At 60.8% G+C, this 115003-nt stretch carries 106 protein-coding genes, 1 tRNA gene and 9 pseudogenes (2 of these 116 only partly in view); 57 read left to right on the top strand and 59 right to left on the bottom strand.

Annotation, left to right across the window (positions count from 1 at the left end; all coding sequences use genetic code 11):
* The 9 genes and pseudogenes from pcaD to GKR99_10960 all read left to right on the top strand — a co-directional run.
* Positions 1-453 carry the 3' portion of a 3-oxoadipate enol-lactonase gene (pcaD, locus tag GKR99_11000; protein ID NKB28043.1) on the top strand. Its footprint begins 336 nt before the window's first position, so the window shows 453 of its 789 coding nt (coding positions 337-789); its start codon lies off the left edge, out of view; its stop codon occupies positions 451-453.
* Positions 446-826: a 4-carboxymuconolactone decarboxylase gene (pcaC, locus tag GKR99_10995; GenBank protein NKB28042.1), complete on the top strand. Its 381-nt coding sequence runs from the start codon at positions 446-448 to the stop codon at positions 824-826. Before pcaD ends, pcaC begins: the two co-directional genes overlap by 8 nt.
* On the top strand, positions 823-1560 hold the full coding sequence (gene pcaH, locus GKR99_10990) for a protocatechuate 3,4-dioxygenase subunit beta (protein NKB28041.1): 738 nt from the start codon (positions 823-825) through the stop codon (positions 1558-1560). Before pcaC ends, pcaH begins: the two co-directional genes overlap by 4 nt.
* The gene (gene pcaG / locus GKR99_10985; GenBank protein NKB28040.1) at positions 1560-2168 is read left to right on the top strand and encodes a protocatechuate 3,4-dioxygenase subunit alpha; all 609 of its coding nucleotides are present in this window, start codon (positions 1560-1562) and stop codon (positions 2166-2168) included. Before pcaH ends, pcaG begins: the two co-directional genes overlap by 1 nt.
* A gap of 14 nt (positions 2169-2182) precedes the next feature.
* Entirely contained in the window at positions 2183-3013 is an 831-nt protein-coding gene (locus tag GKR99_10980) for a 3-keto-5-aminohexanoate cleavage protein (protein NKB28039.1), read from the top strand.
* Positions 3013-4332: an adenylosuccinate lyase family protein gene (locus tag GKR99_10975; GenBank protein NKB28038.1), complete on the top strand. Its 1320-nt coding sequence runs from the start codon at positions 3013-3015 to the stop codon at positions 4330-4332. Before GKR99_10980 ends, GKR99_10975 begins: the two co-directional genes overlap by 1 nt.
* Positions 4333-4442: 110 nt before the next feature.
* Positions 4443-5666, top strand: a pseudogene (locus GKR99_10970) (MFS transporter).
* Positions 5667-5860: 194 nt separating this feature from the next.
* The gene (locus tag GKR99_10965) at positions 5861-6946 is read left to right on the top strand and encodes an alcohol dehydrogenase catalytic domain-containing protein (protein NKB28037.1); all 1086 of its coding nucleotides are present in this window, start codon (positions 5861-5863) and stop codon (positions 6944-6946) included.
* 99 nt (positions 6947-7045) lie between these two features.
* On the top strand, positions 7046-8284 hold the full coding sequence (locus GKR99_10960) for a mandelate racemase/muconate lactonizing enzyme family protein (protein NKB28036.1): 1239 nt from the start codon (positions 7046-7048) through the stop codon (positions 8282-8284).
* A 20-nt stretch (positions 8285-8304) separates the two neighbouring features.
* On the opposite strand, the gene GKR99_10955 is transcribed toward GKR99_10960, so the two are convergent.
* The 6 genes from GKR99_10955 to GKR99_10930 form a co-directional block, all read right to left on the bottom strand.
* On the bottom strand, positions 8305-8568 hold the full coding sequence (locus GKR99_10955; protein NKB28035.1) for a hypothetical protein: 264 nt from the start codon (positions 8566-8568) through the stop codon (positions 8305-8307).
* A 198-nt stretch (positions 8569-8766) separates the two neighbouring features.
* Entirely contained in the window at positions 8767-9171 is a 405-nt protein-coding gene (locus tag GKR99_10950) for a hypothetical protein (GenBank protein NKB28034.1), read from the bottom strand.
* 97 nt (positions 9172-9268) lie between these two features.
* Positions 9269-9345: transfer RNA gene (locus GKR99_10945), tRNA-Arg, on the bottom strand.
* A 379-nt stretch (positions 9346-9724) separates the two neighbouring features.
* On the bottom strand, positions 9725-10294 hold the full coding sequence (locus GKR99_10940; GenBank protein ID NKB28033.1) for a TRAP transporter small permease subunit: 570 nt from the start codon (positions 10292-10294) through the stop codon (positions 9725-9727).
* A 52-nt stretch (positions 10295-10346) separates the two neighbouring features.
* Positions 10347-11636, bottom strand: coding sequence for a TRAP transporter large permease subunit (locus tag GKR99_10935; protein ID NKB28032.1), 1290 nt, complete (start codon positions 11634-11636; stop codon positions 10347-10349).
* Positions 11637-12115: 479 nt separating this feature from the next.
* Positions 12116-13117, bottom strand: a complete 1002-nt coding sequence (locus GKR99_10930; GenBank protein NKB28031.1) for a C4-dicarboxylate ABC transporter substrate-binding protein — start codon at positions 13115-13117, stop codon at positions 12116-12118.
* Between the two features lie 166 nt (positions 13118-13283).
* On the opposite strand from GKR99_10930, the gene GKR99_10925 reads away from it, so the two are divergent.
* From GKR99_10925 to GKR99_10915, 3 genes are all read left to right on the top strand, one after another.
* On the top strand, positions 13284-14750 hold the full coding sequence (locus tag GKR99_10925; GenBank protein NKB28030.1) for an aminotransferase class I/II-fold pyridoxal phosphate-dependent enzyme: 1467 nt from the start codon (positions 13284-13286) through the stop codon (positions 14748-14750).
* A gap of 162 nt (positions 14751-14912) precedes the next feature.
* Complete coding sequence (locus GKR99_10920; GenBank protein ID NKB28029.1) at positions 14913-16055, top strand: alpha/beta fold hydrolase; 1143 nt, start codon at positions 14913-14915, stop codon at positions 16053-16055.
* A 17-nt stretch (positions 16056-16072) separates the two neighbouring features.
* A complete protein-coding gene (locus tag GKR99_10915; protein NKB28028.1) occupies positions 16073-17566 on the top strand; it encodes an aldehyde dehydrogenase family protein in 1494 nt (497 codons plus the stop codon).
* Positions 17567-17818: 252 nt separating this feature from the next.
* Here the strand turns inward: GKR99_10915 and GKR99_10910 are convergent, their stop codons facing one another.
* Positions 17819-18049, bottom strand: coding sequence for a WYL domain-containing protein (locus GKR99_10910; protein NKB28027.1), 231 nt, complete (start codon positions 18047-18049; stop codon positions 17819-17821).
* A gap of 20 nt (positions 18050-18069) precedes the next feature.
* Here GKR99_10910 and GKR99_10905 point away from each other — a divergent pair.
* Positions 18070-19028 (top strand): annotated as a pseudogene (locus tag GKR99_10905) (IS630 family transposase).
* Here the strand turns inward: GKR99_10905 and GKR99_10900 are convergent.
* Positions 19000-19539 (bottom strand): HTH domain-containing protein, encoded by a 540-nt coding sequence (locus GKR99_10900; protein ID NKB28026.1) that lies wholly within the window; start codon positions 19537-19539, stop codon positions 19000-19002. The pseudogene GKR99_10905 and the gene GKR99_10900 overlap by 29 nt on opposite strands.
* Before the next feature lie 362 nt (positions 19540-19901).
* On the opposite strand from GKR99_10900, the gene GKR99_10895 reads away from it, so the two are divergent.
* Genes GKR99_10895 through GKR99_10885 form a run of 3 tightly spaced genes read left to right on the top strand, consistent with a single transcriptional unit; the run spans position 19902 to position 21624 of the window.
* Positions 19902-20096 carry a hypothetical protein gene (locus GKR99_10895; GenBank protein NKB28025.1) on the top strand — a complete coding sequence of 65 codons (195 nt, stop codon included), beginning with the start codon at positions 19902-19904 and terminating at the stop codon, positions 20094-20096.
* Positions 20097-20141: 45 nt separating this feature from the next.
* Positions 20142-20450: a hypothetical protein gene (locus GKR99_10890; protein NKB28024.1), complete on the top strand. Its 309-nt coding sequence runs from the start codon at positions 20142-20144 to the stop codon at positions 20448-20450.
* 52 nt (positions 20451-20502) lie between these two features.
* Entirely contained in the window at positions 20503-21624 is a 1122-nt protein-coding gene (locus tag GKR99_10885) for a DNA alkylation repair protein (GenBank protein ID NKB28023.1), read from the top strand.
* A gap of 207 nt (positions 21625-21831) precedes the next feature.
* Here the strand turns inward: GKR99_10885 and GKR99_10880 are convergent, their stop codons facing one another.
* Positions 21832-22404: a hypothetical protein gene (locus tag GKR99_10880; protein ID NKB28022.1), complete on the bottom strand. Its 573-nt coding sequence runs from the start codon at positions 22402-22404 to the stop codon at positions 21832-21834.
* Positions 22405-22435: 31 nt separating this feature from the next.
* Here GKR99_10880 and GKR99_10875 point away from each other — a divergent pair, with 31 nt between their 5' ends.
* Positions 22436-23821, top strand: coding sequence for an IS1182 family transposase (locus tag GKR99_10875; GenBank protein NKB28021.1), 1386 nt, complete (start codon positions 22436-22438; stop codon positions 23819-23821).
* Between the two features lie 95 nt (positions 23822-23916).
* Here GKR99_10875 and GKR99_10870 read toward each other — a convergent pair whose 3' ends face one another.
* Entirely contained in the window at positions 23917-24366 is a 450-nt protein-coding gene (locus tag GKR99_10870; GenBank protein ID NKB28020.1) for a hypothetical protein, read from the bottom strand.
* 446 nt (positions 24367-24812) lie between these two features.
* Between GKR99_10870 and GKR99_10865 the strand changes: the two genes are divergently transcribed.
* The 6 genes and pseudogenes from GKR99_10865 (at position 24813) to GKR99_10840 (ending at position 31172) form a co-directional block, all read left to right on the top strand.
* Complete coding sequence (locus GKR99_10865; GenBank protein NKB28019.1) at positions 24813-26198, top strand: IS1182 family transposase; 1386 nt, start codon at positions 24813-24815, stop codon at positions 26196-26198.
* Positions 26199-26551: 353 nt separating this feature from the next.
* Complete coding sequence (locus tag GKR99_10860; GenBank protein ID NKB28018.1) at positions 26552-28006, top strand: amino acid decarboxylase; 1455 nt, start codon at positions 26552-26554, stop codon at positions 28004-28006.
* Positions 28007-28275: 269 nt separating this feature from the next.
* Positions 28276-28677: a hypothetical protein gene (locus GKR99_10855; GenBank protein ID NKB28017.1), complete on the top strand. Its 402-nt coding sequence runs from the start codon at positions 28276-28278 to the stop codon at positions 28675-28677.
* A 164-nt stretch (positions 28678-28841) separates the two neighbouring features.
* Positions 28842-29348, top strand: a complete 507-nt coding sequence (locus GKR99_10850; protein ID NKB28016.1) for a sigma-70 family RNA polymerase sigma factor — start codon at positions 28842-28844, stop codon at positions 29346-29348.
* Complete coding sequence (locus tag GKR99_10845) at positions 29345-30109, top strand: anti-sigma factor (protein ID NKB28015.1); 765 nt, start codon at positions 29345-29347, stop codon at positions 30107-30109. Before GKR99_10850 ends, GKR99_10845 begins: the two co-directional genes overlap by 4 nt.
* A gap of 104 nt (positions 30110-30213) precedes the next feature.
* Positions 30214-31172, top strand: a pseudogene (locus GKR99_10840) (IS630 family transposase).
* A gap of 27 nt (positions 31173-31199) precedes the next feature.
* On the opposite strand, the gene GKR99_10835 reads toward GKR99_10840, so the two are convergent.
* The 11 genes and pseudogenes from GKR99_10835 to GKR99_10785 all read right to left on the bottom strand — a co-directional run bounded on the left by GKR99_10835 (position 31200) and on the right by GKR99_10785 (position 42142).
* On the bottom strand, positions 31200-32240 hold the full coding sequence (locus GKR99_10835; protein ID NKB28014.1) for an L-threonine 3-dehydrogenase: 1041 nt from the start codon (positions 32238-32240) through the stop codon (positions 31200-31202).
* Between the two features lies 1 nt (position 32241).
* Positions 32242-33429: a glycine C-acetyltransferase gene (locus GKR99_10830; protein NKB28013.1), complete on the bottom strand. Its 1188-nt coding sequence runs from the start codon at positions 33427-33429 to the stop codon at positions 32242-32244.
* 254 nt (positions 33430-33683) lie between these two features.
* Positions 33684-34772: pseudogene (locus tag GKR99_10825) on the bottom strand (D-TA family PLP-dependent enzyme).
* 186 nt (positions 34773-34958) lie between these two features.
* The gene (locus tag GKR99_10820) at positions 34959-35249 is read right to left on the bottom strand and encodes an antibiotic biosynthesis monooxygenase (GenBank protein ID NKB28012.1); all 291 of its coding nucleotides are present in this window, start codon (positions 35247-35249) and stop codon (positions 34959-34961) included.
* Positions 35250-35257: 8 nt separating this feature from the next.
* Positions 35258-35959, bottom strand: a complete 702-nt coding sequence (locus GKR99_10815) for a ThuA domain-containing protein (protein ID NKB28011.1) — start codon at positions 35957-35959, stop codon at positions 35258-35260.
* Positions 35956-36807 carry an NAD-binding protein gene (locus GKR99_10810; protein NKB28010.1) on the bottom strand — a complete coding sequence of 284 codons (852 nt, stop codon included), beginning with the start codon at positions 36805-36807 and terminating at the stop codon, positions 35956-35958. The genes GKR99_10815 and GKR99_10810 overlap by 4 nt, the downstream gene beginning before the upstream one ends.
* The gene (locus GKR99_10805; GenBank protein ID NKB28009.1) at positions 36807-38312 is read right to left on the bottom strand and encodes an ATP-binding cassette domain-containing protein; all 1506 of its coding nucleotides are present in this window, start codon (positions 38310-38312) and stop codon (positions 36807-36809) included. Before GKR99_10805 ends, GKR99_10810 begins: the two co-directional genes overlap by 1 nt.
* On the bottom strand, positions 38309-39310 hold the full coding sequence (locus GKR99_10800; protein NKB28008.1) for an ABC transporter permease: 1002 nt from the start codon (positions 39308-39310) through the stop codon (positions 38309-38311). The genes GKR99_10805 and GKR99_10800 overlap by 4 nt, the downstream gene beginning before the upstream one ends.
* A 16-nt stretch (positions 39311-39326) precedes the next feature.
* Positions 39327-40226, bottom strand: a complete 900-nt coding sequence (locus GKR99_10795; GenBank protein NKB28007.1) for an ABC transporter permease — start codon at positions 40224-40226, stop codon at positions 39327-39329.
* 88 nt (positions 40227-40314) lie between these two features.
* On the bottom strand, positions 40315-41112 hold the full coding sequence (locus GKR99_10790) for an SDR family oxidoreductase (protein ID NKB28006.1): 798 nt from the start codon (positions 41110-41112) through the stop codon (positions 40315-40317).
* A 64-nt stretch (positions 41113-41176) separates the two neighbouring features.
* Positions 41177-42142 (bottom strand): substrate-binding domain-containing protein, encoded by a 966-nt coding sequence (locus GKR99_10785; GenBank protein NKB28005.1) that lies wholly within the window; start codon positions 42140-42142, stop codon positions 41177-41179.
* Between the two features lie 222 nt (positions 42143-42364).
* Between GKR99_10785 and GKR99_10780 the strand changes: the two genes are divergently transcribed.
* From GKR99_10780 to GKR99_10750, 7 genes are all read left to right on the top strand, one after another.
* Positions 42365-44170 (top strand): extracellular solute-binding protein, encoded by a 1806-nt coding sequence (locus GKR99_10780; protein NKB28004.1) that lies wholly within the window; start codon positions 42365-42367, stop codon positions 44168-44170.
* 11 nt (positions 44171-44181) lie between these two features.
* Positions 44182-44991, top strand: a complete 810-nt coding sequence (locus tag GKR99_10775; protein ID NKB28003.1) for an SDR family oxidoreductase — start codon at positions 44182-44184, stop codon at positions 44989-44991.
* Between the two features lie 61 nt (positions 44992-45052).
* Positions 45053-46351, top strand: coding sequence for a M24 family metallopeptidase (locus GKR99_10770; protein NKB28002.1), 1299 nt, complete (start codon positions 45053-45055; stop codon positions 46349-46351).
* Positions 46352-46353: 2 nt separating this feature from the next.
* A complete protein-coding gene (locus tag GKR99_10765; protein NKB28001.1) occupies positions 46354-47331 on the top strand; it encodes an ABC transporter substrate-binding protein in 978 nt (325 codons plus the stop codon).
* The gene (locus GKR99_10760; protein NKB28000.1) at positions 47331-48323 is read left to right on the top strand and encodes an alpha-ketoacid dehydrogenase subunit beta; all 993 of its coding nucleotides are present in this window, start codon (positions 47331-47333) and stop codon (positions 48321-48323) included. The genes GKR99_10765 and GKR99_10760 overlap by 1 nt, the downstream gene beginning before the upstream one ends.
* Entirely contained in the window at positions 48316-49323 is a 1008-nt protein-coding gene (locus GKR99_10755; GenBank protein NKB27999.1) for a dihydrolipoamide acetyltransferase, read from the top strand. Before GKR99_10760 ends, GKR99_10755 begins: the two co-directional genes overlap by 8 nt.
* A gap of 10 nt (positions 49324-49333) precedes the next feature.
* On the top strand, positions 49334-50758 hold the full coding sequence (locus tag GKR99_10750) for an aldehyde dehydrogenase family protein (GenBank protein NKB27998.1): 1425 nt from the start codon (positions 49334-49336) through the stop codon (positions 50756-50758).
* 283 nt (positions 50759-51041) lie between these two features.
* Here the strand turns inward: GKR99_10750 and GKR99_10745 are convergent, their stop codons facing one another.
* Entirely contained in the window at positions 51042-51200 is a 159-nt protein-coding gene (locus GKR99_10745; GenBank protein NKB27997.1) for a hypothetical protein, read from the bottom strand.
* A gap of 146 nt (positions 51201-51346) precedes the next feature.
* Here GKR99_10745 and GKR99_10740 point away from each other — a divergent pair, with 146 nt between their 5' ends.
* From GKR99_10740 to GKR99_10730, 3 genes are read left to right on the top strand one after another with little or no spacing between them, the layout of a single operon-like run.
* Positions 51347-52051, top strand: coding sequence for an ABC transporter permease subunit (locus tag GKR99_10740; protein ID NKB27996.1), 705 nt, complete (start codon positions 51347-51349; stop codon positions 52049-52051).
* 8 nt (positions 52052-52059) lie between these two features.
* Positions 52060-52761: an ATP-binding cassette domain-containing protein gene (locus GKR99_10735; protein ID NKB27995.1), complete on the top strand. Its 702-nt coding sequence runs from the start codon at positions 52060-52062 to the stop codon at positions 52759-52761.
* Positions 52758-53570 (top strand): sulfate ABC transporter substrate-binding protein, encoded by an 813-nt coding sequence (locus tag GKR99_10730; GenBank protein NKB27994.1) that lies wholly within the window; start codon positions 52758-52760, stop codon positions 53568-53570. The genes GKR99_10735 and GKR99_10730 overlap by 4 nt, the downstream gene beginning before the upstream one ends.
* Before the next feature lie 50 nt (positions 53571-53620).
* Here GKR99_10730 and GKR99_10725 read toward each other — a convergent pair whose 3' ends face one another.
* On the bottom strand, positions 53621-54652 hold the full coding sequence (locus GKR99_10725) for a substrate-binding domain-containing protein (GenBank protein ID NKB27993.1): 1032 nt from the start codon (positions 54650-54652) through the stop codon (positions 53621-53623).
* A gap of 397 nt (positions 54653-55049) precedes the next feature.
* On the opposite strand from GKR99_10725, the gene hisD reads away from it, so the two are divergent.
* The 6 genes from hisD to GKR99_10695 are packed head-to-tail and all read left to right on the top strand — an operon-like array spanning position 55050 to position 60330.
* Positions 55050-56357, top strand: a complete 1308-nt coding sequence (hisD, locus tag GKR99_10720; GenBank protein NKB27992.1) for a histidinol dehydrogenase — start codon at positions 55050-55052, stop codon at positions 56355-56357.
* Positions 56350-57105, top strand: coding sequence for an SDR family oxidoreductase (locus GKR99_10715; GenBank protein NKB27991.1), 756 nt, complete (start codon positions 56350-56352; stop codon positions 57103-57105). Before hisD ends, GKR99_10715 begins: the two co-directional genes overlap by 8 nt.
* Positions 57102-58082, top strand: coding sequence for an alcohol dehydrogenase catalytic domain-containing protein (locus GKR99_10710; protein ID NKB27990.1), 981 nt, complete (start codon positions 57102-57104; stop codon positions 58080-58082). The genes GKR99_10715 and GKR99_10710 overlap by 4 nt, the downstream gene beginning before the upstream one ends.
* 60 nt (positions 58083-58142) lie before the next feature.
* Complete coding sequence (comD, locus tag GKR99_10705) at positions 58143-58649, top strand: sulfopyruvate decarboxylase subunit alpha (GenBank protein ID NKB27989.1); 507 nt, start codon at positions 58143-58145, stop codon at positions 58647-58649.
* Positions 58646-59200, top strand: coding sequence for a sulfopyruvate decarboxylase subunit beta (comE, locus tag GKR99_10700; GenBank protein ID NKB27988.1), 555 nt, complete (start codon positions 58646-58648; stop codon positions 59198-59200). The genes comD and comE overlap by 4 nt, the downstream gene beginning before the upstream one ends.
* A complete protein-coding gene (locus tag GKR99_10695; protein NKB27987.1) occupies positions 59200-60330 on the top strand; it encodes an alpha-hydroxy-acid oxidizing protein in 1131 nt (376 codons plus the stop codon). Before comE ends, GKR99_10695 begins: the two co-directional genes overlap by 1 nt.
* An 82-nt stretch (positions 60331-60412) precedes the next feature.
* On the opposite strand, the gene GKR99_10690 is transcribed toward GKR99_10695, so the two are convergent.
* The 5 genes from GKR99_10690 to GKR99_10670 form a co-directional block, all read right to left on the bottom strand.
* Positions 60413-62281 (bottom strand): hypothetical protein, encoded by a 1869-nt coding sequence (locus tag GKR99_10690; GenBank protein ID NKB27986.1) that lies wholly within the window; start codon positions 62279-62281, stop codon positions 60413-60415.
* A gap of 45 nt (positions 62282-62326) precedes the next feature.
* On the bottom strand, positions 62327-64111 hold the full coding sequence (amrB, locus tag GKR99_10685) for an AmmeMemoRadiSam system protein B (GenBank protein ID NKB27985.1): 1785 nt from the start codon (positions 64109-64111) through the stop codon (positions 62327-62329).
* Positions 64017-66911, bottom strand: coding sequence for a hypothetical protein (locus GKR99_10680; GenBank protein NKB27984.1), 2895 nt, complete (start codon positions 66909-66911; stop codon positions 64017-64019). Before GKR99_10680 ends, amrB begins: the two co-directional genes overlap by 95 nt.
* 106 nt (positions 66912-67017) lie before the next feature.
* Positions 67018-68970 carry a hypothetical protein gene (locus GKR99_10675; protein NKB27983.1) on the bottom strand — a complete coding sequence of 651 codons (1953 nt, stop codon included), beginning with the start codon at positions 68968-68970 and terminating at the stop codon, positions 67018-67020.
* A gap of 8 nt (positions 68971-68978) precedes the next feature.
* On the bottom strand, positions 68979-69599 hold the full coding sequence (locus tag GKR99_10670; protein NKB27982.1) for a hypothetical protein: 621 nt from the start codon (positions 69597-69599) through the stop codon (positions 68979-68981).
* Positions 69600-69688: 89 nt separating this feature from the next.
* Here GKR99_10670 and GKR99_10665 point away from each other — a divergent pair, with 89 nt between their 5' ends.
* The 4 genes and pseudogenes from GKR99_10665 to GKR99_10650 all read left to right on the top strand — a co-directional run bounded on the left by GKR99_10665 (position 69689) and on the right by GKR99_10650 (position 74371).
* Positions 69689-70795 (top strand): PDZ domain-containing protein, encoded by a 1107-nt coding sequence (locus tag GKR99_10665; GenBank protein ID NKB27981.1) that lies wholly within the window; start codon positions 69689-69691, stop codon positions 70793-70795.
* Positions 70796-70831: 36 nt separating this feature from the next.
* Positions 70832-71494: pseudogene (locus tag GKR99_10660) on the top strand (response regulator).
* A complete protein-coding gene (locus GKR99_10655; GenBank protein NKB27980.1) occupies positions 71437-72846 on the top strand; it encodes a HAMP domain-containing protein in 1410 nt (469 codons plus the stop codon). Before GKR99_10660 ends, GKR99_10655 begins: the two are co-directional and overlap by 58 nt.
* Positions 72847-72856: 10 nt before the next feature.
* A complete protein-coding gene (locus tag GKR99_10650; protein NKB27979.1) occupies positions 72857-74371 on the top strand; it encodes a hypothetical protein in 1515 nt (504 codons plus the stop codon).
* 71 nt (positions 74372-74442) lie between these two features.
* Here GKR99_10650 and GKR99_10645 read toward each other — a convergent pair whose 3' ends face one another.
* From GKR99_10645 to GKR99_10605, 9 genes and pseudogenes are all read right to left on the bottom strand, one after another.
* Complete coding sequence (locus GKR99_10645) at positions 74443-75150, bottom strand: hypothetical protein (GenBank protein NKB27978.1); 708 nt, start codon at positions 75148-75150, stop codon at positions 74443-74445.
* A 114-nt stretch (positions 75151-75264) separates the two neighbouring features.
* A protein-coding gene (locus GKR99_10640) for an IS630 family transposase (GenBank protein ID NKB27977.1) occupies positions 75265-76223 on the bottom strand; the annotation gives its coding sequence in 2 pieces (ribosomal slippage) (positions 75265-75879 and positions 75882-76223; 957 coding nt in all).
* Positions 76224-76692: 469 nt separating this feature from the next.
* Positions 76693-78201, bottom strand: coding sequence for a mannitol dehydrogenase family protein (locus GKR99_10635; protein ID NKB27976.1), 1509 nt, complete (start codon positions 78199-78201; stop codon positions 76693-76695).
* On the bottom strand, positions 78189-78962 hold the full coding sequence (locus tag GKR99_10630; protein ID NKB27975.1) for an L-iditol 2-dehydrogenase: 774 nt from the start codon (positions 78960-78962) through the stop codon (positions 78189-78191). Before GKR99_10630 ends, GKR99_10635 begins: the two co-directional genes overlap by 13 nt.
* Positions 78959-79963, bottom strand: coding sequence for an ATP-binding cassette domain-containing protein (locus GKR99_10625; protein NKB27974.1), 1005 nt, complete (start codon positions 79961-79963; stop codon positions 78959-78961). Before GKR99_10625 ends, GKR99_10630 begins: the two co-directional genes overlap by 4 nt.
* Positions 79964-79974: 11 nt before the next feature.
* Positions 79975-80235 (bottom strand): annotated as a pseudogene (locus GKR99_10620) (carbohydrate ABC transporter permease).
* 186 nt (positions 80236-80421) lie between these two features.
* Positions 80422-81027 carry an ABC transporter permease subunit gene (locus GKR99_10615; GenBank protein NKB27973.1) on the bottom strand — a complete coding sequence of 202 codons (606 nt, stop codon included), beginning with the start codon at positions 81025-81027 and terminating at the stop codon, positions 80422-80424.
* 12 nt (positions 81028-81039) lie between these two features.
* Positions 81040-81918 carry an ABC transporter permease subunit gene (locus GKR99_10610; GenBank protein ID NKB27972.1) on the bottom strand — a complete coding sequence of 293 codons (879 nt, stop codon included), beginning with the start codon at positions 81916-81918 and terminating at the stop codon, positions 81040-81042.
* A 111-nt stretch (positions 81919-82029) separates the two neighbouring features.
* Complete coding sequence (locus GKR99_10605; protein ID NKB27971.1) at positions 82030-83034, bottom strand: extracellular solute-binding protein; 1005 nt, start codon at positions 83032-83034, stop codon at positions 82030-82032.
* On the opposite strand from GKR99_10605, the gene GKR99_10600 reads away from it, so the two are divergent.
* On the top strand, positions 83033-83188 hold the full coding sequence (locus GKR99_10600; protein NKB27970.1) for a hypothetical protein: 156 nt from the start codon (positions 83033-83035) through the stop codon (positions 83186-83188). The genes GKR99_10605 and GKR99_10600 overlap by 2 nt on opposite strands.
* A 101-nt stretch (positions 83189-83289) precedes the next feature.
* On the opposite strand, the pseudogene GKR99_10595 reads toward GKR99_10600, so the two are convergent.
* From GKR99_10595 to GKR99_10580, 4 genes and pseudogenes are all read right to left on the bottom strand, one after another.
* Positions 83290-83577 (bottom strand): annotated as a pseudogene (locus GKR99_10595) (sugar ABC transporter substrate-binding protein).
* Between the two features lie 103 nt (positions 83578-83680).
* Positions 83681-84688, bottom strand: a complete 1008-nt coding sequence (locus GKR99_10590; GenBank protein ID NKB27969.1) for a substrate-binding domain-containing protein — start codon at positions 84686-84688, stop codon at positions 83681-83683.
* A gap of 108 nt (positions 84689-84796) precedes the next feature.
* The gene (locus tag GKR99_10585) at positions 84797-85171 is read right to left on the bottom strand and encodes a hypothetical protein (protein ID NKB27968.1); all 375 of its coding nucleotides are present in this window, start codon (positions 85169-85171) and stop codon (positions 84797-84799) included.
* A 210-nt stretch (positions 85172-85381) separates the two neighbouring features.
* Positions 85382-86578, bottom strand: a complete 1197-nt coding sequence (locus tag GKR99_10580) for a hypothetical protein (GenBank protein ID NKB27967.1) — start codon at positions 86576-86578, stop codon at positions 85382-85384.
* A 232-nt stretch (positions 86579-86810) separates the two neighbouring features.
* Between GKR99_10580 and GKR99_10575 the strand changes: the two genes are divergently transcribed.
* Positions 86811-88001 (top strand): phosphatase PAP2 family protein, encoded by a 1191-nt coding sequence (locus GKR99_10575; GenBank protein NKB27966.1) that lies wholly within the window; start codon positions 86811-86813, stop codon positions 87999-88001.
* Between the two features lie 285 nt (positions 88002-88286).
* A complete protein-coding gene (locus tag GKR99_10570) occupies positions 88287-90119 on the top strand; it encodes a hypothetical protein (protein NKB27965.1) in 1833 nt (610 codons plus the stop codon).
* A gap of 92 nt (positions 90120-90211) precedes the next feature.
* On the opposite strand, the gene GKR99_10565 is transcribed toward GKR99_10570, so the two are convergent.
* The 5 genes from GKR99_10565 to GKR99_10545 form a co-directional block, all read right to left on the bottom strand.
* A complete protein-coding gene (locus GKR99_10565) occupies positions 90212-91258 on the bottom strand; it encodes a gfo/Idh/MocA family oxidoreductase (GenBank protein ID NKB27964.1) in 1047 nt (348 codons plus the stop codon).
* Positions 91255-91695: a type II 3-dehydroquinate dehydratase gene (gene aroQ / locus GKR99_10560; protein NKB27963.1), complete on the bottom strand. Its 441-nt coding sequence runs from the start codon at positions 91693-91695 to the stop codon at positions 91255-91257. The genes GKR99_10565 and aroQ overlap by 4 nt, the downstream gene beginning before the upstream one ends.
* 103 nt (positions 91696-91798) lie before the next feature.
* A complete protein-coding gene (locus tag GKR99_10555; GenBank protein NKB27962.1) occupies positions 91799-92830 on the bottom strand; it encodes an ABC transporter substrate-binding protein in 1032 nt (343 codons plus the stop codon).
* Complete coding sequence (locus GKR99_10550) at positions 92803-94173, bottom strand: HAMP domain-containing protein (GenBank protein ID NKB27961.1); 1371 nt, start codon at positions 94171-94173, stop codon at positions 92803-92805. Before GKR99_10550 ends, GKR99_10555 begins: the two co-directional genes overlap by 28 nt.
* On the bottom strand, positions 94170-94835 hold the full coding sequence (locus tag GKR99_10545) for a response regulator (GenBank protein NKB27960.1): 666 nt from the start codon (positions 94833-94835) through the stop codon (positions 94170-94172). Before GKR99_10545 ends, GKR99_10550 begins: the two co-directional genes overlap by 4 nt.
* Before the next feature lie 99 nt (positions 94836-94934).
* Between GKR99_10545 and GKR99_10540 the strand changes: the two genes are divergently transcribed.
* Genes GKR99_10540 through GKR99_10520 form a run of 5 tightly spaced genes read left to right on the top strand, consistent with a single transcriptional unit; the run spans position 94935 to position 99545 of the window.
* Positions 94935-95903, top strand: a complete 969-nt coding sequence (locus GKR99_10540; protein NKB27959.1) for a tripartite tricarboxylate transporter substrate binding protein — start codon at positions 94935-94937, stop codon at positions 95901-95903.
* Positions 95903-96394, top strand: a complete 492-nt coding sequence (locus GKR99_10535) for a tripartite tricarboxylate transporter TctB family protein (protein NKB27958.1) — start codon at positions 95903-95905, stop codon at positions 96392-96394. Before GKR99_10540 ends, GKR99_10535 begins: the two co-directional genes overlap by 1 nt.
* 3 nt (positions 96395-96397) lie before the next feature.
* Entirely contained in the window at positions 96398-97903 is a 1506-nt protein-coding gene (locus GKR99_10530) for a tripartite tricarboxylate transporter permease (protein ID NKB27957.1), read from the top strand.
* On the top strand, positions 97903-99252 hold the full coding sequence (locus tag GKR99_10525; protein NKB27956.1) for an acyclic terpene utilization AtuA family protein: 1350 nt from the start codon (positions 97903-97905) through the stop codon (positions 99250-99252). Before GKR99_10530 ends, GKR99_10525 begins: the two co-directional genes overlap by 1 nt.
* Positions 99249-99545 carry a DUF4387 family protein gene (locus GKR99_10520; GenBank protein NKB27955.1) on the top strand — a complete coding sequence of 99 codons (297 nt, stop codon included), beginning with the start codon at positions 99249-99251 and terminating at the stop codon, positions 99543-99545. The genes GKR99_10525 and GKR99_10520 overlap by 4 nt, the downstream gene beginning before the upstream one ends.
* 24 nt (positions 99546-99569) lie before the next feature.
* Here GKR99_10520 and GKR99_10515 read toward each other — a convergent pair whose 3' ends face one another.
* From GKR99_10515 to GKR99_10485, 7 genes and pseudogenes are all read right to left on the bottom strand, one after another.
* Positions 99570-100040, bottom strand: a complete 471-nt coding sequence (locus tag GKR99_10515; protein NKB27954.1) for a hypothetical protein — start codon at positions 100038-100040, stop codon at positions 99570-99572.
* 8 nt (positions 100041-100048) lie between these two features.
* A complete protein-coding gene (locus GKR99_10510) occupies positions 100049-100360 on the bottom strand; it encodes a metalloregulator ArsR/SmtB family transcription factor (GenBank protein NKB27953.1) in 312 nt (103 codons plus the stop codon).
* 44 nt (positions 100361-100404) lie between these two features.
* A pseudogene (locus tag GKR99_10505) lies at positions 100405-102079 on the bottom strand (thiamine pyrophosphate-binding protein).
* Positions 102076-102894: an alpha/beta fold hydrolase gene (locus GKR99_10500; protein NKB27952.1), complete on the bottom strand. Its 819-nt coding sequence runs from the start codon at positions 102892-102894 to the stop codon at positions 102076-102078. Before GKR99_10500 ends, GKR99_10505 begins: the two are co-directional and overlap by 4 nt.
* Complete coding sequence (locus tag GKR99_10495) at positions 102866-103462, bottom strand: amino acid synthesis family protein (GenBank protein NKB27951.1); 597 nt, start codon at positions 103460-103462, stop codon at positions 102866-102868. The genes GKR99_10500 and GKR99_10495 overlap by 29 nt, the downstream gene beginning before the upstream one ends.
* Positions 103462-104496 (bottom strand): LLM class flavin-dependent oxidoreductase, encoded by a 1035-nt coding sequence (locus GKR99_10490; GenBank protein NKB27950.1) that lies wholly within the window; start codon positions 104494-104496, stop codon positions 103462-103464. Before GKR99_10490 ends, GKR99_10495 begins: the two co-directional genes overlap by 1 nt.
* A gap of 5 nt (positions 104497-104501) precedes the next feature.
* Complete coding sequence (locus GKR99_10485) at positions 104502-105980, bottom strand: aldehyde dehydrogenase family protein (GenBank protein ID NKB27949.1); 1479 nt, start codon at positions 105978-105980, stop codon at positions 104502-104504.
* A 97-nt stretch (positions 105981-106077) separates the two neighbouring features.
* Between GKR99_10485 and GKR99_10480 the strand changes: the two genes are divergently transcribed.
* The gene (locus GKR99_10480) at positions 106078-106917 is read left to right on the top strand and encodes a LysR family transcriptional regulator (protein ID NKB27948.1); all 840 of its coding nucleotides are present in this window, start codon (positions 106078-106080) and stop codon (positions 106915-106917) included.
* A 383-nt stretch (positions 106918-107300) separates the two neighbouring features.
* On the opposite strand, the gene GKR99_10475 is transcribed toward GKR99_10480, so the two are convergent.
* A protein-coding gene (locus tag GKR99_10475; GenBank protein ID NKB27947.1) for an IS630 family transposase occupies positions 107301-108259 on the bottom strand; the annotation gives its coding sequence in 2 pieces (ribosomal slippage) (positions 107301-107915 and positions 107918-108259; 957 coding nt in all).
* A gap of 20 nt (positions 108260-108279) precedes the next feature.
* On the opposite strand from GKR99_10475, the gene GKR99_10470 reads away from it, so the two are divergent.
* A complete protein-coding gene (locus GKR99_10470; GenBank protein ID NKB27946.1) occupies positions 108280-109524 on the top strand; it encodes a DEAD/DEAH box helicase in 1245 nt (414 codons plus the stop codon).
* Between the two features lie 107 nt (positions 109525-109631).
* On the opposite strand, the pseudogene GKR99_10465 reads toward GKR99_10470, so the two are convergent.
* The 3 genes and pseudogenes from GKR99_10465 to GKR99_10455 all read right to left on the bottom strand — a co-directional run bounded on the left by GKR99_10465 (position 109632) and on the right by GKR99_10455 (position 111460).
* Positions 109632-109958 (bottom strand): annotated as a pseudogene (locus tag GKR99_10465) (hypothetical protein).
* Between the two features lie 157 nt (positions 109959-110115).
* Entirely contained in the window at positions 110116-110721 is a 606-nt protein-coding gene (locus GKR99_10460) for an ABC transporter substrate-binding protein (GenBank protein NKB27945.1), read from the bottom strand.
* Complete coding sequence (locus GKR99_10455; GenBank protein NKB27944.1) at positions 110708-111460, bottom strand: VacJ family lipoprotein; 753 nt, start codon at positions 111458-111460, stop codon at positions 110708-110710. The genes GKR99_10460 and GKR99_10455 overlap by 14 nt, the downstream gene beginning before the upstream one ends.
* Before the next feature lie 403 nt (positions 111461-111863).
* Between GKR99_10455 and GKR99_10450 the strand changes: the two genes are divergently transcribed.
* Positions 111864-112328 carry a RidA family protein gene (locus GKR99_10450; protein NKB27943.1) on the top strand — a complete coding sequence of 155 codons (465 nt, stop codon included), beginning with the start codon at positions 111864-111866 and terminating at the stop codon, positions 112326-112328.
* Positions 112325-113107, top strand: a complete 783-nt coding sequence (locus tag GKR99_10445; GenBank protein NKB27942.1) for a phosphodiesterase — start codon at positions 112325-112327, stop codon at positions 113105-113107. The genes GKR99_10450 and GKR99_10445 overlap by 4 nt, the downstream gene beginning before the upstream one ends.
* An 18-nt stretch (positions 113108-113125) precedes the next feature.
* Here the strand turns inward: GKR99_10445 and GKR99_10440 are convergent, their stop codons facing one another.
* Entirely contained in the window at positions 113126-113479 is a 354-nt protein-coding gene (locus GKR99_10440; GenBank protein NKB27941.1) for a diacylglycerol kinase, read from the bottom strand.
* Positions 113480-113545: 66 nt separating this feature from the next.
* On the bottom strand, positions 113546-114163 hold the full coding sequence (locus tag GKR99_10435) for a M48 family metalloprotease (protein ID NKB27940.1): 618 nt from the start codon (positions 114161-114163) through the stop codon (positions 113546-113548).
* Between the two features lie 184 nt (positions 114164-114347).
* Between GKR99_10435 and GKR99_10430 the strand changes: the two genes are divergently transcribed.
* Together GKR99_10430 and GKR99_10425 are read left to right on the top strand one after the other, a co-directional pair.
* The gene (locus tag GKR99_10430; GenBank protein NKB27939.1) at positions 114348-114596 is read left to right on the top strand and encodes a hypothetical protein; all 249 of its coding nucleotides are present in this window, start codon (positions 114348-114350) and stop codon (positions 114594-114596) included.
* 122 nt (positions 114597-114718) lie between these two features.
* On the top strand, positions 114719-115003 hold the beginning of the coding sequence (locus GKR99_10425) for a class II histone deacetylase (protein ID NKB27938.1). The gene runs 819 nt beyond the window's last position; only the first 285 of its 1104 coding nucleotides appear in the window; its start codon is at positions 114719-114721; its stop codon lies beyond the right edge, outside the window.

The following is a 115003-nucleotide window of genomic DNA, read 5'->3' as shown; positions in this document are numbered from 1 at the left end:
GCGCAGATGGTAATCTCGAACACTGCCGCCAAGATTGGCACGCGGGCGATGTGGGATGAACGGATTGCGGCTGTGAAGGCAGGCGGAATTGCCGCGCTGGCCGATACGATCATGGAGCGCTGGTTCGCAAAGGCGTTTCTGGAAACAGCCGAGCGTGCCGACTGGCAGGCCATGTTGGAACGCCAACTGGACGAGGGCTATATGGGCGTTTCTGCCGCGATCAGCCATACGGATTTCATGAACACCACCGCCGCGCTGACGCTGCCGACCCTTGCGATTGCCGGATCCGAAGATGGTTCGACGCCGCCCGATCTTGTGCGTGAAACAGCGGCCCTGGTGCCGGGATCGAGGTTCCACCTGATCCGCGGTGCAGGCCACCTGCCTTGTGTCGAAGCGCCAGACGAATTTGCCCGAGTGGTGTCGGATTTCATTGTCGAGACTGCCAATGGCTGACAAATACGACAAAGGCATGAAGGTGCGGCGCGAGATTCTGGGCAATGCTCATGTGGATCGCGCCGAGGCTGCAAAGACGGAAATTGATGAACCGTTTCAGAATCTTATCACAGAAACGGCCTGGGGGTCTGTCTGGTCGCGCGATACGATCACCCGTCGCGAACGTTCGATGCTGACGATTGCGCTGCTTGCCGCCCAAGGCCACTGGGACGAAATGGCGATGCATGTCCGCGCGACCGCCAACACCGGGGCCAGCGCAGAAGACATTCGCGAAACGATGCTGCATGTCGCGCTCTACGCCGGGATTCCGGCGGCGAACCATGGGCTGAAGATCGTCAAGGAAACCCTGGCCGGGATGGAGGGCGCGGAATGACCAGTCGCAGACCCGCCGGCGGGTTTTTCATGCGCGACACCGGCAGGCACCCGCCCGCGCTGACACCGCAATATAAGTCCAGCGTCACGCGCGCGCCCAGCCGGGCGTTGCTGTCGATGCCCCAAACACTGGGCGAGGTTACGGGCCCGGTATTCGGTCATGACATCCTCGGCAAGCTGGATAATGATTTAATACTGAACTATTCGCAGGATGGAACCGCTGCCATCGGCCCACGGATCATCGTTTATGGCCGTGTGCTTGACGAAAACGGACGCGGCGTTCCCGGCGCATTGGTCGAGGTCTGGCAGGCCAACGCAGGCGGGCGGTATCGCCACGCCAAGGAAGGGTACATCGCCCCGCTGGACCCGAATTTCGGCGGCTGCGGGCGGATGATCACGGACGACGCAGGCGGATACGAATTCCGCACCGTTCAACCCGGCCCCTACCCCTGGCCCAACCGGGCCAATGACTGGCGACCAGCGCATATCCATTTTTCGATCTTCGGTCACGGCTTTGCGCAGCGCCTGATCACCCAGATGTATTTCGAAGGCGATCCGATGATCTGGCAGTGCCCCATCGTCGATACCGTCCCCGCGCGCGAAGCGGTCGAGGCGCTGATCGCCAAGCTCGACATGGCCGCGACGATCCCGATGGATGCGCGGGCCTATCGCTTCGACATCGTCCTCAGGGGGCGGCGTGCCACCCTGTTCGAAAACCGGATGGAGGGGACGTGATGACCCGGATTGATCGGCTGCACGAAAGCCCCAGCCAGACCGCAGGGCCCTATGTCCACATTGGCTGCGTGCCCAATTTCTGCGGGATCAAAGGCATCTATTCGGAAGATCTTGGCGCAAGGATGGTCAATGACCAGACAGACGGTCAGCGGATCACCATCACCGGCACCATTTTCGACGGAACCGGCACGCCGTTGAAGGATGCGTTGGTCGAGGTCTGGCAGGCGGATGCTGCGGGCCTGTACAACAGCCCGTCAGAAACACGTGGCACGGCTGACAGGAATTTCGCCGGCTGGGGCCGCGCAGCGGGTGATTACGCGACCGGGGAGTGGCGCTTTGACACCGTCATGCCGGGCGCTGTGCCCTTCCCGGATGGCCGGATGCAATCGCCGCACATCACATTCTGGATCGCTGCAAGGGGGGTCAATTTGGGGCTTCAGACCCGGATGTACTTCCCGGATCAGGATAACTCTGCCGATCCGGTCCTGTCACGAATCGAACATCAAAGCCGGATTCCGACGCTGATCGCCGAGCAGGTGGATGCGTCAACCTATCGCTTCAATATTCGCCTGCAAGGCGATCGCGAAACAATCTTTTTCGACCTCTGAACAAGGGCCGCCCCATGACCACCCCCTGCATCATCTGCGTCGCCATCACCGGGTCGGTCCCGCAGAAATCCGACAACCCGGCCGTGCCGATCACAATTGCCGAACAGATCGCCAGCACCCGCGAAGCATTCGAATCGGGCGCCTCAATCGCCCATTGTCACGTGCGCAACGACGATGGCACCACCACATCAGACCCCGAAAAATTCGCCGCCTTGAAACGCGGCATCGAAGATGCCTGCCCCGGCATGATTGTTCAGCTGTCCACCGGCGGACGCTCGGGCGCGGGCAGGGAACGGGGCGGGATGCTGCCTCTGCGTCCAGACATGGCCAGCTTGACCGTCGGTTCAAACAACTTCCCGACGCGGGTCTACGAAAACCCGCCCGATCTGGTTGACTGGCTGGCCAGTGAAATGCGCACCTATGATGTCCTGCCCGAGATCGAGGCCTTCGATCTGTCGCATATCCATCAGGCCGTGAAGATGCACGGCGACGGTCGGTTGGTCGGGCAGCTTTATGTGCAATTCGTCATGGGCGTGAAAAATGCCATGCCCGTGGATCGGGAGACCTTCGATTTCTACGTGAAAACCGTAAAGCGCCTGGCCCCGGACGCCCAGTGGTGCGCCGCCGGAATCGGCCCCGGGCAGATCCTGCTGAACCAATGGTGTATCGAGGCGGGCGGCCACACCCGCACCGGGCTTGAGGATAACATCAAGCTGGACCGCACCACTCTGGCCCCGTCTAACGCCGCACTGGTCCGGCGGACCGCCGATCTTTGCGCCAAACACAACCGACCCGTTGCCACCCCAGAACAGGCGCGCAGGATCCTGGGGCTCAGGGCCGCCTGATGCCCGCCAGCCCGCTTGACAGCGCCATCTATCGTCAGCTGTTCGGCGATGCTGAGGTTGCGAAACTATTCACCGACAGCGCTGAGGTGCGTGCCATGCTGGTGGTCGAAGGCGCGCTGGCCAAGGCGCAGGGCGCGTTGGGGATGATCCCGGAAACTGCCGCCGCCGCGATTCACCGCGACGCGATGGAGGTGGTTATCGACCCCGCTGCGCTGGCGGCAGAAACCGGGCGCAGCGCCGTGCCCGTCCCCGCGCTGGTCGACGCGTTCCGCACCGCGATGCAGGCCCCGGATCACGCGCAGTTTGTGCATTGGGGCGCGACGTCGCAGGATATCATCGAAACCGGCCTGACCCTGCGCCTGCGTCAGGCGCTGGTGATCGCCGAGGGACGTCTGATCGCGACCGCCAAGACGTTGGGAACACTGGCAAAGACCCACAGCGAAACGCCAATGGCGGGCCGTACCTACGGTCAGATCGCCACGCCCACGTCCTTTGGTGCTGTGGTCGCAGGTTGGGGTGAACCGTTGCTCAGACACCATGAGCGGCTGTCTGACCTGCGCCCGCGCCTGTTGCATGTGACCCTTGCCGGGGCGGCCGGAACCCTGTCGGCGATGGGGCCGGATGGTCCAAAGGTACGGGCCGCGATGGCCAGGGCGCTAGACCTGTCGGACACAGAAGCCTCCCACCATGCCACCCGCGATCACATCGGCGAACTCGCTGGATGGTGCACGCTGGTTACCGGCAGTCTGGGCAAGATGGGTGAGGACCTGACCCTGCTGTCGCAATCCGGCATTGCCGAGGTCAGCCTCGGCGCGACCGGCAGTTCGTCCACGATGCCGCAAAAACAGAACCCGGTGGCGCCTTCGGTTCTGGTCGCATTGGCGAATGCGGCCAATGCGCTGAACAGCGGGCTGCAGGGCGCGCTGGTGCATCGTCAGCAGCGCGACGGTGGTGCGTGGCTGACCGAGTGGCTGTTGCTGCCGCAATTGATCCTGACGACGACCAAAGCGCTGGCGGTTGCACAATCCCTCGCCGATACAATCGCGCCTGATGTGGATGCGATGGCCGCGAACCTCGACGATGGGCTTGGTCTGATCCACGCCGAGGCGCTGTCTTTCGCGCTTGCCACCACCCTGTCCCGCCCAAAGGCACAAGCCGAGATCAAGCGCCTTGCGGCTGCTGCGCGCGCATCTGGCACCCCCCTGCCCGAGTTGGTCGCCGCCGCGCATCCCGGCACCGCCCTGCCGGACACCCAAGCACAGCTTGGCACTGCCCCGGATCAGGCGCGCGCCTTCGCCGCGCGCGCAGGCAAGTTCTGAAAACACCCTCCTCTTGTCACAAACACTCCCGCCGGAGGCATGATTTTTCGACGAAAAATCAACCCCGCGCCACCCTTCACAAATGCCGCGCGACCGCCTAGGTCAGACCAATGCGCGATCGCCTGCCCTTGATATTCATTCTGATCACCGTAGTCATCGACTCGATGGGGATCGGGCTGATCATGCCGGTGATGCCGGACCTGATCCGCGAAGTGCGCGGTGGCAGCCTGGCCGAGGCGGCGCTTTGGGGCGGCCTGTTGGCGACGGCTTTCGCCGTGATGCAGTTCCTTTTCGGTCCGCTGGTCGGCAATCTGTCCGACCGGTTCGGGCGCAGGCCGGTGCTGCTGATCGCGCTTGGCGTTATGGCGCTGGATTATCTGGTGATGGCGGTAGCGGGAACAATCTAGCTGTTGCTGGCCGGACGGCTTGTTGGCGGGATCACGGCGGCAACACAATCGACCGCCAACGCCTATATCGCCGACATCTCTGGACCCGAAGAAAAGGCGGCCCGCTTTGGCCTTGTTGGTGCTGCGTTTGGGATCGGATTCGTGCTTGGCCCGCTGATCGGCGGTGTGTTGGGAGAGTTCGGAACCCGCGCGCCCTTCTATGCCGCCGCAGCCCTGGCCGCGACCAACATGGTCTTCGGTTATTTCGTTCTGCCTGAAACCGTCACCGACCGCATCCGCCGCCCGTTTGAGATGCGACGCGCCAATCCGTTCGGCGCGTTCCGCCATCTGGGCGCATTGCCCGGGATCGGACGGCTGACGGTCATGTTCTTCATCTATCAGGTCGCGTTCTTCGTATATCCGGCGATCTGGGCCTATTTCACGGAAGAACGTTTCGGATGGGAACCTGGCATGATCGGCGCCTCACTCGCCGCGTTCGGTGTGTCGATCGCGCTGGTTCAGGGCGTGCTGATCCGCCCCGTTCTGGCGAAGTTCGGAGAGCGTAAGACTGTCATCATCGGTCTGGCCCTGAATGGCGCCGGGTTCCTGGCCATGTCGCTTGTGACCAGCGGCGCGGTGGCGTTGATGCTGACGCCGCTGACGGCCCTTGGCGCGATGACCATACCGGCGCTGCAAGGTATCATGTCGCGCCGTGTGCCCGACGACAGCCAGGGAGAGTTGCAGGGCCTGCTGACCAGTGCGGGCGCATTGGCGGTGATCATTTCACCGGTGCTGATGACCCAGACGTTCTATCTTTTCGCGGCCGAAGGTGCCTCGCCCTATTTGCCCGGCGCACCGTTTGTTCTGTCACTTGTATTGATCGCGATCTGCGCCGTGGTCTTCATCAATCGCGGCGCCCGGCCCGCAGGAACGACCCCTGCGAGTTAGGCGTAACGCCCAAATCCAGCGTCGTTGTTTTGCGCCCAATGCGGGCCCTGCCTGCGTCGACGCATCGCAGATGATCGCCCGACGATCTGGCGCCACAAACGAATGCATGCGCCGTTGATTTTCGCACTTGCAGCCATCCACGCCCGTCGCCAAAGTCGCCGCGAAAATCGCGCTCCGACGAAGCGAGGCCCCCATTGCGAACCATCAAAGCTGCTGTCTGCCACGAATTCGGACAACCCTTGCAAATCGAATACGTTCAGCTGGCACCGCCAGGACCGGGCGAGGTGCAGGTGGACCTTGTTGCCTGCGCGATCTGTCATTCCGATATCGCCTTCGCTGATGGTATCTGGGATGGTGATCTGCCTGCTGTTTATGGCCATGAAGCCGCGGGCCATGTCGCAGCCGTCGGTGAAGGCGTTACCGGCGTGAAAATCGGCGATCCGGTTCTGGCGACCCTGATCCGCGCCTGCGGGTGCTGCGCCCCCTGCGCTGGTGGCAAGCCGGTGCTGTGCAACAGCCCCTCAACGCTCAGCCCGTTGAAAACTGCGAATGGCGATCCACTGTCACAAGGCATGGCCATCGGGGCCTTTGCCGAGGCTGTGACAGTGCACCAGTCGCAGGTTGTTGTGATACCGGACAGTATCCCGATGGCGTCGGCCAGCCTGCTGGCCTGCGGGGTCATCACCGGCGTTGGCGCGGTGGTCAATGCGGGCGGTTTGCGACCTGGCGAAGATGTGGTGGTGATCGGGGCCGGCGGCGTCGGGCTTAACGCAATTCAGGGCGCGCGCATTGCCGGGGCGCGGCGGATTGTGGCGGTCGATCTGAACGAGGACAAGCTGGACGCCGCACTCGATTTTGGCGCAACCGACGCGGTTTTGGCCAGTGGTGAGGCACCCTGGAGCGACGTGAAAGCGGCCATCGGGCGTGGCGCCGATCTGGTGGCGGTCACGGTTGGTGCGATCCCGGCGTATAACCTTGCCCCGCGCTATCTGGCTGCGGGCGGACGGATCGTGATGGTGGGCATGCCCGCGTCCGAGGCCGAAGCCAGCTATATCCCGGTCAACTTTGCGGCTGTTGGGCAGGGCATGGTCGGTTCGAAAATGGGTGACGTTGTGTTGTCGCGCGATATTCCCTGGCTGGTTGATATTTACGGGCAAGGGCGATTGAAACTGGATGAGTTGGTTTCGGCCACATATTCGCTGGATCGGATCAATGCCGCCATCATCGACGCAAAAGCCGGTGGCGCGCGCCGCAATGTGATTCTGTTTGATGAAGGTTAGAGGTTTCCCCGCCTTCGGCGGCGACCGGGGCCGCTTCGCGGCGAAAGAAGCCTCCGGCGGGGATATTTTTGGGTCAATGATGGCCGGGGGAGGCGCTTCATGAAACTGCGTGATCTTGAGGTTTTTGTCGTGGCGCCCCCCGCGCCGGGCTGGGGCGGGCGTTATTGGATTATTCCAAAGCTGACTACGGACACCGGCGTCGTTGGATATGGCGAATGCTATGCAAGTTCCGTTGGCCCGGACGCGATGCGTGCTGTTATTGCGGATGTGTTCGAACGCCACATGTTGGACGAGAACCCCGAGAATATCGAACTGATGTTCCGCCGTGTTTATTCAAGCGGTTTTACGCAACGCCCGGATCTGACCGTGATGGGGGCGTTTTCGGGGCTGGAGATTGCTTGCTGGGATATCCTCGGCAAGGACCGGGATCGCCCGGTGCATGCGCTGCTTGGCGGGCGGGTGAATGAGCGTATCCGGGCGTATTCATACCTCTATCCCGCGCCGGGATCGGATCTGAAACGCTTCTGGACCTCGTCCGAGGATCACGCCGATGTGGCCGCGCAGATGGTTGCGGATCACGGCTTTACGGCGCTGAAATTCGACCCCGCGGGGCCTTATACGATCCACGGCGGGCATCAGCCCTCGATGCCCGATATCTCGATCTCAGTGGCGACCTGCGCGGCAATTCGCGCGGCTGTGGGCGACAAGGCCGACCTGCTGTTTGGCACCCACGGGCAGTTCACCACGCCCGGCGCGATCCGGCTGGGCAACGCCATCGCGCCTTACAATCCGCTTTGGTACGAAGAACCGGTGCCGCCCGACAATCTGATTGAATTCGCCGCCGTAGCAGCCGGGCAGCCCGTGCCGTTGGCCACCGGAGAGCGTCTGACCACCAAGGCCGAATTCGGAGCGTTGCTGCGTCTGGGCGGGGTGAAGATCCTGCAACCGGCACTGGGACGCGCGGGCGGGATTTGGGAAGTCAAGAAAATCGCCGCCATGGCCGAGGTGTTCAACGCCGAAATGGCCCTGCATCTTTATGCCGGACCAGTGGAATGGGCGGCGAATATCCAGCTTGCCGCGTCGATCCCGAACCTGCTGATCGCCGAAACGATCGGTACTGGCGGCGGGTTCCATGGAGATCTGATCTGGCATAGTTTTGGCTGGGAAGACGGTTATGTGATCCCGCCGGACCTGCCCGGACTGGGGATCAACTTCGACGAGGATCTGGCGCGCGCGCACCCCTATTCCGGCGACGGGCTGCATCTGCAAATGCAGGAGGACCCCTGCGATTACCACGGCGGCAATTCCTTCGAAGGTGGTGCGCCGCCGAGGGAGTAGGGTCAGGCCCCAAGCCCCGCTCAGAGGGTCAGCAGTTTGCCCTCGACGCGCAGCAGAAACCGGGCTCGGTCGGCCTCGGTGGCGCGGTCCATCGAATGCAGTTGCAGCCACGTCCGCTTGCAGCGCGGGTGGAACAGTCCGCGCATACCGCGAAGGATCATCGCCCGCCCCGGATCGCCGATCAGGCGCATCCACCACCAGGGAGAGCCCGAAGTCGTGATGACAATCAACTGGCGGATGTTGGTCAGCTTGCCCTTGATCCGGTCCGAGTTGCCGTCCGGCACCTCAAAGGCCGCGCCTGGCAGATTGTGTTGAAAAACTCCGAAATCAGAGCGTCGCGGATTTCTTGCGAAAACCTATGAAGCGAAATAGTCGGAAAGCTTTGACCACGAGACAGCGCATGGCTGCGCGTGAGCGCATGTAGGCGATTTGGGCCGACCCCCGCGCCAAAAATTTAGGATCGGGCTGCATGGAAAGAAAAATCATCGTTCAGGCCCTAAAACGGAGTTTTTCAACACAATCGGCAGAAAGACACGCTCGAACCAGCCTTTCAGGATCGCGGGCGGGCCGTAATTCCAGGTCGGGTAGATCAGGCACAGCGCCTCGGCCCAGATCAAGGCGTCGATATGGTCCTGAACGGCGGCGCGGTTCTTTTCGGGCTTGGTGAAATAGCTGTGCCATTCATCGCGCGCCATCACCGGATCAAAGCCCTGCGCGCACAGGTCGATCTGGCGCAGCTGATGTCCCGCCGCCCCCAAAACACGGGCCGCGCACTCCTTAAGCGTCGCGTTGAAACTACGCTCGGACGGGTGGGCGTGGACGATAAGGATGTTCAAGTCACGCCCCCTCTCCGCTGGCTGACCGGCGGACGGGCCGCGCCCGGCCATTCAGTCCCCATGCACCTTGATACAAACCACCACGCCAAGGATAGCATCGGTCGATTTACATTGTTGTTTGCCAATCAGAACAACGACGGCAGGATATTGGCGACCCCGCTAGGACTTGAACCCAGAACCTACGGCTTAGAAGGCCGTTGCTCTATCCAGTTGAGCTACGAGGTCGCACATCGCATGTATATGTGCCTGCCGCTCTGTCTTCTACAAGCTTTTTGCTCATCGTCGCCGCGACCAACCGCGGTGGGATTGGCACGGTGTGTTGTTTGACCTGATGCGGTTCGAAGGATGAGTCGGGTAAGCCCGCCTTTTGGGATGGATATCCAAGAATGGGAATTTTGCCGGCTGGTTGAGCCGTGTTTCAAAGCTCGAATTCTCGTTTGGCGTAAGGTGTGATTTGGTGCCGCCTGGATTCAGAATCTATTAATCGATCCCTGCACCAACGGCAGTTTCGACCGGGAACCGGCGCGGGCGGTAATCGCGGCAATTACCGGGTTGCATGAGTTAATGCCGCTTCGCTTTGCCTGCATCGATGTCTGCTTTGGTGTTAGCCAGCCATATTTTCGTCTAACTCACTGGCGGTTTGATATGTGCCGGTCTTGAACCGTACACAGTCTTCGATAACCGAGGCCAGTGCCGCGATACTGACGAGCACACCTGAGATCGGAACGATGGAGATCGCGTATTTCTTGGGCATGTAATTCGGCTTGAACACGAACCCGCCGTCTTCCCAGGCGAAATACCACATCTCCCAGTATTTGCCGCCCATGGTCGACACGGCCTCGATCCCATAGATGATCATGATCAATCCCAGCCCAAAAATCACAATGGACCAGAATTGTTGCACAGCGAAGGCTGCTTTGATCGGAAGCCACGTATAGACGAGGTCCAGTGCGATGTGGTCGCGGTCTCTGACCGTCAGCGCCAATGCAAGGAAAACCAGCCAGATATTGCTGAGCACGGTCAGCAAGTCGCCCCAGACGGGCGGGTTCAGAAAGACATAGCGCATCACGACGGAATAGACCGTGAAGGCGACCATGAGGAACAGGAAGATCGCACAGAACGCGGTCAGAATCCTGCGAACCAGTCGGTCGATGAAGACGGCGGCGGACAGCATTAGAATGATCCCCCTGCAATCGTATGGTCCATAGCAAGGCTCCAATCCGTCATCATTGCGAGAACCCCAAAACGCGCGGCAGATACATGGTGATGTCCGGTACGATGATCAGCACGAACAGCAACCCGAACAATGCGACAAGGTAGGGCAGCATCGCCACGGCGACCTTTTCCAACCGAACTTTGGCAATTGCCCCGGCGGTAAAGAATGCGACACCGACTGGCGGCGTTACAGACCCGATCAGAAAGCCGACCACCACGACCAGTGCCGCCTGTACATCCGCGTAACCTGCTTTCACCATCACATCGACGAGAACCGGGCCAACAACGATGATATTGGCCGCCGAGTCCATCACCATGCCCAACAGGCATATGAACAAGACCAGCACCAGCGCAAACACCAACGGGTTTTCCGTGTAGCTAAGCAGCCAATCCTCTAGTTGCCCAATCGCTCCAAGCGAGGTCAGCAACCAGCTGAACGGGCCAGAGGCAGCAATTATGATGAACACCATCGCGGAATTTCGAAAAGCCCGGACAAATGCACTTTGGCAGTTGTCCCAGTTGATCGTGCGGTAAACAAACAGGCCTACCAACAAGGCGATTGTAGCAGTCAACGCGCCCGCCTCGACCACACCTGCAATGCCAAACACAACGGATCCGACCAGCACGATGGGGATCAGCAAGGCAAACGAGGATTTATAGCCGACGATAGCGATGGCCTTCAGGCTGAATGGTTCCTCGCTGCGTTCAAAATTATGCTTTCGGGCGATGATATAGTTGATCACCATCAACAACAGGCCGATCAGAAGGCCCGGAACGATGCCTCCGGCGAATAGCGCGCCAACCGAAATGCCCCCGGCGTTTGCCAGAACGATCATCATGATCGAGGGCGGGATGATGCCGCCGATTGTGGAGCTCACTGCGGTGATCGCCGCCGCGAAGGCCGGTGGATATCCGGCCTTTTTCATGGAAGGGATCATCAGCGATCCGACTGTTGCGGTATCCGCCACAACTGACCCATTCATCCCGGCAAAGAACATGCTGACCAGCACATTCGCCTGCGCCAAGGATCCGCGCATCCGACCAATCAGGCGCTGGCTTAGTTCGACCAAACGATCCGTGATCGTCGCGCTTGTCATCAATTCGCCCGTCAACATGAAGAACGGGATCGCAGTCAGCGGAACCGAGTCAATCGCGCTGAACATCTGGCTTGGTATCAGGATCATCGGCGCGGCATCGGTGATCAGAATGTACACCACAGGGATCAGGATCATCGTGAACCCGACCGGCGCCCCCATCATGATGAGCACGACCAGAATGATCAAAAGCATGACGCTTTCCATGGGCGGGGAGTCCTATCAGTTTGTGACCGAATGATCAGCCGTAAAGACACCGACGCGCTTCGCGTTAAGCCCGAACCCGCCTTCTTTGCATTCAAATCAGCTTGATGCTGATCTGGAAAGCGCGTTTTGATACAGGATGTGCCTTAGGGCAATCTTCAAACGCTGTAAGTGGCGCGAAACCTATCCGCGCCACCTGTTTGTTTGATCTACCGCGTCGCTTACAGGGCGCCGGCGTCCTCGAGCTGTGCGATGAAACCGGTCATCCCTTGCTCCTCCAAGACCCGCCGGGCAGTTGCCGGATGATTGTGTTGAAAAACTCCGAAATCAGAGCGTCGCGGATTTCTTGCGAAAACCTATGAAGCGAAATAGTCGGAAAGCTTTGACCACGAGACAGCGCATGGCTGCGCGTGAGCGCATGTAGGCGATTTGGGCCGACCCCCGCGCCAAAAATTTAGGATCGGGCTGCATGGAAAGAAAAATCATCGTTCAGGCCCTAAAACGGAGTTTTTCAACACAATCGGATCAAAGCTGCCCTTCGCGTTCAGCCAGGCATCGATGGCACCTGCGCGCCATTTGGTCATTTCTTCTTCCGTCGGTACGTACCACTCATTGATCGAAGCTTTGATTTCAGCTTCACCAGCTTCCACCCAGGCGCGGTCAAGTTCTTGTACTTTCTGACCGAACGCTTCGGCAGCTGTGTGCAGCCACTCTTTTTCCTCATCGCTCAGCGCATCATACTGGCGTTTGTCGATGGACAATTGGTTGCCAGACCATGATCCACCGATCTCGGTGAAATATTTGGCGACTTCGTGCAAATTGGCGACATGCTGCCACGGCGTTGCAACATACTGGCCAGAGACGACGCCGGTTTGCAGACCCTGATAGAGCTGCGACCAGTCATAAGGTACAGGCACCGCACCCCAGTTCTTTACCAGCGTGTATTCAATCGGGCTTTTGGTAACGCGCCATTTGATGCCGGCCATATCAGCGGGCTCGTGCACCGGACCATGCGCATTGCCAAGCTGGCGGAACCCGCCGCTTGAATATACCGTCAGGCAAACATGGCCTGCTTCTTCAGCTGCGATATCGCACTGCTTTTTCGCCAGCCATTCGGTAGAAATGCGATCCGCGTCTTCGATGCTTTTGAAGATGTAAGGCAGGTCGAAAATTGCCAAAGCCGTGCCGAAATTACCAAAGTTCGCGGTCGAGCTGGTCCAGAGCGCCAGCAAGCCTTGGTTGGCCTGCTCGCCACAGGATTGCTCGGAACAGAGCGATTTGCGGTAATGCGGTTCGATCGTCATCTTGCCGCCCGAGACTTCCTCCAGCGTCGGGATCAGCGCCTGATCAATCGCATCGCCAATCGGCATGCCAAGGAAGCCCACTGTCCCAAGTTTCAATACTTTTTCCGCCATAGCGGTCTGCGCCATCAGCGCTGTGGCCGACGCCAGGCACAGCACTTTGCATATGGATGTTATCCTCATGTCTCTCATCTCCCGTTCAATGGATTTTTCTTGGCCGCATCTTTCACCGCGTGTTTTTTCAAAGAAAGTGACAGATGATCCGAATGTACGGGACAGATAGAATTTGCCCTGACACATTGCAAAGCGTTCGCGCTAGGGTTTGCACAACACCGTGATGGAGGGTCGGTTGACATCAACCACGCCAAGATTCCTGAAATTGCCTGAGGCGTCTGGTCTTAGCCTACGCGACCAAATCTGTGAGGTTGTGAGCGCGGCAATAATGTCAGAGTCCTTGGCCGCTGACCGGCCTTTGCCGTCCTGCCGCGAATTGGCCGAACAGTTTGGCGTGTCCAGAAACACCGTATTCGCCGCCTACAACCGGCTGGTCGATCTGGAATATCTGGTATCGCGCGACAGGTCCGGTTATTTCGTGAATCCGCAAATGGCGGCGCTGCAAAAGGCGCAAAGCCAGGACAGCGCGGCCAAAAGGGCATCGCAACCCTGCCCGGTCAGTTTTCCTGCGAACGACCTTATGCCAGTGGTTAATCCGCTGGACTGGAACGCCTATCCTTATCCGTTCATCTATAATCAGATCGATCCTGATCTCTTTCCCGTTGATGGCTGGCGCGAATGCACGCGGCAAGCATTGGGGCGCAAGACCATGCCCGTCTGGGCCAGCGATTCCGTCGAAAGCGACAGCCCGCAACTGATCCAGCAATTGCGCCAGAGATTGCTGAACGTCCGGGGAATTTACGCGGAAGAAGATGAAATCCTCATCACCCTCGGCTCGCAAAATGCGCTGTTCATTCTGGGGTCGATCTTTGCCCACACAGGCAAACCTGTTGCGCTTGAAGACCCCGGTTTTTTTGGGGCGCGCAATGCGTTTCGCATGGCTGGTAGCGATTTGGTGGGCGTGCCAATTGACTGCAACGGCATCATCCCGTCCGAGATTCCCGACGCCGCTCAATTGGTGTTCACGACGCCCAGCCATCAGTTCCCCACCATGGTCACGATGAGCGAGAAGCGGCGCAAAGAACTGCTTGATGCGGCCATCGAAAAGGACTTTCTGATCATCGAGGATGATTACGAGGCCGAGATGAATTATGTCGCCAAATCCTCGCCCTCTATGTACTCAATGGATGAATCCGGTCGCGTGATCTATGTCGGCAGCCTGTCGAAAACCGTGTCTCCGGGCATCCGGTTGGGCTTTATTGTTGCGCATCGCGACATCATCAAAGAAGCCCGCGTTGCGCGCGGCGTGATGATGCGCCATCCGCCGACAATTGTGCAGGAAATCGTCGCGCTGTTTTTTCAGCTGGGCCATTACGACGCCCATCTGGGCAATATTGAACGACGCTACAAAACCCGCTGGCACGCGATGGATACGGCCCTGACAAAGCATCTTGGCATGCTGGAACGCACCGCGTCCGAGGGGGGAACGTCCTTTTGGCTGACCGCGCCCGAAGGCTTTGACGGCGCCGGATTGGCGGTCCGATTGGAACGCAAAGGCGTGCTGATCGACCGCGGGCGCGACTATTACGTCAATTACGACAACAACCGCAGCTTCCGGCTTGGCTTTGCCTATGTTCCGGTCTCCAAACTTGAGGACGGGGTCAAAATTATCGCCGAAGAAGTGAAGGCCTTGCTTACGTGAATTGTCGGACCTGCGATTTGAACTGTCCCTTCGAAATGCCGCACCTGTCTCTCTCAACAACCCGCGTTTATCCGCTATCAAATTCAAGAACCCGCCAATCCATGTGCTGCGTAATTCGGGGAAGCCAACACTTTGAAAGACCGATCTGACGGCAATTCGAATGTGAATTCGTTCCAGTTCCACGTCCCTGACGCGGTATTGGATAGAATCCGCGCGCGCGTCGCCAGTTACCCTTGGCATGAGATGCCCGACGACGGTGGCTGGGACTATGGTGCAAACCTCGACTACATGCGCGCGCTTTGTGCCTATTGGGTCGATGGTTTTGACTGGCGTGCCGCCGAAGCGCGGATCAACAGCTTTGCGCAGTTCCGCGCGCCCGTGGATGGCATCGACATGCACTTCATCCACGAACACGGCAGCGGACCCAACCCGATGCCTTTGATGATCAGCCATGGCTGGCCCGGTTCGGTCGCGGAATTTTACGACCTGATCGAACCGCTTGCACACCCGGAACGGTTTGGTGGCAATATTGAGGACGCGTTCACCGTCATCGCACCTTCCCTGCCTGGCTTTGGCTTTTCCGGTCGGCCACCGCGCCCCTACGGACCGCGCAAAATGGCGGGTGTCTTGAACTCCTTGATGACCGAAACACTGGGCTATGACAGTTACCTCGCTCAGGGCGGCGATTGGGGCGGGGCGATTTGTTCGTGGCTGGGCTATGACCATGCGCCCGCCTGCTCTGCGATCCATATCAATGTGCTGACGATGCGTCATCCTGATGGCCCGCAAACCCCCGAGGAATCCGCGTGGGACGCCCAGTTTGATCAGGATCAGATCATGCAAAACGGCTATCGCACGCAACAGGCGACACGGCCCCAGACCCTAAGCTACGCGATGATGGACAGCCCCGTCGGCATCGCCGCTTGGCTGGTTGAGAAGTTCCACGACTGGTCAGACGTGCCTGTCGGCGGCATCGAGCAGGCGCACAGTAAGGACGAACTTCTTACCAACATCATGATCTATATCACCACCGGAACCTTCAATTCCGCTTCGTGGATCTATTACGGGCGGCGCGAAGAAGGCGGGCGCATTCTGTCGCCTGAAGGGCGCCGTGTTGAGGTTCCTACGGGTTGTGCCGTCTTTCCCAAAGAGATGTTGCGCTGGCCGCCCCGTTCCTATGCCGAGCGTATCTACAACATCCAGCATTGGAGCGAGATGCCGCGTGGTGGTCATTTCGCCGCGATGGAGGAACCCCAGATGCTGCTCGACGATATTCGCACATTCGCGCGCACGCTGCGCCGTTAAGATCACCGGAGAAATTCATGACGCTATCGCACGCCGAGTATCAAGCCATCGCCGCCAGGCTAACACCAAACGGGCAAGCCTTTATTGACGGCGCCTTCTGTGACGCCGTTGATGGCGAAACCTTTGAAACGACCAACCCGGCAACGGGCCAGGTGCTGGCGCGCGTTGCCCATTGCAAAGCGGCAGATGTTGACCGCGCCGTGACGGCTGCGCGCCGGGTGTTCAACGCGGGAACCTGGTCTCGGGCAGAGCCAGAGCATCGCAAGGAAATCCTGCTGAAAATCGCCGCTTTGGTACGTGAACACACCCATGAACTGGCGGTACTGGAAAGTCTGGACACAGGGAAAACCATCAACGATTGCATGGATGAGATTGGCGGAGAGGTTCCGAATTTCTTTCAGTGGTACGCAGAACTTGCCGACAAGACTTTTGGCAAAATCGCCCCAACCGGTCCCGGCGCGCTGGCACTGATCACCAAGGAACCCGCAGGCATCGCGGGGGCAGTCCTGCCGTGGAACTTTCCGGTTGTGATGGCCGCCTGGAAAATCGCGCCATCCCTTGCTGTCGGCTGCTCTGCGATCATCAAACCGGCCGAGCAAACCCCGCTTAGCGTCATTCGCTTGGCAGAGTTGATGCAAGAGGCGGGCGTGCCAGACGGGGTGATCAATATCCTTCCGGGTTTCGGTGAAACCGCAGGCCAGGCGATTGGTCTACACAACGACATCGACACTGTGTCCTTCACTGGATCAACCGAAGTGGGCCGTATGTTCATGCGCTATTCCGGTGACAGCAACCTCAAAGGCGTTGGGCTGGAAATGGGCGGCAAAAGCCCGTTTATCGTGCTTGACGACGCAATACTTGACGATGACCTGATCGAACATGCCGCCATGTCGGCGTTTTGGAATGGCGGTCAAAACTGCTCTGCCAATATGCGCCAGCTTATTGCGGCACCCCTGGTAGAGGCGTTTACGGATCGCATTGTCGAGCGGGTGAAGTCCTTCACGCTGGGTGATCCTTTGGACCCGGCCACGGATATTGGATCCATGATCACCAAGGACCACAAGACCATGGTGATGGAGTACATCCAATCAGGTGTCGATGAAGGGGCCAAGATGGTCATGGGCGGTAGCAGCGGCCTGCCGGGATATTTCATCGAACCGACTGTGTTTCAAAACGTTCAGCCCGACATGAAAATCGCACGAGAGGAAATCTTTGGCCCTGTCCTTGGCATCATGCCGTTTGACACGACAGAGCAGGCTTTAGCCGTTGCCAGTGATACGGATTACGGCCTGCATGCTTCGGTCTTCACACAAGATATCGACAAGGCCCTCCACATGGCCCGTTCACTGCCCTGTGGCACCGTCTCGGTTAACGGCTTCTCCGAAGGAGACATCAAAACACCCTTCGGTGGCTACAAACAATCCGGCTCACTCGCCCGCGACAACGGCACAGAGGCCCTGGATCAATACCTTCAGACAAAAACAATCTGGATTCAGACGAGATCTGGATAACGCAAGCCAATCGGTTGCACGTCACTTGCGTTTGGCTATGAACGCAACGCCGCTGATTGACATGGCTGTTTTTGGGTTTCCAATTTTAGCATGATGATCAATCCCCAACATCAAGGTGGTCATTAAGTCGGCGATCTGGCCCCCGAACAAACCGAGTTTTTCAACGACATAAACCGCAAGCGAAAGCTCAAAAACGATCCGAATTTACGACTGTCGCCGTTGGCAGCCCCACAGGATTAATGGGTCATGGCCCTAGATCTTCTCGGTTGGGTTCCCTTCCATTGAAACTTGGAAATCTGACCAGGGGCGCAACTCGAATCCCTGGGGTTGCAGGGCGACTTGGTGCATCCGGTCACAGCGAAAGCTCCGGATATCCTGGCGCAAGTCATCCCAACACATTGCGTACCAGATAGGAGGGTTTAAAGCGTTTCGGCTTGAACCTGAATCGCGAGGGATTCCCTTGAGACCTGATCTGTGATTCATCCTGTTTGGGAGGATGGATCATGTCAGCACCTTTGCCATCTGCGCTTCGGATACGGTTTCAGAGATACATTGAAGAAGGGTTGAGCGGGCGCGCGGCGGCGTTGCGGTTGAAGCTGTCGCCTGCCACAGGCGCGCGGTGGGCGCGTCAGGTGAGGATGAAGGGTCATGCGGAACCTGCCCGGCAGGGACCGCCGCGCGGCAAGGGAAAGCTGGCTCCGCATCGGGAATTCTTTGAGGAGTTGATCGCACAAGACCCTGACATCACGCTCTTTGAGTTGCGTAATGCGCTGGCCGATGCAGAGGGTGTGCGGGTGCATCACTCCTCCATCGCCAACCTTCTGTCCCGGCTCGGCTTCACGTACAAAAAAAGTCGCTGGTCGCAACCGAGCGCCGCCGCGCCAAGGTAAGGCAGCAACGGGCCGACTGGTTCAGATACCGCTCGCCAGCCATTGCGACCTTTCCTGAGCGCGTTGTCTTTATTGACGAAACCGCAGTGAAGACAAACCTCACGCGCCTACGCGGCAGAGCCAAGCGCGGTAAGCGCCTGACGATGGATGCGCTCTTCGGAAGCTGGGGAACCCAAACCTTGATCGCGGGCCTGACCCAAGGCGCGCTGATCGCACCTTGGGTCATCAAGGGAGCGATAGATGGCCCCGCCTTCGCGGCCTACATCCGCGAAGTGCTGGTCCCCGAGATCAACCCCGGCACTGTCGTCATTCTCGACAACCTGGCAACCCACCGGAATAAGGAGGCGACGCAGGCTTTACGCAATCACGGCTGCTGGTTCCTTTACCTGCCACCGTACTCGCCCGACCTGAATCCCATCGAGCAGGCCTTCTCTAAACTGAAAGCCCATTTGCGACGGATCGGGGCCAGGTCCTTTACCCAGGTCTTCGAAGCAATCGGAGCAATCTGCGATCTCTACGACCCAGTAGAATGCTGGAACTACTTTAAGGCCGCCGGATATGTCTCAGGTTAATGTCGAAACGCTTTAGGATGAGGTAATGGACATCAACGTTGCGATTGGTTTTTCTGCCATGCGCGTCGAAATAGGTGATATTTGCTTTCTTCTGAAGCAAAAATGCTTCTTTCAATGGGCCACTCACTTGTTGGGTCGCGGATTCATAGGTGCTCCGTGATATGGCGGACGAAGGTGATCCTGTTCTGATCCGTTCACGAAACTTGTTTATCCGGGCTTGATCGGCATGCGAGAACGACGCCATTAGTTTGCGCCGTATTGACCGCGACTGCCCCATCTGCATGGACTGATCGGCTTGTTCGCTCATGGCGATGCCGACAAGTAAGTCTATTGCTTCTTTGTAGGTGAAAGACACGCGCCCGACACCCCAATGACTGTGAAGCCGCACGCCGCCACCACGGCCCCTGTCCCCCTCGACAGGGACTCCTCTTTCCCGCAAGAGTTCGATATCGCGGTTGATCGTACGGATGCTTACGCCAAGTTCTTCCGCCGCATCACGAAGGATGAGCAACTCATCCGATTTGAGCCGATTGTGTTGAAAAACTCCGTTTTAGGGCCTGAACGATGATTTTTCTTTCCATGCAGCCCGATCCTAAATTTTTGGCGCGGGGGTCGGCCCAAATCGCCTACATGCGCTCACGCGCAGCCATGCGCTGTCTCGTGGTCAAAGCTTTCCGACTATTTCGCTTCATAGGTTTTCGCAAGAAATCCGCGACGCTCTGATTTCGGAGTTTTTCAACACAATCAGCCAACTTTCAAGACGATCCAGTCGATCCAAGCGTGTCAGTGCCTTCATAGAACAAATATGCCATTTATTGTCATATTTGTGAATAGGGTCGGCAGGCAACGATTCATCGGCAAAGGACGATAGGAATGACGCAGCCAGTTATCGAGTTGGCACAGATCAAATTGGCTGACGGGAAAACCGAACAAGAACTGATTTCGGCCGATTGTGTTGAAAAACTCCGAAATCAGAGCGTCGCGGATTTCTTGCGAAAACCTATGAAGCGAAATAGTCGGAAAGCTTTGACCACGAGACAGCGCATGGCTGCGCGTGAGCGCATGTAGGCGATTTGGGCCGACCCCCGCGCCAAAAATTTAGGATCGGGCTGCATGGAAAGAAAAATCATCGTTCAGGCCCTAAAACGGAGTTTTTCAACACAATCGGCCTCTGATGCATTTCAAACAGAATTCCTGGATGCGCAGGATGGATTCTTGTCTCGCAATCTGGTGCGCCGCACAGATGGGACCTATTTGGACATCATCCATTGGGAAAGCCAAGAAAAAGCCGATGCCGTATTTGCCCTGGCCCAAAAACCAGAGGCGGCCGGTCAGTATTTCATGGTGATGCGTTTTGATGCAGAAAGCGACGATGCCGGTGTGGAACATTGCCCGATTGTGAGTTCGTTTGGCGCCTCTTAAAGGGCAAATTTGCGGGTTTGGTGATACGTTTGATAAGACGAAGGGAAACCTCTTGGAACCATTCAAAAATTTGATGTCTGACGATGTGGTGCGCCTAATTGCGTTCCATCTTGGCAGGTCTTTGGAAGGGTTTGATGCGGATACCTTCGTCGCATCGATTACCCCTCGCTTGGCTCCACTTGAGCTTAAGGAACGCGTAAATCTGATCTCAGATCATATGCTGGACGTGCTTCCCAGAAGCACTTTGGATCGTAACAAAATACTTGTGGGAATGCTTGACCCCGACAAACTTGCTAGCGCAAACAAAAGCAGTGATGCCGACGGCATGCGCGGTTGGGGCGTCTGGCCGCTTACCGATGTGGTGGGGCGTTCTGGGCTGGATGCGTTTGATAATTCGTTGGAAACCCTTCGAGAGATCACGATGCGGGGGACGTCAGAGTTTGATGTCCGCCCCTTTATTGCTGCCGATCCGGACCGCGCGCTCAGGACGATGCGTGCATGGGCTGACGACAACAACGAACACGTGCGTCGATTGGCAACTGAAGGCTCCCGACCACGTTTGCCGTGGGGGATGCGATTGCATGCCTTGGTCGCAGATCCAACCAAAACAATTCCTATCCTTGAAACCTTGCGGGATGACCCTTCGGAGTATGTGAGACGCTCGGTGGCGAACCACCTCAATGACATTGCAAAAGACCACCCTGATCTTGTTTCCAAAATTGCCGGCGACTGGATGACGAACGCCTCGAAAAATCGGGAAAAACTAATCCGCCATGCCTGCCGGAGTTTGATCAAGCAGGGACACAGTCAAACTCTGGCCGTGTTTGGCGTTCTGCCGCCAAAAATTGAGTCACTGAAAATCCACGTTCAAACGCCAATTGTCATATTGGGAGAGGCATTGGAGTTTCAATTTACCTGCACTTCTACAGCCACGCGGCCACAAAAGCTCATTATTGATTATGTGATCCATCATCGCAAAGCGAACGACACGGCTGCGCCAAAGGTTTTCAAATGGAAACAGTTGACTTTACAACCAGACGAAACATTGAAGGCAACACGACGGCATCCCATACACCCGATCACGACGCGTAAATATTACGCAGGCGAACATGCCATTTCGCTCAGAATAAATTGGCAGGACTTTGGTTATGATAAATTCGAACTCAGGTTCTAGCGGTTTGGCGGTGCCCCTGGAGTTTTGGATGCTTTACCCCCTACTTTGGAGCATGGCGGCCAACAAGGGGATATGTAAATACAAAAATTGGGGCACCTCAGAAAAAGAAACTGGTGAGTCGCATTGAGTAGTTCAATTGCTTAGACGTGATCTGTGTTTTAACACGCCAGACGCCATTTCCGAAACACTCGACTTAATTCAACGGCTTTAGGCAGGCTGATAGATATTATGCGGTCCGATTTCAGCGACAGATATCACACCGCAAAGACCCATCGTTGTTTCAAACTTGTGAACCACAAATTCCAGCACCTTTTCGACACCGGCTTGCCCGCCGGCGCCCAGGCCAAACAGCACTGCCCGGCCCATCAAGACGCCCTGCGCCCCGCTGGCTAGCGCGCGAAAGACATCCTGTCCGGACGTAAACCCACCGTCCGCGAACACCTCATATTTGCCACCCACTTTGCACGCGATTTCTGGCAAAACTTGAATTGTTCCCGGCGCGCCATCCAACTGGCGGCCGCCATGATTGGAAACGACAATCGCGTCGGCCCCAATTTCGGCGGCAGTTTGCGCATCTTCAGGCGTAACGATGCCTTTCAGGATCAGCTTGCCTTTCCAGCGATCTCTCAGCTTATTCACGTCTTGCCAATCCAGCGAAGGGTCAAATTGTTGGTCGGTCCATTCCGCCAGGCTTTTGCCGTCACCTAGATCCTTCACATGACCTTGCAAGTTCCAATTTTGTTGAAAAACTCCTGCTTGATCGAGGGCTATGGCGCTGATTCAATCCTCTCAACAAGCGGGAGGATCAGCCATGATGGGACCGAGGCAGGAAGCACAGGCGGCGCTGTTCTATGAGTTCTCGCTGGAAGACCATGTCCCGCAAGATCACCTGCTGCGATCGATTGATCGTTTCGTCGATCTGAGCAGCATCCGCGCCCATCTTGCCGATTTCTACAGCCACACCGGTCGTCCTTCGATCGATCCTGAACTGCTGATCCGGATGCTGATCGTCGGTTACTGCTTCGGCATCCGGTCCGAGCGGCGGCTCTGTGAAGAGGTACACTTGAACCTCGCGTACAGGTGGTTTTGTCGGCTCGACCTGGCCGATCGGGTGCCGGATCACTCGACCTTTTCAAAGAACCGGCATGGTCGGTTCCGCGAGAGTGAGCTGCTGCGCCATCTCTTCGAGACCACGGTCGCGCGATGCATCGCCGAAGGTCTCGTCAGCGGTCAGCGCCTGGCCGTCGATGCCAGCTTGATCGAGGCGGATGCCAACAAGCAGTACTCTGCGCCAAAGGAAGAATGGGACATTGCGCGGATCGATGCAGACGCTGCACCCCGCGCGGTCCGCGAGTATCTCGACACTCTGGATGAGGCCGCATTCGGAGCAGCGACACCGGTCGAGCCAAAGTTCACGTCCTATTCCGACCCAGCCAGCCAGTGGACGGCGGCGCGTAAGGGTCCCGCATTTTTTGCCTACTCCGACAACTATCTCATCGATACCGATCATGGTGTCATCGTCGACGTGGAAGCGACACGGTCGATCCGTCAAGCCGAGGTGGGGTCAACCAAGACGATGCTGAAGCGGGCCAAAGAGCGCTTCGATCTTCATCCCGAACGGCTGATCGCCGACACCGCCTACGGATCGGGACCCATGCTCGGATGGCTGGTGGGTGAAAAGATCGCACCGCACATCCCGGTCTTCGACAAAGCCGGGCGCACCGATGGCACCTGGTCCCGAGCTGACTTCGAATGGGATGCCGAGAACAATCAATACATCTGCCCGGAAGGCGAGGCTCTGAAGCAGTTCCGCCGAAACTACTCCGACCCCAATCGCGGCCCAACCGGCAAGGGCGTGGCCAAGTACCAAGCGCTGAAGCACACCTGCCAATCCTGTCCTTCCAAGCCGAAGTGCTGCCCGAATGCCGACGCCCGTAAGATCACCCGTGAGGAACATGAGGACGCTCGCGACATCGCCCGCGCAATCGCCAAAACGCCGCAATACAAGATCTCGGTGAAGCTCCGGAAGAAGGTCGAAATGCTCTTTGCCCACCTCAAGCGCATTCTCGGCCTGGGACGGCTCCGATTACGTGGACCATGCGGCGCAAATGACGAATTCCTGCTCGCCGCCACTGCCCAAAACCTTCGCAAACTGGCAAAGATCTTTCCTGCACCGCAGCAAACGCGCAAAGCCTGATCAGAAAGGCGCTCGCGCTATGTTCAAATCGCTACTTTCTGCGCCCGCAACACGTTGTTTTTCCACAGAATCTTCCCAAAACGGACATTCCGAAATCACAGCATCTCATAACACCAAGCCGGGCGCCGCATGATGTCCAGCAGATTGGTGATCGTTGGCTTGGGCGGCGACGACAATCCGTTGTGGATATCCTTGTTGCATTGGCCCACCATTTGCAGATCCAGCGTCACGACCAGGGTTTCGATGCCAGCTGCTTCAGCACGTTTTATCAGGCGTTCGATGAAATCCCGGTCGCGAATGACGTAAAGCTGAAACCAAAACGGGTTTGAAGCTGTATTGGCAACCTCATCACCCAAATCAAATGGTGCCGAAACCGGTTCAATTCCCAATCCACGAAACCGCCCATTCCACGGGTATGCGGTTCGCCCATGATTTGAGAGCCAGAGATTGCAGTTTGCAAATCCTTGCGGGTCCCACAACACCGATGCCTTGTAATTTTCAGCATGGTTTCCAAGCGTCACATGTCCACTTGCACCCGAAACCATAACTATTTCCTCGGTCTGTCGTGGAAACGGGTGACTGGACAGATCCAAAGGCACACCATCTGCCCAACGCGCGGCTTCAAGCCGTTCAAAAACCTCCCCATTTGGAAGCTGAGAGATGCCAACCTCGGCAACTACGGGGTATGTGTGCACAGCAATGTCGCTGCCCGCTGCCGATTGCCCGGTCCGTAGGCAGCGTCGGGGATTCCTATGACAATGCCCTGAGAGATGCCTATTCGGCGACGCAGTTCGGCAATGTTGCCCTCGCCACGCAGGCCGTCCAGTACGACACTGATCTTCTCTTCCGGCGAATGCTTCTTGCGGGTCTCCCGCTTTAAATCTTTGACGACTTAAATAAATGAAGTATCAGCCAATTTTGTTGAAAAACTCCTGCTTGATCGAGGGCTATGGCGCTGATTCAATCCTCTCAACAAGCGGGAGGATCAGCCATGATGGGACCGAGGCAGGAAGCACAGGCGGCGCTGTTCTATGAGTTCTCGCTGGAAGACCATGTCCCGCAAGATCACCTGCTGCGATCGATTGATCGTTTCGTCGATCTGAGCAGCATCCGCGCCCATCTTGCCGATTTCTACAGCCACACCGGTCGTCCTTCGATCGATCCTGAACTGCTGATCCGGATGCTGATCGTCGGTTACTGCTTCGGCATCCGGTCCGAGCGGCGGCTCTGTGAAGAGGTACACTTGAACCTCGCGTACAGGTGGTTTTGTCGGCTCGACCTGGCCGATCGGGTGCCGGATCACTCGACCTTTTCAAAGAACCGGCATGGTCGGTTCCGCGAGAGTGAGCTGCTGCGCCATCTCTTCGAGACCACGGTCGCGCGATGCATCGCCGAAGGTCTCGTCAGCGGTCAGCGCCTGGCCGTCGATGCCAGCTTGATCGAGGCGGATGCCAACAAGCAGTACTCTGCGCCAAAGGAAGAATGGGACATTGCGCGGATCGATGCAGACGCTGCACCCCGCGCGGTCCGCGAGTATCTCGACACTCTGGATGAGGCCGCATTCGGAGCAGCGACACCGGTCGAGCCAAAGTTCACGTCCTATTCCGACCCAGCCAGCCAGTGGACGGCGGCGCGTAAGGGTCCCGCATTTTTTGCCTACTCCGACAACTATCTCATCGATACCGATCATGGTGTCATCGTCGACGTGGAAGCGACACGGTCGATCCGTCAAGCCGAGGTGGGGTCAACCAAGACGATGCTGAAGCGGGCCAAAGAGCGCTTCGATCTTCATCCCGAACGGCTGATCGCCGACACCGCCTACGGATCGGGACCCATGCTCGGATGGCTGGTGGGTGAAAAGATCGCACCGCACATCCCGGTCTTCGACAAAGCCGGGCGCACCGATGGCACCTGGTCCCGAGCTGACTTCGAATGGGATGCCGAGAACAATCAATACATCTGCCCGGAAGGCGAGGCTCTGAAGCAGTTCCGCCGAAACTACTCCGACCCCAATCGCGGCCCAACCGGCAAGGGCGTGGCCAAGTACCAAGCGCTGAAGCACACCTGCCAATCCTGTCCTTCCAAGCCGAAGTGCTGCCCGAATGCCGACGCCCGTAAGATCACCCGTGAGGAACATGAGGACGCTCGCGACATCGCCCGCGCAATCGCCAAAACGCCGCAATACAAGATCTCGGTGAAGCTCCGGAAGAAGGTCGAAATGCTCTTTGCCCACCTCAAGCGCATTCTCGGCCTGGGACGGCTCCGATTACGTGGACCATGCGGCGCAAATGACGAATTCCTGCTCGCCGCCACTGCCCAAAACCTTCGCAAACTGGCAAAGATCTTTCCTGCACCGCAGCAAACGCGCAAAGCCTGATCAGAAAGGCGCTCGCGCTATGTTCAAATCGCTACTTTCTGCGCCAGCAACACGTTGTTTTTCCACAGAATCAGCCCAAAGAATGATTTTTTCATAATCTACCGTAAATGTCCTGATCGCCAATTCCTCGCTTGCCCATCGATGGTATTGGCACTCATCCTCACATCGAAGAACTAGGCTGCACGACACTTGCGGAACAGAACCCTCAACCACACATACGCCGCCTCACCCAATTCATGACGCGGCGCCAATTCGGCTTTCAAATACGCGGGATCACAAGCACTCACAAATCAGGTTTGCAGTTGAACTGATTCTCTGGCACGAAATGCCAAGAATTTTCAGGGGTGCTCGAAATGAACGACAATTCGGAATCCCTCGATCCTGACGATTGGGAAGGTGTCAGAAAGCTCACGCACCGGATTGCCGACGATGCGGTCGACCATTTGCGGCAAGTTCGTGAACGCCCCGCATGGCGCCCCATGCCCGACGATATTCGCGCCAGGTTTCAATCCGGTCTGCCCGAAGATCCCATGCCGCTGGATCAGGTCTATGATGAATACCGCCAATCCGTTGGCGCCTATCCCATGGGCAATGTCCATCCCAGGTTCTGGGGGTGGTATATGGGGGCCAGCAACTTCACCGGGGCCTTGGCGGATTTCCTTGCGGCGGTGGAAGGCAGCAACCTGGGTGGCGGCAACACAGGGGCCGCGCAGGTCGAACAACAGGTCATCGAATGGCTGAAGGAGATCGTCGGATTCCCGAAAGGTGCCAGCGGCACCCTGACCAGCGGCGGGTCGATGGCCAATCTTGTGGCACATACGGTCACCCGCAATCTGGCTGCGGGCTTTGACGTTCGCAAGGAAGGCATTGCGGGGCTGAAAAAGCCGATGCGGTTTTATGCCTCGGATCAGGTGCATAGCTGTCACCAGAAAGCGCTGGAAACTCTGGGCCTGGGCGCGAATGCGCTGGTCGAGGTTGAAAGCGATGATCGTCAGCGTATGCGGATTGACGCGTTAGCGGCGGCAATCGCGCAGGACCGGGCGAACGGGAAGCAGCCGGTCTGCGTAATCGGGACTGCCGGCACCACGAACACTGGGGCGATTGATGACCTGAACGCCATCGCCGATCTTTGCGATCGGGAAGGTATCTGGTTCCACGTCGACGGGTGCATCGGCGGCTTCTTGCGCCTTACCTCACAGCACGCCCATCTGGTCGCCGGGATCGAACGCGCGGGCTCGGTCGCGGTTGATCCCCACAAATGGCTCCACACACCGTTCGAGGCCGGCGCCGTCCTGATCAAGGACCCAGAGGCGCATTTTTCGACGTTCGAAATGCACGGCCCCTATTTGCAACTTCAGGAACGCGGGATGATCGCGGGCAAGTTCCTGGCCGATTATGGCCTGGAGCTTAGCCGGGGCTTCCGCGCGCTGAAGATCTGGATGGCATTCAAGGAACACGGCGCGGCAAAATTCGGACGGCTTATTTCGCAGGATATTGGCCACGCGCGCTATATGGCCGCGCAGGTTGAGGCGCATCCGCAACTGGAACTGGTCGCGCCGGTGGACCTCAACATCGTTTGTTTCCGCCATATTGCTGCGGATGAGGTGGCTGCAAAATCCCTGAACACCGAAATCATGCTGCGAATTCAGGAACGCGGTTCGGCTGTGCCATCGGACACAACAATTCAGGGCAAACATGGCCTGCGTTGCGCCTTCAACAACCACCGGACCCGTCGCGAGGATATTGACGAATTCCTGGCCGACGTCCCACGCATCGCCGAAGAGATTCTGCAAGAAAATGGCGGTTAGGGCCGGGAAACCCGAGGAACAGTAAGGTTCGGAATGAACAGTCGTCGAAGATGAATGGCCCGGTTGATTTTGCGTGACCGGCAAATCTGCGGGTTCCGTGGCCGTGACGCTCAATTAATTTAATTATTTATTTACAACTAGTTAAGAGAAAATTTTTGACCCTATCGCGATTTTCCTCCGCGATCTGAGAATAGATTTCAGCCCTGACGCGTAATCCTGGCAAGAGCGGCGATTGATGCTGCTCGGGACATCAGAAAAGGAATTCGGAAATGAAACTCATCGCGGCGATCACGCTTGCCACATTTGTTGCCGGTTGCGAACAGGCTTATGCGGAATCCGGCTATTACGGGACATACGAAGACGACGCTGTCGTCACTTTGGCCGCAGCCCACGGCCCGTTGACCGGCGAAAACGGTATGACGCTTTACACTTTCGACAATGACAGCGACGGAAAATCAGTCTGCAACGGCGATTGCGCCGTAAACTGGCCGCCCTATCTGGCTGCCGAGGGGGCGACCGCCCCGGGTGATGGTTTCGCGGCCATCAAGCGCGACGACGGCACGATGCAATGGGCCAAGGATGGCGCGCCGCTTTATTTCTGGGCCGCTGACCAGGCACCCGGCGACACGACCGGCGACGGCGTCGGTGGTGTTTGGCACATCGCCCGCTGATCGAAGTTGCCCCCGTGTCGGTTGCTGTCCCAATTGCGACACGGGCAATGCCATGCGGTGCCCCCCCGCCGCTTGGCGCAAACCCTATCCCGAAAAACCTGTCAAAACCGCGCAAAAACAACTATGAACCAAGGCCCAAACCCGACCGGATTGATGCGCAAAGCATGACGCCTGATCAGTTCAAGAACCAGATGATAGGATTGTTGCCGCGCCTGCGCCGTTTCGCGCTAAGCCTGACGCGGTCCGGGCCGGACGCCGATGATCTGTTGCAGGACGCCTGCACAGCTGCCCTGGCAAAATGGCACCAATACGATCCGTCGCAACCCTTTGACCGCTGGATGTTCCGCGTTCTTCGCAACCTTTGGATGAGCAAATTGCGCAAGCGGAAAGTCCGCCACGGAGAGGGCCAGGTTGATGCACATGACAGCGCAGAATTGCGCGCGCCGGGTGACCCGGATGATCAGATGACCGCCAGACAGGTCAGACAGAAGGTCGCCGATCTTGAGAGCGATCTGTCCCAGCCGATGCTGCTGGTTTGCGCCGAAGGCTATAGCTATCGCGAGGCGGCGGACCTGCTGGGCGTTCCCATCGGAACCGTGATGAGCCGCATTCACCGGGCGCGCAAACAGTTGGTATCAAGTTTATCGTCAGAAGTTGTAGGCCAGACATGAACGAATTCTCAGAACAGCTGAGCGCCTATCTGGACGGCGAGTTGGATGAAAAAGCCGCCGAAGCGGTCGAGGCGCGCCTGGCCGATGATCCGCAGGCTCAGGCGCAGCTTGATGCCCTGATGCAGGCAGATGCCTTTGCGCGGGAAGAATTCTCGACCCAGCTTGATGAGCCTGTGCCGTTTGCCCTGGCCCAGCAGATCAAAACCACGCAAATACAAACCCAGCCGCCGCGGTCGCGACCGGTCTGGGGCGCGCTGGCTGCGGGTCTTGTCCTGGTCGCCATCGGCGGGTTTGGCGGATACGCATACAAGGGCGCGGTCACGCCGATCCAAACTGCGGGATGGCTGGCCGATATCGCGGATTACCATGCGGTTTATGCCAGCGAAGTGCGGCATCTGGTCGAAGTGGGCGCGGATGAATCCGACCACATCGAAACTTGGCTGGGAAACACCGTCGGGGCGCGCTTTGATATTCCGGATCTGACGTCCTTTGGCCTGACGTTTCAGGGCGGTCGTTTACTGGTCGCAAATGCCAAACCGGTGGCGCAGCTGATGTATCTGGATGCTGACGGCGCGGTCGTGGCCCTGTGTCTGCAACGCAGCGCCAAATCCCCGCAGGGCGCGCCCGAATTCAAGGAACAGCAGATCAACGGTTTCGACTTCATCTCGTGGAGTGCGAATGGCGCGGATTATGTCGTCATCGGCCCCATGGATCAGGAAAACCTGAACGCCGTTGCAGAAAGGGCCGCGTTAGAAGTTTAATACCCGCCCGAAACGACGCGCTAAAGCGTTTCGGCTTGAACCTGAATCGCGAGGGATTCCCTTGAGACCTGATCTGTGATTCATCCTGTTTGGGAGGATGGATCATGTCAGCACCTTTGCCATCTGCGCTTCGGATACGGTTTCAGAGATACATTGAAGAAGGGTTGAGCGGGCGCGCGGCGGCGTTGCGGTTGAAGCTGTCGCCTGCCACAGGCGCGCGGTGGGCGCGTCAGGTGAGGATGAAGGGTCATGCGGAACCTGCCCGGCAGGGACCGCCGCGCGGCAAGGGAAAGCTGGCTCCGCATCGGGAATTCTTTGAGGAGTTGATCGCACAAGACCCTGACATCACGCTCTTTGAGTTGCGTAATGCGCTGGCCGATGCAGAGGGTGTGCGGGTGCATCACTCCTCCATCGCCAACCTTCTGTCCCGGCTCGGCTTCACGTACAAAAAAAGTCGCTGGTCGCCACCGAGCGCCGCCGCGCCAAGGTAAGGCAGCAACGGGCCGACTGGTTCAGATACCGCTCGCCAGCCATTGCGACCTTTCCTGAGCGCGTTGTCTTTATTGACGAAACCGCAGTGAAGACAAACCTCACGCGCCTACGCGGCAGAGCCAAGCGCGGTAAGCGCCTGACGATGGATGCGCCCTTCGGAAGCTGGGGAACCCAAACCTTGATCGCGGGCCTGACCCAAGGCGCGCTGATCGCACCTTGGGTCATCAAGGGAGCGATAGATGGCCCCGCCTTCGCGGCCTACATCCGCGAAGTGCTGGTCCCCGAGATCAACCCCGGCACTGTCGTCATTCTCGACAACCTGGCAACCCACCGGAATAAGGAGGCGACGCAGGCTTTACGCAATCACGGCTGCTGGTTCCTTTACCTGCCACCGTACTCGCCCGACCTGAATCCCATCGAGCAGGCCTTCTCTAAACTGAAAGCCCATTTGCGACGGATCGGGGCCAGGTCCTTTACCCAGGTCTTCGAAGCAATCGGAGCAATCTGCGATCTCTACGACCCAGTAGAATGCTGGAACTACTTTAAGGCCGCCGGATATGTCTCAGGTTAATGTCGAAACGCTTTAGGGGTCGGCGCCCTACCCGCGCCAATCCATGACCACCTTACCCGCCTGCCCCGAAATCATCGCGGCGAAACCGTCTTCGAAGTCATCAATCGGGATGCGATGGGTGATCAGGTCGGTCAAATCCAGCCCGGACTGCACCAGCGCGATCATTTTGTACCATGTCTCGAATATCTCACGCCCGTAAATCCCCTTGACGGTCAGCATCTTGAAGATGACCTCGTTCCAGTCCACGGCGAATTCGGTCGGCGCGATGCCCAACAACGCGATCTTGCCGCCGTTGTTCATCCGGCTGATCATCTGACGCATCGCAGCCGAGGCGCCCGACATTTCAAGCCCGACATCGAAGCCTTCGGTCATGCCGATATCGTTCATCACATCAAGCAGCGTGTCCTGCGACACATCCACAACGTGCTGCACGCCCAGCGCCCGTGCAAGGTTCAGCCGATAGGGTGCAATGTCGGTGATCACCACTTTGCGTGCACCCACCATCTGCGCCACCAGCGCGCCCATGATGCCAATCGGGCCTGCGCCGGTGACCAACACGTCCTCGCCCACAAGGTCAAAGGACAGCGCCGTGTGGACCGCATTGCCCAGCGGATCGAAGATCGCTGCAATCTCATCCGAGATATCTTCGGGGATCGGCACCACGTTGGCCTCGGGAATACAGATGTATTCGGCAAAAGACCCCGGCCGGTTCACGCCCACGCCCATTGTGTCGCGGCACAGGTGACCGCGCCCGGCGCGGCAGTTGCGGCACAATCCGCATGTGACGTGGCCTTCGCCCGAAACGCGCTGTCCGATTTCGAACTTGAATGCTGCCTTGCCGCAATCGACGATTTCCCCGCAGAATTCATGGCCCACGACCATCGGCACCGGAACTGTTCGCGCCGACCATTCGTCCCATTTCCAGATGTGCACATCGGTGCCGCAGATCGCCGATTTCCTGACTTTGATCAGAACCTCATCCGGGCCGGGTTCAGGCACCGGAACGTGCTCCATCCAAAGGCCGGGCTCGGGCCGGGCTTTGACCAGCGCTTTCATCTGATTGCTCATGTCAAATGATCCCCATATCGCCGCCCACCCTGATAAACGCATCAATGGCCCGGTCCAGTTCTTCACGCGAATGCGCCGCCGATATCTGGGTGCGAATGCGGTCCTGGCCGCGCGGCACCACCGGAAAGCTGAACGGCGCAACATAGACACCCTGTTCGTCCAGTCGCGCCGCCATGTCCTGCGCCAGTTTCGGGTCGCGCAGCATCACCGGGATGATCGGATGCTCACCCGGCAAAAGATCGAAGCCCGCCGCCGTCATCCGGTCGCGAAACCGGGCCGCGTTATCCATCAGCCGGTCACGGCGCGCGGTCGACGCCTCGATCATATCCAGAACTTTAATCGAGGTCTGCGCGATCACCGGCGCCAGCGTGTTGGAAAACAGATACGGGCGCGAGCGTTGGCGCAGCCAGTCCACAACCTCGGCCTTGCCCGAGGTATAGCCACCCGAAGCGCCGCCAAGCGCCTTGCCCAGGGTGCCGGTGACGATATCCACACGGCCCATGACATTACAATGTTCGATGCTACCACGCCCGGTTTTCCCGACAAACCCGACCGCGTGACTGTCATCCACCATGACCATGGCGCCATAGCTTTCAGCCAGATCACAGATCTCACCCAGCTTGGCGAAATACCCATCCATCGAGAATACGCCATCGGTCGCAATCAGTTTGAAACGACACCCCTGCGCCGCCTGCAACTGTGCCTCAAGATCGGCCATGTCGGAATTGGCATAGCGATACCGCTTGGCCTTGCACAGCCGCACCCCGTCAATGATCGAGGCATGGTTCAGCGCGTCCGAAATCACCGCATCCTCGGGCCCAAGGATCGTTTCAAACAGCCCGGTGTTTGCATCAAAGCAACTGGAATAGAGGATCGTATCTTCGAAACCCAGAAAGCTGGAAATACGTGCTTCCAACGCCTTATGCTCTTCCTGGGTGCCGCATATAAAGCGCACGGACGACATGCCATAGCCATATCGCGCCAAAGCCGCGCGTGCGGTTTCAATTAGGTCGGGGTCATCGGACAGGCCCAGATAGTTATTGGCGCACAGGTTGATCACCTGTTTGCCCGAGGCCAGCGTGACAGTGCCCGACTGTTTGAAAGAAATCACCCGCTCGGCCTTGTAAAGCCCGGTATTTTTCAACTCGCCCAGTGCGTCGTTCATGTGGTCAATGAAGGATTGCGTCATTGGAAGCCTCTGAATAATTGGGCCGGTACTGACCGCCAATGGATCAAATTCCGGTGGATGGGCGGGATTGGCATCATCTGCTGGATCATGGCTGACGTTCCGAGGGTCGGTGTGCCTGTGACCTATACTGCCGCCCGGCCCGGTTGCGCAATCTGCCCGGCTGTCGGATCGCGCCGTTGCATCTGTACGCGGTCAGCCGGTCATGCGGACGATCCGGTATCCGGTAGCTATCGCAGGCATCGCGGCTTGTGCGATCAGACCAGTCTGCCACGTGCTGCGACGGGGATCACCCGTTCAATCGCCTCGCCGCGCACCGCGACCAGTTGATCCACCATATTGACGGCGACACAGACGTGGTTGGGGATCACGCGCACGATCTCTCCCACTTCCGGTTTGTCGTTGCATTTCGCCAGGTCGAGGAACCCGTGTTCTTCGGCGAATTTGTGGATACGTGCGTTCGGATGCTCAACAATCCGGCCGAAGCCCTCCAGCCCGACGGTATCTGACGTCAGGGTTTTTGAGCCCGCATCCAGTATACCGCGATCCGCCCCGCCGCGCGAAACGACGCTGGTAAAGACCTGAAATGCGCAGTCATCGAGTGTCGCAAACCCAGCGTCGACCATCATCAGGTCATTGAAAATGCAGGTTCCAGCGCGATGTTCGGTTGTGCCTGTCAGCTTACCGATATGGGCGAAATTCGGCGTGCCCCCGGTCGAGACGATGTCGGCCTTCATGCCAAGTTCGGCCAGCCCCGACACCATTTCGTCGTGGAACGCTTGGGTTCTGGGCCAGCCGTCCAGCTACGGATAATAAAGCAGCCCCGCAAAGCCCAGCCAGGGATCATCCCGGATAATACGGGCCAGCGCCAGCGCTTCACCCGGGGTTTCCACCCCGGCACGCAGCTGCCCGGTTTCGATTTCAATCAGAACATCCAGCGGGCGGTCGGCATCCTGTGCGGCGCGGGCATAGGCCGCCAGTGACACCGGGTTGTCGGCGCAAACCTTCAGCGGCACGCGCCGTTGCAGCGCGGCCAGCGTTCCCGACCGCGCCGCACCCAGCAGATTCGTTGCAATCACGATATCGGTGATACCCGCATCGGCCATGACCTGCGCCTCGCCCAGTTTCTGGCAGGTGATCCCGCGCGCCCCGGCATCAATCTGCATCTGCGCCAGCAATGGCGATTTATGCGTCTTGATGTGGGGGCGATTGGCCACCCCGGCGTCGTCACACAGTTTCTGGGCACGGGCGATGTTGCGTTCGACAACGTCCATATCAATGACGGGACAGGGTGTTCCGAAGATTTCGATGATCGCCGTTTTCAGCCCGCGCTTCGCATTGTCCATCGTTCACATCCCCGTAGATATCTGCCCCGGCAGCCAACGTGGCGGCATCCGGTTTCCACCATTCCCCCGCCCCTGCGATCACTGCTACGGGATCGCGGTGCTGCGACATGCCGGGCAAACCGACGCTGTCCCATTCAGGCCCGCTGTTCAAGAACCGATTTGGCGAAACGTCTGCGCAGAACGCAGCTACCCTGCGACCGTCATTTCATGGATCACCGCCGAGGTGATCATCCCTTCAGTCCTGCCCTGAAAAGTCTTCAGACAGGGCGCGACCATGTGGTCTTGCCAAAGTGGCCTGTTCGTCCAGGTTTCGTAGATCATGAAGTGGCCGGGGTCGTCGTTATCCTGGTGCAGAACATAGGTGATGCAACCGTCCTCGGTCCTCGTCCCGGCGACCAGATCATCGAAGTGCGGCTTGATGTCAGCCACATGGGCCGGATCAACCTGAATGTGGGCCACGATTGTCAGTTCTGCCATGCTGTCGCCTACCTTGCCGCCCAGATCAGACCACGCCGCACGATCTCGGTCACCTGCGGCACTTTGAGATCATCCAGAGTATGCCCGATTGAGCAATAGAAAACCCGCCCCTGGTCCCAACGGCGCGTCCAGACCACCGGGATTGTGGCACCTTCAATCCACCACAGATGCTCGCCCGAAAACGTCGTGGTCGCCAGCACGTCGTTGGAGGGATCGACCAGCATGTAATATTGCTCGGACAGCAGCCGGAAACTATCGATGCCTGCGACAATCTCATGGTCGGGCGCTGTGATGGTCACATCATAGTCGATGAAATCATCCGATGGCACAGGATTGTCCGGCCACCCCGGCGGATGCGCGACAAACTGGCCGCCGATCAGGAAGTGATAGGTCGGGCGGTCACGAAATGCGTCACCCATATGCCCATGCCAGCCGCCAATACCGCAACCGGCGGCGATAAGCTTCAGCAGGCCATCCTCTTCCGGCTTCGTCATATTGCCGAATTCCGGCCGATGGGCCGAACGGGCCGAGGACCAGATCGGCACGATCAGATCAACATCGGCAAGGCTGTCCGGGTCCGCAAGCGGGGCCAGCGTGTCATAGACATCGACGGCGAACCCCTCGGCCCGCAGAAGGTCAGCGCACCAATCGGCAAAGGCGCTGGGGTCGTGGCCTTCCCAGCCACCGGCAAAAAGGGCTGCTTTCTTCATGGCTTGGTCTTTCGCATGTAATTCAGGATGGCGGCCATGTCCCGTTCGGAAAACCCGTTCTGCATGGCCTGTGACAGAACCGACTGGGTGACGGCGGATTGAGGCATGGCGACGTTCTGCGCGGCGGCCAAGTCGGCTGTGACACGCATATCCTTGTGCGCCAGGGCAACGGTAAACGTCACATCATGGCCAGCTTCGTCGAGGTACAGGGGTCGGCGATACTTCAGCATTGGCGCGCAGGCGGCCGAGGCTTCGATGACGTCAAATGCCTGATCTGCGGCGATGCCATTTGCCTCGGCCAGGGTCTGATTGATGCCGTGGAGCATGGCGTTGACGGCCAGTTTCATGACAGCACCGGCGCCGGTTCGGCCCAGTGCGATCGTCTGGCGACCCATTGTATCGAACAGCGGTGCAAATTGCGTCGCCTCATCCTGCGTGCAGCCCGCCATGATCAGCAATTGCGCGTCCAACGCCGCCTGCGTCGCGCCCGAAACCGGGGCGTCGATGACTGTGACCCCCTGCGGGGCCGCTGCGGCAAGCCGGTGAATGTGATCCGGGCTCATCGTGCCCATTTCGATGCAGGTTTTTGCGCGCCCGCCCTGAAACAGGCCATCGGGGCCGAAATGCACATCCCCCGACGCTGCATCATCGGCCAGCATGGTGACAACGACATCGACATTGTCGGCCAATGCATGCGGCGTTTCTGCGTGGGTGCCGCCCAGCGCATCCGCCAGATCCTGTGCTGCCTGCGCGGACCGGTTCCAAAGCACAAGGTCATGGCCCGCGTGCGCGATGTTGCGCGCCATGGGCCGGCCCATGCGGCCAAGACCGGCAAAGCCAACCCGCATCACGCGACCTTTTCGGGGCTGATGCCCGAAATCGCCTGCACCAGGGAATCCTCGGTCACTTCCTGCGCAGTGAACTCACGCATGATCCGGCCATGGAACATCGCGATAACACGATCTGAAACCCGCAAAACCTCGGGCATTTCCGAGCTGATGACGATCACCGCATAGCCCTGGGATGCCAGATCCCGGATCAAGTTGTGGATTTCGGATTTTGACCCAACGTCGATACCGCGGATCGGTTCGTCGACAATCAGTAGCTTTGGCTGCATCGACAGCCATTTTCCGATGACGATCTTCTGCTGATTGCCCCCGGACAGATTGCCCGCCTGCTGTTTCCAGCTTGGTGTCTTGATTTCCAGCTTGTCGTGATAGGTGTCGAAAATCGCCATCTCTTTGCTGCCATCAACAAAGGGACCCCGCGTCAGGGCGCCGACCTGCGGCAGCGTCATGTTATCGCGGCAGCTCATGCCGAGGACCAGGCCCTGTTCCTTGCGATCTTCGGGGACCAGCGAGATGCCGTGGGTGATCGCGTCGATTGGGGAGTTTATCCGCACCTCCTCGCCCAGGATGCGGATGCTTCCCGCCGATGCAGTGCGCAGGCCGAACAGGGTTTCGGCAATCTCGGTTCGTCCGGCACCAACAAGGCCATAGAAACCAACCACCTCGCCGCTGTGGACGCGGAACGAGACGTCCTGGAACAGCGACCCGCAGGACAGGCCCTGTGCTTCCAACACCACCTCACCCACTTCTACCGGGTCCAGATTGTGCGACAGATCAAGGCTGCGCCCGATCATCAGTCGCGTCACCTCATCCTCATTCGTGTCCGCCGTAATCAGAGAGCCGCGGTAAGCACCGTCGCGCAGCACCGATATGCGATCCGAAATGGTAAATATCTCGTCCATACGATGAGAGATATAGACAATCCCGACGCCCTGATCGCGAAGCCCGTTGATGATGTCGAACAGAACAACCTTTTCGGCATCGGTTAGGGATGCGGTCGGTTCATCAAAAATCACCGCCTTCGCCTCGACCGTCAGGGCGCGGGCAATCTCGACCATTTGTTTGTTGGCGATGGACAGGCTGCCAACACGCGTTTGCGGGGTAAATCCGCAATTCAGCCGGTCCAGAATTGCCGCCGATTTGCGATACAGGGTCGCCCAGTCAACGCGGCCAAAGCTTCGCTTGGGCAATTCGCCCAGATAGATGTTTTCGGCGACGCTCAGCTCATCAGCAAGGCTGAGTTCCTGATGGATGAACACCACGCCTTTTGATTTCGCATCCAGCGGCGAAGCCATGCGCGCCGGACCCTCTTCAATGAAAATCTGGCCCTCGTCAGGCTGGTAAATACCACCCAGCACTTTCATCAGCGTCGATTTCCCGGCGCCGTTTTCGCCAAGCAGGGCGTGAACCTCACCCGGGAGGACTTCAAACGAAACGCCATCCAGCGCCCGCACGCCAGGAAAAGTCTTGACGATATCTTGCAGTCTGAGCGCCGGAGCTGTCATACCTTCAACGCCTCCTTACCTTTGCGGTTAAGCTGTTGGTCCAGAAACAAAACAGCAATCAGGATCAGGCCGATCACAAGGTTCACCATGGCCGTATCCGCACCGATATGCCCAAGCCCCTTGCGCAATAACTGGATCGCGATGACCCCGCCGAAGGTCGAGATCACCGAGCCGCTGCCGCCGGTCAGTTTGGTCCCGCCCAGCACCACGGCTGTGATCACCCAGAGTTCATAGAGCGTGCCATCGTTTGGATTGACCGAACCGCTGGCCGAATAAAACACCACCGAAGACAGCGCCGCCAGGAACCCGATCAGCACGAAGTTCCAGACCATATGCGGCCCCACCCTGATGCCCGCGTTCACCGCAGCTTCGCGATTGTCACCGACGGCATAGGCGTTCCGGCCATGCACCGTGCGCGTCATCAACAGCCAGATCAGGATGGCGCAGACAACAAAGATGATCGTGGGAACCTCGACCCCCAGCAAATCCACCTCGATCATGTCCACAAGGGTCCAGTTCAGGTGCGAGGTCGGGTTTTCGCCATTGTACATGAAGACCAGCCCGCGAAACCCAAGCATCGAGCCCAGCGTCACGATGAAGGCGTCAACGCCGGTTTTCCAGACGATCAGACCGTTGATCAGGCCCAGAAACATCCCCGTCATCAATGCCAGCAGCCAGGCCACCGGAATGACCCAGTCGCCCAATCCGGCAAAGATCGGCCAGGTCATGCTGTCCAGCATCACAATTGCGCAAAGGGCAAAGGTCGCACCGACAGACAGGTCGATGTTTCCGTTGATCATGATGATCGTCATGCCCAGCGCGATGATGCCAATCGGGGCGGACTGCTTGAACAGCAGCAGCATGTTGTCCCAATCCATGAAGGCCTTGTCCGACAGGGACAAAAACTCACCAGCGATGGAAAAGAACACCAGCTCCAGCACGATAAAGCCCCAGATCGCGCCGCGGGCCATGAACGACCTGAATTTTTCCGTGTTCATTTGCCCCACCCCTCCCTCAAGCAATCGGCGACCAGAGGCGACCGCGCTTGGCCGCAACATCCAGCCAGACCGCCAGAACGATGATGACCCAGGTCACAACGTACTGGACATAGAATTGCAGCCCGACCAGCAGCAGGCCGTTCTGGATGAAGCCAAGGATCAGTACGCCGATCACGGTCTTGAAGACTGTGCCTGACCCGCCCAGCAGGGATGCGCCGCCAAGAATGACCGCCGCCAGCACGTCAAGTTCCAGCCCCTGCCCAACGGTGTTCTGGCTGCCCAGGGACCGGCTGGCCTGCAAAAGACCGGCCATGGCAACGCAAAACGACGAGATCACGTAGGTCAGGAACACGACGCGCGCCCTGGGTATCCCGGAAAAGGTGGACGCCACACCATTGCCGCCAACCGCATAGACTTTGCGCCCGAATGCCGTCCGCGCCAGCAGGATCGCAAGGATCACCGCAAGTGTGCCGAAGATGATCACCGGCACCGGCACGCCAAAGATTGCCCCCTGCCCGAAGACGGAAAACCACGTCCCCTCCTTATCGATGATGTCCATATTCTTGCCGCCCGAATAGGTCAGCGTCAGACCGTGGATCGCCGATAACATGCCCAACGTCACGATCAGCGAATTCAGCTTCAGATACCCCACCAGGAACCCGATCAGCGCGCCCAGCGCCATGGTCATCGCGAACATCACCGGGATCGCCATCGCCGGGCCGAGCTTGTCATGCAAATCGAGCACCACGATTGTCGAAAACGACATCATCGAGCCGACGGACAAGTCCAGATTGCCGCTGATGACCACAAAGGTCACGCCCAGCGCAATAACCCCCAGAATCGCAGAAGACCGGATCACGCCCAGCACATTGTCGGGGCTTAGAAACCGTTGATTTGCAATGGTGAATCCGATCATGAACAGTAGGAACGCGATCAGAATCCCGTTTTGCGCCAACAACGTCCCGATCGCCTTTTTGCGATCCTGCGGTGTGGCTGCGGCCCCATCAGACAAGTGTCATCCCCCCATCAATCATCACGATCTGTCCGGTCATATAGTCGCTGTCCGCAGAGGCCAGAAATGTCGTCGTACCGGTGATATCCGAAGGCTGGGCAACACGGCCTTTCAGGTTCTCGGCCGAGAATTCCTCCATCGCCTGACCGGGCCTCTGCGAGGCGCCGATATCCATCAGATCGCGATCTACTTCTTCCCACATCTCGGTATCTACCACACCGGGCGCGAAGCCGGTCACGGTTATGTTGTGCTTTGCCAGGTCGCGCGACGCGGATTGGGTCAGCGATACGACGGCGAATTTTGACGCGCAGTATGGGGCAACATTGTCAAACCCCTGACGGCTGGCGATCGAGGCGGTGTTGATGATCTTGCCGCCGGTGCCTTGGGCGATCATCCGCCGCGCGGCTTCCTGACAGCCGATCAGAACGCCAAGGCCGTTGATATCCATGATGAATTTCCAGTTCTCCTCGGTCACGTCGAGGAAGTTCATCGGCTTGTTCACGCCCGCATTGTTGAATTTCACATCCAGCTTGCCAAAGGCCGCAACCGTTTCTGCGATCATGCCGCGGACCTGTTCGCGGTTGGTGACGTCAACCGTACACCCCAAAATCCCTCCGCCATTTGCTGCGGCCAATTCCGCATTTGCCGCAACAACTTCGGTGATCTTTTCAGCATTGATATCGGCAAAGCAGACATCGGCCCCGTGGGCCAGCAGGTCTTCCCCGATTGCGCGGCCTATGCCCTGTGCCGCACCTGTGACGATACATGACCGTCCGCTTAACCGTCCCATCGCGTTCCCCTTGGTAAAAAACAGCGGGCAGGCCACATGGGCCCACCCGCCATCGGGAGAACCCTTAGAATACCGGCTTGGTATACTCGGACTGGTTGTCCTGGGTGATCTTCGGCGTGTCGAAGTAGTTCAGGAAGGGAACTTCTTCGCCGTTGAGAACATCAATCGCCGTCTTCAGCGCCGCTTCGGCATCGTCAACCGGGGACTGATAGATTGATCCCCAGTATTCGCCACGCTCCATGGCCTCATAACCAACCGCAAAGTTGGTTGCGCCCACAAAGATGATACCGTCACGACCCGCCGCCTTGGCCGCATTCAGCGCGCCAACGCCCATGTTGTCATCACCGGAATATACGCCGTCGATGTCATCATATTTGACAAGGAAAGCCTCCATCACGGTTTGCGACTTCTCGCGGTTCCAGTCGCCTGGCTGCGTTTCAACGATGGTGACGTTCGGGCAAACCTCGGGCAGGCGATCATCGAAGCCTTTCTGACGTTCGATGGCTGTGGTGTAACCCGGCTGACCCGAGATCTGCACAACCTGGGCTTCGTTCTCGATACCCATGTCCTTGAACTTGTCACACATGATTTCGGCCGAACGCGACCCCTGCGTGATGTTGTCTGGGCCCGAGAAGGACGCGACGAAATCAAAACCTGCTTCGGCGATGTTGGAGTTGGTGACGATCACCGGAATTCCAGCCTTGTGAGCTTCGCGCACGGCAGGGATCACAGCTTCACCATTGGTCGGCCAGATGATGATTGCGTCGACTTCCTGCTGGATCAGATCCTGCACCTGGGCAATCTGGCGCGCCACGTCACCACCGGCGTCAAGAACGACGGCCTCGACATTCTCATTCGCGTCCGAGGCTGCGATGAATGCTTTTTCATATGTGGTCTGATAGCTGTCGACGCCGACGTTGTTCTGCGTGATGCCGATCTTCATCGGGCCGTGGCTGCCAGCAACCGCAACGCCGGCAACTGTCAGGGCAGCTGCGGCGGTGGTGCCTGCAATCAGTGTTTTTAGCGTCATGTTCATTTTGGTTTCCTCCCATTGAACTGAACAAATTAACCGGAAGCGCCGCCGCCGTTTTTTCGCGACCCGCCCCGACTCGTGGACTTGCCCAACACTTGACAATGCGCCCGATGGCTTCGCTCCCAAAAATGTCCAAAATGACTTTTTTTATGTTCAATTTGGATTTCTTGCCCATACTCGGGTCTGAGCAATTTGGACATTTTAGACCCGGAGACCGAGATGAGCGATTCTCTCACCCCTGGAAAGACACTTCTCAAACCGGACGGGCAGCGATCTGTGCTGATGCAGGACATACAGAAGAACGCCGATCCTCAGGCAAGTGAACCGGTGCGAACCGGGATCGCTGCCGCCAGCGATCTGGATGTGCTGAGCTTTCTGTCAGCCTTTACCAGCGAGGTCGACACAGCATTGTCGACATCCATGCCCAATCCGTTCCTCAACATGGCGATGTTCCTGATCCGCAGCCATGGCGAAGGCCGGGTCGTCACCGCCTCGACGCTGATTAATGCCTCGGACGTGCCTTATGCGACGGGACGGCGCAAGCTGGAGGAAATGACCAATGCCGGTCTGATCGAACAGCGCCCGCGCACCAGATCGGGCAAGACATTCTCGCTCCACCCCAGTGTCACGCTACTGGAAAACTGGGATCGGTTCGCGACCCGCATCGTGCGGCTGGCCGGACAGCACCTCAAGACCTCGGCCGGGCGCGACTATTACTTCGGCGGGTCCTATCTGGCGGCGCAGTCGATCAAGCCGCCCCAGGTCCTGGCCGAACCACTGGCCCTGCCCGGCGGCGTGCGCATTCTGGTGCACGGCGATCCCACGTTCATGGTGATGGAAAACCTGAAGCGGCAATTCGAACAGGTCGTCGGCGTCAAGATCAACCAGCGCGCCTTTTCGATCGACCGGCTGCATGAAGAAGCCTTGCTGAATGCCGGGCGCAAGATCAGCCGCTATGACATCATCGCCGTTGATCTGCCCTGGATCGGAGAGTTTGCCGAAAAGGAAATCCTGCTGCCACTGGACGCGGTTCTGGATACCGAACGGCTGGACCCAAGCGATTTTCATACCGCAGGCTGGAAGGGTGCCCATTGGGGCGGCCGCCCCTATGGTGTGCCCAGCCAGACGACGCCGGAATTGCTGTTCTATCGCAAGGATTGGTTCGCCGAGGCCGGGATCGAACCGCCCACAACCACGGATGAGGTTCTGGCCGCCGCCGAAAAACTGCACGATCCGCGCCACGGACGATATGGCGTGGCCTGGAATGCCGCGCGCGGAACCGCCCTGGGCCACGAATTCATGATGGCCTGCGCGGCCTGCGGGCAACCTGTGATAAATCTTGCGCCGATTGCCGGAGGGTTTGATGCAGACGTCGCCAGCCGCGGCGATCTTGTGCCAACGATTGACACGGCTGCCGCGCTGGAAGCCGCCGAATACCTGAAATCGCTGCTGGAATTCTCTCCGCCGGATATCCTGTCGATGTCGTGGTATGAACGCATTCGCCCCTATGCGGCGGGCAAGGTTGCGATGGCATACGGGTACACGCTGCTGGCCCCCTATTTTGAATTGGACACGGCCTCTCCGGCGCATGGGCAGACAGGATACCTGCCACACCCCGCTGGGCCGTCGGGTGCCCAGATCGCTCCGGTGGGCGGCTACGTCCTGGGGATCCCCGCAAACCTGCCCGAAGAACGGCGCGCCGCTGCTGCCGAAGCGCTGATCGCATTTACCTCGCCAGAGGCACAGAAGCTGTATGTCCAAAGCGGCAGCCGGACCAGCCCGCGATATTCGGTCGGCGCCGATCCCGAGGTGCGCGGCCTGTCCACGATCTTTGAAGCCGTCGACGCGATGTCGTGGCGCGACGAATTGCAGTTCTGGCCCCGGCCGCCGATCCCGCAAATTTCGGACATCATCGCGATCTGCGGTCAGGAAATGCACGACATGCTGCGCGGCATCACCAGCCCGCGCCACGCATTGAGCAAGGCGCAGGAACGCGCCGAAACCATCATGAAAACAAGACCCTAAGGGAGAGTACCATGGACCCCAATCGCCTCAACGGTAAGAATATTCTGATCACCGGTGCCGCCCGCGGCATGGGCGAGGCGAACGCAGAGAGCTTTGCCTCACAGGGCGGCAACGTCTGCATCGGGGATCTTGACCTCGACCAGGCGCAGGACGTGGCCGACCGGATCAACACCGCCGGAAATGGCAAGGCCATCGCTGTCCGGATGGATGTCACAAAACGCGAAGACAACGCCGCTGCCGTGGCCGCCACGGTCGAGGCCTTCGGCTCCATAAATATCGGCCTGTTCAATGCGGGCCTGAACAAGCCCCGGTTCTTCATGGATATCGACGAAGACAACTGGGACATGATCATGAACGTCAACACCAAGGCGATGTGGCTGGGCATGCAGGAAACCGCCCGCCAAATGATCGCCCAAGGCCCGATGGAGGATCACCCCTATAAGCTGATCAACGTCGGCTCGATCGCGTCGCGCAAACCGCTTGAGGATGTGACCGTCTATTGCACGTCCAAATATGGGTGCCTTGCGCTGACCCATTGTGGCGCCGTTGGTCTGGCCGAGCACAATATAACCGTCAATGGCTACGCCCCGGGCGTGGTGGTTACGCCGCTTTGGGAACAGTTGGACAAGGATCTAGTTGATATCGGCATCAAGGATCGCGAAGGCCAGGCCTACGAAGACATCGTTCGTGATGCCTTGCAGATTAAGCGCGTGTCCTACCCCAAGGACATTGTCGGCACGGCGTCATTCCTGGCCTCGGACGACAGCGACTACATGACGGGTCAGATGATCCACATCGATGGCGGCTGGTGCATTCAGTAACCCTGCACGCCGCCAAATCACATCACAATGAAGGGTGGCCCGACCACCCTGAGGAGCCTACATGTCCCGCGCCCTATTGCCAAATCTGCTGACCCCGCAAGACCTTGAACCCAATTGGGAGTGGCGCGAGCGGCTTCCGGCCTGGGGGCATATGTCGGTCGATTTCGAACGGCGCGTCGATCACGACCGTTTGCGTCGCTATCGGCTGGCCCGCACCCGGCAGGCGTTGCAGGCGTCCGAGGCTGGGACCCTGCTTTTGTTTGACGTGAACAACATCCGCTATGTCTCCTCGACCAAGATCGGCGAATGGGAACGCGACAAGATGTGCCGTTTCTGCCTGCTGACGGGCGATGACAGCCCCTATGTCTGGGATTTCGGGTCAGCCGCGGTGCATCACCAGCGCCATTCGGACTGGCTGGAACCCAGCCATTGCCTGGCAGGCGTGGTGGGCATGCGTGGGACTATTCCGCCGGAATTCGGCCTGATGCAGAAATACGCCAAGGAAATCGCGCGCCTGATCAAAGAGGCCGGGATGGCCGACATGCCGGTTGGTGTCGACTATGCGGAAACCGCGATGTTTCACGCCCTGAAAGAAGAAGGCATCAACGTCGTTGACGGCCAGCAGATTATGCTGAGCGCACGAGAGATCAAGAACTGGGACGAAATCCAGTTGCTGACCCAGGCCGCCGCGATGGTCGATGGCGTCTATCACATGATCTATGAAGAGCTGAAGCCGGGCGTGCGCGAAAACGATATCGTCGCCCTGTCCAACAAGATGCTTTACGAAATGGGCTCGGACGATGTTGAGGCGATCAACGCCATCTCAGGCGAACGCTGCAACCCGCATCCGCATAACTTCACCGACAGGTTGATCCGCCCCGGCGATCAGGCGTTCTTTGATATTCTTCAATCTTATCAGGGCTATCGCACCTGTTACTACCGCACTTTCAACGTGGGACGCGCAACGCCGGCGCAGAACGACGCCTATGTAAAAGCGCGCGAGTGGATTGATGCCTCGATCGCGATGATTAAACCGGGCGTGACGACCGACAAGGTGGCCGCGGTCTGGCCCACTGCCGAAAGCCTTGGCTTCCCGAATGAAGACGCGGCCTTTGGCCTGCAATTCGGGCATGGGCTGGGGTTGGCGCTGCATGAGCGCCCGATCATCAGCCGCGCAGTCAGCATGGATCACCCGATTGAAATCCAGACCGGCATGGTTTTTGCGCTGGAAACCTATTGCCCCGCCACGGACGGCTATTCCGCCGCCCGGATCGAGGAGGAAGTCGTGGTCACCGAAACCGGCTGCGAAGTGATCAGCCTGTTCCCGGCGGAAGAACTGCCAATTGCGAACAGGTACTGAAGATGGGGCAGGCCAATACCGAAACCTATCTGCGGATGTACCGCCAGATGGTGCGCATCCGCAATTTCGAAGATCAGGCGAACCAGCTGTATCTGTCGGCCAAAATGCCCGGCCTGACCCATATGTATTCAGGCGAAGAAGCTGTGGCTGTCGGCATTTGCGAGGCGTTGAAAGTGACGGACAAGATCACTTCGACCCATCGCGGTCACGGGCATTGCGTGGCCAAGGGGGCGGAATTCAAACAGATGTTCTGCGAACTTCTGGGCAAGGAAGAAGGCTATTGCCGGGGCAAGGGCGGGTCGATGCATATCGCGGATCAGTCCAATGGCAACCTTGGGGCCAACGCCATTGTCGGCGGCTCCATGGGGATCGCCACCGGGGCCGCGCTGTCGGCCAAGCGGCTGGGCACGGACGACGTTACCGTTTGTTTTTTTGGCGACGGGGCGACTGCACAGGGGCTGATGTATGAAGTCATGAACATGGCCGCCCTCTGGTCGCTGCCGGTTATTTATGCTTGCGAAAACAATGGGTACTCCGAATACACCCGAACAGACGAAATTGCCGCTGGATCAATCACCGCGCGGGCCGAGGCATTCGGGATCGAGGCGTTCAAAGTCGACGGGCAGGATGTCCTGGCGGTCAACGATCTGGCGCAGCAACTGGTCGCGCGCTGCCGCAAGGGCGAAGGCCCGTTCTTTATCGAACTGGAAACCTATCGCTATCACGGCCATCACGTGGGCGATATCAACCGCGACTATTACCGCTCCAAGGATGAAGAAAAGGCCTGGCACGCCAATCGCGACCCGATCACAAATTTCGGCGCCTGGCTGACCGGCGAAGGGATCGCGGACCAGGGCGAACTTGATGCGATCAACGCCGCGGTCAAAGCCGATGCCGAGGCCGCAGTCGCCTATGCGCTGGACGCGAAATATCCCGATGTCAGCGAAGTTGACATGCACGTCTTTGCGGGGGCGTCATGATGCGCGAAATCACCCTGTCCACTGCCGTCAACGAAGCCATCGCCGAAGAAATGCGCCGGGACGAGACGATTTTCCTGATCGGCGAAGACGTGGCCGAGGCAGGCACGCCTTTCAAGATCACCTCTGGCCTGGTCGAGGAATTCGGAACCGACCGCGTGATCGACACGCCCATTGCCGAACCCGGCTTCATGGGCATCGCCGTCGGGGCCGCGATGACGGGCAGCCGCCCCATCGTTGACCTGATGTTCGGAGATTTCATCTTCCTGATCATGGATCAGCTGTGCAATCAGGCAGCCAAGACGCATTATATGTCGGGCGGCAAACTGAACGTGCCGCTGGTCCTGCGCACCAACATGGGGGCGACGCGCCGTTCTGCCGCGCAACACAGCCAGTCTTTGCACGCTATCGTGGCCCATATTCCGGGGCTAAAAATTGCCATGCCGTCCTCGGCGCTCGAGGCGAAGGGCCTGCTGAAGACCGCCATCCGCGACGACAACCCGGTTGTGATCTTCGAAGACAAGCTGATGTATCAGGACAAGGCCCCGGTCCCCGAGGGTGAATTGCTGATCCCCTTCGGGCAGGCCAACATCAAACGCGAAGGGTCCAACATCACGCTGATCGGCACCTCGTCGATGGTGCAGGTGGCCGAAAAGGCGGCCGAAACCCTAGCCGCGGAAGGGATCAGCGCCGAAGTGATCGACCCACGCACCATCGTGCCGCTGGATATGGACACGATCAACGCCTCGGTCCGTAAAACCAGCCGCTGCATTGTGATTGACGAAGGGCACCAAAGCTTTGGCGTCACCTCTGAAATCGCCGCGCGGATCATGGAGCAATCCTTCTACCACCTCGATGGCCCGGTCATTCGGATGGGGGCCATGGATGTGCCGATCCCATTCTCGCCCGCGCTAGAGGATATCACGGTGCCCACACCAGAAGGCGTCATCGCCACCGCGCGCAAATTGATGGCGGGGGAGATGTTTGATGGCTGACATCATCATGCCCGCGCTGGGCATGGCGCAGGACACCGGCAAGCTGGTCAAATGGCTGAAAGCGCCGGGCGATCCGGTCACTACCGGCGATCCGCTTTTCGAGGTTGAAACCGATAAATCGGTGATGGAGGTCGAGGCGCAGGCAGACGGGTTCCTGACACGCGTCAGCGCCTCGGACGGCGATGATGTGCCCGTCGGTCAGGTGATCGCCGTCATCGGCGACACGGCGGATAATGCGGTTGCCCCGGCGCAAACCACGCCGGATCCCGCATCAGATCCCGCGCCTGAGCCTTTGCCGACACCCGCGCCCGAACCTGACGTCAAAGCCGCCCCGGCGCCTGGTCGATCCGCTGCGGTCGCGGCACCTGCGGGTGGGCACATACTCGCCTCGCCCAAGGCGCGCAGGCTGGCCAGCGAAGAAGGGTTGGACCTTGCCGATCTGGGCGATCACGGCGTCCTGATGCCTTATCACGTCGGGGATCTCGAGGTTTTGCGCCGCGCAGCCACTTCACCCGGACAGCCCGTCGTGATGGCCGCAACAAAGCAGATAACCGCGCGCTGCCCGAAACACGGCGTTCACAAGTTCATCGACTGGATGCAGACCGATGGTGACATCACCGTCCGCGCCCAGGCCATCTTTACCAGCTTTGCAGCGGCTGCCCTTCGCGCTGCAACCGAGCGCAATGAAATCGTCATTCAACAGGCTGACAGCGATGGTCGCACCGTCAGGCGGCGCAACCCGGATGTCACGCGCCTGTCCGCGCCGGCCCATAAAACTGACGACACCGCAGATCTGGAACTGCATGATCTGACGGATGGCTTTCTGACATCGCTGCGCATTGGCGATGCCAATCTGCCAACATTGGGCATCGGCGCTGATGGCGATAGCTATCTGATCACCTTTGAATTCAACGGCGCACACCTTCACGATGATCAGGCCATTGCCTTTGTCACCGGCTTTGCGCGCCGTCTGGCCGACCCGCTTTACCATCTTGTCTAGGACCCGCCCGATGCAACATACCGACCTTTTTATCAACGGCGAATGGGTCACGACGCCCGACCGCTTTGACGTGATCAACCCGGCCACGGAAGCGGTTCTGGCCAGCGTCGCCTCGGCCGAGATCACCCATGCAGATGCAGCGCTTAACGCGGCAGAGGCGGCGATGGCGCAATGGGCCGCGCAAACGCCGCGCCATCGCTCGGAAGTGCTCCGCCGGGCGTGGGAACTGATGACTGACCGACTGGACGATTTTGCCAGGCTGATCACGCTGGAAAACGGCAAGGCCCGCGCGGATGCCATGGGTGAGGCGACCTATGCGGCCGAGTTCTTTCGCTGGTTCGCCGAGGAAGCCGTGCGCGCCGACGGGATGATTACCCGTGCACCCGCATCCGGCGCGCGCATCATCGTACAGTACAAACCCGCCGGGCTGGCCGTGCTGATCACGCCGTGGAATTATCCGGCGGCCATGGGCACGCGCAAGATTGCCCCGGCACTGGCCGCAGGCTGCGGCGTGATTATCAAACCGGCATCCGAAACACCGCTGACAATGCTGGCTTTGATGCCCCTGCTGGAAGAAGCGGGGGTGCCAAAGGGGCTGGTCAACGTGTTGCCGTCGCGCCAGACCGGAGCGCTGGTCGATCACATGCTGCACGATCCGCGGGTGCGCGTGGTCAGCTTCACAGGTTCGACATCGGTGGGGCGCACGCTGCTGCGATCCGCAGCCGATCAGGTGCTCAAACCCGCGATGGAACTGGGCGGCAACGCCCCGGTCGTGGTTTTTGAAGATGCCGATCTGGACACAGCCGTCGAAGGCACGATGCTGGCCAAAATGCGCAACCTCGGCGAGGCCTGTACTGCCGCCAACCGGATCTATGTTCACGAGAGGGTCGCCGAAGACTTCACCAAACGCCTGACGGCGGCGATGTCCGCGCTCAAACTTGGCGATGGCACCGACCCTTCGGTCGATGTCGGGCCGTTGGTCAACGCCGCCACCCGCAATACGGTGGCAAGGTTCGTGGCCGACGCTGTTGCCAAAGGGGCCAAGGTGGAATGCGGTGGCACCGCACCGGAGGGGAGGGGTTTCTATTACCCGCCAACGGTCCTCAGCAACGTGTCTGAAGATGCCGATTGCGTGCACGATGAAATCTTCGGCCCCGTCGCCGCGATCCAGACATTCAGCGACCAGCACGATGTCATCCGCCGCGCCAATGATACCGAATACGGTCTGGTCGCCTATGTGTTCAGCGAAGACATGAAATGTGCCCTGCAGGTCTGCGAACAGCTTGACTATGGCATGGTCGGCCTGAACCGAGGCCTCGTCTCTGACCCCGCAGCCCCCTTCGGCGGCACCAAACAATCCGGGCTTGGACGCGAAGGCGGCCACGATGGCATGCTGGAGTTTATGGAAACACAGTATATCTCGGCCAATTGGTAGGCAGGAACTGAAAGACCGGATCATCCGGGTTTCAACGCCGGGTTCAGTGTGCAAAGCGACAGACCGTCCCGTGGCACGGCGGGCGCCGATTCCTTGGATTGGACCTGCGCATTGGCGTGGCGCCGACACTGTTTGACTGAGCAGTATCAGCTTCAATAGGGCTGGTCGAACCCAACCTGGGCGGGGATTGTGTTGAAAAACTCCGTTTTAGGGCCTGAACGATGATTTTTCTTTCCATGCAGCCCGATCCTAAATTTTTGGCGCGGGGGTCGGCCCAAATCGCCTACATGCGCTCACGCGCAGCCATGCGCTGTCTCGTGGTCAAAGCTTTCCGACTATTTCGCTTCATAGGTTTTCGCAAGAAATCCGCGACGCTCTGATTTCGGAGTTTTTCAACACAATCCGGGGTTTTTGCGCATTCCCGCTCCGCGATGGGGTGCAAACCGGCGCCAATAACGTCTGGTCAGCCGGGTCGATTGATGTTTTGTTTGGCGCAGGCCCGGATCACGATGTTTCGGGGATGCAGACTCCATTGCTTCGGATCGCCAAGGCGACAGATCGCAGCGAACGAAACAGGACCGCGCGCGAATGAACGATATCTGGACCGGGTTGACCTCGGCGTTCTGGCTGATCGTGACGGCGGACGCGGATCTGATCGAGATCACGCTGCGGTCGCTGCAGGTCAGCGTTTCGGCATTGCTCATCGCGGCCTGCGTGGCCCTGCCCTTTGGGACGTGGCTGGCGGTTCGCCGCTTCCGCTTTCGCCGAGCGACCATCGCCACGATGAACGCGCTGATGGGGCTGCCGCCTGTGGTGGTCGGACTGATCGTCTACATGCTGCTGTCACGATCAGGGCCATTTGGCGTGTTCGGCCTGCTGTTCACACCGACGGCGATGATCATCGCCCAGGTGATCATCATCACGCCGCTGATCGCGTCAATCACCCATCAGGCGATGCGCGAACTCTGGGCGGAATACCACGATCTTCTGATCTCGCTCAACACGTCGCGGTCACAGCGTATCCGAACACTGCTGTGGGATGGCCGGCGCGCGTTGCTGACGGCAACACTGGCCGGGTTTGGCCGCGCCATTGGCGAGGTCGGCGCCATCATGATCGTTGGCGGCAATATCGACCACGCAACGCGCGTTCTGACCACCGCCATAGCACTGGAAACCGGCAAGGGTGATTTTGCGTTGGCGTTGGGCCTTGGCTTTGTGCTGATCGCGCTAGCCTTGCTGGTGAACTACCTGACCCACGTCTTATCCAGGACCGAGCGCGAGGGCCGCTGGTGACCGCCCCGATGACAATATCCCTGACCGACGCAAAAGTGGTGCGTCGCGGCAAGACCATTCTGGACGTCGCGGCATTTACGCTGGACGGCGCGGGCCTCAGCATCGTGTTGGGGCCGAACGGGTCCGGCAAGACGACGCTGCTGAAGGTGTTGCACGGGGTCGCGCGTCTGTCGGAAGGCACGCTCGACTGGTCGGTTCCCGAAGACGCGGCGCGGCGCGCGCAGGCCTATGTGTTCCAAAGCCCGGTGATGTTGCGCCGGAACGTGCGTCAGAACCTGGCCTACCCCTTGCAACTGCTGAAACGCCCGAAGGCCGAGATTGCGGTGAAGGTCGCCGATTGGGCCGCGCGCATCGGTCTGGCCGATGCGCTGGATCGCCCTGCCCCGCGCCTGTCTGGCGGCGAAAAACAAAAGCTGGCCCTGGGCCGCGCCCTGATCCGACAGCCACAGGTCCTGTTTCTGGACGAACCCTGCGCCAACCTGGACGGACGCTCCACCCGCGAGATTGAGGCGCTGCTGCGCGAGGCGCATGCCAGCGGCACCCGCATCATCATGTCGACCCATGATCTGGGCCAGGCCCGCCGACTTGCCACCGATGTGTTGTTTTTGTTGAATGGGCGCATCCACGAACACGGCGCGGCCATGGATATCTTTGCGGCACCCAAACGCGCTGAGACCCGCGCCTTCTTTCAGGGGGACATCGTCGAATGATCCGCATTCTGGCCCTGGTTGCCATGGTTTGGGGCGCGTCGGCTTCGGGCGATACCCTGCGTCTGGCGGTGACCACCAGCTTTCATAACTCGGGCCTGTCGGACGTCCTGTTGCCCGCGATCAAGGCGGATACCGGGCTGGAGGTTCACCTGCTGGTCGTCGGAACCGGTCAGGCGCTTCGGCTTGGCCAGGCCGGCGATGTCGATGCGATCCTGGTGCATTCCAGAACCGCGGAAGAGGCTTTCGTCGCAGACGGCCACGCCACGCATCGGCGCGAGATCATGTACAACGATTTTGTCCTCATCGGGCCGCAGGATGACCCGGCAGCGGTTCAGAGTACGGCATCGGCAGCGGACGCAGTTGCCCGGATTGCAACGACTGAAAGCGCGTTCGTCAGCCGTGGGGACGAAAGCGGGACGCATAAAAAGGAAATCTCGCTCTGGCTGGCGGCCAGCCTTGATCCGCAGAGTTTCAAAAACTGGTACAAGCCCGTCGGTGCGGGCATGGGCGCCAGCCTGAACACCGCCGCCGGCCTGGATGCCTATATCCTGTCAGACCGGGCAAGCTGGCTGAATTTCGGCAACAAAGCGACGCTGGCCATGCTGTTTTCCGGCGATCCGGCACTGTTCAACCAATACGCCTATCTGCCGGTCAACCCGGACCGGCACCCTCATGTGAACGCGCAAGCCGCCCAGACGCTGGAGGTCTGGTTGACCGGCAGCCGGGCCGAGCAGTTGATCAACGGATATGAGATTGGAACGGAAAAACCGTTTCATTTCAACGCCCGAAACCCAGCCGTCGATCCGTAGGCAGGCGCTGTTGGCATGGCACCGCGCAGTTGGCTATACCCTTGGCGACCTTAATCGGACGCAGTCGGTATCCTTGCCACTGACGCCCGATTGACCACGCTTGTGGCAAGGCAATGGGCGATACCGCCGCGTTTTTCTTCGATCATCGCGACCAGCTCCTCTGCTGCCATTTCGCCCATCTTGCGGTGCGGTACGTGAACTGTCGTCAGCTCGGGGCTGGCAACCTGGGCCAGTTCGATATCGTCAAATCCGGTGATCGACACGTCCGCCGGAACAGTCAGGCCCAACTGTCGCGCACCGCGCAGCGCCCCGACCGCAAGGACATCGTTGCCACATAACACGACACTTGGCCGGGGCTGCCGGGCCATCAAACCGGCAAAGGCCGTGGCACCATCAGCAATGCTGTAGGGCACTTCGATCGGCGCAAGGCTGTCAGGGTCAAGCCCATATGCCACCATCGCATCGCGGGCACCGGCGATGCGCATCCGCGCCCGATCATTCTGTCCGCTTACGCCCGAGATCATGGCAATATCGCGGTGGCCCATGGCGATGATCTGCTGACACAATGCTCGCATCGCTGCGCGGTTGTCGAACCCGATGGACGGCACCGCGGCGGTTTCGTCATATGACCAGGCAACCAGAAACGGAACCTGCTGACGCGCCAGATAATCATAGATCGCCGGATCCCGATCATGACCGATCAGCAACAGCCCATCCGCCCCCCGCGCAACAAGCGTTCTGATCTGTTCTTCTTCCGCCTTCGCATTATAGGCCGAGCTGGCCACAAGCATCGTAAAGCCCCGTTCTTGCAATGCGCCCTGAAACGCCTGCAGCCCGCGCGCAAAAATCGCGTTTTCCATCGTCGGGATGATTGCGCCGATGGTGAACGTGCGCTTGACGGCCATAAAGCGGGCGGCAAAATTCGGCGTATAGCCCAAAGACAGGATCGCCGCATTCACCCGGTCGCGGGTGGGTTTGGACACCAGATCGGGCGTGTTGATGCAGCGCGACACCGTCGCCGTCGACACCTGCGCGGCGTTTGCGACATCGTCCAATGTGGGGGCTGAGTCCAAATCTCTCACGGCAGGTCCGTTGTCCGCTTCCTTCGCCGCGCAGCACCTCTCTGCGCGGCATGTGATCCCAGAATTAGAGCGCTTTCCTGTTATGTAAAGGCTTGCATTTGAAATGCAAGCGCTTACATATGATGCGGAATCGATCAGAATCGGATAACCCCGGCATGAACGAAATCCAGCCTTCTGGCATGATCAGCGCGCCAATTGATGCCGCGAATGTCGCGCAATCATATGCGCCGGGCCAGAGTGTCACCTCCGCATTCACAGGCAAGCGCAGTCTTTCACGGTCCTGCCTGATCCCTGCCTGCGCTTCCCGGCAGGATCGCCGCCGCACCACTGAACGCCTGCCACCAATCACATCTCATGGCGTTGCCGCCGGATCTATGCAGTTAGGAAATACCACGCAATGACACGCGAATACCTGAAAAAAGCGACCCTCACGCCTGATTCAGATGCCTCGAAAACCCATGGCATCGTCCAGGGCATCCTTGCCGACATCGAAGCCGGTGGCGACGACAAGGCTATGGAATACGCCGCCAAGTTCGACAAGTACGACGGCAACATCCTTCTGAGCGCGCAGGAAATCGAAACCGCAATCGCCCTCGTCCCCGAAAAGCTCAAGGCCGATATCCGCTTTGCCCATGACAACGTCCGCCGCTTTGCGGAATGTCAGAAATCCACCCTCACCGATGTCGAGATGGAGATCCAACCGGGGTTCGTCGCAGGCCAGAAAGTCATCCCCGTCGATGCCGCCAGTTGCTATGTGCCGGGCGGGCGCTATAGCCACATCGCCAGCGCGATCATGACAGTGACAACGGCCAAGGTCGCAGGCTGTCGCCATATCACTGCGTGTTCTCCACCGCGCCCGGGCGTCGGCGTGGCCCCCGCGATCGTCTATGCCGCGCATATCTGCGGCGCCGACAAGATCATGGCAATGGGCGGCGTCCAGGGTGTCGCGGCGATGACCTTCGGCCTGTTCGGACTGCCCAAGGCCAACATCCTGGTCGGCCCCGGCAATCAGTTCGTGGCCGAGGCCAAGCGCATCCTGTTCGGTCGCGTCGGCATCGACATGATCGCCGGACCCACCGACAGCCTGATCCTGGCCGACAAGGACGCCGACGCCCATATCGTGGCGACGGATCTGGTCAGTCAGGCCGAGCATGGCTACAACTCACCCGTCTGGCTGGTCACCGATGATCGCGCACTGGCCGAGGATGTGATGGCCCGTGTCCCCGCCCTGATCGAGGACCTGCCCGAGTTGAACCGCGACAACGCCTTCGCCGCATGGCGTGACTATGCCGAAGTGATCCTGTGCGACACCCGCGAAGAGATGGCCACCTGTTCAGACGACTACGCGCCCGAACATTTGACAGTGCAGGCCGCCGACCTCGACTGGTGGCTGGGTCGGTTGACCTGTTATGGGTCGCTGTTCCTGGGCGAAGAGACCACCGTTTCCTATGGCGATAAGGCGGCGGGCACGAACCATGTGCTGCCAACCTCTGGCGCGGCGGGCTATACCGGGGGCCTCAGCGTGCATAAGTACATGAAAATCGTCACCTGGCAGCGTTCGACCAAAGCGGCCTCCAAAGGTGTGGCAGAAGCCACGGCGCGGATTTCACGGCTTGAGGGGATGGAAGGCCACGCCCGCGCCGCTGATGTCAGACTGGCGAAGTATTTCCCGGGTGAGAATTTCGATCTGTCCGCAAATGACTGATCCGCGTGATCTTTTCGACCTGACCGGGCGCGTGGCTTGCGTCACCGGGGCAAGTTCGGGCCTTGGGCGGCGCGCTGCCGTCGCGCTTGCGGCAGCGGGCGCGCGCGTTGTCGGTGTGGCCCGCCGCGCCGATGCGCTGGAAAGTCTTTGCGCAGAAATCGGCGACGCCGCAGCAGCCGTCGCCGCCAACATTACTGACCGAAACGCAGCATTGGCTGGAGAAATCGCTGCCCCATTTGGCGCGCCCGATATCGTTATCCATGCCGCCGGCCTCAACACCCGTCAGGCTGCTGATGATGTGACGCCCGAAGGCTGGGATCAAACCCTGGCAGTCAATCTTTCTGCACCCTTCTTCCTGTCCCTGGCGCTGGTGCCCGCAATGAAGGAAAAGGGCTGGGGCCGGATCGTCAACTTCGCCTCGTTGCAAACAACCCGCGCCTTTCCCGGCGGCCTCGCCTACGGGGCCAGCAAGGGCGCCGTGGGTCAGTTGACCCGCGCCATGGCCGAGGCATGGTCGCCCCATGGCATCACCGCCAACGCAATCGGCCCCGGTTTCTTCCCGACCGAACTGACCCAGGCGGTGTTTGACGATCCCGACCGCGCCGCACGCAATGCGGCGCAAACCTGCATTGGTCGCAACGGGCGGATGGACGACATGGATGGCCCGCTGCTGTTCCTGTGTTCTGCGGCGTCCGCCTATGTGACCGGGCAAATCCTGATGGTCGATGGGGGGTTCACCGCGAAATGAAAGCACTTGTTTATGACGGCGTCGAACAATTGGCATTCCGCGATATGCCGGACGCGGAACCACGCGCTGGCGAGCATCTGATCAAGGTCGAGGCTGTCGGCATCTGCGGGTCTGACATGCACGCCTATCTCGGCCACGACGCGCGCCGCCCCGCCCCCCTGATCCTTGGGCACGAGGCTGCTGGCACCATTCAGGGTGGCCCGAAGGACGGCACCCGCGTCACGGTCAATCCATTGGTCAATTGCGGCACCTGCCCGGCCTGCCGCGCAAACCGCGAGAATCTGTGCCCCGACCGGCAGATCATCTCGATGCCGCCGCGCGAAGGGGCCTTTGCCCAGTTCATCGCCATGCCTGCGGCAAATCTGGTCGAGGTTCCGGCCCATATCCCACTGGACAGGGCCGCCCTTGCCGAACCGCTTGCGGTTAGCTGGCATACCGCAGCACTCGCGCTCAAAGCCCTGCATCCGACGATGGAGCGGCGCGCCCTTGTCATCGGCGGCGGGGCCATCGGCCTTGCCGCCAGCCTCGCCCTCAAAGCGATGGGGATTGACGACATCACAATCGCCGAACCCAACGATGTGCGCCGTGACTTCCTGATCTCACGCTGTGGTCAGACCGCTGTGGCAGACGCCTCAGGCAGTTTCCCGCTGGTGATCGACGCGGTCGGCTATGCCGCGACCCGCGCAATAGCCTCGGCGTTGGTGACACCTGGCGGCGTCGTGGCCCATGTCGGACTTGGCGAAGACGCAGGCGGGCTGGACGTGCGCCGCATGACCCTTCAGGAGGTCACGTTCATCGGCACCTACACCTACACCGCGCAAGACTTCCGCGACACCGCTCAGGCCATCTTTGACGGCCGCCTTGGCGCGCTGGACTGGTGCGAACACCGCGCGCTTTCGGATGGCTTTGCAGCCTTCCAGGATCTGCGCGCCGGAAAGGTTGCCGCACCCAAAATCATCCTGAACCCCTGGGGCTAGACGCACCAAGGCACCCCATTCAACGCGCGTCATGCGCATCACTCGAAAGGCCAACCCAAGATGAACATCGACAAGAAGATCGCCGACGATCTTGTTGCGAATGATGTCTCTTTCGTGACCACCGTACCCTGCAAGCAGCTGGCCGGTGTGATCGACGAGATCGACAAGCGCGACGACATTTTCCACATCCCTTCCAACAAGGAAGACGAAGGCATGGGGCTGTGCGCCGGTGCCTTCATGGGCGGCAAACGCCCCGCGATCATCATGCAGAACACGGCCCTTGGCGTGACGCTGAACACGCTGGCGACGCTGACGCAATTCTACCGGATGCCACTGCCGATGATCATCAGCTATCGCGGAGAGCTTCGCGAACCCGTCGCCTGCCAGGTGGAAATGGCCGTGCATACCAAGGCGCTTCTGGCCCAGTTGAACATCCCAACCTACCACTTTCACTGGCAAAAGGATGTCGAGGAATTCGACAACATCCTGAAGTACACATTCATGTGCAACAAACCCGTGGCGATCCTGACCGACGCCAACTTCTGGGGAGGCTACGGCGACCAATGATCCGTTCTGAAATCCTGAAAGAAATCGCCCCGATCCTGCGTGACCAGCTTGTCGTCTGCAATATAGGCATCCCGTCCCAGGAATTGCACGCCATCGACGACCAGCCGACCAATTTCTACATGTTGGGCACCATGGGTCTGGCCTCGTCCATCGGGCTTGGGCTGGCCCTGGCGCAACCAAAACCCGTCATTGCCATCGACGGCGACGGCTCGGTCCTGACCAACCTTGGCACGCTGCCGACCATCGGCAACAACTGCCCCGACAACTATATCCTGATGATCATCGACAACGGATCCTATGGTTCGACAGGCGATCAGCCGACTTATACCGGCAAGAAAACCGACCTTGCCGGGATGGCCCGCGCCGCCGGTTGCGACACCGTGGTCGAGGTGCAGGACGTCTACACCGGCAAGGCGCTGCAAGCGGCGCTGGACAGCAGCAAGGGCACCGTGATGGTGGTGAAATGCGACAGCGGCAACGCCAAGATGCCGGTGATCACGCTGGATCCGGTCGTCATTCGCCACCGCTTCATGGAAGCCGTCGCCAGCTGATGGGCGCAAGCGCCATCCACAGCGCCGAGGACGCCCGTCGTCTGGCCAGACGGCGCCTGCCGTGGATGGTGTTTGACTATATTGACGGTGCAGCAGGCAACGAAACAGGGGCGGCGCGAAACCGGGCCGCCCTTGACGCCATGACGCTGCGCCCGCGCATTCTGCGCGACGTCAGCCAGCGATCATTGTCGACCACCCTGTTTGGCAAGACCGCAAAACGCCCTTTCGGCATCGCGCCGATGGGGATGTGTAATCTGTCCACCCCGGGTGCGGATCTGATGCTGGCGCGTCTGGCCGCAAAATACGCCGTCCCGCACGGCGCCTCGACCGTCGCCTCCACACCACTGGAACAGATTATCGAGGTGGCCGAGGGCAACGCCTGGTTCCAGCTGTATTTTTCGGGCGACGGCACCGGCACATTCAAACTGGTCGAGCGGGCAAAAGCCGCCGGATATGAAACCCTAGTTCTGACCGTCGATGTCCCCGAAGTGGGCCGCCGCCCGCGCGAGCTGCGCCATGGCTTCAAGATGCCATTCCGTATCGGACCCCGGCAATTCATCGACTTCGCCCTGCATCCGCGCTGGTCAATCGCCAGCCTGCTGGCCGGCAAGCCGCAGATGGCGAACTTCGACATGGACGGCTTCGACTTTGATCGGACCGAAAGCCGGGCGCGGGCAGATTGGGATACGCTTGCACAGCTTCGCGACGCCTGGTCCGGCAATCTGGTGATCAAGGGCGTTCTGGATATCGAAGATGCGATCGCCCTGAAGGCTGCCGGGGTGGACGCGATCCAGGTCTCGAGCCACGGATCGCGCCAACTGGACAGCGCGCCATCGCCTTTTGCGCTGCTGCCCGGGATGCGCGCCGCATTGGGGCCAGATTTTCCGATATTCTTCGACAGCGGCCTACGCTCGGGCGAAGATGCGCTGAAGGCGCTGGTGGCCGGGGCCAGTTTTGTCTTTTTCGGGCGCATCCTGCAGTTTGCGATGGCCGCCGCCGGAGAGGCCGGCCTGCACCAGCTTTGGAACGTGCTGAGTGATGAGATGAGCATCGCCATGGCCCAGACCGGCGTGACAGATCTTTCCAACCTCACAGGGTCCAATGCGCTGGGAACCGCCGCGCCGGGTTAGCCGCCCCGCCCGGAACACTTCGCTGTCGCTGCACGACTGGTCACCGAGTTATTCCCCTGCCCGGATGGGTAGATCACAGGCGTCAACAACCGCCGAACGCATCCGGATCAAGATAGCACGCGCTTGGCGTCATCTGACTTTGGAACCGCGACATCCGCGGGCGAAAGAAAAACAGGCGCACGGGTGCTGTGGTTCGGATGCTGCCATCCGCAAAACGCGCCTCGGCCTGCAACAAATGCATTGATGACCTGTCCGAGCTTAGCTTCACGCCCTGGATCAGCGACGAAATATTCGGGTTGCCCCGTTGCGGCAGCCCGATGCGATAATTCTGACCGGTCGCGGGCAATTCCACGTCGATGAATGTCGGTGCCTCGGTCGAATAGGCCCCTGCCCCGCCGCATTCCGCCAGAGAGGTCGGGGTTTCAATCGCCGACAGCATGACTTCGTTCTCGAACGTCTCAACCTCGGTATGGCGCGTTCCGAACGCGTCGGTCCACTGATAGGTCAGCTCACCTTCCATATCCGTCGCAACCCCGGCCCAGCCATCCACAAAGCCGGTCAGCGCGCCCATATCGACCGAGGCAATCGCTTCGGCCCGGCAGGTATCAAGCTGGTCCACACCGGGGCAGGTGAACCGGCGGTCTTCCAGCGCGCCAACATTGACCCCGGCCGCGATCAGAACATCGCGGACCGAAACATCGGTGCCGTCCTCAAAGCCTCCGACCGGAACCTCGAACCAGGTGGTGCCCGGGCGGGCGGCGTCGGGGTTTTCGTAATCGTAGGAATTCGGGTTCCTGAACCGCACCCGCGCAACCGCGTTTTCGACCTCACCCCAGCCGAAGTTGCGGAAATTGAAGCTTGGACGGAACCCAACGCACCCCGCGTGGCCTTCCACATCCAGCAACGGGCGCAGATGCGGAACACTCTGCACGACGGCCAGGTCCAGCGCGTCCAGTTTGACCCGCGACTGATCGGTCGTTGCCAGGTCGATCAGTGCAAACGCATGCGTTTCGTCCCAGTCACTGTCGCTGGTTTCGCCAATAATATAGGGCATGGAGATCTTGCCATTGCCTTCCCAGGCTGCCTGCATTTCCGGGTCCGAAGGGTAAATCAGCACCTCATCCCCATCGACGAAATGCGTGTACTGCATGTACTGATCTGCCGTGATCCGCTGGTCGATCACCAAGGACATCCGCGTCTTGCCCGCATCGCCGCCGGATTGGGCGCGCAACAACCCTTTGAGCGTTGCATCTGCCAGAATATCCGGGCGTGCACTGTCGACCATTCTGTCCCGCTCAAACACAACCGCGAATTCCGCCACGCCGGGAAGTTTAAGCGTACCGGAGCCGTGGCGTTCGCCACCCTCGAATGCGCCGGTGAGGACTGATCCATCCCGACCGCGCAAAACCCCCTCGCCCGAGCGTTGTCCGTTCACGAACCCACCTTCATATCGGTTGCCACTGGCATCCAGATGAACGCCCGGACCGGCCAGCGCACCTTTGACCCAGGTGCCCTGATAATAACTGCCATCGCGATAGTGCAGCGTACCTGCCCCATGAAAACGGCCGGCGCTGAGTGTGCCCTGATACCAGTGATGCGCCGCGCGCGGATCGTAATCCGCTGTCCCCGGCACCCGCCAAACAATGCGCCCCGGCCCGTCGGCCAGCCCGGCATCCGTCACGCCGGGCCAGTTTCCGGCCTGAGGCTCCCATTGGAATTCCAGTGCCATGTCCGGGTGCGGCCCATAAACCCCCACATTCTGCCGCTGAACCTGTCGTGCAACCGGATCAAACAGAACATGCAAATGACGCTCGGGCCGCGGTTCGCCAGTTTCCGTGCCCAGCGCGATCGTTGGCAGCAGGGCAAGGCACAGCACCGCAGGCGGCATCAAACGGCAGATCGAAAGCAGTGGCGTCGGCATGATCAACCCTCGCAGCGAATGGTTCGTCATCAGACTATCGGCGAATATCGTTTGATAACAACAGCGAATATGCCCTCAGTCAGCTGCGACCTTTGCGACTGAATAAAGCGATGGCAGCGGCAGCTGACGCAGGAAGATCGTGCCCTGTCGGAAGGTCCTGATTTCAGCCAGCGCGCCCGAGGCTTCCGGCGGCATCTGGTCGAACAGGAAATTCCCCAGCGAGTGCAGAATCACAGTATCGCCGCCGCTGATCGCCCGAAGACCTTGGCTGGCTGCATGCGGATGCGCACCGATGATCGCCGACACGCCGCGCTGGCGCATCCGGTCGGCCAGAGCAACCTCGCGCGGGCGTGGCCGGGTCAGGAATTCGCGCCCCCAATGCACGAAGGCAACCACCGGAACGCTGGCATCCGACCGGATCAGATGATCCAGATCGGTGTCGCTCAACCGGTCCGCGCGTTGCTGCGCGGCGCCGTCCAGATCGCTCAGCCCGACGATGGTGACACCCGGCAGGTGCAGCGCCTGACCGGGGCCAAACCAGGGTATTCCGGCGGACGTCAGTGCGCGATGGGTTTCGGCCAGGCCGCTGGGGCCGATGTCATTGGCATGATTGTTGGCCAGCCCAAAGCCCACGATGTTCAGCCGCCGCGCCCAGTCGATGGCCAGATCACCGGGCATCGCCAGCAGAAGTTCGGGCAGCCCGCTTGGCATGTCCGGCAGCAGCACGCCCTCTAGATTGGCAATCAGCGGCAACCCCCGTGTCGCCCCCAGTGCTGCGTCTTTCACCGCCTCGATCACCAACTCGTCACTCAGCAGACGTGGCAGACTGCGGCCCAGAAACACATCGCCACCCAGCACATAGACCGGCCCCTCCCCAAGGCCCACCGGGCCGGGATCAGCCGCCGGGGCGGTGTATTCCGCGACGAGGTAACTGGTGGTCTCGGCAATCAGGGCGTCGGACTTCTGCTGAAGATTGCGGCTTTCCAGAACCACTGGTGCCGCCCCATACCGGCGCGCCTGCAACAGCGCGGTCAGATACAGCGCGCCCGTACTGTCCACATGATCCGGCTGCACCAGCCCCGCCAACCCGTCGAGGTCCCCCGCAGCAAGCAGGTTCAACACTTGCTGATCGCGCTGCCGGGCCAGATGATGCGGCAGATAATGCGAGAAATCCGTGGCCTGCACCAGAAGTGTGTCATCGCCCAGCAATGGCTCCAGCAGATCCGCCATCCGGTCCCAATCCTGCCGGGTCGCGCTGATCGCAATCGCAATCGGCAGGACCGGCACATCCGGAAACAGCTCGGCCACAAAAGGCAACACCGCGCGCAGCCCGTGTTCGGCCCCGAACAGGCAGGAGTCTTCGACAAGCCCCGCCTCGGCCAGCAGCGCCCCGGCCGCCGCAGAATCGGTCGCGACCGGACCCAGAACCGTGTCAAAGCCCCAGCGGGTTGTCGCGAACGGGCGTGTCGCACGATAGAAATGGTCCGGGAACAACAGGATGATACGGTTCGGTTTCTGATCCGTGGCCCGGCGCAGGCCACCGGCAATCAGATCGGGCATCTCAAGATGATGCGGGATGATCAGACCGCTGACATGATTGGGCGAAGCTGGCACCTGACGGGTTTGCGACAGACCATCGCGGAACACACGGTCTGACAGGTAATGCGGCGGAAACGACACGCCGCCCTCCGGGCAGGGCACCTGTGCCAGCGCGGGCGCGGACAGCAGGGCAATCGCCCAAATCATCCCCCACAGCCTGCGCATGTTATGGGGCCGCCAGCAGGAAATTCGCCGTCTGCGAGAAATGGTAGAACGGCTCCTGCTTGCGATTACTGAGGCGCAAAACCTCGCGATAAACATAATCCGCAAGGTTCAGCAGCCGCACGCCGTCGCCCGAGGTATCGGCCCGCCCGCGCAACCCTTCCAGCAGCGCATAGGTGAAGATCCCGTGGCCCAGATCGGGGCGCTCTCCGGCGGTATTATTGGCCGCGGTTGCCGACAGAACGACGACGCGCGCGTCTGCGGCGTCTTTTTCCAGCCGGGCATTGAAGGCATTCGCGGCGCGGCAGGTATCCAGAACCAGAATGCGCCGCCCGGTGGCGTAACCGATCTCCTCCTGAATGATCTGCCAGTTCACCAGCGAGGACATGCGCCAGCGATCATCGCGTTTCTGGCCGTTTTCAGGGATGAAGAAATACCGCTCACCCACGTTCACGCCGTGGCCTGCGACAAAAATGATCGTCGTGTCGTCCGGGCCGGGGCGGGCAAGAAAATCCAGCAGCTCGTCCGTGATCGTTGCCGCATCGGGCGTCATCACGTCATCAAGGTCAACAATCCGGGCCAGCGCCTCGCGACGCAGCGGCTGGGCGGCCAATGCATCGGGGCTGACCAGAACCAACGCCTCCATGGACTGAAACAGCGGGGCCGAACGTTCGGCGACGACCTGCAAGAACTCGACCGCATCAGCGACCGGATAGGCCAGATCGCAGGACTGGCCGTTGCAGCCATTGGGCAGGTTCGGATAATCATTGACCCCGACCACCGCAACGAACAGCTTGCCCTGTTTCGGCGCCGGGGCCGCGCGCGCAATCTTGGTGGCCGACCGTTCGGTCACATAGCCAAAGTCATTTGCACCACTTACGGTGATCGCATTCTCGCCCGTGGTGACCGGCACCAGATAGATCAGCCGCCCCTGATCAGAGGTATCGGGCATCTGCAACGGCGGCACCCGGCGGTCATTGACCAGTACGGAATATCCCCAGCCCTCGATCTCCTCCAGGCTTGCGCCGGTGATCTCGACCGCGGCAAAACCAACCGGGGCTGGCAGTTCGTCGGCCAGCCGGATGTCAAATTCCGGCGGGCGGCGGGTCAGCAGATCGGCCAGTTCACGGTCGGTCCCGCGCAGCTCACTGGCTGCTGTGGCGGCGTCCCCGGTCAGGATGGCGCGGCGCACAATCTCGGGCGAGTGTAGGTGCTGACGCAATTGGCGGGCGCGCACGAATCGTGCCTCGGCATTCTGTCCCTGATTGATGTGCCAGCCGATCAGCCGGTCACCATTGGGCGACGCGTGAAAATATCCCTGCGGCGTCCAGATGATCCAGTCATCACCGGCAAAGAACAGCGTTGCGATCAGCCCGCGCGTGTCGAGGTTCCAGATCTTGATCGTCTGATCCGCACTGCCCGACACCAACCGCCCGGCGGCATGCGCCAGGGCCAGGACATCCCCGGTATGGCCGACGAACTCTCCCACCACGCTGCCATCGCTTTGGGCATGTGCCAGCAGGATACCGTTGCCACCACCCGACAGGATGCCATCGTCCAGAACCGAAAAGGCGCTGTGGTAATACCCGTCCGTCGGCCCCTTGCGGATTTGTGTCTGCCCACCCGGTCCCGTCACCGTCAACTGTCCGGCGGCAAACCCGCCAGCCTGTTGAAATGTCACCGAGATTTCCGCAGCCGCGACCTGGGCACGCTGGTACTGCATTGCAGGATCAACCGGGCGCGGCGCTTCGAAACTGCGCGCGTCAGTTGGCAGGTCCAGCGCATGTTCCAGCGGCCCCAATGTCGCCGGACAGATCGGCAAATCGGGGCATGGATCGGCACTGCCCCAGGCAATTGCCGCCCCATCCGTTGCAATTCCGATGGTCGAAACCGGCTGCCCCAAGCCCGTCAACACCTGAATGCCCGCGCCCGAGGAGGCATCCCAGATCCGCACCGAGTTTCCCCGCCCGCCAGCCGAGGCAACCCGCGCCCCACCCGGCAGCGCCGACGCAACCAGAATCCCACCATCATGCCCGCGATGCGCCGCGATCACCGATCGCGTTTCGATGTCCCAAACCTGTGTGCGATGATCCGCACCGCAACGATAGCTGCACCCGACGACCAGCGCCGTATCGTCCAGCGCCAAGGCAAGCGCATCCGGCCGGAACGGCTGCGCGGGGAGGGTGGCCAGAACGGCGCCGCCTGCGGCCTCGCGCAGCTCCACCCGACCGTCTTCGCCTGACAGCGCGAACCGACGACCGTCCTGGCTGACGGCAAGCCCGGTCAGGGGCGTGTCCCACAAAGCCTCGGCGCCTGGAACGGGAACCTCTGCAGCAGACGCCATGTCCCAGATCCGCAGCCCGTAATCGAACGTCGTGGCGATCAACCTGCCCCCATCCACCGCATAAGCAACATGGGACACGCGGCGCGCCCCGGTGTCCAGAACCGGCAATTCCTGCGGCGCGTTCGAAAACGGCGCCTGCCAGCGATGCACCAACCCGCCCTGCCCCGAGGCCGCCAATTCGTCACGGATCGGGTCATAGGCCAGCGTATCCACGACCAGCGCATGCCCCGCCAGCACCCGCAGGATCCTGCCCGAGCGGGTATCGAAAATCCGGATGTCTCCAAACGGCGGTTCAGTTGCCAGATGCGCGCCGAAATAGCCGCCAACCGCCACCTGCGTGCCATACGGTGACAGCGCCAGCGCGTTCACCAACCCTTCGTTCCCCGGCCCGATCTGGCCGCGCAGAACCGTACGACTTTCGCCGGATTGCCAGTCCCACACCCGCACCGTCTTGTCGTCTGACGCCGTTACCAGCGTTGCCCCATCGGCACTGATCGCAAGGCCGCGGATTGCGGCGCGATGGCCACCGGTGTCGAGGTCGGGAAAAAACTCCACTGCAGTCTGTTCCTGCGCCGCGACCGGCAGGGCAAGGGCTACAAGGCAGAAGATCAGGCATCGCAAATGAAACACGCGCAACCTCCGGTCACGCAACAAGGGCGGTTTACTCGGCACGGACGGCGTCGATCTCGAATTGCAGAATGCCCGGTTTCGGGCCGGTATCGCGGGCAACCGACGTGGCCGAGCGGGTCGTGGTACCAAATCCGGCTTCGGCCACCAGATCGCTGAAACTGGCGTCCCCGCCGTCGATATCGCGCAGCGTCGGAATACTGGCCTGTTCCAGGAAACTCAGATCCTCGGTCGCGGTGCCGCGTTTTGCCGGGCTCATCACCACAATCACGCGGTCGCGGCCATAGGCGCGCCCGTCGATCGCGACCAGCGGTTCGTTCAGTTCGTCGCCCGGCGTCATGCGAATGGCAAGGATATGGCTGATCGAGTAATCCGACCCCACATACAGCACATTCACATCAACCGGCTGCCCCAGATTGTTCGTTGCCTTCAGGTACAGCACGTCGTCGGGCACCAGCCTTGGCACCTGCGCCGGGTCAAGTTCGGTAAACCGCCGCTGCCGCTGATCGGTGCGCAACAACGCCGCCGTTACATCCAGATCGCTGCCCCCAAACGCCGCCCCCAGCTTCAGCAGGTTCAGCGCCTTGGACATACGCGCCAAAGTGTCCGCAATCACGACGCCAAGCTCCGCATCGGTTTTGTCATCTGTCGAGACCGAGATGATCTGTTCCAACGCCCCCTCGTCAGCAAGGCCCGAGGCTGGCAGGAACCAGATCGCATCGGGCCGCGGGCTGTCAGGCAGGATCGCCAACCGGATATCCGCCTCGGCTCCGGCAGCGACGAATGTCACGCGCGCCGGGCCGTCTGGTGCCCCCCGCAGCGCATCGGCAACGGATTGCATCCGCGCCGCAATCTCCGACCCCGCCTCTGGCAGCGCAACGTTCAGCGAAAAATCAACGTCCTCAGACAGCTTGCGCAAATAGGCGCCGCGCGGCACATCGCCCAGCGCAAGCGCGCCATCTTCGGCGACAACCGCCTCGGTCACGAAAGTGTCGACGAAATCCACCGTCACCCGGCCCAGCGCGTCCCCCGTCGCATCGGCGGGTGAGGCCACAACAGCCAGTTCCGCCCCCTCAACCAGCCCATGCAGGCGTCCCGCCGGGATCGAGACATAGCCGTCAGCCATACTCAGCGGCCATTGCGCAACGCGGGGCACCGCATCGCCGCCAAATACCCGCGACTGCAAATCGCCCTCGAACATCGGCGTCGTCTGGGCGCGGTTCAGCACCGTGTATTTGCGCAGCATTTCCTGACCCAGCTGCGCATAGGTGATGCCCGCGCCCTCGGTCAGGTCAATCGGGCTGGCGGGCTGACTGCGGGCATCGGGCAGGGCGCGGGTGGTGACCGCGTCCTTCGCCGTTTCCGGAATATGGAGGGCCTCTGCCCCCAGTTTGCGCAGGCGCACCTCGTCCGCACCGGTCGGGGCGGCGCGGGTGACGGTGCCTGAATGGCAACTGTCAAATACGGCCCAGACGGTTGCGCCTTTGGCGCGCAGCGCGCCGATCATCTGCCCGATCTCATCATCAACCAGCGCACGGTCCACGCTGCCTGTCTGATTGCTCCACGGGCCAACGTCGATGGGCAAAAACAGCTCATCCAATCCGTCCAGTTCACTGGATGGATCAATGGCGGGGGCCTGGCTGCCATGGCCCGAGAAATGCAGGTAAATGAAATCATCCGCCTGCACCGTCGCGGCCAAATCCGCAAAAGCCGCACGGATTGCCGCAAGCGTTGGACGCTCGGCCCCCTCAACCCCGTCGGCAAGCACCCGGACATTGCCCTGGTCGAAGGACACCGGCGACTGGCTGGTCAGATAGGTTTCGACCAGCGCAATGTCATTGGCCGGACCACGCAGCCAATACTTCTTTTCCAGATTGTCATAGGTCGATACACCGATCAGCAAGGCGTGGTTTTCGCGCGCCGATGCGGGCGAAGACACCATGGTCGCAAGCCCAAGGCATAGCAGAAACCGATAAACCAAGCGCATCCCGAACCTCAGTTGGTGATCAGAGAATAGGTCGACAACGACGGGCCCTGATTTTCGACCTTGATCGTGAAGTCAGCCGTCGCCTGCGGACGCCAGCCGCAATAAGCGATGTCGCTGAGGTCGGTATCCGAACAGACCAGACGGTTCTGGGCGTCAAACACATACAGGTTCAGGTCCGCATCCTCGCGCCCCTCAACATAGATGTCGGCATAGGTCCCGCCTTCGAACGGCAGCGCCTGATAGGTATCCGCACCGCCCGAACGCAGCTTCGAGATGGAATAGAGCGGCCCATCGACGACGCCCTTGGATGTCGAAAAGCGCACATCGTCGATCAGGCCCAGCAGAACCTCGTTCTCGACCGCAAGGGTGGCGGCGACATCCAGCATTTCGTCCGCATCAAGATGGGGCAACCGCGCGGCAGAGGCTGCCGTGGCACCAGCAGTTGCAGTATCGGGCGCGCGATCCGTTTCCCGGAATTCCAGCGATTTTCGCAGTTTCGCGGCCGCAATGATCAGCAGCGGGTCATTCGCCTGACGACCCGTTTCGAACAATTGCCGCGAAAGCGCTGCATCCTGAAGCGGGGTTCCGGCCTGGGCCGGTCGATGCCGCAGGTCTGGGCGATGGGCCACAGCGCGCCCTCGCCGCCACCCTGATTCTACATTCTGCGGATGACAGGGCAACTTTCCTTGGGTCCGGCTTTGTCTACGGGGTTGAGGGCATGATCCTAAGCAACGCCCATGTCGTGGATGACCATGCACAGGTGCGTTTGACCTTTTTGGACGGGCGGCAGGCAACCGCACGCGTGCGCGCAACTGACCCGCTGCGCGATATTGCGATCCTGACGACCCGTGCCGAATTGCCGCCCGGTCTTTTGCCAGCACCATCTGCGGTGCCCGGCACTGTCGTCTTTGCCACCGGCGCCCCGCTGGAGGCGGGATTCTCGGTCACCGGCGGCGTAATCTCGGCGCCCGCGCGCCAGGTCGAGGCGAATTTACCGCTGCGCCTGTTGCAGCACGACGCCGCCGTCAATCCGGGCAGTTCCGGCGGGCCGCTGGTGGATAGCGCCGGTCGCCAGCTGGGGATGAACAGCCGGATTGCCGACGGATCGCGTTACTACGTCGGGATATCCTATGCGATCAGGGCCGCTGACCTGGCGCGCCATATTCCCCGGATGTTGGCGGCCCCCGCCGCAACGCAGCCCCGCCTTGGCCTGCGGGTGCGCGATCTGACGCCCCGGCTTGCCAGAGCGCTCGGCAGACAGGAAGGATCAGGCATCTTGATCGACCATGTCGGCGACAACACAGTTGCCGCGCGTGCCGGGTTACAGGCAGGCGACGTTCTTACCCGCGCAAATGGCCATGTCCTGCGCAAATCCGGGGATCTTGCCTTCGCCCTTGATGACCTCGACCCCCGGTCGCCGGTTCTTGTCGAGGTCATTCGGGTCAAAGCTCCGATGACCCTGAACCTTGATCTGTCCGCATCGCCCCAGCCGGATCGCCCGCCCCCGGCACCGGACGCGCGGCAGGCACCGTTCACCCTTGCCGCCCTCGGCATCCGGCTTGGCCGTGACAGGCGGGTCATCGACCTTTCGGATCGGTCCGCCGTGTTCGAGGCCGGCCTTGCTGAAGGGGACCGCGTGATGGCCCTGAACGGGATGCCCTTCGATCCGGCAACGGCGCCCACGGCGCTGTTTGACGCGCCCGTGCTGCTGCGGGTGTCCCGTCAGGGTCTCGAGACGCATATCCTGATCGACCCCCGGACCGACACGCGCCGCCTGCGGTCTTTGTCCGGGAACCAGCTTGACCTTGCCGTTGTAGTGTTTTGATTTGGGAACAAGGGGACGCCAGTGACTGACCAACGCCGCATACTGATAGTCGAGGATGATCCTGAAACTGCCGAGTTCGTGGCCGGTGTCGCAACCGATCTGGGGTGCACACCGACGATCATGGGCAGCTACGGCGATGGTCTGGCCGCTGCCGGGCTGACGGATTTCGCCGTCATCGTGCTGGACAGGATGCTGCCCGGCGGCGACGGGATTGACGCGATCGCCCGGCTACGCTCGGACGGGTCATCGGCGCTGGGGCGCAGCAGTGACCGCACTTTCGGGCTGGATCGGGGCGCCGATGACTATCTGGCGAAGCCCTTCAACCACGGAGAGTTGCGCGCAAGGCTTCAGGCGCTGTTGCGCCGCGACCAGATGACAACAACCGACAATGATCTTGTGGTCTTTGACGACCTTGAAATCCGCCTGAAGGCGCGCACAGTTCATGTCGGCCAGACGCATGTTCCGCTCAGCCCTAAGGAATTCAAGCTGATCACCTATTTTGCCCGCAACGCGGGCGAGATGGTGACCCGCATGCAGTTGCTGGAAAACGTCTGGAACCTGCATTTCGACCCGCAGACCAACGTTGTGGACGTGCATATCGGGCGGCTTCGTCGCAAGATGGAAACCGTCGATGAACGCGAATGGATTCGCACCTCGCGCGGGGAAGGATATATCTTCATGCCAGCCGGACCAACCTGATCGCGATGTGGCGCCGCTCGGCCACTTTGCGCCTGACGCTGACAATCGCGGCGGTCATTCTGGCGGTCGGGCTGGCAGCGTTGTCGATCCAGTTCTGGCTGGTCCGGGGCGCGCTGGAACGGCAGCAGGTGGCGCTGTTGCAGGCCGATCTGGACGGGCTTGCGGCGCTTTATGACCAGCGGCGGATCATCGCACTGCGACAGGCCATGGAATACCGAAGCCTGGCGCAGACAAACGAGGGCGAGATCTATTTGCTACAGGATCGCAATGGCACGACACTGGCCGGCAACCTCGACCACTGGCCCCAGGCAATTGCGATCTCCGCCGCCGAGACTGCGCAGGGTTTCGATGCGGCAACCCCGGTCGAACTGTCCATCGACGGCACCCCCTATCTGGTTGATGCCCGCATGCTGCGCGGCGGGTTTCCGATGCTGGTCGGACGCTCGCTTGTTGCGCCCAACCGCACGCTTGCGGCGCTGCGTTCGGTCATTCTGGCGGTGGCGGCAGGCACCCTTCTGGTCGCCCTTGTGGCAGGCGCATTTGCCGCACGCTCGGTTCTGGCGCGGATCAGGCAACTGAACCGGCTGGCGGATAACATCGCCTCTGACGGGGCCGCGCTGGCGGCGGCTGGCGAACATGCACGGGATGAATTTCACCTGCTAGAGCGGCATATCCACGCGATGCTGGACCGGATCGCGGCGCTGGAGCGTGCGACGCGACAACTCTCGGACACAATCGCACATGAACTGCGCACGCCGCTGAACCGGATCTCCGCAAAACTCAGCCGTTTGCCCGAAAGCGAAGACCTCAGCGCCGCCCGGGATGAGCTGAAATCGACGGTGCGTATCTTCGACGCGCTTCTGGACATCGCCGGAAACGAAGCGGGCAAAGGCTCCGGGCCGGATCTTGCGCCGCTTGACCTGAGTGATGTTTGTCAGGACGTCTTTGACCTGTACGAGCCTTTGGCCGAAGAACGAAACCTTGATTTCACCGCCGAGATCACGCCCGATGCGCGCATTCTGGGTGACCGCAATCTGGTCAGTCAGCTGCTGTCCAACCTGATCGACAATGCATTGAAATTTGCCCGCCCCGGCGATGCGGTCCACTTGCTGTTGACGACCCTTGGCAATCGCCACATCACCCGCATCTCCGACACCGGCCCCGGCGCCCCGCCCGACCTGGGCGCAGCAGCCTTTGATCGCTTCACCCGCGGCGCACGGGACCGCAACCGTCCCGGACATGGCCTTGGGCTGACGCTGGTTCAGGCCATCGCAACGCGCCACGGTGCCAAGACCGAGATTCTGACCCCCGATAGTGGCTTTGCCATTGAGGTCCGTTGGCCTAAACTCTGACACGGAATCAATGATTTGCCGATGCCGGGCGCCAGCCTGGTCAATCCCGGCAGACGAGAAGGGTACGGGTACGGGTATGGGTCGCATATCTGCGCTGTTGCGTATGGGTCTGTTGACGGCTGTGATCGGCTGCACAACGGTCAACACGCCGATCAACGCACCAATATCGGCAAAGAATTCAGACACATTGCTGTCAGAGGTTTCGCGCGATGACGACGGCCTATTTATCGGGCTGGCATTTTCGGGCGGCGGCACCCGTGCAACGGCGTTTTCCTGGGGCATGCTTGACGCGCTGCGCGCCCGCACCGCGACGCCCGACAACCCTAATGGCGTTCTGGAACATGTCCGGCTGGTCTCTGGCGTTTCGGGCGGTTCGGTCACGGCGGCCTATTTCGGTTTGCGTGGGCCGCGCGGCCTGAACGGCATGCGCAAGTTCCTTTATAAGGATGGCGAAACCTATATGGCGAATTCGCCTTACAACCCGCTGACACTGGTGCGCGGGCTGACGGGCGGCGCGAACTCGCGCAATTCCTTCGGGCGGTTCGTGGACGAAGAACTGTTCAAGGGCGCAACCTTCGGCGATCTGGCGCGGCGATCCTCGATCCGGACCTGGATCAATGCCACCGATGTCGCCAATTCCGTGCCGTTCGTGTTCACACCCGAAACCTTTGACGCGCTCTGTTCGGATCTGTCGCGCCTGCCCCTGTCCGAGGCGGTCTCGGCCTCGGCCGCCTTTCCGCTGGTTTTTGCGCCCATTGTGCTGGAATCCCACCGCAAAACCTGCACCTACCGGGAACCTGACTGGCTGACCTCGGCCCGGTTCAACCCCGAGGCAAGCCAGGCCATGCGCGCCCATGCCCGCGCGTTGGAAAGCTATGGCGATCCAAATCAGGCGCAGTTTGTGAAGCTCCTCGACGGGGGTATCACCGATAACTTCGGCACCACCGCCCTCAGCGTGCTGCGCGCGCGAGCCCAGAACCCCTATGGCCCGCTGACCCAGGCCGAGGCTGTGCGGATGCGCCGGATGCTGTTTCTGGTCGCCGACGCGGGGGTCGAAGGCGAACGCGACTGGACCAAAACCCTGCCCGGCCCCGGCGGCCCGGCGCTGGCGATGTCGATCGCGAATTCGTCGATCAGCGCGGCCACACGCACCGGTTACGACGTGTTTCGCCTGACGCTGAACAACTGGCACCGCGATTTGCTGAATTATCGCTGTAGCCTCAGCAAGGCCGAGGTGAAGCGCCTGCGCGGAAGCCTGCAAGGATGGGATTGCAAAGACCTGAAGCTGTTTGTCGGCCAGGTCACGCTTGCCTCGCTCGACCGGGCCACGCGCGCCCAGGTCGACGTGATCCCGACGCGCCTGCGGCTGGAACGCGACCAGGTGGATACGACTATCGCCGCCGCAGGCAAGGCCACAAACGCCAGCCCTGAATTCAACGGCTTCCTGCGTTCCATCGGCGGCGTTCAGATCGGCGCGCAGACCGGCGGGGTCGCCCCGCGCCAGATAACACCGACCAAGAACTGACGGCCGCCACGAAAAAAAGCGCGGCCAGACCAAACTGACCGCGCCTTTGTTGTCATGACTGGCAAATGTGCTCAGTTGGTCAGCAGGTAATAGCTGTTGCGCAAACGACCCATGTTCGAAACCCGGACATAGAAATAGCCATCCCACAGCGGGTTGAAGGCGCAATAGAACCGATCAGAATAGCTGACATCCAGACAGATCGTGTTGCCATTTTCGTCACTGACAATCACGTCCAGATCCGCATCACCATCACCAATGATCGAGATTTCGGCGAACCGGCCACCAAAGAACGGGATCTCCCAATCGTCGTTGTAGCCTGCGGGAAGGCGCGACAGGGTGCGCGACGCGCCCCCGATCCGACCACGAGACCCCTCGTCCATCGCATCCTGAACCAGCCCAGCGATCATGTCGTTTTCACCCGCCAGTTCGGCGGCCTTGGCCAGCATCATTTCGGCATCTGCCGGCGCGTCGACACCGGTGCCATCTTCGGTCGTGTCGCGGGTTTCATCCGCCGCACTTGTCGCGCTGCGATCCGCGTCGGTAATGTCGACATCCTTGGTGATACGCGCCGCCGACAGAACCGCAATCGCATCGCCGTTCGCGACACCGTAAGCATACAGATCCTGCGCCATCGCAAGCTGAGAAACCGCGCCCGCCTCGGCCTCGCCAATCGGGGCCACGTTGGTGCCGGACTTGTCCTGTGCAGCCACGGGCAATGCGGCCAGACCTGTTGCACAAACCATGGCCGCGCCAAACGCGCCAATCCTGAATTTTGTCATTCTCTTCCCTTTCAATACCGTTGGGCATCCGAAGATGTCTGGCCAAGCTTTGCAAAAAACCACGGCCATGAAAAGGTTTAGCCAGATGAAAAATGCGGTTAAAGCGTTTCGACATTAACCTGAGACATATCCGGCGGCCTTAAAGTAGTTCCAGCATTCTACTGGGTCGTAGAGATCGCAGATTGCTCCGATTGCTTCGAAGACCTGGGTAAAGGACCTGGCCCCGATCCGTCGCAAATGGGCTTTCAGTTTAGAGAAGGCCTGCTCGATGGGATTCAGGTCGGGCGAGTACGGTGGCAGGTAAAGGAACCAGCAGCCGTGATTGCGTAAAGCCTGCGTCGCCTCCTTATTCCGGTGGGTTGCCAGGTTGTCGAGAATGACGACAGTGCCGGGGTTGATCTCGGGGACCAGCACTTCGCGGATGTAGGCCGCGAAGGCGGGGCCATCTATCGCTCCCTTGATGACCCAAGGTGCGATCAGCGCGCCTTGGGTCAGGCCCGCGATCAAGGTTTGGGTTCCCCAGCTTCCGAAGGGCGCATCCATCGTCAGGCGCTTACCGCGCTTGGCTCTGCCGCGTAGGCGCGTGAGGTTTGTCTTCACTGCGGTTTCGTCAATAAAGACAACGCGCTCAGGAAAGGTCGCAATGGCTGGCGAGCGGTATCTGAACCAGTCGGCCCGTTGCTGCCTTACCTTGGCGCGGCGGCGCTCGGTTGCGACCAGCGACTTTTTTTGTACGTGAAGCCGAGCCGGGACAGAAGGTTGGCGATGGAGGAGTGATGCACCCGCACACCCTCTGCATCGGCCAGCGCATTACGCAACTCAAAGAGCGTGATGTCAGGGTCTTGTGCGATCAACTCCTCAAAGAATTCCCGATGCGGAGCCAGCTTTCCCTTGCCGCGCGGCGGTCCCTGCCGGGCAGGTTCCGCATGACCCTTCATCCTCACCTGACGCGCCCACCGCGCGCCTGTGGCAGGCGACAGCTTCAACCGCAACGCCGCCGCGCGCCCGCTCAACCCTTCTTCAATGTATCTCTGAAACCGTATCCGAAGCGCAGATGGCAAAGGTGCTGACATGATCCATCCTCCCAAACAGGATGAATCACAGATCAGGTCTCAAGGGAATCCCTCGCGATTCAGGTTCAAGCCGAAACGCTTTAGAACATCATTCACTTAATCTGGAAGGATGCCCGAAGCCGGGCGCGCGCCGGACCGGCGGGCTGGCGCAGCGACGGTGCATAGGCATGATTTATCGGGAGGGGTTAGTCGGTAACTATCCCGGATACGCCCACCTCGAACCGACGCCAGATCGGTGGGGCCGGTCCGGCGTGCGCCCTGCGCCTGCGGCGCGCACCGGGCGCAGACAAACCCGAAAACAATTGAGAAATTAAGGATGGCGTTTTGGCTTGCCCAAGCCACTTTCAGGAACCGCGCGGTCCTGCAGGTCTGGCAGGCGTCTTGTAACTCCGCCGGATCGCAACAGTTTCGTACCAGTGGCACCGGCAAAGGCCCGTAACCCGGATTGCCAAACCCTTGCGGCTAACGGTTAGCCATCAATGTACTGGCGCAGTGTCTTGCGGCAGCCATCGGACCAAAGGCGGGTCAGCCAGCCATCAAAGGCCGCTGCAAACTCGGCGTTTCCTGCAAGATCGCCGTAGATCTGCGTCTGTTCCAGCCAGGCCACGGGGCGGGTCTTCGCGTTCAGCGCCGCGGCATTCAGCCGGTCCCAGAACGGATCGTTCGCCTCGATCACCGAACCGTCGTCGCGCGTGCCCGCACACATCCGTGCCCAAAGCGCCTCGACCAGCGCCAGACCCGATACCGACCCTTCGGCCGCCAGCGCATCGCGCAGGATCGGCAAGACAAAGCCGGTGTGACGGGACGAGCCGTCAAAGGCCACGCGGCGGGTGGTGTCGTGAATTTCGGGGTTTGCGAACCGCGTGACGATCAGGTCGGCATAAGCGGGCGCTGACATCTCTGGCACAGGCGGCACATAGGGCGTGATTTCGTCGCGCTGTACCTTTTTGAACAGGCCCAGCACATCCGCATCGGCCATGCAGTCGGCGATGGTGGCAAGCGCCAGCAATTCGCCGGCATTGGCGATGACCTGATGGCCCGCGTTCAGCACCCTGATCTTCATCAGCTCATAGGCGTGAACCTGATCGGTGAAGGTCGCCCCGACGCGATCCCAATCGGGCCGCCCGGCGCAGAAGTCATCCTCCAGCACCCACTGGCGGAAGTTTTCATGCGTCACCGGCGCCGCGTCGTCGATGCCAAGGCTGCGCGCCAGTTTGACCTCTTCCGGGCCAGTGGCGGGAACGATGCAGTCGACCATCGAGTTGGGAAAGCTGCAATTCGTGTCGATCCAATCGGCAAGCTCGGGGTCCGACATCCGGGCCAGCGAGACCACCGTCTGACGCAGGATCACCCCGTTGCCTTGCAGGTTGTCACAGCTTTGCCCGGTGAACGGGCCCGCACCACTTTCGCGCCGTTGCCGCAGCGCGGCGATCATCGCACCAAAGGCGGTGCGTGGGGTATCCGGGTTTGCGGCGTCATGGCGCATGTCGTCGTGGTCCGCGTCAAAGCCAGCGCTGGCCGGATCAACGTAATACCCGCCCTCGGTCACTGTCAGCGCCACGATCCGCGTCGCAGGATCAGCCATCGCGGCGATCAACGGGCCATTGCCCGCCTCAATCGGCAGATAGTCGATCATCGATCCGATCACCTCGGCCGAGGTGCCCGAGGGGTCAAGCTCGATCAGTGTGGTCAGGCAATCCTGTCCCAGCAGCCGGTCGCGCATCGCCGCGTCATAGGGGCGCACGCCCGCGCCGATGATCGCCCAATCATGCGCCTGGCCCGCCTGCATCAGCCGATGCAGATACCAGGCCTGATGGCCACGGTGAAAATTGCCAAGGCCGATGTGGACAATCCCGGGCGTCAATTTACTGCGGTCATAGACCGGGCGCTGAACCGCCTTCGGCAAATCGCCCAGCGTTGCATCGCTCAACCGCACAAGCGCTTGTTTTTCCACAGCATCGGCCATCAGCTCATCCATTGCCCGCCATCAACATTATACGTTTGCGCCACGATGTACGCGGCCTCGTCGCTGGCCAGAAACACGGCCATGCCAGTCAGATCCGCCGCCGTTCCCATCCGGCCATAGGGCACCGCCGCGCCCACCTCGGCCTTTTTCTGCCCCGGCGCTTTGCCTTCGTATTTTGCAAAGAACGCATCAACGCCGTCCCAATGCTCTCCGTCCACGACGCCGGGCGCGATGGCGTTCACGTTGATGCCATGCTGAATCAGATCCAGGCCCGCCGATTGCGTCAAGCTGATGACCGCCGCCTTGGTCGCACAATAGACGGCAACCAGCGGTTCACCCCGCCGCCCCGCCTGCGACGCCATGTTGATGATCCGCCCCTTCAGCCCACGCGCGACCATGTGGCGTGCGACGGCCTGCAAAGTGAACAGAGTGCCCGCGACGTTGATGTCAAAGACGCGGGCGAAATCAGTGCGGTCAATCTCGACAATTGGCACGGCCGAGAATATCGCCGCGTTGTTGATCAGAATGTCGATCTGGCCCAACTCATCCACGACCTCGGCCACGGCACCATCAATGCTGGCCTGATCGGTCACGTCCATCTCGACCGCGATCGCAGCGGGCCCCAGATCAGCCGCCGCCGCCCGCGCCCGCGTGATGTCGATATCTGCAATGGCCACCCGCGCGCCTTCGCGCAGATAGGCCCCGGCAAAGGCCAGGCCGATACCGCGCGCGGCGCCGGTGATCAGCGCGCATTTGCCCGCCAGTCGTGTCACGCGATCCGCAGGCCCTGCGCGTCAAAGCGATGGATCACATCCGCCCGCGGCGTCAGGTGAACCGTGTCACCATAGCCGAACCCGACCTCTCCGCCGGCGCGCACGGTGATGACATCGGCCAGCCCGGTATCAAGGATATGAAAAAACGTGTCCGAGCCGAGGTGTTCGGACACCCCGACCTTGCCGGTCCAGGTCCCGCCGGAATCCGACACCGCGATATGTTCGGGGCGCACACCAATGGTCACCGCGTCATGTTTCGCGGCCTCGGCCCCCTCGATCAGGTTCATCTTGGGTGACCCGATGAAGCCCGCGACGAATTTGTTGCGCGGTGTCTTATAGAGTTCCAGCGGGCTGCCGACCTGTTCGATCACACCCGCCTGAAGCACCACGATCTTGTCGGCCATGGTCATCGCTTCGACCTGATCATGGGTCACATAGATCATCGTCGTCTCAAGCTTCTTGTGCAGCTCGGAGATTTCCATCCGCATGCCGACCCGAAGCGCGGCGTCAAGGTTCGACAGCGGCTCATCGAACAGGAAGGCGGCCGGTTCGCGCACAATGGCACGACCGATGGCGACCCGCTGGCGCTGACCACCCGAAAGCTGACCCGGACGGCGATCCAGATAATCGGTCAGGTTCAGTGCCTTGGCGGCAGCTTCAATCCGCTTGTCCTGTTCGGCCTGATCCATCTTGGCCATGCGCATCGGGAAGGCGATGTTTTTGCGAACCGACATATGCGGGTAAAGCGCATAGCTTTGGAACACCATCGCCAGACCGCGTTTTGCCGGTGGCAGGCCGGTGGTATCCGCCCCGTCAATCTCGATATTGCCCGAGGTCGTGTCCTCAAGCCCCGCAATCAGGCGCAGCAGCGTGGATTTACCGCAGCCCGAGGGGCCGACGAACACCACAAACTCACCGTCGTTGATCTCAAGGTCCAGCGGCGGGATGACTTCCACATCGCCGAATTTCTTCTGAACCTGCTTAAGCTGAATACGTCCCATGTCGTTATTCCTTACTTAACGGCGCCGAAGGTCAGACCCCGGACAAGTTGTTTCTGACTGAACCAGCCAAGGATCAGGATCGGCGCGATTGCCATGGTCGATGCCGCGCTGAGCTTGGCATAGAACAGACCCTCTGGGCTGGAATAGCTGGCGATAAAGGCGGTCAGCGGAGCGGCCGTGGCAGCTGTCAGATTCAGCGTCCAAAAGGCTTCGTTCCAGGCCAGAATGACATTCAACAAGACCGTCGAAGCCATGCCTGGGATCGCCATCGGCATCAGCCGATTGTGTTGAAAAACTCCGAAATCAGAGCGTCGCGGATTTCTTGCGAAAACCTATGAAGCGAAATAGTCGGAAAGCTTTGACCACGAGACAGCGCATGGCTGCGCGTGAGCGCATGTAGGCGATTTGGGCCGACCCCCGCGCCAAAAATTTAGGATCGGGCTGCATGGAAAGAAAAATCATCGTTCAGGCCCTAAAACGGAGTTTTTCAACACAATCAGCACATAGAGGATTTCCGAGCGTAAGTTGGCCCCATCCATGCGCGCCGCCTCCAGAATCTCGCCCGGAATCTCTCTGAAATAGGTATAGAGCATCCAGACGATGATCGGCAGGTTGATCAACATCAGCACAATCACCAGCCCGGCGCGGCTGTCCAGTAGTCCCATTTTGATGAACAGCAGATAGATCGGGTAAAGCACACCAACCGCCGGCAGCATCTTGGTCGACAGCATCCACAACAGGATGTCCTTCGTCCGATTCGAGGGCACGAAAGCCATCGACCAGGCCGCAGGAACTGCGATGATCAGACCAAGAAGAGTCGAGCCGACCGCGATGATGACCGAGTTGAAGAAGTGCTTGCCGTAGTCCGACCTTTCTTGCACCACCCCGTAGTTCTCGAATGTCCAGGAGGCTGTCAGCACTTCGATTGGAGTCCTGATTGCGTCGCTTTCTGTCTTAAAGGAAAGGACGAAGATCCACAGGATCGGGAAAAAGATCAAAAGACCAATCCCCCAGGCGACAGCCGTATTGATTGCCTTGCGTTTGCTTGTGACTGCGCGGGCCATGATTTCTCCTCCTCACGCGTCCAGGTTCTTGCCAACGATGCGCATCAGGAAGATCGCAACGATATTGGCCAGAATGATTGCATAGACACCACCGGCGGACCCCAGTCCGATATTCTGACTCTCCAGTACGCGCTGGAAGATCAGGTATGTCAGCGTCCGTGTCCCGAAAGCGCCGCCCGTGGTTACGAAAATCTCGGCAAAGATCGACAGAAGGAAGATCGTCTGGATCAGGATCACGATGGTAATCGCCCGGCTTAGATGCGGCAGAACGATATAGAAAAAGCGTGACAGAACCGGCGCACCATCCATTTCCGAGGCCTCAAGCTGCTCACTGTCCAGCGACTGGATCGCGGTCAGAAGGATCAGCGTGGCAAAGGGCAGCCATTGCCAGCTTACGATCATGATGATCGACGGCATACTGGCCTGGCTTAACCACTCGACCGGTTGCGCCCCCATGGCGCGCCAGGTGTGGGCGAAGAAACCATTCTCGGAGTCCATGAAAAGGTTCTTCCAGACCAGGGCCGAAACCGTCGGCATGACGAAGAACGGGGCGATGACCAGGATCCGGACGATCCCCTGTCCCCACATCGGTTGATCCAGCAGGATTGCCAGAAGTATTCCGAGTATGATCGTGATAACCAGAACGCCACCGACGATCAAAAGCGTGGTCATGACGCTGGGCCAGAATGAACTTGAGCTGACAAAACGGACGTAGTTGTCAAAACCCACCCATTCCAGACCGTTTTCAAGCGAGTCACCGCGAAGTGGCAGGTACTTCTTGAAGGAAAAGAACAATGTCATCGTCAGCGGGACAAGCATCCATCCCAATAGCAGGACCACTGCGGGGGCCATCATCAGGCGGGCAGCTGAACGTGAGTGTTGTGTAGCCATTGGACACATCTCCTCAGTTGACGGGCTGTTGCCGTCTCAAACGATGACCTAGTTGTTGGTTAAAGTGAAGGGCCCGAGGGCGGTCGACGCCGCCCCCGGGTAAAGATGTGCTTAGCGGTAGCCAGCGGCTTCCATTGCGTCGTTGGCAATGGCCTGGGCTTTTGCCAGAGCTTCTTCAACGGTCTGCTGACCAGCATAGGCTGCCGAGAATTCCTGGCTGACTTCCGTCGCGATACCAGCAAATTCAGGAATGGCTGCGAACTGAACGCCAATGTAGGGAACCGGATCAACCGTCGGGTTGTTCGGATCGGCCGCAAGGATCGCGCTCAGGGTTGCTGCTGCGAACGGCACTTCCTGATACAGCTCGTTGTCATAAAGCGACTGACGCGTTCCCGGAGGAATGGCGGCGTGGCCGTTTTCGAAGCCAACAAGGCGCATGTAGTCAGGTCCGGTTGCCCAGGCCATGAACTCTTTAGCCGCATCAGCTTTCTGCGTACCGGCAGGGATTGCCAGCGCCCAGGCCCAGAGCCAGCCCGAGTTTTTGCCAAGACCGGTATTCGGCGCAACGGCCCAACCGATGTTGCCAGCAACGTCAGATGTGCCGCCCTTACCGTCTTCGGCCAGCCAGCCTGCTGCAACGGTTGCGTCCATCCACATGCCGCACTTGCCCTGACGGAACAGCGACAGGTTTTCGTTGAAGCCGTTGGTGGCATAACCCGACGGACCGGATTCAGCCATCATGCCGGTGTAGAAATCCAAAGCGGCTTTCCACTCTGGCGAATCGAAGGTGGCATTCCAGTCTTCGTCGAACCAGCGAGCGCCAAAGGCGTTGCCCAGAACGGTGATGATGGCTCCGCCTTCACCCCAACCGGCTTTACCGCGCATGCAGATGCCGTTGATGCCAGCGTCGCGGTCAGTCATGGCCGCAGCAGCTTCCCGGATAAAGTCCCAGGTCGGCTCGGAAGGCATTTCAAGACCAGCTTTTTCCAGCAGATCGGTGCGATAGTGAACCATCGAGCTTTCTGCATAGAAAGGGGCCGCATACAGCGTGCCTTCGTAGGACAGGCCGCCGCGAACAGCTGGCAGGATATCTTCAACGTCATAATGTGCGGGCATGTCGTCCAAAGCGACCAGCCAGCCATTTTTGGCCGATTGTGTTGAAAAACTCCGAAATCAGAGCGTCGCGGATTTCTTGCGAAAACCTATGAAGCGAAATAGTCGGAAAGCTTTGACCACGAGACAGCGCATGGCTGCGCGTGAGCGCATGTAGGCGATTTGGGCCGACCCCCGCGCCAAAAATTTAGGATCGGGCTGCATGGAAAGAAAAATCATCGTTCAGGCCCTAAAACGGAGTTTTTCAACACAATCGGCCCAGATCGGGGTTTCGTACATACCAATCATCATCACGTCAAAAGCGCCGCCTTTGGTGGTGATGTCGGTCGTCACGCGCTGACGCAGAACGTTTTCTTCCAGTGTCACCCACTCGACCGAATGGCCGGTGCGGGCTTCAAAGTCTGGCGTCAAAGCCTGCATGCGGATCATGTCGTCGTTGTTGACGGTCGCTATGGTCAGCGTGGTTGCGTGGCTTTCAGCAAATGCGCTGCTTGCCGCAATCAGCGACACGACAGTTGCTGCACCAAGTGTGCCTTTCAAGTACATCCCAGTCCTCCCTGTTGATTGGATGTTCAATTGCCATCGCAGCATAGGAGAAATTATAACGGCGCGTCAATTAAAAATTTTACGCGCGTAAATTTTTGATCAATCAGGCTGACTCTCGCATGATCAACCGGGCCGAAAACAGCGTTTCCTCGCGCTGCTCGAACCGCCCACCGCTTTCGATCAGGCGGAACAACGTCTCAACCGAATGGTCCGAGACCGAGACATAATCATGCGCCGCGGTGGTCAGCGACGGGCAGGTAAAGCGTGAGAACGGGTGGTCGTCATGGGATGCCACGCGCAGGCGGCACCCCTCAGCCCGCCCGACGCTGACGCCCATCTCATAACAGGCCGAAAGAAAGCCGATGGCCAGGCGGTCATTGCTGCAAAGCACTGTATTGGTTGGCAAAGACATGCTTTCCAGAATGCTCAGCGCGCCGTTGCGCCCGATCTCTTCAAAGGCCCAGCCGGTGCCATCAACCTGGATCACATGCGGCTCCAGACGCAGGCGCTCCATCATCCCAAGATAGGCATGGCGGCGTTTATTGGCGTTCGGGTTGGCGGGGTTGCGCATCTCGAAAAAGCACGGCGGTTCGCCGGTGCGGGTCAGGTATTCAACGGTCTGCGACACGAAACTGTAGTTGTCGGACCCGACGAACGCCTCGCCCATGCCATCGATATTACTGTCGAACAGCACCGTCGGGACATCGCGGCAAAAACTCTCGATCTCGGACTTGTCTGATTCGCGTCCCAACGGGGCCAGCAACACCCCCGCCGGTTTGAGCGAGCGCAAACTGTCCAGAATCGTCACCTCTTGCGCCTTCTCGCCGTGCGAACTGAACAACGTCGGTGAAAACCCCGCGTCGATGCAGCGGCGTTCGATCACGCGCGCAATCTCTCCGAAAAATGGATCGGCCAGATAAGGCACAACGATGCCGATATTCTTGGTCAGCCGCCGGTTCTGGTTCATCGCATAGATGTTGGGGCGATAGTCATAGCGTTCCAACGCCGCCTCGATCCGCGTCCGGGTCGAGGCACGCACACTGTCCGGGTCATGGAAATACTTCGACACCGTGGGGCGGGAAATGCCACTTACCGCGGCGAATTCCTCCATATTCCTGATCTTCGCCTCGCCCAAGACACGCTCCTCGTGGGATGTACGGGCTTACACTATCGCAGAAAATTTGTCGCGCGCAAACATTGTGATGGCCGCAGTGATCGATCAGATCTCGGCCAGGCGCAATCCGTCTGACAGGTTCTGACCATAACGCCGCATCATTCCGATGGGATAATCCGCGTCGCCGATCATCCGTTCGATCGTGAAATCGCGTTCCAGCGACTGGAGCGTGCGGACCTTGCGCGTCAGCTTGTCGGTTTCGCCTTCAACCGCATAAAGTGCCGCAAGATACCGGATCGGCGGGCGGAACGCCGGGGCCAGCGCGCTGGCGCTTTCGCCGTTTAAAATGGCCTCTTGCGTGTTACCGGCCAGTGCGGCTGTGACCGCCACCTGGAAATCACACCAGAATTTCAATCGCGTCCCTTCGGCCAGCGCCTTGGCGTTCTGCGCTGCAACATAAGCCGCGCGCGTTTCGCCCATGCATTGCAACGCATTTGAATAGGCCGATTGTGTTGAAAAACTCCGAAATCAGAGCGTCGCGGATTTCTTGCGAAAACCTATGAAGCGAAATAGTCGGAAAGCTTTGACCACGAGACAGCGCATGGCTGCGCGTGAGCGCATGTAGGCGATTTGGGCCGACCCCCGCGCCAAAAATTTAGGATCGGGCTGCATGGAAAGAAAAATCATCGTTCAGGCCCTAAAACGGAGTTTTTCAACACAATCGGCCCACCACGCCAGCGGGTTGCAGCGGTTTGCCTCTACGCTTTGCCGCGCCAGGTGAATGCCCGCTTCGTAGTTCTTTTCGATATTGATCCGGGCGTTCGCCACCGCCGCCAGAACGATCGAGTTGCTGGGATCGTCCTGCAAGGCCAACCGGCAGGCTTCGGCGCAGCGTTCCACAAGTGCAGCATCCGCCTTGATGTGGCGTTCGACATACTGGATCGTCAACGCCTGCGCGATCCAGGCCTGGAATACGCCGCGCGGCTCTATCTCCCAGGCTTTTTGCAGCAGGCGCAGGGCGAATTCGACATCGCTGCTGCCGATCGAGAACATCTTGCGCACAGCGATCTGCGCCAACATGCTGGCGCTTGGTTCTTCGCTGCCGCATGCGCCGATCTGGGATGTCGCATCCATTGCCGCACTGGCCGTCTGGGCGGTCAGACGGCAGAAAGCGACGTTGGAATTCAGATCCGGATCACCCTCGTTCACTTCGGCGCTGCCCGACCAGAATGCAGCCTCTCGCGCCATGTCTTGAACCAGAACCCGAAGCGCAACGCCGCTGCCGGTGCCCTTGCTGGACTGAACCGAGATGACGATGCTGTCAGGCTCCATCGTTACGAACTGCGCGGTACCGGCATGGGCCGTGCATGTTTCTGACAGTGACTTCAGAATGTTATGGCGCAAGGCCTCGGCCAGTTGGTGGCCACCTGCGCCCGGGTCACCATCACAGACAACGACGACGCTGCGCTGGCGACGGGCCGCGGTCATGCGCCCCGAGGTTGCCCGCGCCGTCTGCTCGCGCATGGTACGCTCGGCCGTCAACCAGGCCTCGAACGCCTTGTCGCGCACGCTCAGCCCTTCAAGGAACCGCGATGCATCGGTCGTCCCGTCCGGGCAATCCTGAACCACGCGCACCCGTTCGGGGTTCAGCTTGATCGAGCTGCGGCTGGCAATCAGCGCGTCCGGTATGCCCGAGAATACGCGTTTCAATTCGGCAAGACACTGTCGCAGACTGGCCGCGCGCTGTTCGTGGCCGCGATCGCTCCACAACATTTCCTGCAGGAAACTGCGGCTGCGTTCCAGATGCGGGTCGGTCACAAGCAGCGCAAGAACACCGGCAGTCTTGCGCCCTTTGGGCAGCCGACTGTTGCCGACCAAATCGGTCACCCGAAGTGGCCCAAAGCATTCAATCGTAATGCCCGGACCCCCCAAGTCCACATTACCGTCCATCCCGCCCTCCAAAGAGGTTTGCATAACAATCTAAGCACACGGGTCGGAATTGAGCAACGTTTCAGCGATTTTACGTGAAATATTCGTAAATTTATTAACGGTTTGTTGACGCTTTCTTAATACTTGCCGCCTCTTCACTGAATTGAACCAAACATCATAGGAGAGCGACATGAGTGCGATGGGCGGCGGAGCAGGCGGTGGCGGTGCTGGTGGTGGTGGCGCAGGCGGTGGTGGTGCTGGCGGTGGAGGCGCTGGCGGCGGCGGTGCCGGTGGCGGCGGCGCGGGCGGCGGTGGTGCTGGTGGCGGTGGTGCTGGTGGCGGTGGTGCTGGTGGCGGTGGTGCCGGCGGTGACGGTGTCGGGGGCCACGCCGGTGGTGGTGGCTCTCCGCTGTTGAACGCGGCGCTGGCGGTAACCAATGACGCGGTCGTCGGCTATTGGAACGGTTCGGCGGACGTGGACGATCCGGCCAAACCGCCGTCCCACGGCGACCTTGGCTATGTCAGCCCGCAGCGGCGCATCGACATGTTGCACGCCGATATCAGCGGGTTGTTCGCCGTGAATGCGTCAACCGGCGCGGGCGGCGCGGGAAAGGCCACGGTGATGTTCGACGGTCAGGAGATCTATCAGACCGTCGTACCCGATGCCGAGGTGTTCGTCGAACAGCTGATCTGGCTTAGAAACTATTCCGACCTGCGTTTTGATCGCATTCCCGAGATCAACACACAGATCTTCGACAAGATCTCGTTCTTCGGGCTGGCCGCGCGGCTGGATGCCGGGGCGAAGAAGCACACTCTGGAACTGTTGGGCACGGTACAGGGCCTGACATACAACCTTGAGCTGCTGGTCAAACACGCCTGCTGGGCACCGCGCCCGGTGGAGTATTCGCACAGCGTTCAGCCGATCATCCAGACCCCGGATCATTCAAGCTATCCCAGCGGCCATTCGGCGGAATCCTTCGCTGTGGCCACGGTTCTCAGCTATCTGATGGATCCATCGCAGACGACGAAACAGGCGGTCGCGGCTCAGCACATGCCGTTTCGCATTGCCCACCGCATTGCGGTGAACCGCACCGTTGCGGGCGTGCATTTCCCGGTCGATTCTGCCGCCGGTGCGCAGCTTGGCATCCAGATCGGCACGGCCATTCTGGGGCTTCTGTTCGGCGTGGATACAACCAAGACCGACTTCAAGGTCGCACCCGGATCCGGCAGCGCAGATGGCAAATTCCGCAAAGGCGACGACTTCCTGTTGTCAGATTTCCCAACCCACGGCTGGACCGACACAGGAACCGCCGCGCCGGACGCAGGCATGATCGCCTCGGTCTTCGCGGACGCCGTCAAGGCCGAATGGGGGATCGTATAAGATGCCTCGTTTCACATGGACCGGCTGGCAGGATGCGCCAGCCGGGCGCGATTATCGCTCGGCCTATGCCGATTGGATTGCTGAAGTGGGCGGGCCCGGCATGCAGCCTGATCCCTCCGCTGCGGGCGCAGGCGCAGGTTCGGGTGCCCCGGATTGGTTTGGCGTAACCTCGGGCACCGATCCGGCAACGGCAGGCGATCCCGATGCCTTCTGGCCGAGGTTTACTACCAGACCTTCGCCCACGCAGACGCACCGCGCCCCACGGCCCCCAACGCGGTCACCGGAATGCCCCGCCCTGACGGGAGCGTTGACACCGCCGCGCATGAGGCCTGGCTGGCCGCGCATGGCCCGTTGCCGGACGCGCTTAAACCCGGCGCCTCGCCCGATCCGGCCTTCGATCTGCCGGCCAATTCGGCGATAGTCGGCGTGATCGACGTGGGCATCCCGCTGGGTCATCGCCGCACCCAGATGACGCCCGCAAAAACGCGCATTCTGGCCGCCTGGCAACAAGGGGCCGAGCGCAGCGACCTGAACCCGTCGCAGGCCGTACCCGCCGGCGCGCAGATGTACCTTCCTTTCGGGCGCGAGCTTTTGGCGACCGACATCAACGCCCTGCTGTCAACGCACAGCGCCAGCGGAACCCTCGATGAAGAGGCTTTCAACCGCGCTTACTTTACCGAGGATTTTCGCAACCTCCATGGGCACCGAGAATTGGGCGGACGGGCCGCGCATGGGGCGCATGTCCTCGATCTGGCGGCTGGGTTCGACACAACCGAACACGCCCGGGCCGAGGCGCTGCGCATCATCGCTGTCAACCTGCCCGCGCGCCGCCTGATCGGCCATTCGGCGCGCTTTCTGGAGTTTTTCGCCGTTCTTGGAATGATCCGCATCGTGCAGCTTGCCGACGCGGTCTGGCACCACAACAACGCTGGCGCGGCCACGGGCAGCAAAGGCTATCCGGTGATCGTCAACCTGTCCTTCGGGATGCAGGCCAGCGGGCGTGATGGCAGCGACCTGATTGCGCAGTCGCTGTCCCGAATCAACGCCTTCCGCGCTGCGAACGGCTACCGGCCTGTCCAGCTGAGCATTCCTGCGGGCAACGAAAACCTTGAAATGGGCAACGCCCGCATCACGGTTCAACCCGGCGCAGAAATCAACCTCGACTGGCGCGTCCTGCCCGAGGATCAATCCGCCAATTTTATCGAGGTCTGGTCTGACAGACCGGTACCCGAGGCCGCGCAGATGCCATTCGACCTAGCGCTGGTATCGCCTGACGGCGAAACCCCGTTGGGCACCGGGGCGGCGGACGGTCAGGTCGCGTCGCTACAGGATGCAAACGGCGCGCCGGTTGCGCGGGTCTATTGCGATGTGATCGGCGCGGGTGACGGGCGCATGCGCTATGTGATCGCGACGCGCGCAACCCAACATTTTGAGGATGCGCCAGCCGCCCCGGCCGGGCTGTGGCGCCTCGGCCTTACCAACCGGACCGACGTGCCCCTGGCGCTGGTCACCAACATCCAGACTGATCAGACCGAACAGCCAATCTCGGCGATCAACCAGCGCAGTTACTTTGACCATCCCGATTACCGACGGTTCGACGACACGGGCCGCGCCATCGACAGCTATGCTTATCCGGTGGATACAGGGTCTCAGGATGGCTCGAACCTGGTGCGGCGGCACGGTACGATCAACGCCATCGGGCAATCAGACCAGACGGCGATATCGGCGGGTCACCAGACCACCGATGGCAGGCCCGGGCCGACCAGCAGCACTGGAATCGATGGCCAAAGCCGGCCCAGCGCCTCGATGCCGATGCGGCGCGGGGCTGCGCATCACGGGGTTGTCGCCGCCGGGGCGCGCGACGGATCGGCCGTTGCACTGGAAGGGACCAGCTTCGCGACCGCCCAGTTGTCGAAACAAATGGCGCTGATGGCAATCGGACCCGCCGGACCAATCGCACCAGGTCTGATCAGCGCGGTTGAAGCGCTGGCCGCCAGTGCCGAGGCTGCGGCCAGCCACCCTGGAACGATCCGCGCAGTGAAATCCGGCATGGGCCGGATGGAGCGGCCCGTCGAAGCCTCGGACCTGGGGCGGTTTCATGGTCTGGATCGACGCTGAAAGGTTAGCAACCTGAGAGCCTTACGCGCTTTTGGAATGGCCCGCGCCCGTTGCGCGCCGAAGGCATTGGGGCAGATAAAATGGACGAGGGTCTATCCGCAAGCCGGGCGCGGGATCTCGACGGTCTGACCGCTGGCCGCTGATGTCAGAATCGCCGCGATCACCCGCTGGTTCTGCAACCCGTCCCGGGCCGGGACCAGCGGTGCCGCCTCGCCCCGGATCACATCGGCAAACTGATTGATCTGGGCGACAAGCGGGTCGTCGTGATCCTGCGGCACACGGGTGGCGCTGATCGGTTCCCACCAACCGCGCAAGCCGGGATTGGACCACAGCGTCAGGTTCGGCAGGGCCAGTGACCCATTGGTTCCTCCAATCAGATAACAGGCCTGATCGGTTGCCGGATAAGCGGGATTCTCTCGCGCCGTCAGCTCCCAGCTGAACGGGGCGGTCACGGTGTCCGACAGGCTGATCGTGCCCAGCGCACCGCCGTCAAATCGCAGGATAATCGCCGCCGTGTCTTCGGGCGCGAACCCGCGCACCGCATTGCTGGGCATGGCATGGACCGAGGATACCTCGCCCACCAGATGGCGCAGCAGATCGATGTCGTGGCTGAGGTTGATGAAAATCGGCCCGCCGCCCGGTTCACGCCGCCAGGCCGTCTCAAAGTAATCGTCCGGCTTGCACAGCCAGGCGGTGCCCTGAACGGCCGTGATCCGGCCAAGCTGACCATCGTCGATCAATTCTCTGGCGCGACGGATCAGCGGATTGTGGCGGCGATGATGCCCCGTCAGCAGAGGCACCCCCGCTGCGTGCCCGGCGGCGACGATCGCCTCGGCATCAGCAACGGTTGTTGCCAGCGGTTTTTCGATCAGCGCCGGAATTCCGGCCGCGATGCAGCTTTGCGCGCCGCCAAGGTGCATCTGATTGGGCGTGGCAAGGATCACGCCATCGGGCCTCTCAGCCGCGATCAGCGCGTCGAGCGTTGCATGATGATTAACCGCATAGCGTGCCGCCAGTTCCGCACCCGCCGGTGCCGGATCGGCGACAGCACACAGGGCGACCCCCCGGGCGACAGCCAACGCATCAGCATGGCGCCGACCGATCAGACCGGCCCCGGCAACGGCAATGCGCAGCGTCATGCCGCCAGCAATGCCGCCATGCGCCGCAGGGCAAACAGATATCCGTCAGTTCCAAACCCGGCGATCACCCCGTTCGCCCGGGCCGACACGTAGGAGTGATGGCGAAACGCCTCCCGCGCGTGGATGTTCGAGATATGGACCTCCAGCACCGGGCCGTCGAAGGCCGACAAGGCATCAAACAGCGCAACCGAGGTATGGCTGTACCCCGCCGGGTTGATGATAATCCCGGCCGAGGTTTCGCGCGCGCCGTGGATCGCGTCGATCAGCGCGCCTTCGTGGTTGGACTGGAACGCCTCAGTCGCAAGGCCCAGATCTTTGGCCAGCGCAGCGCATTGCGCCTCAACCTCGGCCAGGGTCGTGGTCCCGTATTTCTGGGGCTCGCGCTGACCCAGAAGGTTCAGGTTCGGCCCGTTCAGGATCGTGATCGTCTTTGCCATGGTTCCCATGTCCTTCGCATCGCTGGTCAGGCGCATAGCACCGGCGGGGGCGTGTCAACAAGTTCCCAGGTTTGCCCGCATTCAAACAACGCCGCGCGCAGCGCTATTCCTGCACCAGAGAGCTTTCCCAGCTGCGCAGAAAATTCTGCCGCTTCAGCTGATCCAGAAACACCAGCAATCCGGGACCAAAGCGGATCGGGCGCAGCGACGGGGTTTCCTGCAAGGCCGCGCTGTCAATCCCCGGCAGACCTGAAGCCGTGACCAGATCGGCGCGCCGGTTCAGCCCGCTCAGGAAATCAATCATGGCGCGCGCATCCTCGACATTGTCGGCATTGGCGGGGATCAGGCTGGTGCGCAGCATGACATTCACGAAATCCGACAGCCGCACGATGCGAAACCCCTGCGTCGTCTGTAATTGCGAGGCCGCATAGCTGCCCAGCACATTGTAGGCCAGCGCCAGCTCGCCGCTGGCGACATCGCGGATCATATCGCCTGAACAGCAATACAGCTTGGCATCCAGCCGCCCCATCACCTCCATCAACCGCCAGAAGGCTTCGGAGTTGCGGCTGTCCTGGGTCGCAACCAGATACCCAAAGCCCGAGGTGCGCACGTCGTAGGTGCCGATGCGCCCCTGAAACCGGTCCGGGTTTTCGCGCAGCAGAGTGATCAACTCATCCCGGTTTCGCGGGGCCTCTCCGGGGGCGAAAAAAGCGTCTGACACCACCAGCACGGCGGGTTCCTGGGTAAAGGCGAACAGGTGATCGCGCCAGATCGCCCAATCCGGCAGAACGCTGGCAGGCGCGGTATAGGCCTGCGCAAACCCATCGTTGACCAGCTTGGTCTGCAAATCCATGGCCGAGGATATCGCCAGATCAAACTGTGCCCCCTCATCATGGATTGCGCGCATCAGATCGGTTGTGCCGGTGACGGTGTAATCTACCGCAATGCCGGGATTATCCGCCTGAAACGCCAGGATGATCGGGGTGAACACGTCCAGATCGGCGGTTGAAATAACCTTGAGGACCGACCGCTGTGGGCTGGCCTCGAACAGGCGGCGATCCTCGACCTCGAAGGCCAATGCGGCGCTGGCCAGAAATAAGCCTGCGATCAGCGTGGCAAGATGAGCGAGACGCATGCGCCAACTCCTTCGTCATTCGGGGCGATGGTCAGTCTGCCGCCATGGGCGCGGGCGACCTCATCCGCGATGGTCAGGCCGAGGCCCGAGCCCACCACGTCGCCGACGTTTGAGCCACGGCTGAACCGGGTCGTCAGGGCGTCGACGTCGATCCCGTCCAGCCCGCGCCCCTGATCGCTGATCGACAGGTCGAGCGTGTCTGTAACCGCGACGCTGGCGGTGATCGTACTGTCGTCGGGCGAGTATTTGATGGCATTGTCCAGGATGTTTTGCAGCGCCGCCTGCAACAGGATCCCGTCGCCCTTGAAGACCACAGGCGCGGCGGGCAGGTCGCGGCGGATTGCGATATCCTTCAGATCCGCAGTCGGTGCCAGCCGGTCGCAGACCTCGCCCATCAGTGCGGCCAGATCCAGATCGTCCTGCGCCAGTGCGTCGGCGCGAAAGGTGACCATGGCATGATCCAGCATCTGCCCGGCGGACCGGCTGCTTTCGTCGATGGCGCGGATCATTTCGCGCACCGCTTGTTTGTGTTCCGGCTTCTTCAGCTTGCGATGGGTCAATTCGGCCTGTGCGCGCACCGTGGCCAGCGGCGTGCGGACCCGGTGCGCGGCCTCGGCAATGAAATCCTCGGTCCGGCTGAGCGACGCGCTAAGCCGCGCCATGAAGGAATTCAGCGCCTCGACCAGCGGCGCAAGCTCCTCTGGCGGGTCCGAGGGGACGGCGCGCAAATCCTGCGGGCCGCGCCGCGCCACCGAATCCGTCATCCGCACAATAGGCCGCAGCGCCAGATGCGACGCCCAGAGGCTGAGCAGGGTCGCGGCAAGGAAAAACCCGATGCCGACGCCCGTCGCCGTGGTGGTGATCCGCCGCGAAATCGCCGCCAGCCCCAGCCGGGTCTGCGCAACCGAAACCACAACCGCCTGACTGTCCGTTGCCGGTCCGACCGCACGCACGACCGAGGCGGCTCGCACCTCATCCCCGCGATAGGTCAGGGTTGAAAACGCCGGGCGGCCCAGCGCCGGGGCCGGGTCGGCCAGCGGCAAATCGGAATACCCCGTCAGCGTCTTTCCGGCAGAGACCACGCGGTAAAAAACCCGGTCATCGCTGATCGTACCCAGCATCGACAGTGCCGAATACGGCAGATCCAGCGTCACCTGCCCATCTTCACTGCGCAGGCTGTCGGCAATCGCGGTGGCCGAGGCAAGCAGGATGTCATCCTGCGTCCCTTCAGCCGCCCGTTCGGCGACCCCGCGCACCACCAGAAAAAACGCCAGCGACAACAGGGCCGCGACCCCGACCAGTTGCAGGAACAACCGCCCTCGTATCGAATTACGCGGATTCACACCGCAACCATCCGATAGCCCAACCCGCGCACCGTTTCGATCCGCGCGCCTGACCCTTCAAGGCGCTTACGCAGTCGCGCGACATAGACCTCGATCGCGTTCTCGGACACCTCGTCCGAGAAGGAAAACAACCGGTCCATCAGGTGCGATTTCGCGAACACCTGCCCCGGCGCATTGAAGAAAACCTCGAGCAATCGCAGCTCGCGGTTGCGCAGATCAATGGTCTGATCGGCAAATTTCAATTCGGCAGTGGTCGAATCAAGGCTTGCCCCGGCAAAGCTTTTCCGGTTGTCTGCGGCCCCGCCCTGACGGCGCAAAACGGCGCGGCAGCGGGCCTCCAACTCGGCAAAGTCGAAGGGTTTGGTGATGTAATCATCCGCCCCAAGGTCCAGCAAGCTGATGCGATCCGACACCGCAGACCGCGCCGTGGTGACGATCACGGGCGTGCGTTTTTCACGCTGTCGCTGCTGTTGCAGAAAGGCACGACCGTCCCCGTCTGGCAGCATAATATCCAGCAAAATCAAGTCGTAGTCCGCGACCGAGATAAAATTCTCGGCCACTTCCAGCCGGTCTGCGTGATCCACCGCATGACCGTCCAGCTGCAAATGCTCGACGATGGCGCGCGCCAGTTTGGCGTTATCTTCGATCAACAAGAACCGCATCGGTTGCCTTTTTTGTGCCTTGACAGGTTGGTGTCAGGTTCGCGCGTTTGTCTGCCACATGGGCAGGCTTCTGCTCATGAGTCAATTTGGGAGGAAACAATGACAAAACGTCTGTTCAAGGCGCTGGTCGCATCGGCGGCCCTGACCGTCGGCGCAACTGGCATCGCGTCCGCGGCCGAATGTATCGCACCGGCCAACCCCGGCGGCGGCTGGGATTTCACCTGCCGTCAGATCGGCAAGATCATGCATGACATCGGCGCCGTTGACGCACCGATCCAGGTCACCAACATGCCGGGTGCCGGTGGGGGCCTGGCCTATAACACCGTGGTGAATGAGCGTGGCGACGATGCCGATCTGATCGTCGCAGCCTCATCCGCAACGACCACCCGTCTGGCGCAGAACGCCTATGCGGGCCGCACCGCTGACGAAGTGCGCTTTGTCGGTGCGATCGGTGCTGACCCCGGCATCATCGCCGTGGCTGCTGACAGCGAATACCGGTCGCTGAACGATCTGGTTGAGGCGATCCTTGCCGATCCCGGTTCAGTTGCCTTCGCAGGTGGCTCGGCCGTTGGTGGCTTTGACCACCTCAAGCCGCTGATGATCCTGAAAGAGGCCGGATTTACCGACATCACGTCGGTCAAATACATCGGCGTTGACGGTGGCGCGGATGCGATCACCCAGACGGTCGGCGGCTTCACCCAGGCGATGACCGGCGACATGTCCGAAGTTGTCAGCTTCCTGGCCAATGGCGACATCCGCGTCATCGCGGTGTTGACGGACGAGCGTGTGCCGGGCTTTGACGACATCCCGACCGCCAAGGAACAGGGCTATGACGTTGTGGCCGTGAACTGGCGCGGTCTGTACGTCCCCAAGGGCGTCAGCGATGACACCTTCAACAGCTGGGCAGACAAGCTGCAGATGGTTGCCGACAGCCCCGAATGGGCCGAGGCGATGGCCGCAAACGGTCTGGCCCCGTTCACCAAAGTCGGTGGCGATTTCCAGAGCTATGTTGATGGTCTGGTTGCCGACATTGCAAGCATGTCGGCAGAGCTTGGGGTCACCCAGTAATGGCCTCGGACCGGATATTTGGTCTGGTCGCTTTGATCACGGCGGTCGCGTATCTCGCGGCCGCCACCCAGATCCAGACAAACCTGTTTTCGGGCGAATATCTGCCCAAACTGTTCCCGATGCTGATCGGCAGCGTCGCTGCCATCTGCGCCCTGTTCATGATGTTCCGTCCTGACCCAGAACCGGACTGGCCTGCGGCCGGATCATGGATCAACATGGGGTTGGCCGTGATCGTTCTGGCGATCTATGCCGTCATGCTCAAGCCGCTGGGCTTCATCCTGCCCACGGCGATTGCTGCTGGCATCCTGAGCTATCAGATCTCGCCCCGCCCCGGACCTGCGGCGATTGCAGGCATCGGATTGTCGCTGGGGCTGTTTGTTCTGTTCAAATTCGGTCTGAAGCTGGGCAATATCGTCGCTTACCGCATTCCCACGCCCGCCCAACTGGGTGACGCGTTCCTGCAACTGATTCCCTTCGTAGGTGGGCACTGAGCCATGGATATCCTGTCAAACCTGGCCCTGGGCTTCAGCGTCGCCCTGTCGCCTTACACGCTGTTCCTGGCCGTCTGTGGCTGCTTTCTGGGCACAATCATCGGCGCGCTTCCGGGCCTTGGCCCGTCCAATGGCGTCGCGATCCTGATCCCGATTACCTTCACGCTTGGTTTGGACGCGACCAGCGCGCTGGTGCTGATGACGGCCGTTTACTACGGCGCGATGTATGGCGGGCGCATCAGCTCGATCCTGCTGAACATTCCGGGCGACGAACCGGCGCTTATGACGACGCTCGACGGGTATCCCATGGCCAAGGCGGGTCGCGCAGGCGATGCGCTGGTGCTGTCGGGCGTGGCGTCCTTCGTCGGCGCGTTCCTGGCCACAATCGGTCTGATGCTGCTGGCCCCATCGCTGGCCCGCGTTGCCTTCCTGTTCGGCCCGGCAGAGTATTTCGCGCTTTACATGCTGGCGTTCTGCACGCTGGGCGGAATGGCGTCGAACAACCAGGCAAAATCTGCAATGGCGGCCTGTATCGGGCTGGGGATTGCGATGATCGGGGTGGATTCCTCGTCCGGCCTGCCGCGCCTGACCGGCGGCAACCTGCACCTTTATGACGGCGTCGACTTCCTTGTCGCCATCGTCGGATTGTTCGCCATTGCCGAGGTCTTCTTCTTCATCGAAAGCCACGGCAAGGAAAGTTCGATCGGGGTGAAGCTCGACAAGGTGACGATCCCGTGGCGCGACATCTGGTCGACCCGCTGGACGATGCTTCGCACCTCGGTCGTCGGCTTCGTGGCCGGTATTCTGCCGGGGGCAGGGGCATCGCTGGGGTCGTTCATGGCCTATATGACCGAAAAATCCATTGCCGGGCCCAAGGGCGGTTTCGGCACCGGCGTGCCCAAGGGCATCGCCGCGCCCGAGGCGGGCAACAACGCCGCCGCCGGTGGCGCGCTGGTGCCGATGCTGACGCTGGGCGTGCCGGGTTCGGGGACGACCGCGGTGCTGCTGGCGCTGCTGGTGACGTTGAACATCACGCCCGGCCCGACCCTGTTCACCGAACGGCCCGAGGTGATCTGGGGCCTGATCGCCTCACTCCTGATTGCCAACGTCGTATTGCTGTTGATGAACGTCCCGCTGGTGAAGATCTTCGTCAAAGTGCTAATGGTGCCCGCGTGGATCCTGCTGCCGGGCGTCACCATGATCTCGTTCGTCGGGATCTTCTCGCTCTCGGGCAGCTTCTTCGATTTGCTGATGATGATCGGCTTTGGCGTGCTGGGATATATCCTCAGGAAGCTGGACATCCCCACCGTGCCGGTGATCCTGGGCATTCTGCTTGGCGGGAATATGGAGGACGCGCTGCGCCGCGCCATGACCCTGTCGGACGGCGATGTCGCCTACCTCGTCTCCAGCCCCATCGCCATCGGCCTGTGGATCGCCGCGATTGCCGGGTTCGTCGCACCGATGTTCCTGCGCAATTTGCTGAAGAAGCCGCAGGCGGTCACTGACTGATGGTGAAGGTGCTGATCCCCTGCGGCGCGCTTGGCCTTGGGTATGACCGGGCCGCGCTGGCGCGGGGCGTGGCCGAAGGGCCGGATATCATCGCGATTGACGGCGGGTCCACCGACAGCGGCCCGCACTACCTCGGCACCGGCACGTCGAAATATTCCCGCCAGTCCACCAAGGCGCAATGGCGCGAACTGATCGAGGCGCAACAGGCCGCTGGCGTGCCGCTGGTGATTGGTACCGCAGGCACCTGCGGCGCGGATTCTGCGGTCGACTGGCTGGTCGACATCACCCAGGAAATCGCGGTCGAGGCTGGGTTGGCGCTGAAAATCGCCGTGCTGAAAAGTGGGCAAACGCCCGACGCCGTGGCCGAGGCGTTCGAAGCAGGCCAGATCACACCACTGGACGCAGCGCCGGACATCTCCGCAGAGGTGATCCGCGACTGCACCAATATCGTAGCCCTTGCCGGGGCGGAACAGGTGCAGGCCGCAATCGAAACCGGCGCGGATGTCATCATCGCCGGGCGCACCACCGACACCGCAATCATCGCCGCCCTGCCGCTGGCGCGGGGCTGCCACGCCGGTGCCGCCTGGCACGGGGCCAAGGTGGGCGAATGCGGCGCGATGGCGACGACGAATTATTCGACCGGCACGATCATGGCGGAATTTGATCAGGACGGCTTTACCATCACCCCGATGGGTGACGGCGTTCAGGCGACCCCGCGCACGGTGTCTGCCCATATGCTGTACGAAAACAGCGACCCCTATATCCTTTTCGAACCGGGCGGCTATCTTGACGTTCGGGGGGCCGAATATACCGCACTCGACGACAGGCGGGTGCAGGTGACGGGCAGCACCTGGCATGCCACGGACCGCTATACCGTCAAGCTGGAGGGCGCGCGCCGCGCCGGGTATCAGGTCGTCTCTCTCGTCACGGTGCGCGATCCGCATTACGTCAAGAACATCCACGACTGGTGCGCCGATATCACCGAAACATGCACGGCCAAGGCACGGCGCGAAACCAACGGAGACTTCACCATCGAACTGCGCGTGACCGGCGCCGATGCAACGCTTGGGCCGCTTGAAAACGCCGCGCAGACAGGCTCCGAAGTGGGCGTGACCGGGATCGTGACGGCCGAGAGTGAGGCACTGGCAATGGAGGTCGCGAAAATCCTCAACCCCTTCCTGCTGCACCACCCGCTGACCGAGACCGAGCCGATGCCGACTTTCGCCTTCCCCTTCTCACCCCCCGAAATGCCACGCGGCGCAATCCACGAGTTTTGCCTGCACCACGTGATGACCCTGTCCGACCCGATGCAGGCCTTCCGCCTGTCGGTGATCGAGGTTGGCGCGTGAAACTTGGCGAACTGGCCGACAAGGTGCGGTCAAAGAACGCCGGGCCTTTCTGGCTGACGCTCGATATCTTCTGCGCGGATGCGACCGTGTTTCAGCAGGTGTCACAGGGGTTGGAATCCGCTCGCGTCGCCCAACTGCTTGGCACCGACCCCGCAGTGATGAAACGCTTCGACATGCCCGAATTGAACGTGGTCAAATTCTCGATCCCGCGGCCCGCCCGGCAAGGTGCGGTGGATGACCGCGACATGCACGGCGCAAGCTTTGCAAACCTGCTGGCCGAGATGGAGGTCTGAGGCCGCACGAAAGCCCCGGACAGTTCAGCCCGCTTTCGTCGCGCAGGCCTCGGCGTAAGCCCCCTCAAAGATCATCACCCAGCCCTGACCATAACCGCCGTGAACGCCTTCGGCCCAGTCGCCCATGGCTTCCCAGTCGCTTTGCTTCAGGTCGACGCGGGTGCCGGTGTCGATGGACGTGAACGTCAGCTCCAACAGTGTCAGCCCCTCGCCATCGTAATTTGGCGCGGGGATGTTGAAGCGCATCGCCACGAAACCATAGGGGTCATAGGTTTCGATATGGCCCCAACTGGTTTCGGTATCGTCCGATCCGACCTCGGTGATCTGCCCACCCTCGCGCGCGTCAATCCGGATCGTCTTGGCAGGCGCGCCCTTCATCGCCGAAAGGGTGAATTTGCCCAGCGGCCACCAAGTGTGCATCTCCTCAACAAACACCGAAAAGGCGGTTTTCTGATCGCAGGGCACGTCAATGGATTTTTCGATGGGGGCAAGCATGGCGGTTCCTATCTGTGTTGATTTCGTTTGGAAATTTCGGCCCCGAAGGCGGCCAGCGTTCCGTCCCAGAACCCGTCGAGGTATCGGCGAAGCGCCTCCAACCCCTCTGGTCGGACGGCATAGATCCGGTGGCTGCCCTTCGGGGTTGCCTGCACCAGCCTGGCGTCATGCAGGACTTTCAGATGTTGCGAGACCGCCGGTCGGCTGACCGGTTGGGATTTCGCCAGATCGGTCACCGTACACGGGTGGCGGCGCAGTGATTCAAAGATTGCGCGGCGCGTTGGATCGGCCAGGGCGTGGAGGGCAGCCTCGTAAGTCATCACTTACGTGTAAGCGGTGACTTACACCTAGTCAAGCGCTGGAGTCACCCGCCCCGGTGCTTGAAACTGTCACGGCGGAAGGAATACAGCGCAGCGGGGTCCACCGCGACATCCACCACCGCAGGCCAACGCCGCCTCGACGGCGCCGGCCACATCGCCCAGCTTGTCGGCGGGAAAGCCCGCAGCGCCATAAAGCTCCGCCAATTTGTCGAACGGCGGGCTAGAGACATCCGCCCCGATATAGCGCCCGTTGAAGAAATCGCGCTGATAGGCTTTCTAGGCCCCCCAGCACTGGTTGTTCATCACCACGGTCACGGTGTTGATTCCGTGATCCACCGCTGTGCTCAACTCACTCACCGTCATCCCGAATCCACCATCGCCCATCAGGGACACCACGGGCCGCTCAGGCTGCGCCAGTTTCACGCCCAGCCCACAGGCGAAAGAGAACCCGACCAGGCCGAAATCCAGCGGCGTGAACAGGCTGCCGGGGCAGTGATAGTTCAGCGCGTCGGTCGCCTGTAAACACAGCGTGCCCGCGTCCATCGTGATCGCCGCATCCTCGGGCAGCACCCCGCGCAATGCCTTGAACAGGCCCGAGGGTTGCGTCGGATCGCTCTCCTCCGCATCCGCATCCCGCTTGGCCAGAAACGCCGCCCGATCTGCCTTGAATCCGGCCGTCCAACCGTCGGCCAGCGCGCGGTCCTTGATGCGACCCACAGCCTCGGTCAATTGACCCGCTGCAGTCGGCGCATCGGCCCAGATACCGATCTCAACCGGGAAGAACCGCCCGATGGCGGTCGGTTCCAGTTCCACCTGAATGATCGCCGCATCGCGGTTGATGTTGTCGTATGTATAGAAGGTCGAATTGAAGCCCAGCCGCGTCCCCAGCGCCAGAATGACGTCCGCCTCCAACACCAGTCGAGAGGCGACTGCATTCCCCCGCGGCCCCATCTGCCCGGCGTTCAGCGGATGCCCGAAGGGCACCGCATCGCCGTGACCGGGCGAGGTCACGATGGGGCAATTCAACGCCTCGGCCAGCGCCAGCGCCGCCGCATCGCCGCGCGTGTTCTTGATCCCGCCACCTGCGATGATGACCGGGCGCGCAGCCCCGGCCAGCATCTTCGCCGCCGCCTTGATCTGGTCCGCCTGACCGGCGGGTGCCGACTGGGCGCGATAGGCATCAGGCGTCTGCATCGGGGCAAACTCAGCCCGCGCGGCCAGAACGTCGCGCGGCAGGTTCAATTGCACCGGCCCGCGCCGCGGCGTCATCGCGGTGCGAAACGCCTCTCGCACCAATTCCGGCACCCGGTCGGTGCTGGGGGCGGTCCATGTCTTCTTGGTGACCGGGGTGAACAGCGCCTGCTGATCGACCTCCTGAAACGCATCGCGATAGACATGGCCCGACGACAGCGCCCCGGCGATGCTGACGACCGGCGAAAACGCCGCCATCGCCTGCGCCAGACCAGTGACTAGGTTCGTCGCCCCCGGTCCGTTCTGCCCGGCCAGCACCACGCCCGCCTGCCCGCTGGCGCGCGCGAACCCGTCGGCCATATGCGTGCCGGTGCGTTCGTCATGCACGCCGATCAGCTGGATATCACCCGCATCATATAGCGCGTCGAACATCTCCATCGTGGCCGAGCCGATCAGGCCGAACACATGGCTGGTCTTCTCGGCCCTCAGCGCCTCAACAGCGGCTTGTCCGCCCGACATCGGCATCATTTCAGCGTCCTTTCAAGAAATTCGAGGGTTGGGGCGGTGAAGGCGCGCGGCGCTTCCATCAGCCCCAGATGTTGCAGGGCGGGCACGATGGCAAGCGCGGCCCCCGGGATTTCGGCGGCGATCTGGCGCGCCATCGCGGGGGTTGAGCCGCTGTCGTTTTCACAGGTCACCACCAGCGTCGGCGCAGTGATTGCCGGGTCGGGCGCGATCAGCTCGCGCACCCCATTGGCCAGCACCCAGGCGGCCTGAGCGTAGCTTTCAGGATCAACCTGCGCGCGCCAGTCGCGGACCAGTTGCGGGGCGGCCGCGCCCGAGGCCAGAAACCCAGGCGTGAACCACCGCTTCAGCGCTTCGTCAAAGGTCGCAAACGCCCCCTGATCGCGCACCGTCGCGGCGCGATCCTCGACCGCCTTCTGCCCCTCGGCCCCACGGTCGTGCGGCGAATTCAGGATCACCAGCGCAGTCAGCCGATCCCGGTGATCCAGCGCGAACCGCCGGTTGATCATCCCGCCGATGGAAAACCCGACGACCGCCGCGCGATCCGCGCCAACATGATCCAGCAACCCGGCCAGCTGATCGGAATAGACCGTCAGCGAGGCATCCCCCGGCACCGGCGCAGACGCGCCATGCCCGTACAGATCGTAATTCAGCACGCGGTAATGCGCCGCAAACTCTGGCAGCAACCCGGCCCAGACATCCCGGCACAGCCCCAGCCCGTGGATCAACGCCACAAGTGGCGCGCCTTCCGGCCCGCTCAACTCATAAGCCGTGCCGTCTGGTGCGACCTCAGACACCCGCCGGGTTGTCCACGTCATGCCCCATCTCGCGCAGATCCTCATACCGGTCGCCAATCCGGTGATGCGGGTGACCACCGATGGAGGCCCCCAGCGCGATCACAATCTCATCCGGTCCCGGCGCGTCGGGCACATTCAGGTGGATCGTCTGGTAGTGGCTGCGCCGCCCCGCGTCATGCTTGTCCATCAGCGGGATCATGATCGGTTGCCCGGCGACGCCCTTGCAGTTGGTGAACGCCAGATAGGTCTTGGCCCCGACCGCATCACGGTACTGATTGCCGAACCACAGCGTATGGGTCAGCGCCTGCGCATGCTCAATCTCACCCCCCATCCCGACAACACTGGCCTTGCCATAACCTTCCAGGGCATCGCCGGTCACGTCGAGGATCATGCCGGTCAGCAGCTTGCCAACTTCGGGGCCGACATCACGAATTTCCGGGCGCAGGTCCTCTACGAACCCCCTCCCGTGCCAGGGGTTTTTGATGATCGCCAGTGCGGCGATCAGCTTGGTCGGCACCGGCACCGGGCGGCCACCTTCGATCTGCGTGGTTTGAATCTGCAACAGGGTGCGGCGAATTTCTGCGGGCATCAGGCGAACTCCGGCATGACGTTATTGATGAACAGCTCAAGGCTGCGTTTTTGCTCGGCCATGCCGAGGCCCATCGAGGCGTAATAGATGAACGCATCCACACCCAACGCTTCGTATTTACGCAACTTTTCGACAACCGTTTCGGGCGACCCGAAGACCAGGTTTTCTTCCAGCATCGCCGGATCGACCCGGACGTTGCCCTCCAATTCCTCAAGCGGCACCCGGTCGGGGAAGCCGTTCACCACGTCACCCTTCTTCATCATCAGATTGCCGAACATGCCCAGCACATTGCGGATCGCGTGCATGGTGGCTTCGCGGTCCGCCTCGGTCGCGTAAACGCTGGTGTGGCGCATCATCGCGAAACGCCCGTTCCAGGTGCCGCCCGCCTTGGCGATCGCCTCGTCCAGTTGGGTGCGATATTTCTCAGCCTCCGAAAACGGCATCGTCAGTGGCCAGCTCATCACGTTGCAGTCGTTGGCCACGGCATGGTCGAAGGTGACGGGCGATCGCGCGGCGACCCAGACCGGCACGTCATCCTGCACCGGTTTCGGGCAGGAGGTCGCCTTGGGGAACGACCAGAATTCTCCGTCGTGCTCCACGTCGCCCTGCCACAGTTTGCGCACCAGCGGCAGCATCTCCTGCATGTATTTGTAGCTGTCCTTCTGGTCGAGCCCAGGGCGCATCCGGTCGAACTCTCGCTGATACGCGCCCGAGCCGAGGCCGAATTCAAGCCGCCCATCCGATAGCAGATCGACCAGCGCCGCCTCTCCGGCGATGTTGATCGGGTGCCAATAGGCTGCGTTGGCAACACCGCAGCCCAGGCGGATAGTCTCGGTGATGCCGGCCCACCAGGTCATGATCTGGAACGGATTGGGCGCGATGGTCATTTCCAGCGCGTGGTGCTCGGCGGCCCAGGCAACCTCGAACCCGGCCTGATCGGCCATTCGGATCATGTCTTCGGTATGCGCGCGCACCGCGGCCATATCGGCGCTTGCGTCCATGCGTTCAAGATTGATGGCGATGTGGAATTTCATGGAGCTCACCTCGGCTGGAAGGGATTGGCAATGGGATCGTCGGACAGGTTCATCCAGACGGTTTTGGGGCGCGTGTAGTCATAGATCGCCTGGAACCCGCTTTCGCGGCCATAACCGCTGGTCTTCATGCCGCCAAATTCGGCAATCGGGCTGATCGCGCGATAGGTGTTCACCCAGACGATCCCGGCTTTGACCCGTTTGGCCATGCGCAGGCTGCGCGCGGAATCCCGAGTGAATATCCCCGCCGCCAACCCGTGCTTGGTATCATTGGCCAGTGCCACAACGTCGTCTTCCGTGCGGAACCGCTGGACAGACAAGACCGGGCCGAACAGCTCGGTATCGACGATAGTCAAGTCCTGACGCGGGCAGTCGATTATCGTGGGCTGAAAATACAGACCTTCCAGCCCCTCTGGCCGGGCCCCACCGGTCAGCACGGTGCCGCCTTCCTCAACCGCCAGCGCCACCTGCGCTTCGATGTGATCCAGCTGCCCTTGTGTACACAGCGGCCCCATCTCTGTCGCCTCGGCCTGCGGGTCGCCGATCGTGATCCCTTCAGCAATCTTCACCATCCGGGCCAGGAAATCGTCGGCGATATCTTCGTGCAGATACAGCCGCGACCCCGCGACACAGCTTTGCCCCGTCGCCGCAAATATCCCTGCGACCGAGCCGTTGACGGCGCTTTCGATATTCGCGTCATCAAACACGATGAAGGGGGATTTCCCGCCCAGTTCCAGCGATAACTCGGCAAAATTCTCGGCCGTGTTGCGGATGACATGCGCGGCCGAGGCCGGGCCGCCGGTAAACGACACGCGGGCCACCAGCGGGTGCGAGGTCAGCGCCCGCCCGCAGGGTTCCCCGTGGCCGGTGACGATGCTGACGACGCCGTCCGGGATACCCGCCTTGGCGATCAGACGCCCGAATTCCAGAAGTGGCGCGGGGCCGTGTTCGCTTGCCTTCAGCACGATGGTATTGCCCGCCGCCAGCGCCGGGCCGATCTTCACCGCACTCAGGAAAAGCTGCGAATTCCACGGCACCACGGCTGCGATCACGCCCAGGGGTTCGCGATCCGTGAAGACAAACATATCGGGCTTGTCGATCGGCAGAGTCTCTCCCGAAATCTTGTCGGCAGCCCCGGCATAGAAATGCAGGAATTCGGCGATGTACTTCGCCTGCCAGGCGGTTTCCTTGAACATCTTGCCGGTGTCGCGGGTTTCGATCCGCCCCAGGCTTTCCGAGTTCTCGGCCAGCAGGTCGCCCAGACGGCGCAGGCATTTGCCACGCTCGGTCGGGGTCATCGCGCCCCATGGCCCGGTCAGGGCCGCATCAGCGGCGCGCACCGCCCGGTCGATGTCATCCGCCGTCGCCTCGGGGACCGTCGCCCAAACCTTGCCGCTTGCGGGATCGAAACTGTCAAACGTGCCGCCATCACTGGCCGCCACCCAATCGCCCCCGATCAGCATTTTCAGATTCTGCACGTCGCTCATGAAAGACTCCTTCCCGGTGATGAATAGCTCAAATTTACGCTTTCTAAAATCAAAACTTTCTGCATAATAAATTCGAATAACACGAATTGAGTTGCATATGAATCTGCCTGCCCTGCGCACCTTCCTTGCCATCGTCGAAACCGGCAGCCTTGTGCGTGCCTCGGTGCAACTGGGCGTGACGCAATCGACGGTCACCGCCCGCCTGAAATCGCTGGAGGAGGAGTTAGGCCAGACCCTGATCATCCGCCAGAAATCCGGCGCCACCCTGACCGCTGCGGGCGCGTGCCTGCGCCGCTATGCGGAAACCATTGCCGGGCTATGGCACCAGGCGCGTCAGGAAACGGCCCTGCCCGACGGGGCCAGCGGGCTGTGCAACATCGCCTGTCACCCGGACCTCTGGCCTGAACTGGGCCAACGCCTGTTCGCGGCCATCCGCGCCGCCGAACCCGATCTGGCGCTGTCGGTCTGGCACGGCGGTCAGGGGGATCTGGCCGACTGGCAGGCGCGCGGGTTGACCGATATCTCGCTGACCTACTGGCCGCTCAGCCAGGGTGGCCAGACCATCCGCCCGCTGATCACTGACCGGCTGATCCTTGTCTCGACCCGCCCAGACAGCCCCGTCACCTTTGACCCGGCTTATGTTTTTGTCGAAGCTGGCGACGACTTTGGCCGCCAGCACGCCGCCGCCTATGCCGATGCCGGAACTGCGCGGCTGAATTTCGGCACCGCCGCGCTGGGGTTGGAACATTTGCTGGCCGAAGGTGGCGCCGCCTATCTGCCCGCCCGCATCGCCGCCCCGCATCTGGCCACCGGGCGCCTGTTCGCACTGCCGAATGCACCCGAATTCACCCGCCCCTCGGTCCTTGTTCTGAATGCGGCGGCTGCGGCCCAATGGCGCTGGCTGGACCCGGTTCTGGCCGCGATCATTGATGGCTGAGCGTGCAGAGCACATGAAGGCCGCGGTCACCCCGGCGGCCAGCGTTACCGGCGCCTCCGCAATGCGGTCCAAATCACACTCTACCCTTGACTTGTCGCCGCGCTGCCGCGATATGCCCCCCAACGACCTGTCAGTCTGCCGCGTGAGCAGAGGCTAATCAGCCACCCGACCGGTCAGGATAGTTTCCCAAGATCACGCATGGGGGCCAGCGCCAAAGCGGCCATCGGGCAATTCCGCCCGACCGTCAGCCCTTGGCGAGAACCCGAACGCACCCGGCGGCGCAATTCTGCGCGGCCGAGACGAATTATTTGTGCAGGTCTAACGCGACCTGCGAGAGAGAGATACAATGGACTTTGACATGTTGGGCCTAAAGCGTTTCGACATTAACCTGAGACATATCCGGCGGCCTTAAAGTAGTTCCAGCATTCTACTGGGTCGTAGAGATCGCAGATTGCTCCGATTGCTTCGAAGACCTGGGTAAAGGACCTGGCCCCGATCCGTCGCAAATGGGCTTTCAGTTTAGAGAAGGCCTGCTCGATGGGATTCAGGTCGGGCGAGTACGGTGGCAGGTAAAGGAACCAGCAGCCGTGATTGCGTAAAGCCTGCGTCGCCTCCTTATTCCGGTGGGTTGCCAGGTTGTCGAGAATGACGACAGTGCCGGGGTTGATCTCGGGGACCAGCACTTCGCGGATGTAGGCCGCGAAGGCGGGGCCATCTATCGCTCCCTTGATGACCCAAGGTGCGATCAGCGCGCCTTGGGTCAGGCCCGCGATCAAGGTTTGGGTTCCCCAGCTTCCGAAGGGCGCATCCATCGTCAGGCGCTTACCGCGCTTGGCTCTGCCGCGTAGGCGCGTGAGGTTTGTCTTCACTGCGGTTTCGTCAATAAAGACAACGCGCTCAGGAAAGGTCGCAATGGCTGGCGAGCGGTATCTGAACCAGTCGGCCCGTTGCTGCCTTACCTTGGCGCGGCGGCGCTCGGTTGCGACCAGCGACTTTTTTTGTACGTGAAGCCGAGCCGGGACAGAAGGTTGGCGATGGAGGAGTGATGCACCCGCACACCCTCTGCATCGGCCAGCGCATTACGCAACTCAAAGAGCGTGATGTCAGGGTCTTGTGCGATCAACTCCTCAAAGAATTCCCGATGCGGAGCCAGCTTTCCCTTGCCGCGCGGCGGTCCCTGCCGGGCAGGTTCCGCATGACCCTTCATCCTCACCTGACGCGCCCACCGCGCGCCTGTGGCAGGCGACAGCTTCAACCGCAACGCCGCCGCGCGCCCGCTCAACCCTTCTTCAATGTATCTCTGAAACCGTATCCGAAGCGCAGATGGCAAAGGTGCTGACATGATCCATCCTCCCAAACAGGATGAATCACAGATCAGGTCTCAAGGGAATCCCTCGCGATTCAGGTTCAAGCCGAAACGCTTTAGCGCCCCGCCTTGTGGCGAAACTCGCCGAACAGGGAATAACCGATCCGACCCCGATCCAGACGCAGGCGATTCCGCATGCGATGAACGGACGCGACGTGATGGGCATCGCCCAGACCGGAACCGGCAAGACCGCCGCCTTCGGTCTGCCGCTGATCCACGCACTGACCAAGGCGGGGGTGAAACCCGCGCCGAAAACCGCCGCCGGGCTGATCCTGGCGCCGACCCGCGAACTGGCCAAGCAGATCGCGGACAACCTGGCCGCCTATACCCGTGACAGCCACCTGCGGGTGACGCTGGTTGTGGGCGGCGTGTCGATCAACGCGCAGGTCAATCGCCTGCAACGCGGCACCGACCTGCTGGTCGCCACGCCGGGACGTCTGATCGACCTGGTCGATCGCAAGGCCGTGTTCCTGGACCAGACCCGCTTTCTGGTCCTGGACGAGGCGGATCACGTGCTGGACCTTGGCTTTATCCACGCCCTGCGCCGGATCGCGCCGCTGCTTGCGGACGAGCGTCAGACAATGATGTTTTCGGCCACGATGCCCAAGGCAATGGCGGAACTGTCGAACGCCTATCTGAAGAACCCCGTCCGGGTCGAGGTTGCGCCCCAGGGCAAGGCCGCCGACAAGGTCGAACAATCCGTTCATTTCGTCGATCAGGCGGGCAAGGTTGCCAAGCTGATCGAGCATCTGGACCAACACCGTGAAGAGACGGCTCTGGTCTTCGCGCGCACCAAACATGGCGCGGAAAAGCTGATGAAAAAACTGGTGAGCGCCGGTTTCGCGGCCAGCTCGATCCACGGCAACAAAAGCCAGGGTCAGCGCGACCGCGCCATCCGAGAGTTGAAGTCGGGCGAGATCCGCGTGCTGGTTGCCACAGACGTGGCTGCGCGTGGCATCGACATTCCGGGGGTTGCCTTCGTCTATAACTATGACCTGCCGAACGTCGCCGAAAACTATGTCCACCGGATCGGGCGGACGGCGCGGGCCGGACGCTCGGGCCAGTCAGTGACCTTCTGTTCGCCCGATGAAATCTCCGAGCTGTTCCAGATCGAGAAGTTCATGAAAGCCGACATTCCCGTGGCCGGTGGTCAACGCTGGGCGCACGCGAAGAAACCGGCCAAGCCACAGCAACGCCGCCGCGCACGCGGGCGTCGGCCCCAAAATCGTCGCGCAGCCTGATATGAGACCGTGGCGGTGCCGGTTACGACCGGCACCCCACAGGGTTATTCGCTGGCAGCGGGCGCTTCGGCCGCGTCATCTGACGCGGCGGGCAGATCACTGGCGGCGCATTGATCATACTGGAATGCGAAGCCGTCCCAGACCATGATCAAACCGCCCTCGGCGGCTTTCATGAACATGGCGCGGGCTTCCCATTCGGTGCCCTCACCCTGGCATTTCATGTCGAAAAGCGTCGCCTCCATATCGACGACATTCACCGGCCTGGTCATGCGGCACATGCTTTCGACGCCGAAGAATTCGTTATTTTCGATTTTGATGGATCCACCGTCCTGGCCGATATCGGCACAGGCCGAAGCCGGTCCCTGGCGGTAGATGCCGTCGAACGAAATGCCCTGCGCCGCTACCGGCGCGGCCAGAACAAACGACACAAGGATACTCAGGCGGGATGCTGACAGACCAGACATTGACGAAACCTTTGCAAATACGATTCCAGCGGGCACCTATAGGGGTGCGCCGGAAACGGAAAGATGCGACTGTGCGGTCATCTTGCCGCACCAGCGGCTGAACGCCGAAGGCCGAGGCCGCCAGGTTTTACCCGGCTTTGCGCAGATCCGCGATCAAGGCGTTAATGTCGCCCTTGCGGCGATCCAGCATGGCGCCAATCTCGGTCCGTTCCGATTTCAGCAGGCTGACGCCTTCGATCAGCATATCGAAGAACTTCGATGACCGGCCCGACACAAGGAAGGTCACGTCGAAATTGGACCGGCCCTTCAGTTTGGCCACTGTCTTGACCTCAAAGAAGCTTTTGACCGGGCGCGACGATGTAATCTCGACCTGGCCACCGATGAAACTGCGGAACCGTTTGCCGTATTTGCGCGCCATATAGCCCGAGAACGCCTTGGAAAAACTGCTCAGCTGTCCCGAAGATGCACTGCGCGCATCGGCCCCCAGAACCGTCCGCGAAATGGTCGGCAGATCGGCGTAACGCCGGAACACCCGCTCAAACTTGGAGATTTTTGAGGATTCGGACCCACCGCCATTGGCGATGCGCGAAATCTCTCCCACCACTTTGGTGATCAGGCTTTCGGCCTGGCCAGTCGAACTGACCGCCCAGGCAGGGCCGTGTACAAGGGCCAGCGATGTTGAACTCAGCAGGCCAACAACGGCCGTACGACGCGTAATATTACTCTTGAGCATCCAGTCCCTCAAACGGGTCAATATAGAAATCCTCAAGATCGCCATCCGAAACCTGGAAGCGGCGGTTCTGAAGATAGATCGAGCGCAGCTGCGCATAGCTGTCTGCACTGTCATATAGGACCGAGTCGATCTCTTCGCCAAAGACATCGCGTTCACTGATCCGTGACAGAACACTGGCCGAGCGGCGCGTGGCACGTTCATCATTGGGCAGAATAGAGTTCACCGGATCGGTCAGAATATCAACGATCAGACCCGCGGTATCACGTTCGGTCGATGGCCCCAGGATCGGCAGTTCCTGATACGCGCCTTCCGGCACGCCCCAGACCGCCAGCGTCTGACCAAAGTCATTGCGGCGTTCTTCCAGACCCATCCAGCCAGCCGCATCAAACAGGCCGCCGATGCCGACGGTCGTGTTGATGACAAAGCGGAAGAAGTTGTGCGTACCGGTATCCAGATCGCCCTGCAGCACGTCATTCATGACAGACGCGGGCGTACCCAGATTGCTGGCAAAATTCCCGACCGAGCGCATCACAGGCTCGGGCACGACGGTGTTGATCGCCGTCGACGCCGGACGCACGATGGCGCGATCCAGGCCTTTGTTGAAGCTGTGAATGCTCCGGTTCGTGTCCTCATACGGGTCGTGAATATCCACGTCACCGCTGGGAACACTACAGGCGGACAGGCCAAGCGCGCCGACAATCGCCAGCACCGGAGCCATTCTGGAAAGAATTTTAGCCAAGAATCACAGCCTTGATATTAGAAGCAGCACCGGCACTGTCCGACACTTCCCCAAAGAATTCCAGCCATTAACGGCGCGTCACCCCGCACCTGTGGCCAATCAGTGACAACTGTTACGCACCGGCATGAACAGATCGCTGGAATCTTCCATAACCCGTTGTGATTGCGTGTGTATTTTAATTTCCCTGCGAGACCTCTATGCCGCTGCGCCAACAGGATTGACGACCCAAAAGATTAACAGTCGCGTCTGCCGGGTCCGATTGTCTCAAAGGCGGCCTCAGGCTGCGTCGTCGGGTGCGCCCGGCAGGCGTGCCGTGCCTTCAGCGCCCGAATTGGTCCTTTCGCCCGCAATCTGCCCGCGTTAGCGTTGCGCCAACTGGGATAGTCTTAAAGGTATCACAACGATGAACGGACGTATCGAAAAACGCTTGGCCGATCTGGGCGTGACCCTGCCGGATGCCCCGGCGCCTGCGGCAAATTACGTGCCCGCCGTGCGGACCGGGGACATGGTCTGGATTTCGGGCCAAATCTCGGCCAGCGACGGCAAACTGATCACCGGAAAGCTGGGTCGCAACATGGCGACCGAAGCCGGTGCCGCCGCCGCAAAAGTCTGCGCAATCAACCTGTTGGCCCAACTGCGCACCGCATGTGACGGCGATCTTGACCGGCTGGTCCGGGTGGTCAAGCTGACTGGCTTTGTCAACTCGGACGACGAATTTACCGAACAGCCGCAGGTCATCAACGGCGCATCCGACTTTCTGGTCGAAGCCCTGGGCGACGCCGGTCGTCACGCCCGCGCCGCCGTCGGGGTCGCGTCGCTGCCGCTTGGCGTCGCGGTCGAGATTGAAGGCGTGTTCCAGGTAAAATGACGGCCACATCACCGGCAAATCCAGCGGGCCTGCCCGATGGCTTCACCGATGCCGTGTTCGCGCATCGCGGATTGCACGGTGTTGCCGGGCCGGAAAACTCGCCCTCTGCATTCCGGGCCGCAATCGCGCGCGGCTATGGGATTGAACTGGATGTCCAGGCCAGTGCGGAAAACCGGGCGATGGTGTTTCACGATGATACTCTGGACCGGCTGACCGACCAGACCGGCCCGGTGCGCGCCCGCCAAACGGCCGAGCTTGGGGCCATCCGGCTCAGGCGCGGGTCCGACATGATCCCGACGCTTGATGCGGTGTTGCGAACGGTGGCCGGGCAAGTGCCGCTGCTGATCGAGATCAAGGATCAGGACGGCGCCATGGGAACGCAGAATATCGGGCCGCTGGAATACGCAGTGGCGCGGGCGCTGAAGTCCTACGCCGGGGATGTCGCGGTGATGTCGTTCAACCCCCATTCGGTTGCGGCCCTGCAAAAAGCCGCGCCAGAGCGTCCGCGCGGCCTGGTGACCTGTGACTGGTCCCGCGATGACTGGCCGAACGTTCCGGCGCCGCGCCGTGACCAATTGCGCCAGATCCCGGATTACGCGCCACTGGGGTGCAGCTTCATCAGCCACGATGCCAGCGATCTGCACCGCCCCCGCGTCGCTGAACTGCGCGGTCAGAGTGCTGCAATTCTGACCTGGACGATCCGCAGCCACGAAGCCGAACGCGCCGCCCGGCGGGTCGCGGATACGGTGACTTTCGAAGGGTATCTGCCGCTGGGCTGATCCGGCGCGCGCAGCGCACTATCCGGCCAGAACCGCGATCCACGCAACCGCTCCGGCGATGCTTGTCACGGCCACCGCTGCGCTGCTGGCATCCTTTGCCTTCTTGGCCAGCGGATGCTGATCGGTCGAGACATAGTCGATCGCCGTTTCCAACGCGGTGTTCATCAACTCGACCGCCAGAATCAGCAAACCCAGGCTCAAGATCAGCGCCCGTTCGCCGCCCAACAGATCCAGCCAGATCGCAAACCCTGCCGAGATCACATTGACCATAACCCATTGACGCAGGCTCTTTTCCGTCCGCCAGGTTGCGGCCCAGCCCTGCCAGGACCAGATCACCCGGTTAAGGAACCGCTGCCATTCGTCCCGGATCATCCCACGCCCCCAAATTTCGATAGCTGCCCCAATCTGCCCGCGCCCGAGGTGCGGCGTCAATCGGCCCTATCGCCCCTGGGCGGTGCGTTTGATCAACGCCACCCGGTCGCCGTTGGGCGGGTGCGTGCCAAGGAACCGGTTGCCGGGGTCAGCTATGCGCCCGAAATAGGCCGCACCCCGGACCGGATCAAACCCGGCCTGCAAGGCAATCCTTGTGCCAAGCTCATCCGCCTGCAACTCGAAACTCTTGGCGAACAGACGCGCGCCAATGCTGGCCCCGATGTTCTGCGCATCCTGTACCCCGGCATCACTGACCCCGGTGGCCGCCGCCAGCACGCCGGCCAGCAGCGCACTTGCCATCGCGGTCTGTTGCTGACGCGGAATATGGCCCAGGATATGATGCGCCGCCTCATGGCCCAGGATCAGCGCCAATTCATCCTGATTGCGCGCATCCGCGATCAAGGCGATGGTGAAGCCGATGATCGGACGGCCCCGGTCGTCCAGAGTCTGAAAGGCGTTCGGCGGCAACTCGACCCGGTCATCCACGACAATCTGGAAATCACAGTTCACACCGCGCGTCTCTGCCCGGCAGGTCCGCTCGGCCACAGGTTCCAGCCGCTTGGCAACGGTGACGAAATTGTTCACCGCGGTGCGCGCATCGGCGCGCGGCCCGGCGTCCGGCAACGCCGGGCAGCCCCGTCACCGGTTCACAAGCCGCCAGATATCCCGCGACAAGCGCCCAGGCAACACCGTGGAAAACAGATTTTACCATGTCACACCACCTCATGCCCGGCAAAATAGCCGCCCCGCGCCCGAAGGCCAGCCCCGCACCCTTGCCAAGCGGCAATCCGCCCCCCAATCTGACGCAATGTTTACCATCGAACACACCTTTGACGCGACCGTCATCACCTTGGTCGACGACCCGGCACCACATCGCGAAGACGACGTGACCATCAACGCGTTTGAAGAGGTCGTGACGCTGGAGCAACTCAACACCACCACCGACAGGCTGCACCGGATCACGCTATCAATGGCGCAACTGCGCGACCTGTCGGCGGCACTGGACCTGCCCGAGGGCAGTTATCAACTGGCCCGCCACGGCGACCGGGATGACTGACCCCCCCCTGTCTTCTTGTCGAAAATATCCTCGGGGGGTGTCGGGGGCGACAGCCTTCGACTTCGGGGGGCAGACAGCCCCCCGCCACCGGCTGGGTCCGGCACTGACCTCCGGAAGATGCCATGACCACGGGGTTCTTCTGGGATGAACGCTGCCTGTGGCACTCCGGCGGCGATTACGCCTTCATGCTGCCGGTCGGCGGGCTGGTGCAGCCGATGGCAACCGGCGGCCTGCCGGAAAACCCCGAAACCAAGCGGCGGCTGGTGAACCTGATGCGGGTGACCGGGCTGCTGGATGCGCTTGACACGAAACCGGCAGCCCCCGCCACACCCGAGGACCTGCGCCGCGTGCACCCAGCGGACTACCTCGACCGATTTAAGGCCCAATCCGATGCGGGCGGAGGAGAG

The sequence above is a fragment of the Paracoccaceae bacterium genome (assembly GCA_012103375.1).
In the GTDB taxonomy this organism is placed as follows: domain Bacteria; phylum Pseudomonadota; class Alphaproteobacteria; order Rhodobacterales; family Rhodobacteraceae; genus WLWX01.
The sequence above is the reverse complement of the archived record's forward strand: the minus strand, read 5'-3'. Positions and strand labels throughout refer to the sequence as shown.

Excerpts from the sequence above, each read along its gene's own strand:
- pcaC (NKB28042.1), top strand. The coding sequence starts at position 446 with ATGGCTGACAAATACGACAAAGGCATGAAGGTGCGGCGCGAGATTCTG.
- pcaH (NKB28041.1), top strand. The coding sequence starts at position 823 with ATGACCAGTCGCAGACCCGCCGGCGGGTTTTTCATGCGCGACACCGGC.
- pcaG (NKB28040.1), top strand. The coding sequence starts at position 1,560 with ATGACCCGGATTGATCGGCTGCACGAAAGCCCCAGCCAGACCGCAGGG.
- GKR99_10980 (NKB28039.1), top strand. The coding sequence starts at position 2,183 with ATGACCACCCCCTGCATCATCTGCGTCGCCATCACCGGGTCGGTCCCG.
- GKR99_10975 (NKB28038.1), top strand. The coding sequence starts at position 3,013 with ATGCCCGCCAGCCCGCTTGACAGCGCCATCTATCGTCAGCTGTTCGGC.
- GKR99_10960 (NKB28036.1), top strand. The coding sequence starts at position 7,046 with ATGAAACTGCGTGATCTTGAGGTTTTTGTCGTGGCGCCCCCCGCGCCG.
- GKR99_10950 (NKB28034.1), bottom strand. The coding sequence starts at position 9,171 with ATGGCCGGGCGCGGCCCGTCCGCCGGTCAGCCAGCGGAGAGGGGGCGT.
- GKR99_10940 (NKB28033.1), bottom strand. The coding sequence starts at position 10,294 with ATGCTGTCCGCCGCCGTCTTCATCGACCGACTGGTTCGCAGGATTCTG.
- GKR99_10935 (NKB28032.1), bottom strand. The coding sequence starts at position 11,636 with ATGGAAAGCGTCATGCTTTTGATCATTCTGGTCGTGCTCATCATGATG.
- GKR99_10930 (NKB28031.1), bottom strand. The coding sequence starts at position 13,117 with ATGAGGATAACATCCATATGCAAAGTGCTGTGCCTGGCGTCGGCCACA.
- GKR99_10915 (NKB28028.1), top strand. The coding sequence starts at position 16,073 with ATGACGCTATCGCACGCCGAGTATCAAGCCATCGCCGCCAGGCTAACA.
- GKR99_10910 (NKB28027.1), bottom strand. The coding sequence starts at position 18,049 with ATGAATCACAGATCAGGTCTCAAGGGAATCCCTCGCGATTCAGGTTCA.
- GKR99_10895 (NKB28025.1), top strand. The coding sequence starts at position 19,902 with ATGACGCAGCCAGTTATCGAGTTGGCACAGATCAAATTGGCTGACGGG.
- GKR99_10890 (NKB28024.1), top strand. The coding sequence starts at position 20,142 with ATGGAAAGAAAAATCATCGTTCAGGCCCTAAAACGGAGTTTTTCAACA.
- GKR99_10875 (NKB28021.1), top strand. The coding sequence starts at position 22,436 with ATGATGGGACCGAGGCAGGAAGCACAGGCGGCGCTGTTCTATGAGTTC.
- GKR99_10870 (NKB28020.1), bottom strand. The coding sequence starts at position 24,366 with ATGGTTTCGGGTGCAAGTGGACATGTGACGCTTGGAAACCATGCTGAA.
- GKR99_10865 (NKB28019.1), top strand. The coding sequence starts at position 24,813 with ATGATGGGACCGAGGCAGGAAGCACAGGCGGCGCTGTTCTATGAGTTC.
- GKR99_10860 (NKB28018.1), top strand. The coding sequence starts at position 26,552 with ATGAACGACAATTCGGAATCCCTCGATCCTGACGATTGGGAAGGTGTC.
- GKR99_10855 (NKB28017.1), top strand. The coding sequence starts at position 28,276 with ATGAAACTCATCGCGGCGATCACGCTTGCCACATTTGTTGCCGGTTGC.
- GKR99_10850 (NKB28016.1), top strand. The coding sequence starts at position 28,842 with ATGACGCCTGATCAGTTCAAGAACCAGATGATAGGATTGTTGCCGCGC.
- GKR99_10845 (NKB28015.1), top strand. The coding sequence starts at position 29,345 with ATGAACGAATTCTCAGAACAGCTGAGCGCCTATCTGGACGGCGAGTTG.
- GKR99_10835 (NKB28014.1), bottom strand. The coding sequence starts at position 32,240 with ATGAGCAATCAGATGAAAGCGCTGGTCAAAGCCCGGCCCGAGCCCGGC.
- GKR99_10830 (NKB28013.1), bottom strand. The coding sequence starts at position 33,429 with ATGACGCAATCCTTCATTGACCACATGAACGACGCACTGGGCGAGTTG.
- GKR99_10820 (NKB28012.1), bottom strand. The coding sequence starts at position 35,249 with ATGGCAGAACTGACAATCGTGGCCCACATTCAGGTTGATCCGGCCCAT.
- GKR99_10815 (NKB28011.1), bottom strand. The coding sequence starts at position 35,959 with ATGAAGAAAGCAGCCCTTTTTGCCGGTGGCTGGGAAGGCCACGACCCC.
- GKR99_10810 (NKB28010.1), bottom strand. The coding sequence starts at position 36,807 with ATGCGGGTTGGCTTTGCCGGTCTTGGCCGCATGGGCCGGCCCATGGCG.
- GKR99_10805 (NKB28009.1), bottom strand. The coding sequence starts at position 38,312 with ATGACAGCTCCGGCGCTCAGACTGCAAGATATCGTCAAGACTTTTCCT.
- GKR99_10800 (NKB28008.1), bottom strand. The coding sequence starts at position 39,310 with ATGAACACGGAAAAATTCAGGTCGTTCATGGCCCGCGGCGCGATCTGG.
- GKR99_10795 (NKB28007.1), bottom strand. The coding sequence starts at position 40,226 with ATGATCGGATTCACCATTGCAAATCAACGGTTTCTAAGCCCCGACAAT.
- GKR99_10790 (NKB28006.1), bottom strand. The coding sequence starts at position 41,112 with ATGGGACGGTTAAGCGGACGGTCATGTATCGTCACAGGTGCGGCACAG.
- GKR99_10785 (NKB28005.1), bottom strand. The coding sequence starts at position 42,142 with ATGACGCTAAAAACACTGATTGCAGGCACCACCGCCGCAGCTGCCCTG.
- GKR99_10780 (NKB28004.1), top strand. The coding sequence starts at position 42,365 with ATGAGCGATTCTCTCACCCCTGGAAAGACACTTCTCAAACCGGACGGG.
- GKR99_10775 (NKB28003.1), top strand. The coding sequence starts at position 44,182 with ATGGACCCCAATCGCCTCAACGGTAAGAATATTCTGATCACCGGTGCC.
- GKR99_10770 (NKB28002.1), top strand. The coding sequence starts at position 45,053 with ATGTCCCGCGCCCTATTGCCAAATCTGCTGACCCCGCAAGACCTTGAA.
- GKR99_10765 (NKB28001.1), top strand. The coding sequence starts at position 46,354 with ATGGGGCAGGCCAATACCGAAACCTATCTGCGGATGTACCGCCAGATG.
- GKR99_10760 (NKB28000.1), top strand. The coding sequence starts at position 47,331 with ATGCGCGAAATCACCCTGTCCACTGCCGTCAACGAAGCCATCGCCGAA.
- GKR99_10755 (NKB27999.1), top strand. The coding sequence starts at position 48,316 with ATGGCTGACATCATCATGCCCGCGCTGGGCATGGCGCAGGACACCGGC.
- GKR99_10750 (NKB27998.1), top strand. The coding sequence starts at position 49,334 with ATGCAACATACCGACCTTTTTATCAACGGCGAATGGGTCACGACGCCC.
- GKR99_10740 (NKB27996.1), top strand. The coding sequence starts at position 51,347 with ATGAACGATATCTGGACCGGGTTGACCTCGGCGTTCTGGCTGATCGTG.
- GKR99_10735 (NKB27995.1), top strand. The coding sequence starts at position 52,060 with ATGACAATATCCCTGACCGACGCAAAAGTGGTGCGTCGCGGCAAGACC.
- GKR99_10730 (NKB27994.1), top strand. The coding sequence starts at position 52,758 with ATGATCCGCATTCTGGCCCTGGTTGCCATGGTTTGGGGCGCGTCGGCT.
- hisD (NKB27992.1), top strand. The coding sequence starts at position 55,050 with ATGACACGCGAATACCTGAAAAAAGCGACCCTCACGCCTGATTCAGAT.
- GKR99_10715 (NKB27991.1), top strand. The coding sequence starts at position 56,350 with ATGACTGATCCGCGTGATCTTTTCGACCTGACCGGGCGCGTGGCTTGC.
- GKR99_10710 (NKB27990.1), top strand. The coding sequence starts at position 57,102 with ATGAAAGCACTTGTTTATGACGGCGTCGAACAATTGGCATTCCGCGAT.
- comD (NKB27989.1), top strand. The coding sequence starts at position 58,143 with ATGAACATCGACAAGAAGATCGCCGACGATCTTGTTGCGAATGATGTC.
- comE (NKB27988.1), top strand. The coding sequence starts at position 58,646 with ATGATCCGTTCTGAAATCCTGAAAGAAATCGCCCCGATCCTGCGTGAC.
- GKR99_10695 (NKB27987.1), top strand. The coding sequence starts at position 59,200 with ATGGGCGCAAGCGCCATCCACAGCGCCGAGGACGCCCGTCGTCTGGCC.
- GKR99_10690 (NKB27986.1), bottom strand. The coding sequence starts at position 62,281 with ATGACGAACCATTCGCTGCGAGGGTTGATCATGCCGACGCCACTGCTT.
- amrB (NKB27985.1), bottom strand. The coding sequence starts at position 64,111 with ATGTTTATCGCGAGGTTTTGCGCCTCAGTAATCGCAAGCAGGAGCCGT.
- GKR99_10675 (NKB27983.1), bottom strand. The coding sequence starts at position 68,970 with ATGCGCTTGGTTTATCGGTTTCTGCTATGCCTTGGGCTTGCGACCATG.
- GKR99_10665 (NKB27981.1), top strand. The coding sequence starts at position 69,689 with ATGATCCTAAGCAACGCCCATGTCGTGGATGACCATGCACAGGTGCGT.
- GKR99_10655 (NKB27980.1), top strand. The coding sequence starts at position 71,437 with ATGGATTCGCACCTCGCGCGGGGAAGGATATATCTTCATGCCAGCCGG.
- GKR99_10650 (NKB27979.1), top strand. The coding sequence starts at position 72,857 with ATGATTTGCCGATGCCGGGCGCCAGCCTGGTCAATCCCGGCAGACGAG.
- GKR99_10645 (NKB27978.1), bottom strand. The coding sequence starts at position 75,150 with ATGACAAAATTCAGGATTGGCGCGTTTGGCGCGGCCATGGTTTGTGCA.
- GKR99_10635 (NKB27976.1), bottom strand. The coding sequence starts at position 78,201 with ATGGATGAGCTGATGGCCGATGCTGTGGAAAAACAAGCGCTTGTGCGG.
- GKR99_10625 (NKB27974.1), bottom strand. The coding sequence starts at position 79,963 with ATGGGACGTATTCAGCTTAAGCAGGTTCAGAAGAAATTCGGCGATGTG.
- GKR99_10615 (NKB27973.1), bottom strand. The coding sequence starts at position 81,027 with ATGGCCCGCGCAGTCACAAGCAAACGCAAGGCAATCAATACGGCTGTC.
- GKR99_10610 (NKB27972.1), bottom strand. The coding sequence starts at position 81,918 with ATGGCTACACAACACTCACGTTCAGCTGCCCGCCTGATGATGGCCCCC.
- GKR99_10600 (NKB27970.1), top strand. The coding sequence starts at position 83,033 with ATGTCGTCCAAAGCGACCAGCCAGCCATTTTTGGCCGATTGTGTTGAA.
- GKR99_10605 (NKB27971.1), bottom strand. The coding sequence starts at position 83,034 with ATGCCCGCACATTATGACGTTGAAGATATCCTGCCAGCTGTTCGCGGC.
- GKR99_10590 (NKB27969.1), bottom strand. The coding sequence starts at position 84,688 with ATGGAGGAATTCGCCGCGGTAAGTGGCATTTCCCGCCCCACGGTGTCG.
- GKR99_10585 (NKB27968.1), bottom strand. The coding sequence starts at position 85,171 with ATGGGCGAAACGCGCGCGGCTTATGTTGCAGCGCAGAACGCCAAGGCG.
- GKR99_10575 (NKB27966.1), top strand. The coding sequence starts at position 86,811 with ATGAGTGCGATGGGCGGCGGAGCAGGCGGTGGCGGTGCTGGTGGTGGT.
- GKR99_10570 (NKB27965.1), top strand. The coding sequence starts at position 88,287 with ATGCCCCGCCCTGACGGGAGCGTTGACACCGCCGCGCATGAGGCCTGG.
- GKR99_10565 (NKB27964.1), bottom strand. The coding sequence starts at position 91,258 with ATGACGCTGCGCATTGCCGTTGCCGGGGCCGGTCTGATCGGTCGGCGC.
- aroQ (NKB27963.1), bottom strand. The coding sequence starts at position 91,695 with ATGGCAAAGACGATCACGATCCTGAACGGGCCGAACCTGAACCTTCTG.
- GKR99_10555 (NKB27962.1), bottom strand. The coding sequence starts at position 92,830 with ATGCGTCTCGCTCATCTTGCCACGCTGATCGCAGGCTTATTTCTGGCC.
- GKR99_10545 (NKB27960.1), bottom strand. The coding sequence starts at position 94,835 with ATGCGGTTCTTGTTGATCGAAGATAACGCCAAACTGGCGCGCGCCATC.
- GKR99_10540 (NKB27959.1), top strand. The coding sequence starts at position 94,935 with ATGACAAAACGTCTGTTCAAGGCGCTGGTCGCATCGGCGGCCCTGACC.
- GKR99_10535 (NKB27958.1), top strand. The coding sequence starts at position 95,903 with ATGGCCTCGGACCGGATATTTGGTCTGGTCGCTTTGATCACGGCGGTC.
- GKR99_10530 (NKB27957.1), top strand. The coding sequence starts at position 96,398 with ATGGATATCCTGTCAAACCTGGCCCTGGGCTTCAGCGTCGCCCTGTCG.
- GKR99_10525 (NKB27956.1), top strand. The coding sequence starts at position 97,903 with ATGGTGAAGGTGCTGATCCCCTGCGGCGCGCTTGGCCTTGGGTATGAC.
- GKR99_10515 (NKB27954.1), bottom strand. The coding sequence starts at position 100,040 with ATGCTTGCCCCCATCGAAAAATCCATTGACGTGCCCTGCGATCAGAAA.
- GKR99_10510 (NKB27953.1), bottom strand. The coding sequence starts at position 100,360 with ATGACTTACGAGGCTGCCCTCCACGCCCTGGCCGATCCAACGCGCCGC.
- GKR99_10500 (NKB27952.1), bottom strand. The coding sequence starts at position 102,894 with ATGACGTGGACAACCCGGCGGGTGTCTGAGGTCGCACCAGACGGCACG.
- GKR99_10495 (NKB27951.1), bottom strand. The coding sequence starts at position 103,462 with ATGCCCGCAGAAATTCGCCGCACCCTGTTGCAGATTCAAACCACGCAG.
- GKR99_10490 (NKB27950.1), bottom strand. The coding sequence starts at position 104,496 with ATGAAATTCCACATCGCCATCAATCTTGAACGCATGGACGCAAGCGCC.
- GKR99_10485 (NKB27949.1), bottom strand. The coding sequence starts at position 105,980 with ATGAGCGACGTGCAGAATCTGAAAATGCTGATCGGGGGCGATTGGGTG.
- GKR99_10480 (NKB27948.1), top strand. The coding sequence starts at position 106,078 with ATGAATCTGCCTGCCCTGCGCACCTTCCTTGCCATCGTCGAAACCGGC.
- GKR99_10470 (NKB27946.1), top strand. The coding sequence starts at position 108,280 with ATGAATCACAGATCAGGTCTCAAGGGAATCCCTCGCGATTCAGGTTCA.
- GKR99_10460 (NKB27945.1), bottom strand. The coding sequence starts at position 110,721 with ATGCTCAAGAGTAATATTACGCGTCGTACGGCCGTTGTTGGCCTGCTG.
- GKR99_10450 (NKB27943.1), top strand. The coding sequence starts at position 111,864 with ATGAACGGACGTATCGAAAAACGCTTGGCCGATCTGGGCGTGACCCTG.
- GKR99_10445 (NKB27942.1), top strand. The coding sequence starts at position 112,325 with ATGACGGCCACATCACCGGCAAATCCAGCGGGCCTGCCCGATGGCTTC.
- GKR99_10440 (NKB27941.1), bottom strand. The coding sequence starts at position 113,479 with ATGATCCGGGACGAATGGCAGCGGTTCCTTAACCGGGTGATCTGGTCC.
- GKR99_10430 (NKB27939.1), top strand. The coding sequence starts at position 114,348 with ATGTTTACCATCGAACACACCTTTGACGCGACCGTCATCACCTTGGTC.